Here is a 115,343-nt window from a genome sequence, read left to right on the forward strand (position 1 = left end):
CTCAAAGCCCAAAAGTGTCGCGGGGTGGAGCAGCCCGGTAGCTCGTCAGGCTCATAACCTGAAGGTCACAGGTTCAAATCCTGTCCCCGCAACCATTCACCACATCCGCCGCCCCAAAGGGCGGCGTTGTCGTTTGTGGCACACGTGCTTTCTGCGCGCGCCGTTACACCTGCTCACGGTGGTCGAGCAGATCATCCGCAGCGGCCCTCCCCCGCAGCCCCGTGTCGAATGGATAAGCGATCTCGACCCATTGCGCTTCCGCGTCGGATGTCCCCGCGTACAGCCGCGTCACCGAGCCGAGGCATTCGATGCCCGACGAGAAGACGACATCGACGAGGTCGGCCCGTTTCGCCGGCCCGGGCGCGAACTGATCGCGCGCTGCTATGATGCGATAGTCGCGCCATTGCCGCGTCGCAGGGTCGAAGACGAACGCCACGGCATAATAGCGCCGTACGCCGTACAGGATGTCGTCAACATAGTAAGCGGCGTGCGCAATGAGGCCGATCTCTCCCGTTTCGAGCAGATGCGCCTCGTTCACTCCGCCCCAATCGAGCGGGTGGAACATGTCCTCCAGCATCGGCGCGGCGTCGATCGCTTCTATGGTCAGTGCATCCAGCGTCGCGACCTCGGTATAGCCGATCGTGCCGCGGCCGCCCTTCGCGCCACGCGGACGGGTGAAGACGGCGATCCGTCCGTCGGCAAGCTCGCACAGGCGGATGTCCTTCATCCCGATCGGTCCGGAGAAGCACGGCCGCAGCGTGAGGATGTCGCTGCCCCGATAGAAGTTCGTTCTCCAGAACAGCGTGCCGTCGACATGGCCGACCTCGACGCCGCCGAACACGAGATCGCCGGAAATGTGGGTGACGAACGGGTCTTCCAGCCGGAAGCGCGGCGCGCCGTCGACCGGGTGCCAGATGCCGTCGCGCTCCTCGAAGAAGACGGCGATGGAGTCCTGGCTGTCGCGGGCCTCGACCCGCCCGGCAATGATCCGGCGGCCCGCGGAGACGAACGGCGCGGTGATGTTGTAGACGTCCCGCCCGTCGACGCCGGCGAAGACGAGCTTGCCGGTTCGCGGCGGCGTCGCTGCCCGGTCGGCGGCGAACGCCTCGTACAGCGTCTTGACGCGGGTGATGGTGCTGCGATCCACGTGGTCTTCCCCTTGCCGGTCGGCGCCAAAGCCCGTCGCGGCGGCTGTCATTTGAGGGTCAACGCCATACCCTGGAGGAAGTGGCGGCGGAACAGGATGAACAGCATGACGAGCGGTAGCGTCTGGAGCACGGCCCCCGCCATCACCGGGCCGGCATAGCCGCCATATTGCTTGCTGAACGTCGCCAGCAACACGGACAGCGGCATGCGGTCGGTGTCCGAGATGGTCATCAGCGGCCACAGGAAATTGTCCCAGGTGCCAGTGAAGGTGAACAGCGCGACGATGGCGATGATCGATGCGTTGAGCGGCACGACGACCTTCATCACCATCTGCCACAGGCTGGCGCGATCGAGCCGCGCGGCGTCGAGGAACTCCTCCGGCATCGCCTTGAACGACTGCGACATCATGTAGATGCCCCAGCCCGACATCATCGCGGGGAAGATCAGCGCGCCGAGGGAATTGAGCAGGCTGAGTTGTTTGATGAGGACGAACAGGGGCAGGATGAACAACGTCGTGGGGATGACCATCTGAATCAGCAGAAAATCGCCGAACAATCGGCGTCCGGGGAAGCGCAGGCGGGCCAGCGCGAAGGCGATGAAGGCGGAGGTGAGCAGCACCGAGGCGGTGACGCTGAGCGTCACGATCGCGGAAATGCCCAGCGCCTGGAGGAACGGACGGTGGAGCTTGTCGGCGGTGGCGAACAGGAAGCGGAAATTGTCGAAGGTGAAATCCCCCTCGAACAAGGCGGTGGTATAGATCTGCCCGGTCGGCTTGAGCGACGCCGCGACCATCCAGGCGAAGGGATAGAGCCAGGTCAGCGCCAGCGCGTAGATGGCGACCGTCGCCGCCCAGCCGCCCGGAGTACGCGAGCGCAGCAGGCGTGTGATCCGATCGCGTGTCATCATGCCAGCGTGACCTTTCGTTCGAACAGGCGCCGCGCCGCGAGGATCAGCAGATAGCTGGCGAGCGAGACGAGGATGCTCATCATCGCCGCATGGCTCGGCTGAAGACGGCGGAAGGCGGTTTCGTAGATCATCATCTGCGGCGTCACCGTGCTGTCGGCGGGACCGCCGCCGGTGATCAGGAAGGGTTCGGTGAACAGCCCGAACGACACCAGGATCGCGAAGATCAGCACCATCATCAGCTGCGGGTTGATCATCGGCAGCGTGATGCGGACCAGCCGGGTGAGCGGCCGGGCATGATCGAGCCGCGCGGCATCGTAGATCTCGCCGGGGATGGCCAGCAGGCCCGAATAGAGGATCAGCCCGTAATAGCCGACGAACTTCCACGCGACGACCAGCGCGATCGCGAGCATCGCCAGCGTCGGATGGTTCGTCCACGGGATGCGGACGCCGAACCAGCTGGCCATCGTCGCGTTGAGCGGACCCGTCGAACTGAAGATCTTGGTGAACACCAGCGACACCGCGACGCCCGACGACACGTTGGAGAGCAGGAAGCACAAGGCGATGAACGCCCTGCCCCGCCCGACGTGACGCAGTCCGAAGGCGACGACCAGCGCCCCCCCGAAGGCAAGCGGCAGGTAGAAGCCGAGGAAACGCACCACGTTCCACATCGCCTGCTGGAATTGCGGGTCCTGCACGGTGACGATCAGGTTGCGCGCGCCGGTGAAGACCGGTTCGTCGAAGAAGCGCCATTGCGTCACCGACAGGCGGGCGAGCCAGACGAACGGATAAGCCCAGAAGATCGCCGCGAACACCAGATAGGACAGCGCCAGCGATGCGCCGATTACCGCCTCGCGCGACCAGCGGACGCGGCGGCTCATGCCTGCACCGCCAGCCTGCGGTCGGTCCGCGCGACCGCGTCGGCGAGCGCCGCGGCGGGCGGCATCCGTCCGCTCATCAGCGGTTCGACCAGGTTCGTCGTCATGATCTTCTGGATATCGATCGTATGTTCGCTGAGCGCCGGCGGTTTTGCGGTGGCGACATGGTCGGCATAGGCGCGCGCGATCGGGTTGGCGCGGTAATAATCGGCGAAGCGCGGGTTGCGGAGCAGGTCGCCGCGTGCCGGCGACAGGCCCGTCCGCCGCAGCCAGAGCAGATTGAGATCCTCTTCGCCCAACACCCAGGACAGGAAGGCGAAGGCGGCATGCGCGACGCGGCTGCTCTTGAAGATCACGACGCCCTTGCTGTCGGAGAAGGTCGCGGCGGAGGCGTCGCGCGCGACGATCGGCCCCGCCGCGATCCGCGCCAGCGTGTCGGGATAGATTTTGGCGAACCGCTCGACGTCCCATGGCCCGCGCACTGCCCCGGCGGCGAGCCCCGAGACGAGCGGTTCCTCCGCGTCGAAGTCCATCGCGGTCCAGCCGCGGCGGAACATGCGGTCCATGAAGCCCGCCGCCTGCAACCCCGCCGCATTGTCGTACAGCGCATGCGCGCCCTGGAGATACGGCCGCCCGCCCGAGGCGGCATAATAAAAGGAGATGAAGTCGAACCAGCGGTCCGCCCACGACCGCCCTGCCACCACCTGCATCGCATAACGCTGGCGCGCGACGCCATAGCGTTCGGCGAAGGCATAGACGTCGTCATAGGTCCGCGGCGGTTCGCCGAAGCCGTGCTGTTCGAGCAGGTCCTTGCGCCACCAGATCAGCGTCGGGCTGGAATAGATCGGCAAGGCGCTGACCCGGCCGTCCTGCGTCCAGCCGGCCAGCACCGCACCCATGTCGCGCCGCGCGATCAGCGCGTCATAGCCGGGCATCGCCGCCAGGTTCTCGACCTGCCCGAGCGTGGCGAGCTGGACCGCGAAGCCGGAAAAGACGTTCGTGCACAGATCGGGCTCGGTCCCGGCGACCAGCGCGGACAGGACGGTATCTTCGGAACTGCCCGCGGTGGGGATGGTCGTGAAGCTGACCGGCAGGCCGCGGCCGAGCGCATTCCACCGTGCCACGGCGATCGTCCAGAACCCCTCCTCCGCATCGTTGGGCGCGACCCACAGGCGGATGCGGTCGGTCCGCTTCTCGTTGCGCCCGGACGAACATCCGGCGAGCAACGCAAGGCCGCCGGCGCCGAGCCGCAGCACGCCGCGCCGCGCGATCATGGCAATGGCGTCCCGTTGAGCGCGGTCAGCGCGAGCAGGCCCTCCACGGTCGATTCAGCCCCCGAATTGGCGTTCACGGTGGCCGGGTCGGCGATGCCGTCGAACACGCGGCCGCTGACCGGATCGTAGAGCGGCTGCCCGGCGACGTTGCTGCCCGAGAACCAGGCGAACAGGCGGCGCGCGGTGGCGCGATAATGCGGCTTGCCGGTGACGCGATACGCCTCCATCGCGGCGAGGACCATCGGGCTGAGCCCATAGGCGATCTGCGGGAAGTGGACGCCCCAGGCCGGATCGAACCGCCCTCCCCTGCCCCCGTCCGTGCCGCGCTTCACGTCCTCGCCCCCGGTCGTGCCGGGATGCTCCTCCCCGCCCCCCTTCGGGTCGAGCGAGAAGCTGGAGAGCATGCCGTGTTCGAGCAGATAGGGATAGAAATGGTCGACCTCGCGCAGCGCGCTGGCGGTGAAGTCGGGCCGGTCGAGCAGCGCACCGGCGCGCAGCAGCGCATAGGCCTGTGCATTGCCCCAGCCGTGCCAGACGTTGCGCCAGCTGCGATAGGCGCCATAGGGGAAGCGCGTGGCGTCCCCCGCCTGCATCCGCATCAGTCCCTCGCCGAGTTTCTCGATCAGCGTGCGCGTCCCGGCGGCGCCGGTGCGCTGGTAATGCGCGATCAGGCCGAGCATCGCGGTCGATCCCGCGTCGGCGCCGGAGCCGAACGGCAGCCAGATCGGCGCGGTGCTGTCGCCGGTCATCGTCGGGTCGGCGGGTTGCGCGGGCAGGTCCACCTCCAGCCTGGCGACGAGCCGGTCGGCCGCGGCGCGGGCGCGGGCGGCGGTGGGGCCATCCGCGGGCAGCCGCCGCAGCGCCGCCTCCAGCCCCCACAAGGCGCGTAGCGACCACCAGTTGAGCTCGGCACGCGAGGTCCGGTATTCGCGGTTGATACGCCCGCCGGCCCAGATGAAATTGTGGAAATAGCCGTTGTCCGCCTGCATGCGGACGACGAAGCGCGTCATCAGGTCGAGCTGGCGCAGGCGCGCCGCATCGAGCGTCGCCGGCGCGGCGAGCAGCACCATGGCGCGCGCGACATCGTCGACACAGGCATAGCCCTCGCGCGGCTCGATCGCGAAGCGATAGTCCGGCGCCTCGCTGTAGATGTTGAGCACGCCGACCTGCTCGCCGCCGACCGTTGCCTCGGCAAAGAGGTGATTGACATGGCGCAGGCTGACGGCGACGGGTGGCTCGGCGACCGCCGCCGAGGACGAGGAGAGGAAGGCGGTGGGCCGCGGCGTGGCGCAGGCGAAGCACAGCAGAAGGGGAAGCAGCGTCGCGCCCCGCACCATGCGTGCGGCATTCAATCTGGCGTCACGCGCACCGACCATCCGCTGCGATCATCCTCTCGGGCCCATGATTAACAAGTGGCTGGTTTAACGTTAAACAGCGGCGGTTGTGCGTGTCAACCGGCCCCGCTAGGCTGTTGAAAAGCGGGATCGACCACCGAATGGATCGACCCGTGGGGAGGATCGGGACGGTGCGGGCGAAGCGGGCAACCTTGAAGTCGATCGCGTCCGACCTCGGCGTGACGCATACCTCCGTCTCCAACGCCTACAACAATCCCGCCAAGGTGTCGGCAGCGTTGCGCGAGCGCATCTTCGCGCATGCCCGCACCGTGGATTACGACGGCCCCCACCCCGCCGCACGCTCGCTGCGCACCGGCCGCTGCGGCGCGATCGGCGTCGTGTTCAATGACTCGCTGAGCTACGCCTTCATCGACCCGCACGACATCGCCTTCCTCCGCGGCGTCGCGACGGTATGCGAGGAGGCGGGCGCGAACATCGTCCTGATCCCGCTCAATGCCAGGGACGCCGGCCGGATCGACACGCTGACCGCGCTGGTCGACGGCTATATCTTCAACGCGCCCTATCGCAGCCATCCGGTGATCCGGAAGGCGCTGGCGCGCGGGCTGCCGACCGTGCTGGTCGATTTCGCCGCGCCCGAGGATGCACCGGGCCATGCGAGCGTCCTCACCGACGACCGGGCGATGATGCGCGCCGTCGTCGCGCACCTGCTGGCGCTGGGCCATGTCGATGTGGGGATCGTCACCTTCCCCAGCACGGAGGGGCATGACGCGATCCTCGCGCTCGATGCCGAGGTCTCCGCGGACAATCATGTGGTGTACGAACGGATCATGGGCTGCCGCGACGGCTTCGACGCCGCGGGGATCGCGCAGGCCGGCGTGCTGGTCTGCGAAACGACGAACAGCGAGGCGGGCGGCCGGGCCGCCGTCGCGCGCCTGCTGGCGCGCCGCCCGGGCCTGACCGCGCTGGTCTGTTTCTCCGACCGGCTGGCGCGCGGGGTGATCGCGGGATGCGCGGCGCGCGGGCTGGCGGTGCCGCACCGGATGTCGGTCACCGGCTTCGACGGGATCGAACCGGCCGGCGGCGCGCCGGGGGCGCTGCGCCTGACCACCGTCCGCCAGAACGCGTTCGACAAGGGGCGCAGCGCCGCCGAATGCCTGTTGCGCGCCGGCGCCGACCCGCGCGCGCAGATCCGCATCGCCGCCGAATTCGTCGTCGGCGAAACCAGTGCCGAAGCGTGGGCGTTGGACGGGCGATGACGGCATTGGTCCTGAGCGCGCTCGGCAAGTCCTTCGACGGCGTCGAGACGATCCGCGGCATCGACCTGGAGGTGGCCGCCGGCGAGTTCGTCGTGCTCGTCGGCTCGTCGGGCTGCGGCAAGTCGACCGTGCTGCGCATGATCGCCGGGCTGGAGGAGGTGTCGACGGGCACGATCCGCATCGGCGACCGCGATGTCACGCATGCCCCGGCGGCGACGCGGGGCGTGGCGATGGTGTTCCAGTCCTATGCCCTCTACCCGCATATGACGGTGCGCGAGAATTTGAGCTTCGGCCTGCGCAACATGAAGGTGCCGCGCGACCGGATCGCCGAACAGGTCGCGCACGCGGCGGCCATCCTCGAACTCGACACGTTGCTCGACCGGCTGCCGCATCAACTGTCGGGCGGGCAGCGCCAGCGCGTCGCGATCGGCCGCGCGATCGTGCGCGACCCCGCGATCTTCCTGTTCGACGAGCCGCTGTCGAACCTGGATGCGGACCTGCGCGTGCGGATGCGGCACGAACTCGCGCGGCTGCACAAGCGGCTGGGCAGCACGATGATCTATGTGACGCACGACCAGGTCGAGGCGATGACGCTCGCCGACCGGCTGGTGGTGCTCGACAAGGGGCGGATCGCGCAGGTCGGCACCCCGCTCGACATCTACAACGCCCCCGCCAACACCTTCACGGCGGGGTTCATCGGCAGCCCGCGCATCAACCTGCTGCCGGCACGCGTCGTCGCGCGCAGCGACGATGGCGCCGCGTTCGCCTTCGCCGGGGGGGCGGGCTTTGCCGCGCCATGCGGCGGCGCGGTGCGCGTCGGCGACGCGGTGACGATCGGCATCCGGCCCGAACATGTCCGGCTCGACCGCGGTGCGGACGGCGTCGCGCTCGACCTGACGGTCGAGGCGGTGGAGGCGCTGGGCCATTCGACCTTCCTCTATGGCGCGCTGGCCGGCGCGGGCGAATTCCGCGCGAAGCTCGACGGGCATCATGCGGTGTCGGTGGCGGACCGGCTGACGCTCTACGCCGACCCGCGGCGCATCCTGCTGTTCGACGCCGACGGCCGCGCGATCCGCGGCTGAGCCGGCCGATCTGGCGGCTTGCACGCCTTTGTGTTGATCGTTAAACCTAATGATCCGTTGAGGACCTATATTCAAACAATGGATGCGGTCGCCATCGGACAACAGGGAGAGGGTGGCATGACGGCCGCACAGCGTATGCGTTTGCTTGGCGTGGCCGGGATGGCCACGGTTCTGATCGCGACGATGCCCGCATCGGCGCAGGAGCGCGAGGCCCCTGCCCCTGTGCCCGCCCCCGCCCCTGCCGAACCTGCACAGGCGCCTGCGCCCGCCGCCGCGGTGCCCGCCGAGGACGGCCAGAGCGGCGAGATCGTCGTCACCGGCCTGCGCGAGAGCCTGAAGCGCGCGGTCGATATCAAGCGCGCCGCGCCCAATATCGTCGATTCCATCGTCGCCGACGACATCGGCAAGCTGCCCGACCAGAATATCGCCGAGGCGATCCAGCGCATCCCCGGCGTCACCATCTCGCGCGACAATGGCGAGGGGCAGTTCATCACCGTCCGCGGCCTCGGCCCCGCGTTCAGCACCGCGCTCTACAACGGCCGCATCCTCGCCACCGAGAATGCCGGCCGCGAGTTCAGCTTCGACATCCTGCCCGCCGAGCTGATCAACCGCGTCGACGTGTCCAAGACGCCGACCGCGTCGCAGGTCGAGGGCGGCATCGCCTCGACCGTCGACATGTACACCGCGCGGCCGTTCAACTTCGACGGCACGAAGGTCGTCGTCTCGGCGCAGGGCAATTACGACCGGCTGCGCGGCCAGGCCTCGCCGCAGGCGTCGGGCCTGTTCAGCACGACGCTGGCCGACGGCCGGTTCGGCATCCTCGGCGCGATCTCGTACATCGATCGCAAGATCGAGGGGCGCCGCATCTTCACCGACGGATGGGAAGCCAACCAGACGCTCGACGTCAACAAGGACGGCACCCCCGACTTCCGCGGCGTGTCGATCCCGACCTATGTCGAATATGGCGTCAACAGCACCAGCCGCAAACGCCTGTCTGGCCTGGCGACGGTGCAGTGGAAGCCGAGCGACACGCTGCAGCTGACGCTCGACGGCCTGTATTCGAAGCTCGACGTCAACGACGATAACAAGGTGTTCTTCGTCTATGGCAGCCCGGCGGACGTCACCGCCGCGACCGTCGACAAGAACAACACGGTGACCAGCTACACCGGCATCGGATCGGGGCCGACCATCACCAACCAGGTCCGCCCGCGCCTCGCCACGACCTATGAGGCGGGCCTCAACCTCGAATGGAAGCCGATGGCGGAGCTGTCCGGCTTCGTCGACCTGTCGTGGTCGCGGGCGACCGACGACACCGGCGGCAACCAGGCGTGGTTCGAGTCCAACCTCGCCACCCCCAGCTATTCACCCGCCGCGGTCAAGTTCAACCTCAGCAAGGACGGCCTGCCGGTCTATACCGGGCTCGGCAATATCCTCGACACGTCGAACGCGCGCGCCGGCTATTCGACGCTGGAAGGCGTCAGCATCGCGGACGAGATCTACCAGCTCAACTCGCAACTGAAATATGTGGCGGACGCCGGGCTCTTCCGCGGCCTCACCGTCGGCGTGAACTATTCGGACCGCAAGAAGGACCGGTCGTCCTACAAGACGCCCGACGCGCTCCAGAGCGTGTTCACCGGCGTGCCCTATCCGCAGAGCGTGTTCGGCAAGCCGGCGGACGCCGCCGACCTGTTCGACGTCGGCATGTTCCCGGGCGGCTTCCCGGCCTATGCGATCGCCGACCTGCAGACGTATCTGCTGAGCGACACGGCGATCAATGCCACCGCCAACCCGGCCGCGACGCGCGCGCTGCTGGCGGCGAACGGCGGCGGCTTCGGCGCGGTGCTGGTGCCCGGCAACAGCGGCTCGGCGCAGGAGCGCACGATCGGCACCTTCGTCCAGGCGGCGTTCGGCGGCGACATCGGCACGCATGCCTGGTCGGGCAACATCGGCCTGCGCTTCACCAAGACCAACGTGGTCTCGCGCGGGTTCGGGCAGGAGATCCTGAGCATCACCACCCCGCCGGGCCTGGACCCGATCGTCAACCTGTCACCGGCGCAGCCGATCACCGCCAGGGCCTCCTATGCCGAGCTGCTGCCGAGCGCGAACGTCAAGATCGACGTCGTCAAGGACGTCGTCTTCCAGGCGGCGGTCGCCAAGACGCTGACGCGCGCGACGTTGAGCGACCTCCTGCTGATCCGCAACATCAACCCGCGACCGCGTGAGCGCGCGATCACCGACGGCAATCCCGGCCTCCAGCCGATGATCGGCTGGAACTATGACGCGGCGCTGACCTGGTATCTCGACCGGTCGAGCTATTTCAGCGTCGCCGCGTTCCAGAAGGATCTGTCGAACCTGAGCGAGACGGTGACCAGCACGATCCAGGTGCTCGGCCTCGACTTCCGTCGCACCCGGCCCGAGAATATCGGCGGCCGCTCCTATCGCGGCATCGAATTCTCCGGCCAATATACCTTCACCGGCCTGCCCGCGCCGTTCGACGGGCTCGGCCTTCAGGCCAACGTCAGCCTCGTGAAGCCGGATGCGACCACCTACAACGTCGTCGGTTTCTACGAAAAGGGCCCGATCCAGCTGCGCCTGGCCTATAATTACCGCAACGCCTACCAGCAGACGCTCGCCGGCAATCGCGGCCAGCCGGTCGACGTGGCCGCCTACGGCATCTGGGACGCGAGCTTCAACTATGCGCTCAACGACCACGTCACGGTCTTCGCGCAGGGCCTGAACCTGTTCAACGAGAAGACCTTCCAATATTCCGTGTTCGAGGAACGGACGATCACCTACGAGACGTACGGACCGCGGTTCGCGTTGGGCGTACGGGCCAACTTCTGAGCCGGAATGCCTCAGGCCGGTCGGTGCGATACGGGGTCCGGTGAGAGGATGGTCAAAATCCTACGCTAAGCCCGGCGACCGGCCCGATCAGGATCGAGTTTCGGGAATGACCGGGTTTGGTGGTTAGCTGCCGTTGGACATCAATCCGTCCCGCGCTCGAACGATGCCACGCGGCCGTGACGATCCAGCTTTATGAACAACCATTCGTTGTCGATGGCGAACATCGAACCATCGTTCCCTAGGACGTAAATCATATCCGCTCCGCGCCACTTGTACGTCGTTGTGGGTGGCCCGAGAAGGGCGACAACCTGTTGACGCGGCATACCTTTGAGTACGTGTCGCGCGAGAAAGTCGGGCAGCATATCAGCGCGACCACGACCCGTAAGATCAGCACTCCGCCACTTGGCCTGATCGAAGGTTACGCCGGGAGAACAACCGGTCACTAGCAGGGCGGCTAGGATAAGGGCTCGCATCGAGGGATGCTCGCACGAGCATTGCATGTCTGCAACTGGGCGGAAGCGGAACGTCCGCTGTGGGGATGGCGACTGCGCATGTTGACGTCTGATTGTGGTGGAAAGCGGACCTTGCGCCCTTTGTGATCTACCGCCAAAATCCCGGAATGCCAGACGATCAGGTTCGCGTGAGAGCAAGCATCCGGTTTCTGTCCACGGAAGAGGGCGGAAGAAGCTCATCGCTGTCCGGCGGGGGTAGATACAGGCCAAACCACAACTTCTTCGGCCCGGACGACCGCGATATGTGCATTGGTCTGATCGAATTGCCAGAAGGCGAGCAAGTCGCGCCGGGCGATACAATCCAGACGGAAATGACCCTCTGGATTTATCCGGCTGTTAAGGTCGAAATTGGCGCCGGTCGGCAGTGGCGCATACAAGAAGGCGGCAAGCTGGTGGCGGTGGGCAAAATCCTTGAGGTTCTCGATCCCATCACCTAAATGTGCGCAGTTGGGCGTAAGCAGTCGTGCGCCACGCCAGGCCGCGAATGGCCGATGCTGATAGGTTAGCGGACACCTGTCATCAAGATGGCGATGTCAGCTTTTAGTGAAGGCCGGAACCAAAACGGCTTACCCTAAGGTGTAACGGCGCTGAAAGCTTGGACGGCGATCACCTCGCGTTGGCATTTGCCAAGACAAACGGCATAACTCCTTTCCATGCTCGTGCCGAGCATGATGGAGGTAAGAACGATGGGATGGTTTGAAACGGCTTCGATTATCGCGGCGAGTGTGTCTGCACTCTTCGGAGACATACAAGCGGAGGAGGCGTCAAGCGCATCAGCGGCTCCGCCTAAGATGATCAGCAATCCGATCGGATTCGAGGACTACCCACAACGAGCTTTGCGAAACAACGAGGAGGGCTACGTGTCGGTCGACGTTAGCGTCTCAGCGGATGGCGCCCCCTTGTCATGCGAGATTACTGAAAGTGCCGGGCACTCGGCGCTTGACGAGGCGACTTGTAGACGGCTGATGAAGGCGCGTTTCGAACCGGCGCGCGACCCGCATGGCGTCGCAGTTGCCGGCAACTTCCATACCTCAGTCGGCTGGAGCATGCCATCCCCAGGCGTGGTGCCCGACAACCGCGTGTTTGTACCGGTCGCGGCTCTGCCGAACGGCTACGTGGAGGCGACCTCGACCTTTCTGTCGTTCGATGCCGCTGGCTCTCTGGCCACCTGTGAAATCAAGGCGTCCAGCGGGAGTAAAGCATTTGATGAGATAGCCTGCGATCTTTTGCGCAAGCAGATGAAGATAGCTCCACCTCACGCCCTCGGGAATGCGCCAGCAGCAGGGTACCGCTACGTCCCCGTCGCGGCTTTCCCGACTTCAAGGCGGTGAGTGCGAAGTTTGGAGGCGCGACGTATGTCCGCAATTGGGCGACTGCGGAACGGCAGCCTTCCCAATTGGGAACGATCATCGAGACGGCCGGAGCGTGGGACAGCCCGCGATCGTAGTGACCGACCGGCTTTCCCAAAACCTGTTCCCGGATGCGTTTCCCCGAAACTGCCCGTTGGACATGGAGAAACGGGACGCTCCGCAAACGCGCGTATGTGTGACGGAGCGACTGTCCGGCTCGATTGTCATCGAACGGTGTCATCTAACCCGTCACGCGATCTATGCACTCTAATCGGTCCCGGCTCGGGGCGGAATGACACGCTTGGGACCGATCCTTAGCGTATGATTTTGAACATCTCCTCACCGGCCCCCATACCGGCCGGCGACGGAATCCGACGCGCCGTAAACGGGCGTGCCCGCCCCCGCCGGAGGACGGTGCCGGTCGGCGATCAGTCCCGCGGCGCGCGCGCGATCACCGCTTGGGCGAGACGCAGCCGCGCCTTCCAGATCTTCACGGAGGGATGGCCGGCGGCCAGACCGGCGAGGCGGCTTTCGATCTGCGCCGCCTCCCGCCGCGCCGCCTCCAGCTCGGTGGCGGTCGGCGCTGGCTGGATATTGGCGCGCGCATGTGCGCCGGTGCGTCCCTTGCTCTTCGTCATCGACACCCGATGGTCCGAGAGGCGGGCTGCGGTCAATGCACCGCGTCCCGCCGTCCAACCGGATGAGACGATTTCGCGCGCGGCGTGATGACCGGCCATGTCGTAGGCAGTGGCGTCCGCCCCCTGCCTTGCATATAGCCGCGCGCATGTCGCTTTTCCCACGTGCCTCGCACCGCCTTGTCCTCGCCGCACTGCTGCCCGTGCTCGCGGCCCCGCTTCCGGCCAGCGGCGCGGCCGTGCGCCGGCAGGCGGCGCGCAGCGCGACGCCGGCCCCCGTTAAACCGAACAACGGGATCATCCCGTTGCCGCTGAATCCGGTGGTGCCGGCCGGTCAGCGCCTGTGCTCGGCGCAGACGCCGTCCGGGCTGGGCTATACGATGCTGCGCCCCGGCACCGGCGCCAAGCCGGGTCAAAGCGACGTCGTGCTGGTCAATTATATCGGCTATCTCGCCGCGACGGGGGCGGTATTCGATCAGGGCATGCGCTCGCCCTTGCCGGTCAATGGCGTGATCCCCGGCTTTTCGCAGGGATTGCAGACGATGGCCAGATCCGGCGTGGCGCGGTTCTGCATTCCCGCCGCGATGGGCTATGGCGCGCAGGCGTCGGGCCCGATCCCCGCCAATGCCGATCTCGTCTTCCAGGTCGAATTGCTCGACTTCAAGACCGCCGCCGAGGTGGAGAGCATGAACAGCGCGCAAGCCGCCGAGCCCGCCGCGCAGAAAGCGCCACCGCCACCGTCGCAGCCCCAGGCGCAGCCGCAGCCGTGATCGCGAAGGTCCGTTAGGGCGACAGCGTGGACGATACCGGGCGGACACGATGATCCATCGGCCCCGGATGCGCGTACCCCGGTCATCTGAGCAGCCCATCCATGCCGAGCCTCATCGACATCCATGACCCCGCCGATCCGCGGATCGACAGCTATCGCGACATTCGCGAGCGCGACCTGGTCGGGCGCGCCGGGCTGTTCGTCGCGGAGGGCAAGGTGGTCGTCGAGAAGCTGGTCGACAGTCCGCTGCACGGACTCCTCTCGCTGCTGATCGGCGCAAAGCGTGTCGACGGGCTCCGTCCGCTGCTGGCGCGGCTTCCCGACGACCTGCCCGTCTACATCGCGGCGCAACCCGTCCTCGACGCGATCGCCGGCTTTGCCGTGCATCGCGGCATCCTCGCGATCGGCCGCCGCGCCGCGCCGCTTGACGGCGACGCGCTGCTCGCCCGCATCCGCGGCGATGCGAACGTCCTGCTCCTGTCCGGCATCGCCAACCATGACAATATGGGCGGCATCTTCCGCAACGCCGCCGCGTTCGGCGCGGCGGCGGTCCTGCTCGATGCCGATTGCTGCGATCCGCTCTACCGCAAGGCGATCCGCGTGTCGGTGGGGGCGACGCTGCTCGTCCCCACGGCCCGGCTGGCGCACGGCGACGATGCGGTCGCCCTGCTCGAACGCCACGAGTTCACGCCTGCCGCGCTGAGCCCCGCCGGCGCCACCGCGGTCGCGGACTGGCGGCCGGCGGCGCGCAACGCCGTGCTGCTCGGCGCCGAAGGCCCCGGGCTCTCCCCCGAACTGCTGCATCGCACGCAGAGCCTGTGCATCGCCATGGCGGCAGGGTTCGACTCGCTGAACGTCGCGACGACATCGGGGATCGTGCTGCACCATCTCGCCACCGCGCCGCGTTGAGCCGGCGCCCCGCGGGGGGCGCCGGTCGGGTCATTCGCCGCGTTCGCGGGCTGCGAAGGCGTTGAGCTGCTGCAAGGTTTCGTCGAACCGGCCCTCGGCCTCGGCGCGACGGAGGAAGCCGACGCGCTCCACCAGGATCTCGGGCGGGGTCGGTTGCTGCGACAGCAGCGCCATCACCTCGTCGGCGAAGGATTCGAGCGGCTGGTAACCCGGCCGGCTCTCCTGACCGGGAGTAAGCGCCGTCTGCACCCCCGGTGGTGCGAGTTCGATCACCTCCACCTTGCCCTTCAACGCCTCGCGCAGCGTGACGGTGTAGGAATGGATCGCCGCCTTGGTCGCGTTGTAGGTCGGCGTCACGATCAGTGGCACGAATGCGAGGCCGGAGGTGACGTTGACGATCACGGCATCGCGCTGCTGCACGAGATGGTCGATCAGCGCGTTGGTCAGCCGGATCGGGCCGAGCAGGTTGGTGGTGATCGTCGCCTCGGCGTCGGCAAGGTCGCGCGAACGGTCCAGCGCCTCGAAACGCATGATCCCGGCATTGTTGATGAGGACGTTGAGGCCGGGATGTGCGGCGAGCAACCGGCGGGCGAAGTCGGCGATGCCGTCCGCGCTCTCCACGTCGAGTTCGATCGCGTGCATATGCTCGCGCCCCGCCATCGCCCGATCGAGCGCATCGCGGCGGCGGCCGGCGACGATCACGGTATTACCCGCGTCGTGCAGACGGTGCGCCAGCGCCTCGCCGATCCCCGAGCCGCCGCCGGTGATGAGGATGGTATTGCCCTGTGGTGTCATGAGATCTGCTGCTCCTGCTTGGAGCCCGTGATGTAACGCTCTACGCTCGACCGGGAAGAAGGCACTGGAAATATCGATACTTACCAGAAGGAGAGCGACCCGTGTCCGCGCTGCCGTTCCATGATGCCACCCTCCGCAGGACCCGCCGCATCGCGGAGACGGCGCCGCCCGACGGATGCGATCCCAAGGTGGAGGCGCTGGTCAACGATCTGATCGGGCGCGTCGCCGACAAATGGACGATGATCATCCTGGAGGTGCTGGCCGAGCATGGCGAGCTGCGCTTCACCCAGCTGTCCCGGCGCGTCGGCGGCATCAGCCAGAAGATGCTGACGCAGACGCTCCGCCAGATGGAGCGCGACGGCATGGTGACGCGCACCGTCCATGCCGTCGTGCCGCCACGCGTCGACTACCGGCTGACTGACCTTGGCGGGAGCCTCGGCGCGGCCTTCTGCGGCGTCTGGATCTGGGCGGAGGACAATCTGGCGCGCGTCGAGGCGGCGCGGGCGGCGTTCGACGGGCAATAGCCGCGCGCGTCAGGCCGCGGCCGCCAGCGCCGTGCCCGGCGCGAGCGTCAGCCGCCGGTCGCACAGCGCGAGCAGCGCCGGGCGGTGGGTGACCACCACCAGCCCCTGCCCCGTGCGCGCCAGCCGCCGGGCGAGCCGCTCGACCACCGCGCGTTCGGTCGCCGCGTCGAGCGCCTCGGTCGGCTCGTCGAGCAGCAGCCAGGGCGCCGTGCCGAGATAGGCGCGCGCCAGCGACAGGCGGCGCCGCTCGCCGCCCGACAGCCGGACGCCATCCTCGCCGATCCAGCCGTCGAGCCCTGCCGGCAGTGCGCGGACGCACGCGTCGAGGCAGGCGTCGGCCAGCGCCTCCCACAGCAGCGCCTCGTCGGCATCGGGCCGGGCAAGGCGCAGATTGTCGCGCACCGTGCCGGCGATCAGCTGCGCGTCCTGCGGCGACCAGGCGACATGATCGCGCAGCACCGTGGCGGGCAGCGTCGCAATGTCGCGCCCGCCGAGCTGGACGCTGCCGGGCGTCGCAGCGCGCAGGCCGACCAGCTGTTCGACCAGCGTCGTCTTGCCCGCGCCCGAGGGGCCGGTGATCGCGACCCGCGCGCCGGGCGGGAGCGGCGCGAGGCCGGGCAGCCGCAGCACCGGACAGAGGCCGGCAGGCGCCTCCGCCGCCGGCGCCGGGCGGAACAGCGCGGCGAGCCGTGTCACCGCCGCCTCGGTCGCTCCGGCGGCGGCGCGGTCACGTAGCAGCGGCGCCAGTCCGTCGATCGTCATTGCCGCAGCCAGCGCGCACAGCGCGGCGACCGCGACGCCGGCGGGCATGGCGGCGAGAAAGGCGAGGAGCGCCGCGATGGCGAGCGTCGTCGCGAGCAGCGCCTCGACCAGCCCGAGGACGCGCGCCTGCCGGCGGCGGGCGGCGGCGAGTTCCTCGTCGAGGCGCGCGATCGCGGCGAGCACCCCCTCCTCCATCGCGAAGCAGCGCAGTTCGGCGGCGGCGGCGAGATGCAGCGCGACCGTCTCGCGCAACGCCCCCTGCAGGTGCTGGATCGCGCGGCCCGGCGCGCGCAGGCGGCGCAGCAGCCACTCCCCCGCGACCAGCATCGCCAGCGCCGGCAGTACGATGGCGAGCGCCACGCCCCAACCGGCGATCAGGCCCAGCGCCGCGCCGCTGCCGATCGCGGCGATTGCGCCCCAGCGGGCCGGCCGCCGCGCCACCGCCATTTCGATCGCTGCGACATCGCCGACCAGCCGCGCCGTCGCCTCGCCGCTGGTCAGCGCCAGCGCCGCGGCGGGCGGGCTCGCGGTGATCGCGCGGTAGAGCGCCGGACGGATATGCGCGAGCACCGCGAAGGCGGCGCCATGGCTCGCCAGCCGCTCGCCGTAGCGGGCGCCGGTGCGGACGATCGCCAGCAGCCGGATCGCGGCACTCGGCAGCATATAGTTGAACGCCAGTGCCGCGGCCGGACCGGCGAGACCCGCCAGCCCCGCGGCGACGAGGAACCAGCCCGACAGGCCGAGCAGCAGGACCGTCGCCGCCGCGACCGCCGCGGCGAGCAGCGTCGCCTGCGCCAGCGGCCGGCGCTGGCGGCGCAGTGCCGCATCGAGGATCGTGGTGAAGTGCGTCACAGTCCGTCTCCGAGGCGGATGACCCGGCCGGCGATCGCGGCGAGCCGGGGCGAATGGGTGGCGATGATCGCGGTGCGGCCGGTGCAGGCGCGGGCGAGCGCGGCGACCATCGCCGCCTCCGCCGCCGCGTCGAGATGCGCGGTGGGTTCGTCGAGCAGCACCAGCGGCGCATCCTTGAGCAGCGCGCGCGCGATGCCGATCCGCCGCCGCTCGCCGCCGGACAGGCCGCCGCCGCGCGCATCGACGGGCGCGTCCAGTCCGCCAGGCCGCCGCGCCAGCATCGGTCCGAGCCCGGCGGCGGTCGCGACGGTGGCGATCCGCGCGCGGTCCGCCGCCGGATCCGCCAGGCCGATCGCATCGGCGATCGTACCGAGAAGGATCAGCGGCTGCTGCCCGGCCCATGCCGCGTCCGCCGCGAGGCTCGCGCCCGGTGCGAGCGGCACGCCGTCGACATGGATGACACCGTCGCAGACCGGGGCGAGGCCGAGCAGCGCATGCAACAGGCTCGTCTTGCCGCTGCCCGACGGGCCAAGCAGCGCGATCGTCTCGCCGGCTTCGATGGCCAGCGAGAAACGCGCGACGGCGGCGTGGTCGGTGTCGGGATAGCGGATCGTCACCGCGTCGAAGCGGATCGCCGGCGGCGCGATCAGGCGGGGTGACGCGATGACGGCGGGGGCGACGAGCAGCGGCGCGAGGCGCTCGCTCGCGGTGTCCGCCTGCTGGCGCTCGTGATAGGCGGCGGCGAGCCGGCGCATCGGCAGGTAGAATTCCGGCGCGAGCGCCAGCACGAAGAAGGCGCGGCCGAGATCGAGCCGCTCCGGCGCGGGAAAGGGCAGCGCGCCGAGCAGCGCGAAGCCGCAATAGACCGCGACCAGCGCGACCGACAGCGCCGCGAAGAACTCCAGCGCGCCCGACGACAGGAAGGCGACGCGCAGCACCGCGAGCGTCCGCGCCGCGAGATCCTCCGACGCGCGTCCGATCGCCGCCGCGGTCCGCGCCTCGGCGCGGAAGGCGAGGACGACGGGCAGCGCGCGGACCCGGTCGGCGAAGGTCTCGGTGAGCCGCGACAGCGCGACGAACTGGCGGCGCGACCGGTCCGCCGCCGCGCCGCCCGCCAGGATCATCGCCGCGATAAAGGGCACCAGCGTCGCCACCAGGATCGCCGCCGCCACCGGGCTGGCCCAGGCGATCGCGGCCAGCACGACGAACGGCGCGATGGCCGCCGCCTGCCGCGCCGGCAGGAACCGTGCCGCATAGCCGTCGAGCATGTCGACCGCGTCGATCGCGGCGGTCGCCAGCGTCGCGGACCCCGTCACGCCGGGGGGCAGCGCCATGCCGGCGCGCATCACCCGCAGGCGGACCGCCGCGGTCGCGGCGCGGCCCGCGACCGCGCCGCGATCGGCCACTGCCAGCGCCAGCCCGCCGCGCAGCGCGCCCGCCAGCAAAGCGAGCGCCAGCCATGGCAGCGCGGCAGCCAGCGGTACGGCATGGACCACCGCGCCCGCCAGCCCGCCGGCAAAGCCGATCGCGGCGACCGCATCGGCGACCCATAGCATGGCCGCGGCCCGCACCGACCGCATCGGCAGGGGCAGGGAGCGGAGGGGGCGGCGCGCGGCGGTCGTGGACATGCCGGACCGATACAGGCCGCCGCCGCGCCGCCGTATACGGGAAATCCCGCATATCGACCGGACCGCCCAGCAGCGATGGAGCGACCAGCCCCGCGACGGTTCGCGGGCAAGGGAGGAGACCCGCCCCGTGGACCCGTCCGTCATCGACCTGTCGCGGCTGCAATTCGCGCTGACCGCGCTCTATCACTTTCTGTTCGTGCCGCTGACGCTCGGCCTCAGCTTCATGCTCGTCATCATGGAGGCGATCTATGTGATGACCGGCCGCGCCGTCTGGCGCCAGGTGACCCGCTTCTGGGGCAAGATCTTCGGCATCAATTTCGTGCTGGGCGTCGCCACCGGCCTCACCATGGAATTCCAGTTCGGCACCAACTGGTCCTATTTCTCGCATTACGTCGGCGACATCTTCGGCGCGCCGCTGGCAATCGAAGGTCTGATGGCCTTCTTCCTGGAAGCGACGTTCGTCGGCCTGATGTTCTTCGGCTGGGACCGGCTGTCGAAGCTCGGCCATCTCATCGTCACCTTCATGGTGGCACTCGGCACCAATCTGTCGGCGCTGTGGATCCTGATCGCGAACGGCTGGATGCAGAATCCGGTTGGCAGCAGCTTCAATCCGGCGACGATGCGGATGGAGGTGACGGATTTCGGCGCGGTGCTGTTCAATCCCGTCGCGCAGGCCAAGTTCGTCCACACGGTCAGCGCCGGCTATGTCACCGCCAGCGTCGTCGTGCTCGGCGTGTCCGCTTTCTGGCTGCTCAAGGGCCGCTGGATCCCGGTGGCGCGGCGCTCGATGACCGTCGCCGCCGCCTTCGGCCTCGCCGCGTCTCTGTCGGTCGTCGTGCTGGGCGACGAGAGCGGCTATGCGCTGACCGACAACCAGAAGATGAAGCTCGCCGCGATCGAGGCGGCCTGGCACACCGCCCCCGCCCCCGCCGGCCTCACCCTGTTCGGCATGCCGAGCATGGCGACGCACGAGACGCGCTACGAGGTGCAGGTGCCCTGGGTACTCGGGCTGATCGCGACGCGCAGCCTCGACGGCACCGTCACCGGCATGTCCGAACTGGTGCTGCAGGCGCAGGAGCGGATCACCTCGGGACAGGTCGCCTATGCCGCGGTCCAGCGGCTGAAGGCCGACGCCGGCGACGCCGCGGCGCGCGCCGCCTTCGAGGCGCACAAGCGCGACCTCGGCTATGCGCTGCTGCTCAAGCGCTACGTCGAGAATCCCGCCGCGGCCACCCCGCAGCAGATCGAGCGCGCCGCCTGGGACACGGTGCCGAGCGTGCCGCTGATGTTCTGGGCGTTCCGCATCATGGCCGCGATCGGCTTTGCGATGATCGCGCTGTTCGCCACCGCCTTCGTCCTGTGTTCGCTGCGCATGCACATGGACGTGCGCTGGTTCCTGCGCTGTGCCGTGGCGGCGATCCCGCTGCCGTGGATCGCGATCGAGCTCGGCTGGATCGTCGCCGAACTGGGGCGGCAGCCATGGGCGATCGACGGCGTGCTGCCGACCTTCCTGGCGGCGTCCAGCCTGACCCCGGCGATGGTGATGACCACGATCGCCGGCTTCACGCTGATCTACGGCGCGCTCGCGGTGATCGAGCTGCGGCTGATCCTCGCCGCGATCCGCCACGGCCCGATCGAGGACGAGGCGCAGCTGCCCGCCGCCGCCGCCGCCCCCATCCCCGCCCGCCCGCTGACCGCCTGAAGGAGACGCGACGATGTTCGATTATGAGATGCTGCGCCTGATCTGGTGGGCGCTGCTCGGCGTGCTGCTGATCGGCTTCGCGCTGACCGACGGCTTCGACCTCGGCGTCGCGGCGCTGCTGCCCTTCGTCGCCCGGACCGACCCGGAACGGCGGATGGTGATCAACTCGATCGGCGCGACGTGGGAGGGCAACCAGGTGTGGTTCATCCTCGGCGGCGGCGCGATCTTCGCGGCCTGGCCGTTCGTCTATGCGGCGAGCTTCTCGGGCTTCTACCTCGCGATGTTCGTCGTGCTCGCGGCGCTGATCCTGCGCCCGGTGGGGTTCAAATACCGCTCGAAACGGCCCGACCCGGCTTGGCGCAGCCGCTGGGACTGGGCGCTGTTCGTCGGCGGGCTGGTCCCCGCGCTGGTCTTCGGGGTGGCGGTCGGCAACGTGCTGACCGGTGCGCCCTTCCGCCTCAACAGCGACCTGCGCATCTTCTACGACGGCAGCTTCCTGGCGCTGTTCAGCCCGTTCGCGCTGCTGGCGGGCCTGCTGTCGGTGGCGATGCTGGTGCTGCACGGCGCGGCCTGGCTGGCGATCAAGGTCGAACACGGCCCGGTCCACGACCGCGCCACCGCTTATGGCTTCGCCGCGGGCATGCTGGCGCTGCTGCTGTTCGCGATCGGCGGGCTGCTGATGACCCATATGCTCGGCTGGGAGATCGTCGGCACCGTCGCTACCGGGGCGCCCTCCAACCCGCTCCATACCGACGCACGGACGGTCGAGGGCGGCTGGCTCACCAATTACGCGCGCCATCCCTGGATGCTGGTCGCTCCCGCCCTCGGCTTCGCTGGCACCGTGCTGGCGCTGGTCGGCATCTACGGCCGGCGGGGGGCGCTGGCGTTCGGCGGATCGAGCGCGGCGGCGGCGGGGATCATCGCCACGGTCGGCTGCTCGATGTTCCCGTTCATCCTGCCGTCCAGCATCGATGCGCATTCCAGCCTCACCGTCTGGAACGCCTCGTCCAGCGAACGGACGCTCGGCATCATGCTGTTCGTCACCATCGTCTTCCTGCCGATCGTCCTCGCCTACACCGCCTGGGCCTATCGGGTGATGTTCGGCCGGGTCACCACGCAGGCGGTCACCAGCCACCCCGATTATTACTGAAAGGCACGCATCATGTGGTATTTTTCCTGGATCCTCGGCCTCGGACTCGCCGTCGGCTTCGGCATCCTCAACGGCATCTGGCACGAATTCCACCTGCCGGCAGACGAGGAATGACCGTCTTCCACGCCGATCTCGCGGCGCGCCCGGTGCCGCGCTACACCAGCTACCCGACCGCGGCGGACTTCACCGCGGCGGTCGGCGCCCGGCAGCAGGGACTCGCGCTGTTCGCGGTCGATCCCGGCACCGCCGTCTCGCTCTACGTCCATGTGCCTTATTGTCGCGAGATCTGCTGGTATTGCGGGTGCAATACCGGCGCGGTCGGGCGCGAGGGGCGGCTGGGCCAGTATCGCGAGGCGCTGCGCACGGAGATCGCGACCACCGCCGCGCTGATGCGCGGGCGGGTCACCGCGGTGCATTTCGGCGGGGGCAGCCCCAACGTGCTCCCCGCCGCCGACCTGCTCGCGATCGGCGCGGCGATCCGCGCCGACTTCGACCTTGCCGCCGATGCCGAATGGGCAATGGAGATCGACCCGCGCGGGTTCGATGCGGCGCAGGCCGATGCGCTCGCCGCCACCGGCATCACCCGCGTCAGCATCGGTGCGCAGACCTTCGCGCCGCATATCCAGCGCGCGATCAACCGCATCCAGCCGTTCGACCGCGTCGCTGCCGCCGCGCAGGCGCTGCGCGACGCGGGGATCGAGCGGATCAACCTCGATCTGATGTACGGCCTGCCGCACCAGCGCTGCACCGACGTGTCGGAGACGATCGCCGCGGCGCTGACGCTGGCGCCGTCGCGGGTCGCGATGTTCGGCTATGCGCATCATCCGGCGATGCTGCCGCGCCAGCGGATGATCGACGGCGCGGCCCTGCCCGACGCCGCCGAGCGCTTCCGCCAGAGCGCGCTGGCCGACGCTTTGTTCACCGCCGCGGGCTATCGCGCGATCGGCTTTGACCATTTCGCGCGCCCCGACGACAGCCTTGCCGTGGCCGCGGCGGCGGGACGGCTGCACCGCAACTTCCAGGGCTTCACCGACGATCCGGCGCGGATCGTCGTCGGTCTGGGCGCGTCGGCGATCAGCCGCTTCGACACGCTGATCGTCCAGAACGAGAAACATGTCGGCCGCTATCGCGAGACGGTGACGGCGGGCGCACTCGCGGGAGTGCGCGGGGTGCGCTGCGATGCCGAGGACCGGTTGCGCGGCGCGATCATCGAACGCATCCTGTGCGACGGCGAGGCGGATATCGCCGTCCTCTGCGCCAGCGCGGGGGCCGATCCGCACCGGTTTGCGGCGGCGATGGGCGCGCTGTCGCCGCTCGCGGCGCGCGCCATCGTCGATCGCCGCGACTGGCAGGTCAGCGTCCCCGCCGCCGCCCGCCCCTATCGCCGCCTCGTCGCCGCCGCCTTCGACCCGCGCTGGCAGAACCGGGGCAGCGCGCTGTGACCTGCCGCCGGGCCGATCGTCGCAGCACCGCGGTGATCGGGCGGATCGGGGAGCGGGTAAGCGACCGCTATCGCCTGGTAGCGGACGCTTAACCTGCCTGTTCGGCGTCGCCGTCCGGGAAGCGGCTCTCCATTTCGTTGAAGTGCTCGTCGCTCGTAAAGCCGCAACCTAGATCATAGAGATACAGCGTGACCGGGCATCGCTGTCCATTCGCCCATGCTATCGCCTCCTGCACCGAGACGGCTTCAAGAGCATCGTAGTCGACGGCGATTGACGGGTCACTTGCTGGTGCTTGGTCGGCATCAGCACAACTGTTGTCGTGCTCCACAGCCTCTACGATCGCGTTGACCTCTCGCCAGCGATAAGGCCGCGTTCGTTTGTCTATTACGTTCCACAACATAAATGGTGTGTAGCGCCAACCAACCGCTCCGCAACGTCCGCTTTCCTCCCGGTCCCAGACATTCTCGAAACCCCATCAATTTCAGGAATGCCCGTGCCGTCTTGATCGCCGTTCGTGTGCGAGAATGGCCGCTTCGGCCCACCAGCAAACTTCTGCTTGATTGTCTTAGCACCCCATATCGCCGCCCAAGTTTGCAGACCGAGGGTGGTTGGACCAGGCCGGGAGATTGACCGCTGCCGCGGAGCAGTTATTTTGCTCGAAAGGGGATTGACTGTGCGCTTGTATAGGGTGCTGCCTTTGGCAGCGATTGCGCTGCTCAGCGCGTGTGGTGGCGAGGGTGGCACTTCAGGCACTCCTATCACCAGCGGGTCGGCATCGCCTCCAACGTCGCCCCCGGGCCCGACCCCCACGCCGACGACGGGGAGCTTGAACACGGGCGAGGTCAAGCCGTCGACCGGAAGCGCTTTCCTAGCCGCTACCATGTCTCTGACCACCCTCGGCGGGGTCAGCCAGACCAATGGAATTATCACGGGCGGTTTGACGGCTGACAGAACCACCGCGCTCGACACGCCGCAGTTTCAAGCAAGCTATAGCCCGTTCGCTGGTTACTCCCTTTCTGACGCATTCACGTCCACCACGTTCGGGAGTGGTCAGCTGTCTGGTGACTCAACCGTTTCAAACGGCAACGGAGTCGTGTCCTTCGCAAGGCTGACAGGTGCGGTTGAAGATTACCTCGCCCTGTATCAACAATCTACATATACTTCCAGCATCAAGGGCAGCGGCTATACAACGGCGAAGTACGGCGGCACGGCAGGCTGGCAACACACTATCGTTAACGGATAGACCCGTGCAACAAGATTAAACTATTTCGCTTATGGCGTTCCTACTCCGGTCGCGTCGATGCCGCACACGGGAATCGTAAAATTCGCGATGCTTTCTTCCGGGAATTACGCGACCGACTCGGATTTATGGTTTCTCTCGAGTGGAAGCGGTAATGTGATTAGCGTCGACTTTGCAACGGGCCAAGTTTCGGGGCAACTCGGGCTGGGTGGTCAGAACTTCTTCAAGAGCGTCGTTGGGGGGATCGGCGGCATACCTCTGGACGGCTCGATTTCGGGTAACGCTGTCATGAGCTCTTTCACCAACGCCAGTCTCAGTACGTCCGGTCGGGTAAGTGGGCAGTTCCGCCTCCTCTTTGTCGGCCCCAATGCGGATGAACTGGTACTCACCTTCGTCGCGAATGACGGGACGCAGGCCGCTGTTGGCGCGGCCATCGGACTCCGCGATCCCTACCTGACCTAGCTAGCACTCTGCGTTCACCTGCGCGGCGCGTGACCCATGCTGAACGCAGCGTGCCGGTCTGGTCGCGATGCCCCTTTCGACCCAGAACCGGGCATGCGCGAGCCTTTTCTTGTCCTCCGACTCCCGCCATCCGTTCATGTCGATCTTTGGGCCGCGTTGTAGGCTGCACCGGCTCCCCGACCTAGTATAAAGCCTATATCAAGCCGCCATCTCGGCGGGGAGGATGCGGTCACCGACAATGCCGAAACTGTTCCCATCCACCACCACTTGCGGGGAGAGCGGACGGCAGTTGTAGCTCGACGCCATTGCTGCCCCATATGCTCCGGTCGTGTGAAAAACCGCCAGATCGCCGCGACGCATGCGATCGATGCTCTCCGCCATGCCGAACGTGTCTCCGGTCTCGCAGACCGGCCCGGCAATATTAGCGACCATCGTCTCACCCCCTGGACTGACTGCATGGAAACGATGATAGGCATCGTAAAGCGCAGGTCGGGCCAAATCATTCATGGCGGCATCGACGATCACGAATGGACAGGTCGGACCTGGCTTGACCCAGATGACGCTGGTGAGCAGCACGCCCGCCGGTCCGGCAATGACGCGCCCGAGGAGCATCGACTTGCTTGTGGTCTGGCGGTAGAAGCCAGCATCTAGAGGACGCGAGCAGCTGATGAACTGAAATCAGCCAATATGCGATCGACCCGCTTAACAAGCAAACAAGTGGTTCAGTGGAAGTGGAAGACTCCGCCTGCTTCAGCCGCCACGAACCGCTCGTGCGCAATGCCTGCTACCTGTAGTGCCGCGGTCAATTCCTCGACTGCCGCTCCACGCGCCTCGTCGGTAAGTTGGAACGTCCCCCAGTGGATGCCGAGCGCGCGATCTGCACCGACATGGGAGAAGATCCGCACCGCCTCCGCCGGATCGACGTGTTGCGCCGCCATGAACCAGCGCGGTGCATAGGCACCGATCGGGATCAGCGCGACATCGGGCGCCCCGAGGCGCGCACGGACCTCGCCGAAGATGCGACCATCGCCGTAGCCGGTGTCGCCGACGAACCAGATCGCACCGGCAGGCGTCTCCAGATAATGGCCGCCCCACAGCATCATCCGCGTGTCGCTCGGCCAGCGGTTCGACCAGTGATAGGCAGGCGTCACTATCGTCCCGATGCCGTCACCAAGCGTTAGCCGGCCCCACCAGTCACCGGTGACGCAACGGGCTGCCGGTACAGCCGCCCGCACGATCGCATCCTTGCCGAGCGGCATCACCATCAGCGGATCGTGGACCGCGTGCAGCCGCTGCAATGTCGCGATATCGAGATGATCGTAATGGCCGTGGCTGAGCAGCACGACGTCGATCGGCGGCAGGTCGTCGAACGCGATGCCCGGCGCCGTCACCCGCTTCGGTCCGACCCGGCGGAACGGACTCGCCTGCTCCGACCAGACCGGATCGGTGAGGATGTTGCGGCCTGCCGCCTGAATCAGCAGTGAGGCATGGCCGACCATCGTGATGCGCAGCCCGTCGACACGCGCCTCGGGCTTGGCCGGCACGATCGGCATCAAGGCGGGCCATTTCGCCGCACGGCCGCCGGCCTTCCAGCGCAGCATGTCGGAGAGGCTGCGATCGGTGCTTGCCTGACCGGGATTGAAGAAGCGGGTGCCGTCGAAATGATCGCTCGGCGGGCCATCGTAGTAGCGATTGCGGGCCATCGGTCAGGCGACCCGCATCATCTGCGAGGGATAGGCGGTGAGCATAGTCAACGCCTCCTCGACCGGGGCGGTCAGCCAGCGCTCCTGATCCTCGGCGAGCAGGATCACCGGCATCGCCTTGGGGTGTTTCGGCGCGACCAGCGGATTGGGCTCGGTCGTGCAGAAAGCATAGACCCGGTCGTGATCGGCATCGACCTTCCACAGACCGGCGAAGCACGGCGCCGGCTGGTCCTCGACGGTGAACCACCAATTGGTATCGCCCGGACCCTGCCGGTCGGAGACAGCCTTGGGTTCGGCGAAGCGGGTGAAGGGCACGAGGCAGCGATGCTCGGTCCGCAACAGCCAGGGCTTCCACAAATTGTTGTGCAGATTACGGGCGTTGGTCCACCAGTCGTAGAGGAACGGCAGTTCCCCCTCGCGTGGGGCACGCTTGCGGGGCTTGCGCGTCGGAAACCCCCAGCGCATCGTGCTCAGCACCCGCCGGCCATCTTCGTAGCGCACGACATAGCCGGGCTTGCCGGGGGCGGCATAGTCCTTCTCGATCCCGAGCACATTGGCCGCGTCGTCGACCGCGGCGAGCGCATCGAAATAGCTGCGCGGATCGACCTTCAAGTTATAGAGATTGCACATCTTCGTCTTCGATCACGAGCGATGGCGCGAGACAAGCTTCTTCCACGTCGCCTCGTCCGGATAGGGCAGCGGCGTGCCGGTCGGCGGTTCGCGACCGACCGTGACGCGCGGTCGCGCCGTTGCTTTCTGCTCACGGCAGCCGGCGCAGCACAGGCGCGCCGCGACGGCGGGCAGACCATCGTCCCAGCCGCGGCGGTTGAACATCCACCACAGGCATACCGCATCCAGCACCCGGACATGACCACAACGCGGGCAGGTCAGGCGCAACGTCCGCTTGTACAGCGCACATTGCTCGAGCGTGCGCAGGCGACGCCCGACATGGTCGTAGTCCGCTCGCGCTGCCCCCGTCGTAGCTGCGGACCCGGCCGCGTCGATCCCGTTTCGGTTCACCGAATCTCTCCCGTAACGCCTTGACCCTTCGTCAACAATCCTGGAACATATAGCGAACAGATGAGTCGCAACAGCCATGTCCGCTAACCCCCAACCCGACGATGCCCTGGCTCGCTTGCGCGAGGAGCTGGGTGCCGTACGCGGGCCGAAGCTGGCGGTTCTGCCCTTCGACATCGATGCGATCGACACGCGACTCGCCGAGGGCGGACTCGTGCTGGGCGGCCTGCACGAGGTGTCGCCGGCGACGCCGACGCTCACCGACGATGCCGCGGCGACGCTGTTTTCGGTCGGCATCGCTGCCCGCGCTGCCGCGCGGTCCGGCAAGCGCGTGCTCTGGGCGCTGACCCGCTTCGACCTCTACGCCCCCGGTCTGGAGCAGGCCGGGCTCGACCCGGCGACGTTGCTCTTCGTCGAGGCACGCGACGACAAACAAGTGCTCGCCGTCATGGAAGACGGCCTGCGCCACGGTGGGCTCGCCGCGGTCGTCGGCGAGGTCAAGCGGGCCGATATGGTCGCGACGCGGCGGTTGCAGCTTGCTGCGATGAGCGGCCACGCCCCGGCGCTGCTCGCGCGCCGCTGGCGCAAGGCGGGCGTCGAGCCCCTGTCCGATCTCTCGGCGGCGATGACGCGCTGGCGGATCGCCTGCGCGCCCTCCGAGCGGCTGCCGGCACCCGGCGTCGGCCGGGCACGCTGGACCGTCGACCTCGCGCGCCAGCGCGGCGGTCCTCCCTTCACCCTGCAACTGGAGGCATGCGATGACACGGGTCGCCTCGCTCTACCTGCCGCACCTCGCCATCGAGCGACTGCGCCGGATAGAGCGACCGCGCGCGCTGCCTGAACCGCAGCCTGCGCCATTGCTGCCGATCGACGACGACCCCGGTGCCTGCTCGGTACCGCGGGGCGGCGGCTGGCGCCCGGGCGCGCGATGGGCGCGCGACGACGGCGCACGCGCAGCGATCGAAGAGCAGGCTGCGGCACTGCCGCGCCACCAGCAGCCGACGATGCGCGAGCTCGGCCGGCGCTCCGAGGCGGCGGATCATCCGTTCAAGCGACCGGTGTCGGCAGGAAGCACGCGCAGCCCGTTGCCGGTGGCCGTGCCGGTTGCGCACGCGGTGCCGCTGGTCCTCGCCGAGCAGGCCGGTCAACGCCACGTTATCACCGCCGCCTGTCCCGCCGCGCTTTCGCTCGGCCTGATACCCGGCATGGCGGTGACGCAGGCGCGCGCGCTGGTGGCAGAGCTTGACGTGCGTGCCGCCGATCCCGCCGCCGATCGCGCTGTGCTCGACAGCCTCGCGCTGCATGCGGTGCGGCATTGGACACCCACTGCGGCGGCAAGTGGCGCGGACGGGCTGTGGATCGAGCTGACCGGTACGGCGCACCTTCATGGTGGCGAGGCGCGCTTCTGCCAGCGGCTGGTCCGCTTCTGCCGGCGCTTCGGCTATACCGCACGCGTCGCGGTGGCGGGAACGCCGGGCGCCGCGCACGCCCTCGCACGGTTCGGGCGTGACGCGATCAGCGCCATCCCGAACGGCGGCGAGGCGCAGGCGCTCGCCGGACTGCCGCCCGCGGCGCTTCGCCTGACGCCCGAGGCGCTGACCGCCGCGGCGCGGTTCGGGCTCGACCGGATCGCCGATCTGCTGCCGCTGCCGCGCGGGCCCCTCGCGCGCCGGCTGGGGCTCGCCAGCGTGCGCCGTCTCGACGAGGCGCTTGGTCGGGTGGCGGAACCGATCGTGCCGGTCGTGCCGGAGGAGACGCCACTGGCCCGTCGCCGCCTGCTCGAGCCGATCGTTACCGCCGAGGCGATCGAACAGGTCATCCGCGATCTTCTCACCGATATGATCGGGCTGCTGCAGGAGCGCGGCGCCGGCGCCCGCACGTTGCTGCTCGTCATCGAGCGGATCGACGGCAGCGAGCAGCGGCTCGCCATCGGTACGTCGCGACCGACGCGCGACGCGGCCCATCTCGCCCGCCTCTTCCACCTAAGGATCGAGACGATCGATCCGGGCGACGGCATCGAGACGATGCGGCTCGCCGCCACCCGCACCGATCCGCTCGGCGCGACCGCGCTCGCTGCCAGCCTCGCCGGCGACGATGCGCCGCCGGATGTAGCGACATTGGTCGACCAGATCGGCGGCCGCGTCGGCGAGGCCGCGCTGTTCACCGCCGCACCGGTAGAGAGCGACGTGCCCGAACGCGCTGTCCGCCGCACCGCGCCGCTCGCTGCCCCGACGGGCTGGCCGGCGTGGCGGCGGCCGGTGCGGCTCCTCAATCGGCCCGAGCCGCTTATCGGCGTGCTGGCCTTGCTGCCGGACGCGCCGCCCCGCCGCTTCACCTGGCGTGGCCGGGTCCATGCCGTCGTTGCCAGTGACGGGCCCGAGCGCATCCACGGCGAATGGTGGCGGCGCGACGGCGAGCTATGGGCGGTGCGCGACTATTTCCGCGTCGAGGACGATACCGGCGCGCGCTTCTGGCTGTTCCGCCGCGGCGATGGCGTCGATGGCGCGACCGGCGACCTCAGCTGGTATTTGCATGGGCTGTTCGGCTGATGACGACCCAGACGACCTATGTCGAACTCCAGGTCACCAGCCACTTCTCGTTCCTGCGCGGTGCCTCCAGCCCGGACGAGCTGTTTGCGGCTGCCGCGCTGCTCGGTCATGCCGCGCTCGGGCTGACCGATCTCGGCAGCGTCGCCGGGCTGGTCCGCGGCTGGGAGGCGCAGAAGGCGACCGGCGTGCGGATGATCGCAGGCGCACGGGTGCGGCTCGACGACGGGCGCATGCTGCTGCTCTACCCGACCGACAAGCCCGCCTGGTCACGCCTCACCCGTCTGCTCACGCTCGGCAAGTCGCGCGCGGGCAAGGGCGGCTGCGCGCTGGCGTGGGAGGACGTCGTCACCTGGAACGCGGGGCTGATCGCCATCCTGCTTCCCGATCTGCCCGGTGACGCCACCCGCAGCGATCTCGGCGATCTGCACGAGGTGTTCGGGGACCGTGGCTATTGTGCGCTCACCTTCCGGCGGCGGCCCGACGATGCGATACGCCTGCACGATCTCGCCCGGCAGGCGACCGACGCACGGGTCGCAACCGTAGCGGTCGGCGACATCCTCTATCATGCGCCTGACGCACGGCTGTTGCAGGACGTCGTCACCGCGATCCGCGAAAAATGCACCGTCGATACGCTCGGCTATCGTCGCGAACGCCACGCCGACCGGCACCTCAAATCACCGGGAGAGATGGAGCGTCGCTTCGCCGCCTTCCCCGACGCGATCCGCGCCACCGCCGAGATCGCGCGCCGCTGCACCTTCGACCTTGGCGAGTTGAGCTACCAATATCCCGACGAGCGCGTCGTCGACGGGCTGACCGCGCAGCAGGCGCTCGAACAGCTTACCGAGGCCGCCGTGGAACGCCGGTTCCCCGACGGCGTGCCCGCGCAATACCGGACGCAGATCGATCACGAACTGCGGCTGATCGCCGAACTCGCCTATGCGCCCTACTTCCTGACCGTGAACAGCATCGTCGCGGAAAGCCGACGCCGCGGCATCCTGTGCCAGGGCCGCGGCTCGGCGGCAAACAGCTGCGTCTGCTTCATGCTCGGCATCACCTCGATCGACCCGATCAAGCACGAGCTGTTGTTCGAGCGGTTCATTTCAGGCGAACGCCGCGAGCCGCCCGACATCGACGTCGACTTCGAGCATGAGCGGCGCGAGGAGATCATCCAGTGGATCTATGAGACCTATGGTCGCACCCATGCCGCATTGACCGCGGTCGTCACCCGCTATCGCGCGCGTGGCGCCGTCCGCGAGGTGGGCAAGGCGCTTGGGTTGCCCGAGGATCTCACCAAGGCGCTCGCCGGGCTGGTGTGGGGTTGGAGCCAAGAAGGCGTCGGCGAGAAGCAGGTCCAGCAGCTCAACCTTAATATGGAGGATCGCCGGCTGAGGCTGGCGCTCGATCTCGCCCGCAAGTTGATCGGCACGCCGCGCCACCTTTCGCAGCATCCCGGCGGCTTCGTGCTGACGCATGACCGGCTCGATGACCTCGTCCCCATCGAGCCCGCCGCAATGGTCGACCGGCAGGTGATCGAATGGGACAAGGACGACATCGACGCGCTGAAGTTCATGAAGGTCGACGTGCTCGGCCTCGGCATGCTCGGCTGCATGAACCGCGCCTTCAACATGCTGGAGGAGGCCAAGGGTATCCGCGTCGGCATGGCCGACCTGCAGGACGACGATCCCGACGTCTATGCGATGATCCAGAAGGCCGACACGCTCGGCACCTTCCAGATCGAGTCCCGTGCGCAGATGAGCATGCTGCCGCGGATGAAGCCGGCCCGCTTCTACGATCTCGTCATCGAGGTGGCGATCGTGCGGCCGGGGCCGATCCAGGGCGACATGGTCCACCCCTATCTGCGCCGCCGTGAAGGGCGCGAGAAGCCGGACTATCCGCGGCCCGAGCTGCGTGCAGTGCTCGAGAAGACGCTCGGCGTGCCGCTGTTTCAGGAGCAGGCGATGAAGGTCGCGATCGCCGGGGCAGGCTTTACGCCCGCCGAGGCGGACCAGCTCCGCCGCGCGATGGCGACGTTCAAGTTCACCGGCGGGGTCAGCCACTTCTTCGACAAGCTGGTCGGCGGCATGGTCGAGCGCGGCTACCCTCGCGACTTCGCCGAACGCACGTTCAAGCAGATCGAGGGGTTCGGCAGCTATGGCTTCCCCGAGAGCCACGCCGCCAGCTTCGCCAAGATCGCCTATGCCAGCTGCTGGATGAAGCACCATCATCCCGACGTGTTCTGCGCCGCGCTGCTCAACGCACAGCCGATGGGCTTCTATGCGCCGGCACAGGTCGTTCGTGATGCCCGCGACCACGGCGTCGAGGTGCGTCCCGCCTGCATCAACGCCAGCCGGTGGGATTGCACGCTGGAGCCGGGCCGCGGCCGCTATCTCGCCGTGCGCCTCGGGCTGCGACAGGTCCGCGGCCTTGCCAACGCGCATGGCGCGGCGATCGTTACCGCGCGCGGGCAGATGCCGTTCGGCTCCGTCGAAGAGGTCTGGCGCCGTGCCGGCGTGCCGCGTGCCGCTATCGAACGGCTGGCTGAGGCGGACGCGTTTCATGCGCTGGGCGAAAACCGGCGGCAGGGCCTGTGGAAGGTGAAGGGACTCGGCGATGCGCCCTTGCCCCTCTTTGCCGCCGCCGAGGCGCGCGAGTCGCTGTTCAGTCCGGAAGGACTGGAGCCGGACGTCAGCCTGCGGCCCCTGTCCGATGGCCGCGAGGTCGTTGAGGATTACCGCGCCCTGCAGTTGTCGCTGCGGGCGCACCCGCTGGCCTTCCTGCGGCAGGATCTGACCCGGCGTGGCATCACCCGCTGCGCCGATCTCGCGAACATCAAGGATGGCCGTCACGTCGAGGTGGCCGGGATCATCCTCGTCCGGCAGAAGCCGGGATCGGCCAAGGGCGTGCTGTTCATCACCATCGAGGATGAGACCGGGATCGCCAACGGCATCCTGTGGCCCGACCGCTTCGAGGCCCAGCGCCGTACGGTGATGTCGGCGGCGATGATCGGGATGAAAGGGCGCGTGCAGAAGGAGGGACAGGTGATCCACGTCATCTGCGACCGGATCATCGACCATGGACCGCTGCTCGCGCAGGTCGGCCAGATGGACTTCCCTCACGCGACCGGGCGTGGTGACGGGGCGCGGCACGGCGGCTCGCCTGACCGGGGTGATGCCGGCTGGAAGCCCGGTCCACGCGACAGCTACTGGCCGCCGCATAGCACGGGCATGAATCCGGAAGATGTCGTGCGGGTGAAGTCGCGCGACTTCCACTGATCGGTGTCGCGCCATCAGCGGATCATCATCGACTTGTCGCTCCATATCCTCCGCGCCGCCGCTGCGCGGTCGGACAAGGGGAAAGTCGACACGATCGAGGTGCGGCTCGCGCTGCGCTGTCTCGTCGCGCATTGCCCCGAACGCTGGCCGCTCGACATGTTCTGGAACTCCGCTGGGACGGATCATGATATCGGGCGGGCGCAGGGCTGCACCGCCGCACTGAATGGCATAGTTCGGCAGGTCGAAGGCGTCTGTCGCTTGTTTTGACCCGCTTGTGGATATCCAAAGCGAACGGGTGGCTTTTCAAAGCGGCCGTTTGTTCAACGAGCGATCCGGGGGCCGCGATCTCACGGCCAACGGCCCTAGAACCGAGCCTAGCCCGCTTTGGCCCCCGTCAGACGTTCCCAGTTTGCGAAGGCGAAACCACGGCGAGCCGTGTCGTCCAAGTCGACGGTTCCGAGGAAGTGACGTGCTCCCCGTTTTCAGGCCGCTGATAAGTTAGCTTCGGTGTCTTCAAGCCCCTGGCGGGGGCGGTTGGTGAACTCGGCGGGTGCCATGCCGCCGAGGCTGCTGTGCGGACGCACGGTGTTGTAGTCCGTCCGCCATGCCTCGATGATCCGCCTCGCCACAGCCAGCGAGGGGAACAGGTGCTCGTTCAGGCACTCGTCGCGCAAGCGACCATTGAACGATTCCACAAAGCCGTTCTGCTGCGGCTTCCCGGGCGCAATGTAATGCCACTCGACGCCAGTGTCCTGACACCAGGCGAGCACGGCATGACTGGTCAGTTCGGTGCCATTGTCGCTGACGACCATGCACGGCAGCCCGCGACGCTCCGCAATTGTGGTGAGTTCGCGGACGACACGCCGGCCTGACAACGAGGTGTCGACGATGCACGCCAGGCATTCCCGGCTGTAGTCGTCGATGACGTTGAGCACGCGGAACCGCCGGCCGCAGGCCAATGCATCCGATACGAAGTCGAGCGACCAGCGCTGGTTGGGTCCCTGCGGGATTGCCATAGGCGCCCGCGTGCCCAACGCCCGTTTCCGGCCGCCACGCTTGCGCACCGTCAGCCGCTCCTCGCGATACAGCCGGTACACCTTCTTCAGGTTCATGCCCTTGCCTTCGCGCCTGAGCAGGATCGCCAGCCGGCGATAGCCGAACCGGCGACGCTCGTTGGCGATCTCGCGCATCCGCTCGCGGACAGCATCGTCCTTTCCGCGAAGCGGCTCATATTGCCACGCCGACCGGTTGACCCCGACCAGCCTGCAGGCGCGACGCTCGGAGAAGCCGTGGTCGGTCATCAGCTTCTCCACCGCAGCGTAGCGATCCACAGACCGGGTCAGTTTTTTCCGAGCAGATCCTTCAGCGCCGACACGTCCAGCATCGACTCCGCCAGAAGCTTCTTCAGTCGCCGGTTCTCGTCCTCCAGCGTGCGCAACCGCGCCGCCTCCGACACGGTCATTCCGCCGTATTTCGCCTTCCAGTTGTAGAACGTCGCATCGCTGATCCCGTGCTTCCGGCACAGCTCGGCGGTCTTCACGCCAGCCTCGTGCTCACGCAGCACGCCTATGATCTGATCCTCGGTAAATCGGCCTCGCCGCATCGCTCGTCTCCATCTGACGAGCTAACTTACCAATGGCATGATTGCCGGGGAGCACGTCAAGCGCCACCGCATTGCCACTCGCCGCCTGATCAGGCTGACCGTTCTGTCGGCAGCATGATCGGGAACTGTTTGCCGGCTGCGCACGCTGCGACAGCCGGCATGCGTATTAGCCGTTGAGTGCGTCCTTGACCGCCTTGGCGGGGACGAACGTCAGCTTCTTCGAAGCAGCGATCGGGATCGTCTCACCTGTCGAAGGGTTGCGACCTTCGCGCGCAGGGCTGTCCTTGACCTTGAACTTGCCAAATCCGGCGAGCGAAACCTCGTCGCCCTTCGAGGCTGCCAAGACGATGGCAGCCAGCAGGCCGTCGACAACCTTGCGGGCGTCTGCCTTGCTCATGGCGTGGTCGGAAACGAGCGTTTCGGCAAGATCGGCATTATTCACGTTGGTATTCTCTACTTATAACGCGCCGCCCGTAGCGGCTTCGAAGTGAAATGGCGATTGCTGCCCGATGGCCCGATCAGGCTCTCGACAGCTTGCTCGCAATGTCTTCGATCGCCGCTGCGAGCGCGTCCATCTGCTCTGCACTGTTGAACAGACCTGGTGTTACGCGAACACAGGAGCCCCGCATCACCCCGCTGCGGTAAACGGTGAAGATCCGATGCTTCTCGAACAGTTGGCGCGCGAGCGCAGCGTTTGCCGCATCGCTGGTTACGCCATGGAGGCGGAAAGACGTGATGCCCCCATGAAGCTCTGCATCATCCGGCGTTAGGACCTCGACCCGAGGTAATCGACGCACACGGCTGACCCACCGGTCGCGCAACATGTTGAGCCGGGCAGCGCGGCGACCAGCGCCTATCGAGCGCTGAAACCTCAGCGCTGCCGGCAACGTCAGCTGGGCGGCGAAATCGACGGTGCCGGTGTGCACCCGCGACTGGACGCCGTCACGCATCGTGGCATCGTTGGCCGAATCCGGATCGATGCGATCAAGCGCCGAGCGCCGTACGTACATCGCGCCGACGCCGAGCGGATTGCCAAGCCACTTGTGGCAGTTGAGGCCAATGAAGTCACAGTCGAGATCAGGAAGGGCGAAGTCGAGCTGACCCCAGCTGTGGGCGGCATCGACGATGGTGTCGATGCTGCGGGCGCGAGCGGCCGCAGCAATCTCCCTTACTGGTATCACCAAGCCGGTGCGGTGACTGAGATGGGTCAGCAGCACCAGCCGCATTCTGGGATTAGCATCGAATGCCGCAGTGTAGGCGGCGACCAACGACTGTCTGGTGGCGGGTTCCGGCAGAGCGATCTTGATCACCGTCACGCCGCGGCGTGCATGAAGGCTCTCCATGCATGCCTGCATGCTGTCATAGTCAAGGTCGGCGTAGAGAACCGCATCCCCCGGCTTCAGACGGTTATATCCGAGGATCAGCGCCTTCAACGCTTCCGTAGCGTTGCGGGTAAGGGCGACATCCTCCGCGGGCACGCTCAACTCGGTCGCAAGATCCGCCTTGCCGGCGATTAGATCTCCGACCAAGCCGCGCCTTGCATAGTAGCTGGTGTCGCGGTTCACCCGTTCCACGAGACGCAGATACTCGGCCAGCACCGGTCGTGGCATGGTGCCCCAATTGCCGTTCTCGAGCTGGATGACGTCGGATGGCACATCGTATTGTGCCGCGATGCCCTTCCAGAAGGCTTCATCGGTAGCGGACGATGCCGACGAAGCCGGGGCCATGGACGCCGCGACATGAGCGACGGGCAAGCCGATGGCCGCTCCCATGATGCCGCGGCGTCCAATGCACAGATCTCGCATCAGAAGCGCATTCCGATCCGGACGTAGTAGTTGCCGCCGTCCGTGTCGTAAGGCGCATTGCGGGAATAGACGAGACCGCGGGACGCCTGGAAAACGGCTTCGTCCGGGTAGGTGTTGAAGACGTTCTCGGCCCCACCGCGGAGCGTGAAGTGATCGTCGAGCCGGATGCTCGCGGATACGTCCACCATCGTCATCGAGCCGAAGCGCTGGAAGATCGTGCCGGTCGCGTTGCCGGTCGAGTCCTCCCAGCCGCCGTAATAGCGGCCGCGTACCAGCAGCCCGACAGGGCCGATATCGTAGCCGGCGGTCGCCACGCCATTGTGCTGTGGCAAACGCTGCTCGAAAATGCGCCGCTGCGCGTCGTTGCCGATGGCTGCGCTCGCCCCGGTCGTGACCTTGGTCTGGTTGTAATTATAGGCAACGCTCAGGTTAGCCCGACCAGCTCCGATCTGGCGCACATAAGTGAGCACCGCATCGATACCGCGCGTGCGCGTGTCGAAGTCGTTGGTGAAATAGCTAAGCGAGGTATAGCGCTGCGGATTAGCAAAGGACGCCGGTACCATGAAGGTGCGGGACTCGCTAAACCGGTCGTCGACCTCGATCTGGTACAGATCGACGCTGCCGCTGAGCCCGATCCTTGTTTGGAATGTGAGGCCCGCGGTCGCCGTTCTCGATGTCTCGGGCTTCAGCGCCTTGGCACCAAGCGCGATCGCCAGAGGATCGGATGGCGACAGCCTTCCCTGGTTGAAGACCTGCAGCGTGACCGTGTCGAGGCCCTGCGTTGTGGACGTGGTGTTGAGCTGCGCCGGAGTGGGAGCGCGGAAGCCGGTGGAGTAGGTGGTCCGCGCCGCCAGGCCGGTGATCGGCTCGACACGTGCCGACAGCTTGTAGTTGAAGGTATCACCGAAGTTCGAGAAGTCCTCGTACCGCCCCGCCGCGCCCAGCGTCAGCGCAGTGACCGGCTTCCACTCGAGATCGAGATATCCTGCATAGCTCTCCTGGTCCCACTCGCCCGCCCGCTGCGGGCCGAAGCCGGGAAAGCCGTTGGAGCTGGGAGCGAGTCCGAAGGCTGCCCCGGGACCTATCGCGTAGGATGCAGGATCGCCGAGCCCCACTTGGTAGGTCTCGACCCGCCGCTCGGCGCCGAACGCCACGTTGACCGGTTCCGCGGTGCCGACGGGCAGGCGATAGACGAAGTCCGCGTTGAGATTGAACTCTCGCTGCTCCAGCCGCCCCAGGTAGAAGCTGGTCGGGCTGACAGGCCCAAGCGACGCGTTGAGACTTTCACCCAATGTATATTCAATCCGGCTGCGGCCGAAAGAGGCACTCAGGTCGTAGGTCAACGGCTCCGCGATGGTGCCCTTGGCACCCGTCACTGACTGGTAGTCGCTGAACGTGGTGCCGAGCCGGGGCGTGAAGCCCAGCGGATAGATGCTGTTGAAGGAAAAGCCAGGGAAGGCCTGTGTCGCGCGATACACGCTCGCCGTGCCGTCGGGGTTGCGCCAGTTGAAGTCCGTCAGCCCCTCGCCCTGCTGGACGGTGCCGAATGCATACAACGTCAGGGCATCGGCGAAATCGTAATGGGCGTTGACGGCACCTTCGACACGCTCTTGGTCGGGCTGCCCCCAGCGTTGAACGGGGTTAGGCAGGGTCAGCTGCGGATGTGCGGCCTGGAAGGCGATGGCATCTGGCCGCTGACGCGACCGCGAGGTCGCCTCGGCATGGTCGTACTGACCGGTGAACACCAGGCTGCCACCGTCACCCAGGGCGATCCCGCCACGCAGGCCGGTCTGATACTCGTCGCCGTCGCCCCGGTAGTATTGGGAATACTGGCCGAACGCCTCCATTCCAGGCTCGGCGTCGAGCACGATGTTGACGACGCCGGCGATGGCGTCGGAGCCGTATTGCGCCGACGCGCCATCGCGCAGCACTTCGACACGCCCGATCGATAACGGAGGGATGCCAGCGAGATCGGGAGCCTGCGCACCACGCGTCCCGAGCAAGGCCGAGCGATGGTAGCGTTTGCCGTTGATCAGGACGAGCGTCTGATCCGCGGAGAGACCGCGAAGCGTGGCCGGACGGACGAAGGCCTGCCCGTCGGCTGCTGGGAGACGCTGTACATTGAACGATGGCAGCAACTGCGCCAGCGTGTCCGACAGGTCATTGGAGATCGTGGATCCGATCGCCTGCCTGGAGAGCACGTCCACTGGTGCAAGGGTGTCGAACTGCGTGCGGCCGCGATCACGGGTGCCGGTCACGACGATTGTGTCGTCCGGTGCCGCAGCAGTCATTTCATCTGCCGACGGAACTGCCACCGGCTGAGGAGCAAGCGTCTGGGCGTTGGCAGACGAATAGGCGAGCAGCTGCAGCGCGCTGGCTACGCTGACACTCAATAATTTCATGGTTCCCCCAGGGACGTTCAGGCCTTCGTGGCTCTGAGCGACGCCCTAGGTCGCCGACGTTGCACAGCGGTGACGGCGCTCTTGCGGATTTAAGTCATACCCCTGACTGCCGGCCCGTCCCGTACGAATCAGGCTGACCCAAAATCGGCCGTTCAGTGCAAGCGTAGCGCTACTCGCAAGCGGTCGCTCGTTCATGTCCAAGGACCCTTTTCTGGAACAGGCAAACATACCCGGCCCCACCGCCTTCCGGCGTGGACCTAAGGGCCGATCTCCAGCGCCCGCCAGCCGACAAAGGCCGGGCCCGCGAAGCGATTGTGCTCGTTGAGCTTTCCACAGCGACAAGGCGGAGACGGCATGAACACGATTGAGCGAGGCGCTGGACGCACGCTGCTTCTGATCCACGGCCTGGGCGGGAGTTGGCAATCGTGGAGCACCGTCTTGGACCCACTCAGCGCCTCGCGAAAGGTCATCGCGGTCGACCTTCCCGGCCATGGGGCTACCCATGCCGAGTCCGACAGCGGGACGTTTGATGGTTTGGTCGGCAGCGTCGAGCGTTACATCGCGGAGGCTGGCTTGTCTGGCGTCGATGTTGTCGGCAGTTCCATGGGCGCGCGGATTGTACTTGAGCTCGCGCGGCGCGGACTCGTCGGCAACGTGGTCGCGCTTGATCCTGGTGGCTTCTGGCGAGGCTGGGAGCGCACCTTCTTCAGAACCACCATCGGCGCCTCCGGTCGCTTGCTGCGGGCCATTCGGCCCGGCCTGCCGGCGTTGAGCCGGAACTTAGCGTCGCGCACGGCGCTGCTCGCTCAGCTCTCTGCGCGTCCTTGGGCGCTTGACGGGGAGACCGTCGCGACTGAGCTGGAAGGTCTCAGTAAGATGCCGACATTCGATGCGCTGGTCCGGAGCCTTGCCACGGGACCTGAGCAGTCCGGCCCCGCCGCCGCCGGTACCGGCCGGGTCGTCATCGGGTGGGGCAGGCACGACCGGCTCTGCCTCCCCAGACAGGCTGCGCGCGCGCAGGCAGCCTTTCCCGGCGCCGAGCTGCACTGGTTTGATGGCAGCGGGCACTTTCCGATGTGGGACACGCCGGAGGAGACAGTCGCCGTCATTCTCGACGCGACGAGGTAAAGCCCACCCGCTGGACGGCTTGATTGCGCGATGATGGCAGCATCGACCCAGATTCGGCCGCTCGCTGCCTCTCCAAGGCTTCTCAACTCCGGACATACATTCAGCATTTGCTTTCCAACTCCGGCCCGCAGACCTTCGGTTGGGAGAGAGAGCGATACCGCACAGGAGCCGATACTGGCGGCCCTCGCCAACGCGATCGCCGATGCGGCTGCGCAGGTGTCGTCAAACTCCGCCTGCGCGAAGGACGACATTTCAAGGATGGGGTCAGTTAGCCGGTGTTGAGAGATGTCTGGATAGCGCCTCCAGAAAGAGGTGGACCTTCCGCGGCACAAGCCTACGCGTCGGCAACACCGCCCAGATGCCCTGGTCAGGCACGGCACCGTCAGCCAACCTGATCTCTGTGAGCCGTCCGGCAGCCACGTCATCGCGTACGTTCCATTCCGAAAGTTGCACGATGCCCAAACCCCGCAAAGCCGCTTCGTGCAGCGCCTCCATGCTGTCAGCGGCGAAGCGGCCGGCCACCGTCTGGCGGACGGCACGCCCCTTGTGCTCGAAGCTCCACTGGCGGGCGGCCGGAACGGCCAGGCAGTCGTGCTCTCGCAGTTCGACGACTCTTGTCGGGGCAGGATGGCTCGCCAGGTAGGCGGGGGCCGCGTAAAGGCCGCGTGCATTGTTCGCCAATCGGCGCGCGACGAGAGTGCTATCCTTTAGCTCGCCGAAACGCACTGCAACATCGATACCCTGCGCCGCAAGGTCGGCGACCGCGTCGCTCAACAACAGTTCTACCTTGAGCCGCTGATGTTCGTTGAGGAAGCCGACGAGCATCGGTGTCAGGATCTTGCGTCCGAACGGAACCGATGCAGCCACCCGCAGCAGGCCACCCGCTTCCTCGTCTCCGCCAGAAACCGCCGCTCGGCCGTCCTCGGCATGCGCGAGGATCGCCTCGGCGTGGGGTAGGAACGCCTCACCCTCCGGCGTGAGCGAGAGCGACCGCGTGGTCCGATGGACCAACCTGGCGCCCACCTCGGCCTCCAGCACGGCCAGCCGTCGCGACGCTGCAACCGGGGTCAGGCCCAGGCGACGGCCGGCCCCCGACAGGCTGCCCTCCTGCACCGCTTCGATCAGGACGGCGAGGTCGGCGAGATCCAGCATATCGTGGCCTGATAAGCCGGCATGTCCGGATGCGCTACTTATGCTTTCCACCGACAAGGTCCAGATGGAGTGAGATCACCGCATAACCAGGAGGCCCGCATGACAACCACAGCACCTGCTGCCGGCGCAGGGTCGGGCCACCGGCTCGGCTCCGCCCTTAACTTTTCGATGGCGGCGGCAGCGGGCATTGCGGTCGCCAACATCTACTACAACCAGCCGATGCTCGGCATCATGGAGCGGGACCTCCCCGGCTCTGTCACCAGCCTCGTGCCCACGGCGACGCAGCTCGGATATGCCGCAGGACTGTTCCTGCTGATCCCGTTGGGTGACCTGATCGAGCGCAAGCGCCTGATCATCATCCAGTTCGGCGGCCTTGCGGTCGCGCTCGCAATCGCCGGGTCAGCACCCGGCGCGACCATGGTCATTCTCGCCTCGCTGCTAGTCGGTGTTCTCTCGACGGTCGCCCAGCAGATCGTGCCGTTCGCCGCGCACCTGTCCACCCCGGAGCGGCGGGGAGCGACCGTGGGCACGGTCATGGCCGGCCTCCTCTGTGGCATCCTCCTCAGCCGCACGCTCGCAGGCTTCATCGCAACCCACGCCGGCTGGCGCGAGATGTTCTGGCTTGGCGCGCCGATGGCGCTGGGCGCCGGCGCGCTCATGGCGGCGTTGCTGCCGAAGAGCACGCCGGAGACAACCCACACCTATGGCTCGTTGATCCGTTCGCTAGGTGGCCTCTGGTCCGAGTTTGCTGCCCTGCGGAAGGCAGCGATCACACAGGCACTGCTGTTCGCTGGCTTCAGCGCATTCTGGACCATCCTCGCGCTACGCCTGCAGGAGCCGCGCTTCTCGCTGGGTGCCGACGTCGCCGGCCTGTTCGGCATCGTCGGTGCCGTCGGCATTCTCGCGGCGCCCTTGGCCGGGCGCATCGCCGATCGTCGCGGGCCGCATCTGGTAATCCTGCTCGGCGCTGTCCTGACGCTGGCGGCGTGGGCTGTGTTCGGCGCATTCGGCACTGTCGCGGGCCTGATCGCGGGCGTCATCCTGCTGGACTTCGGGGTGCAGAGCGCGCTCGTCTCGAACCAACATGTGGTCTACGCCCTGCGGCCCGAAGCCCGCGCGCGCCTGAATACCATCTTCATGGGCGCCATGTTCCTTGGCGGTGCTGCCGGGTCCGCCGGTGCGACCCTCGCGTGGAACGTCGGCGGCTGGACGGCGGTGGTCATGCTTGGCATCGTCTTCTCCGCCATCGGCGTGGTGATCCAGTCCGCCGGCCTGAAGCGGGAGGGCTGAACCATGCGGATCGTAACCGCCGGAGGGTCGATGGCTGAACTCTTCGCGGCCGTCCTGTTGCGCCCGGGCAGGCACGCCAGAAACATCGTCGACGCCTCTCTGGTCGAGGTGTCATGGGGGAACTAGGTACAGGATCAGGCTGCGGGCGTGGTGCTTGCACTGACGCTGGCGCACCGTTCGCAGTGGAGGACAGATGATGACCTGCAGACACGCCGATACGATCCGCACCGTCACGCCAAGCGCGCTCGGCTGCGAGGAATGCTTGAAGATCGGCAGCGAATGGCTTCATTTGCGGCTCTGCCGCGAGTGTGGCCATGTCGGGTGCTGCGACCAGTCCCCACTCCGTCATGCAACAGCGCACTTCCATGCGACCCACCACCCCATCATCGAAGGCTACGATCCCCCGGAGGGTTGGGGCTGGTGCTACGTCGACGATGAGTTCATCGACCTACCCGATCAGACGCACCAAACGCGTCCAATCCCACGTTACTACTGACCGGGTCACCCGTCGCGATCTGACCGAAGTAGGGCGAGCGATAAGACTCAGAAGTCGACGCCGAGCACGTCTTCGATGCTTCCTGAAGGCGTCCGTTCGTTGAGGTTGTTAGAGTGTCGGCCCCGCTCTCGCGTGACCGGTCGATCGCACGCGATGATCGTCAAGCTGCTGATCAAGCGGCGAGACTGCGCGCCATGTCGATGAACGCCCGAAACGCGGCCGAAGGATTGCGCCGGTTGGCATAGTAAAGGCAAACGGGTGACAAAGGAGGCGTCCAGTCTTCCAGCACCCGAACGAGCCGGCCGGCGTCGATGTCCTCGGTCACGTCGGACTCCATGGCGTAGGCGATGCCCATGCCATCCAGAACGGCGAACCGCGTGAGACTGGCCTCGTCTAGCGTGATCGGCCCATCGACGTCGATCTGTAAGGGTTGTCCGTCCTTCTCGAACTGCCAGCGATGCAGCGCCCCGTTGGGTAGCCGAATGCGCAGGCAGGCGTGGCGCAGGAGATCGGGTGGGACGCTGGGCTTGCCGTTTGCCTCGAAATAGGCGGGCGTCGCGACCACGGCAAAGCGTCGCGCAGGTCCGATCGGCACCGCGATCATGTCGCTCGGCACAAGGTTGGCGCTTCTCAGGCCGAGATCAAACCCGGCGGCGACGATATCAACGATCCGGCCCTCCGTGACGACATCGACGTGGACCTGCGGATAGCGGTGAAGGAAGGGGAGCAGTAGCGGACGCATGACCTCGCGCGCGCCGGTCGCGAAGGCGTTGATTCGCAGCGTGCCCGAAGGCGTCTCCTGATGCGCGCGCACCGTTCCCATCGCCTCGTGCAGCAACCGGACCGCCGGCCGCACCTGGTCGACGAAGGTCTGTCCGGCATCGGTCAAAGAGACGCTGCGGGTCGTTCGATTGAACAGCCGCACGCCGAGCCGACGCTCCAGCTTGCCGATCAGGTTGCTCAACGCCGTGGTCGACAGCCCGAGTTCCAGCGCCGCGGCGCGGAACGATCCCCGCCGTGCAATGGCCAGGACTGCGTCGAATTCGATGAGCCCGTGCGTCGCCATTATCCCACTTTCCACAACGCCGTATGGCGCTTTGCCCTGATTATCAGGAATGATCGAGCGCGCTAGCTATGTCTCGCCTCGCAAGGAGTCGGAAAATGCCGATCGATCTACCCAAGCCCATCGCCGACTTCGTCGCCGCGAACGCCCGTCTCGACCTGGACGGGATGGTGAAGCCCTTCACGCCCGACGCCGTCATCGTCGACAATGGCAAGCGCTTCGAGGGACACGCCAGCGCGCGCCCTGTTCGAGCATGAAGTCGTGCCGGTGAAGGCGATCTTCACGCCCGAGACCGCCCGACACAAGGCGGGACGAGTGGTGGTGGAGGGCCAGGCCCATGGTACGTTCCCGGGCAGCCCGTTGCGCTTCACCTACGATTTCACGCTCGAGAACGACGCCATCGCCGTGCTGGAGATCAAGCTGTGAGCGTCGTGACCGATCCCAACGAGTTCGCGGGCAAGCGGGTGCTCGTCAGCGGCGGCACCAAGGGGTTGGGCCGCGCCACTGTCGAGCGCTTCCTGACCGGGGGCGCACGGGTCATCACCGCCGCTCGCGGTTATGCCGACCCGGTCGGAGACGCGGTCTTCGTACAAGCGGATCTCACGACCGCGGAGGGCAGCAAGGCGCTTGCCGAAACGGCACTCGATCAGATGGGCGGGATCGACATCCTAGCGCATGTGATCGGCGGCTCGTCTGCGCCCGGCGGCGGCTTTGCCGCGCTGACCGACGACCACTGGCTGGCCGAGCTGAACCTCAACCTCCTCGCCACCGTCCGGCTGGATCGCCTCCTGGTCCCGCAGATGATCGAGCGCGGGGCCGGGGCGGTGGTGCACGTCACCTCGACCCAGTCGATCCTGCCCTTGCCGGACTCGACCACCGCGTACGCCGCCGCTAAGGCCGCGCTCCGGACCTACAGCAAGTCCCTCTCCAAGGAGCTGGGTCCCAGGGGCGTGCGGGTCAACGCGGTCTCTCCCGGCTGGATCATGACCGAGTCCTCGGTCGAGTTTCTTCAGCGCCTGCGCGCCGCGAATGGCGGCACGATCGAGGAAGCGCGGCAAATGGTGCTTGATGGATTGGGTGGCATCCCGATCGGCCGCGCAGCCGAGCCTCACGAAGTCGCCGACCTCATTGCCTATCTCGCCTCGCGCCGGGCCGCTGCAATCCACGGCGCAGAGTTCATCATTGATGGCGGAACGGTTCGAACTGTCTAACTCTTGGGGCATAAAAATCGGAGAGTTGTCATCGACCCACAACTTGCCACTCAGGCTGCCTCACTGGCCTCCCAACCTCGGTCACTCGTTAATTAGCTGACGATCCAGCGGACAGCCTTGTCCAGGTGTCAGAAACAGAGTCGTCGACGGCCTTCGACGCGGGATTGAAAGTCGCCTCAGTCCCGCTAAACTGGGCATGTCGGAAAAGGCAGGCTTGGTGTGGTCAGCCCAAGCCCTTCTGGTAACGGAAGCTCTGGTCTTTGGCCTTGGCCGGGATCCCCACGACGAACAACGGACGTCCAAGACGGGCGTTCGGCAGTTCGTCTGCGAGGGTGCCTGGACGAGGAACGCTCCGGTCGAACACTCGACTGAGGAGCGCCTGTTATGTCTTCCGATCATGATTCCAAACACAATGTCATCATTGCTGGCGCTGGCCCCGTCGGCCTGTTCCTGGCGTGCGAGCTGCGGCTTGCCGGCTGCTCGGTGCTCGTGCTCGAGCGCGCTCCTGCGCCGCAATCTCCGCTGAAGGCGCTGCCGTTCGGGTTGCGCGGCCTGACGCTGCCGACAATGGACAGCCTCGACCGTCGTGACCTTCTTGCGCCTCTGAAGGCCCGGATGAGCGCAAGAGGCACGGCAGCCGCGGCGCCCTGGACAGTTGGAGCGCGCCGTCCCGCCGGCCATTTCGCTGGCTTGCAGTTTTTCCGCGATCGGGTCGACGATACGGCATGGCCGTGGCGAGCGGCGGGTTCGTCCGAGCTGCTGGCCGTCGCTTTGGCGGACATCGAAGCGGTGCTGGCGGCACGGGCGACAGCGCTCGGCGTCACGATCCGCTACGATAGTGGGGTCGACGGGCTCGAACAGGTCGAGGACGGCGTGGTCGTCCATACCGGAACCAAGTGGCTTCGTGCCGGGTGGCTGGTTGGCTGCGACGGCGGCCGCAGCACAATACGCAAGGCCGCCGGGATCGGCTTTGCCGGCACCGAGCCGGAGTTCACCGGCTATTCAATGTCCCTCCGCCTCGCCGACCCGACCCCGTTGCGGCCGGGTCGCCAGCACACCGCAACCGGCATGTACACGTTCGCCCCGCCCGGTACGGTCACGATGGTGGATTTCGACGGTGGCACACGCCACCGGGCCGGGCCGCTGTCGCGCGAGCATGTCGAGACGGTGCTGCGCCGCGTCTCGGGCACCAATGTGACCGTGACGGCCCTCGACCGCGCGACGACGTGGACCGATCGGGCCTTCCTCGCGACCCAATACCGCAAGGGTCGCGTCCTGCTCGCCGGCGACGCCGCGCACGTGCACGCCCCGCTCGGAGGACAGGGCCTCAACCTCGGGCTGGGCGACGCGATGAACCTCGGCTGGAAGCTCGCCGCCACGATCGCCAGCCGCGCTCCTGCGACCGTGCTGGACAGTTACGAAGCCGAGCGGCGACCGCAAGCCGAACTGGTGCTCGACTGGTCACGGGCACAGGTTGCCCTGCTGCGGCCAGACCCGGGTTCGGCGGCGCTTCGATCGATCGTCCGGGCCCTGATGCAAACGCGCGATGGCGCCACCTACTTTGCCGGGCGGGTTTGGGGTGCTGGGCTGCGATCCGAAGACGACGGGGCAGTTCATCCGCTGATCGGCCGAAGCGCGCCCGATGTCGCGCTCATGAACGGGCGACGGCTGAACGACGTCCTGCGTGACGGGCGAGCATGGCTGATCGACCTCGACCCCGCTGAGCCCTTGCGATCGGTCGCCGCCGGATGGGCGGACCAGCTCGGCTACCTCGCCGGCACGACGACGGCGGTTGTGGATTCCGCCGCCCTGCTGGTCAGACCCGACGGGGTGGTCGCCTGGGCAGGCAGAGAAGCCGATCGCGCCGGGCTGGTGCCAGCCATCACCCGCTGGCTCGGTGACCCTGCCCAATCCGGCCTGATGGTCGATCAGGCCGCGGCGCCCGCCGAATAATCCATTGCGGCGAGATCGGTGATCAGATCAGGGCCTGACGGCTCCCAGCCCAATCGCACCCGCGTCCAGGCATTGGACGCGGTCATGTCGAGCGCGGCAAACGGTGCCATCCAGCCGAAGTATCGCTCGACGTCATCGATCGCAATCGAACGAACAGGAAGCCCGGAGCCCTTGCCGATTGCCTCGGCGATGGCGCGTGCGGCGATGCCCTCCTCTACCGAAGCATGATAACGCGCACCCGGCTCGCCCCTCTCCAGCGCCAGGACGTAGAGCTTCGCCACATCGCTGACGTGCGCCGCAGCCCAGCGCGTCTGCCCTTCGCCTACGTACGCCACCGCTCCGGCGCGGCGCGCTTCGGCGACCAGCGGCGTGATCAGCCCGGCCCTCGTGGTATCGTGCACCTGCGGAAGCCGGATGGTGCGCACGTCTATCCGTTGCGCAATCAGTGCGGCGCCGGCGAGTTCGGTCGCAATGCGCGGATTGGCGTGGTGCGGGTTGAGCACATCCTCGATTGCCGGCCCGCCCTGGAGCGGCGTGCCGATGCCCACCCCGGACGTAAGGAGGAGCGGCTTGTGCGTCCCCGCCAGAGCCTCGCCCATCGCGGCGATATTGCGCTCGTCTTTCTTCGTGTTTTCGAAGAAGGTCTCGAAATTGTGGTCAAATGCGCAGTGGATCACCGCATCGGCCGCCGCAGCGCCGCTGGCCAGCGTCTCGGGGCGCTCCAAGTCGCCGCGATGAACCTCGACGCCAGCCGCTTCGAGTTGCCGGGCACCTGCATCGGAACGGGTGAGGCCCAGCACGCCGTGGCCGCGGGCGAGCAGTTCGGGGATGATGTGCGAACCGATGAAACCGGTCGCGCCGGTCAGGAACACGCGCATGGAAAGTCTCCTTCTTGTCCCCGGCTATTTCGCAACACTACGCACCCTGTTAAACTAGTGACCTTATCGTGGTATAACATTCAACAGGATGCGGTCATGGCCAGCAAGGCACCCAACCAGCTCGGCACGTATCTGCGCGATCGTCGTATTCGGCTCGATCCGGCAGCGTTCGGGTTCGGCGGCGGCCGCCGGCGCACCCCAGGTCTCCGCCGCGAAGAGGTGGCGAGCCGGGCCAATATCAGCCCCACGTGGTATACCTGGCTGGAACAAGGCCGCGGCGGCGCCCCATCGGCCGACGTGCTCGATCGAATCGCCAAGGGCCTGATGCTGACCGAGCCCGAGCGCGAGCACCTCTACATGCTGGGCCTGGGCCGTCCGCCCGAGGCACGCTACCAACCAGTCGACGGCATCACGCCGCGTCTGCAGCGCGTGCTCGACGCGATGACGCTGAGCCCCGCGATCATCAAGACGGCGATGTGGGACGTCGTCGGCTGGAACCGGGCGGCGGCGATCCTGCTGACGGACTATGCCAAGCTGCCGCGCGAGGGACGCAACATCCTCCGGCTTATGTTCGGCAGCGACCATGTCCGCGCACGGAACGAGGATTGGGACAGCATCGCCCGTTTCGTGGTCGGCGCCTTCCGGGCCGACGTAGCACGTGCGGGCGCCAACAACAGCGCGGAGGCGACAAAGCTGATCGCCGAGCTTTGCCGGGTCAGTGCCGAATTCGAGGCGCTGTGGCAGGACAATGACGTGGTCGCACACGGGGACGGCGTGAAGCGCATCCACCATCCCGACGCAGGGCTACTCGCGATGGAATTCTCGTCTTTCGCCGTCGAAGGCAGGCCGGAACTCGGAATGATTATCTACAATCCCGCTTCATCCGACGACGCCGGTCGCCTGCGCGCGCTGCTGGACGCGCGCCAAGGTGAATGATCCTGACGAGCGCTGCTTGGCCTGACCGATCTCAAACCCGCGCTGGTCGCCCTTGTCACCATCTGTTCGGCCATCGATGGAGCAACCGCGGCTGCGGCCCGACGTTTACGGCGCAACGGAGATTGCCGATGCTAGCCCTCGCACTTGCCCTTGCCGCCGCCAGTCAACTCGATCGATGCCTCAATGAGGGCGAGGCGGCGAGTGGCGTGACCCCGGCCATGTCGGCCTGTTACGTCGCGGACTACCAGCGCGCCGACGCGCAACTGAACGCCACGTATAATGCGGCGATGAAGCGCATTCCGGTCGCCCGTCGGGCCGTTCTGCGCGCATCGCAACGCGTGTGGATTAGAAAGCGCGATGCGGCTTGCCCGATTGACGATCGCCCCGGCGTTGGCACGATCGAGACGTTGAACCATCCCGCATGCCTGACAAAGCAGACCACCCGCCGGACTAGCTGGCTGACGCGCTTCCGCTAATTTCGCCGAAGCTCGCCTATGGCCAGACGTGTTGACCCACAACCAGACGTTCAGGCGCATTTCGGCGGTTCCCGGAAGCAGATACTTGTTCATATCAAAGGCAGGCCCGGTATGATCACCTTCGACGTTCCGCATTGAACGACGTTCAGCGTCATCACGGGCATCCCGAGGGATATGATGCTAAGGGAGTTTGGCCGGACTAGGCCTGCGCGGTCGGCCTGATCACGATCTCCCCGACGTTCACACCGGCAGGCTGCCCGATGGCGTAGGCAATAGCCTGTGCGATGGTCTCCGGCGGCATCGCTATCGACCCACCCGCCGCAATGCGCTCCCGCAGAGCTTCGTCACGGATGTGGTCCGCGAAGCCTGTAGCCGTGAACCCGGGCGTCAGCGTGGTGACGCGGAGCTCTCCCGCCAACTCCTGTCGGAGGCCGTCGCAGATCGCAACGACGGCCGCTTTCGTGCCCGAATAGACCGCCATGTTCGGCACGATCTTGCGCGCAGCCGTCGACGCCACGGCGATGAAGTGACCGGAACCCTGCTCGCGGAAGATTGGCAGGGCGGCGGCGATGCTCCATAAAACGCCCTTCACGTTCACGTCGACCATCGTCTCCCAGTCGTCGAGTGCGAGATCGTCGACCGGACCGATCGGCATGGCGCCTGCGTTGGCGACGAAGACGTCGAGGCGTCCGAAGGTCGCGACGGCACACTGCGCCAACGCGCGGACGTCCTCCCGGCGGCGTACGTCTACGGGAAGGTGGGTCGCCGCGCCCCCGGCTGAGGTGATCTCCCTGACCACATCGCGGAGTCGGTCCCCGTTCCGGGCGCCCAGCACTACTCTGGCGCCCCGCTCCGCGAGGTAGCGCGCGGACGCCTCTCCCATGCCGCCACTCGCGCCCGTGATCGCCACCACCGCACCGTCGATATTCATCAGGATTCTCCTTCATTGGCTGCTCGGGATTGTGGACCCGCGGGCCGTCGACCGCGCTCTACGCTGCTGGCGACTGCGAAGCGCTGCGCGGGAAGCTGACGCCGGCAAGCTCCTCGGAAACCTGCCAAAGGCGCGCGGCGACCGCCTCGTTCATCGCCCGCGTCGGCACCTTCGCGGGCGTCGGGTGGCCGCGCACCTCGGCGATGCCATCCGGTCCGTAGTAGGCGCCGTTAGCCACGTTTAGCGCTGTGGCAGCATAGAGGGTCGGCAACGCCCCGCGGTCCGCCGGCTGGAACAAGAACGGCAGCAGCGTCCTCGCAAGCCCGTGGGCGCTGCGGCGACCAGGTCCGTTGTGCAGCAGGTCCGTCCGCGCGATCCCCGGATGTGAGGCGATGCTGCGGATCCCCCAGCCTAACGCGTCGCTTCGCCTCTGCAGCTCCAGCGCGAACATCAGGCAGGCGAGCTTTGACTGGCTGTATGCCCTCATTGCCGCGTACCTGCGCGCCGAGTTCAGGTCGTCGAAGTCGATGACGCCGGCGCGCGCGGCGACGCTCGACAGCGAGACCACCCGCGCGTCCCTGCGCAGCAGCGGCAGGAGATGGGCGGTCAAAGCGAAATGGCCCAGATAGTTCGTTCCGAACTGGAGCTCGAAGCCGTCGGCGGTGACCCCGCGACGAGGCGGCACCATTACGCCGGCGTTGTTGACGAGGATATCGACGGCTTCGTGTCGTTCGGAGATGCGGGCGGCGAACGCCGCAATCGAGGTGAGGCTGGCGAGGTCCAACTGCTCGAAGCAGACCGGCGCCGATGGGACAGCCGCGCAAATCCTGCTCAAGGCTTCAGCGCCCTTGGCTCCGCTCCTACCCGCAATAACAACCGACGCTCCTGCACGTGTTAGCGCAAGGGCGTCTTCAAACCCCAGCCCCCCGGTGCCGGTCACGATCGCTATCCGGCCATGCTGGGCTGGTATGTCGGCCTGCGTCCACTTGGTCATGATTGCGCCTTTCAACAAATCTGCACCCGGTGTAATATGCACTATGCACTCGGTGCAACTATTTTGTTAAAGGCTTGCTCGTGAACGTTTCCTCTGGTGCATCCCCGTCGCTTGGAGCCCGCGAACGCAAGCGACGTGACACGCTCCGCCGCATCACGGACGCCGGTGTGTGCCTGTTCATCGAGAAGGGCTTCGAGGGGGCAACCGTGGAGGAAATCGCGGCCGCCTCGGGAATCTCGCGCCGGACCTTCTTTCACTATTTCGACTCCAAGGACGACATCCTGCTGTCGCTCCAAAGCGACGTTGGCGAGATGATCGCGGCGGAGGTTCGCCGCGCGTCACCGGGCAGCTCTGCCTTCGAACTCGTACGCGACGCCGCGTTGAGCGTCTGCGCGTCGATCCCGCACGAAGACATGCTGGCCCTGGACCGCCTGATGCGGGGCAGCGCGTCGGTGCAGGCCCGCAAGCAAGCGAGCTACCGGCAGCAGGAGGAAGCGCTCTTCTTGGCGCTCAGGGAACGATGGCCCCAGCCCGCGCGCGAGACCAGGCTCCGAGTGCTGGCGATGGTAGCAGTCGGAGCGACGCGCCTCGCGTCCGAGACGTTTAACCAGGAGGGCGGCGCTCGGCCTTTCGACGAGGTGCTTCGGGGCGCGTTCGACGCGGTCACCGCCGAGTTCGCCGCCGCCACAACGTGATCGGGCGTAGTGGCGCGTCCTTACGGCGCGCGCTTCGCCGGGATCCCGCACGATCAGCTCACCGCCAAGTCTTCGTGACCCAGAAGCCGCCATTCAATGGCGCTTGGTACCGTCCCGAAATCCGACGCCTGTTCATCTCCGTTTATAAGCCGACGTGTCGGGCATCAATGCGGCGATACAACGATGCTCTGCGGTTCCGAAAAAGCGTACCGACCATCGATCTCGTCCATCGTGTAGCCGAGGGAAGGGGCGACGCGCTGGACGAGCGGCTCCCACTTGCCGCGGCCGGCGACATAACGCTCTACGCCGTCCGATTGCACCGAAATACCTGCGCGCTCCATGGTCTTGGTTGCGGCTACGTAGCTCTGCCGCCACCGCCCTGTCTCACGTAAGTTTGCCGCCTGGTTCTTGGTGGATGGCAAGTTTCGGTCGAGCGTCTCCAGCAGCATGAAGGCGCCCTGCCTCAGCGCAAAGACGGGTGCCGAGCTTACAAGCGTCCTGTAGCGCTGCGGATCAAGCCCGCTGTCGATCAGCGTCGTTAAGTCGAGAATGACAAAGGTAAAGCGCGAGACTGCATAACGCGGCTCTTCGAAGCGGAAGTAGAACAGCAGCGGATAGAAATGGTGCGCCTCCTTCGTTGCCGCGAGCGACCGAACGAGGTTGCCGAGCTCGCTCGCGGCGTCGTCGGCATCGCCGTCCGGCATCAGCCGCGCCAGCATCGCCGCGGCATCACCCGTGCCGTCAGCCATCAGGTCGATCGTCAGCGCCAGCGCATTGCGCTCCCGAAGTGCCGAGTAGACCTGTACGAGGTAGCTCAGCACGAGGCTCAGCACCGACGCGCCGATAAGCGAGTCGATCAGGAAGAGAATGCGGGTGCCGGACGTATGTGGAGCATAATCGCCGCCGCCCACGATCGAGAGGCTGTTGCCCGCGACAAGAAGCGCCGTGATGAAGTCGGTCGGGGTGTCACCGCTGGATGGACGGATCGAGGTGCCAAGCTCTGGCTGGATGACAAGCGCCGCAGCAGCCGCCAGCCCGAGCGCCCAGAAGCCGATCAGCGACACGACGATGAGCGGACCGGCGAGCGACAGAACCGTGCCACGACGTCGGCCGAGCAGCTTCGCAAGGCTGTGCAGCACGGCCCAGATCGCTCGTGTCCAGTATGGCGCGAGCAATCCCGTTCCAGCCCGCGCGTAAAGCACGGTCAGGAAAATGTCCGTGAGGAACAGCAGCATCAGTGCCGCTCCGATAAGCTGTTCGAACGTCATAACCGGCTGCTCCTCTCGATTGTCTGGATCGTCGCCGTCATGGCGAATGATGAGCGGGGAGCTCGCTTGAGCCTACAGCATAGGGAGCCGCCGCGGCCGAGGGCCGAGCGGGAATGCCGCGTCGATCCGGGCGAGTTCGGCTTCTGTCAGTCGCAGAGCACCAGCGCCCGCGTTGTCGGCGGCGTGCTCGGCGCTAGACGCCTTCGGAATCGCGAAAGTTGACGGCCGCCGCACGAGGAAGCGGAGCGCGACCTGACGCATAGTCGCACCGTGGTTTGCCGCGATCTCCGCCAGCACGCGACCGCCGGGCGAGCGTGGATCGGGGAAGCTGCCGTGACCGAAGGGGCTGTAGGCGACGGTGGCGACGCCATGCTCCTCGCACCAGGGTAGCACGGCGTGCTCGATCGCACGCTCCTCCAGATGGTGGAGCACCTGGTTGCAAGCGATGCGTCCTTCCCCGCCCGCTGCCCAGGCCGCTTCGAGATCGGGAACGTCGAAGTTGCTCACCCCCCAGGACAGGATCTTGCCCCGCTCGCGCAGTCTCTCGAAGGCTCCAAACGTATCCTCCAGCGGATACGAGCCCCGCCAGTGCAGGAGGTAGCAGTCCAGCCGATCGGTACGTAGGCGCGCGAGCGAGCGCTCGCAGGCGGCAACCTTCCCGGCTCTGGAGGCGTTGCTCGGGAGCACCTTGGAGACGAGAAGCAGCTCGTCGCGGCGGCCGGCAATCGCCTCGCCCACCACATCCTCGGCATCGCCGTACATCTCGGCGGTGTCGATGTGCGTCATGCCGAGATCGAGGCCCCTGCGCAGCGCGGCCACGGCGCTGGGCCGGTGCGCGTCGTCGATATACCATGTGCCCTGGCCAATGACCGGAACCTCGCGCACGAGGGCGCCAAACGGGCGTTGCCCCATGCCCACGCTGTCCTGCGTCGCCGTCACGGTCGCCCTCCTGCTTCCTCAATGCGCCACAGCTGCGTGTCGAGGCGTGGGCCGTTCTCGGGCTTGAACCAGCTCATGTCCTGGATGCGAGAACTGGTGACGTAGACGCTTCCGTCCGGTCCCTGCGAGAAGGTATCGGGCCAGCGCAGGCGCTTGTCTTGGACGAGGGTGGCGATGCGATTCCCGTCGCGTACATGCACCGCGTCCTGCTCGATCGCGCTGAGGTACATGCGCCCGCGGCCGTCGATCCAAAGTCCGTCGGTCGGCTCAGTCTGGGCGGCGCGCTCCACCCGCGAGGCGAGGGCCTGCTCGGAAAGGCGCGCGTCGTCCAGGACGGCGGTGGCGATGCGGTAGAGCGTGCGGCCGGTTAGCGCCTTCCAGTAGAGCGTGCGTCCATCGGGGGAGAGCGCGATGCTGTCGGCGGCGAACTCGACCCCGCGCCCATCCGGGCGGCGCAGCTCCCGTCCATCGGTTTTCACCACCACGTCCTTTTCAGGCTGCGTGCTTGGGTGGCCATCAAGGACGCGCCGCGCCTTTCCGGTCTGCAGGTCGACGACGACGAGCGCGCCTTTGACTCCGGCATCGGTCAGATACGCATGGCGGCCATCCGGCGAAAACCGCACATCGTTCAGATAGCTGCCCTGCGGAGCCACGGTCTCGTCGAAGCGGATCACCTGCGCGACCTTGTTCGTCTTCAGGTCGATCCTGACGAGCTTGGGCCCACCCTGCACAACGGCTGCAGTCGCCGGCGCGGCAGGATCGACGACCCAAAGATTGCCGCGGGCATCGGCCACAACGCTCTGGACGCACACGAAGTGATCTCCGGCAGACATCTGGTTCTTCTTGGCATTGCGCCAGGCGTTCCATTCGCCATCGGGGTAGGGCCTGATTTGGCCATCACGCATCACCTCGGCAACCGAGATTGGGGCATCCTCCGTCCACCTAGGGAAGTTGACGAAGACGCGCCCGTCTTGCGAGACGGTCACCCCGGTCACCTGGTGCTCGAAGCTGGCGACCTGCGTGAGGCGCACTGTTTCCTGGCCTGGAGCGGTCCGCTCCTGTGCAAGGGAGGCAGTGGCGAGGATCGTCATCGCCACTGCGGCGGACGCGACTGTGAGCCTGGTCATGATCACCTCTGCGTGGTTGACTGCATCAGCCGATGAACTCTCAGGGCGCGAAAACAGCGCGCACGCAACCGTCTTCCTTGTGCTTGAACATGTGATACCCCTTGGGGCTGTCCTCGAGCGAGAAGCGGTGCGTAGCGAGGGCAGCGGGCGTCAGTTCACCGCGCTGCGCGTGTTCGAGCAGACGCGGAACATAGGCTTGTCCGTGTTGCTGCGCAGTCCGAACTGTAACGCCCTTGTTCATGAGCAGGCCGAGCGGAAACTTGTCCATTACGCCGTAGACGCCGAGGATTACTAGCGTGCCGCCCTTGCGCACCGCCAGCATCGCCTGCCGGAGCGCGGTCCCGCGATCCGTTTCCATATAGAGCGCCTGCTTCACGCGATCATAGGCGTGCTGCAGCCCGGTGCCGTCCGCTTCCATGCCGACCGCGTCGATGCAGGCGTCCGGCCCACGGCCGCCGGTCAGTTCCTTCAGCGCGTCTATAACGTCCACCTGCGTATAGTCGAGGGTGGTGGCGCCGAACGCCGCAGCCTGCGCGAGTCGCTCTGGATAACGATCAATCGCTATCACGCGTTCGGCACCGAGGATCATCGCGCCTTGCTGCGCCATAAGGCCGACACCGCCGCAACCCCAGACCGCGACCACATCACCCCGCTGGATGTTGCAGAAGTCCGCGCCCATGAAGCCCGTCGGTGCGGCGTCGGAGATGAACAGGGCCGCCTCGTCCGACACGCCATCGGGCACCACGAAGCAGTCCGTGTTGGCGAACGGCACGCGGACATATTGGGCGTGCGCGCCCGCATAGCCGCCGAAGGCGTGAGAATAAGCGTAGATGCCAGCCGTCGGATAGCCCAGAAGCGGCTCCTGAAGCTCGGGCTTCGGATGGGTCGTGTCGCACAGCGAGTAGAGATCGTGCGCACAATACCAGCAGTTCCCGCAGGCGATGAACGAGGGCACGACGACGCGATCGCCACGTTTCACGTTGGTCACCTCGCGCCCGACATCAACGATCTCGCCCATGAACTCGTGACCGAGAACGTCCCCGGCTCGCATCGTCGGGATCAGGCCGTCGATCAGGTGCAGGTCCGATCCGCAGGTCGTCGAAAGCCGGACCTTGAGGATCACGTCGTTCGGGTTGATGATCTCGGGGTCAGCAACCGATTCTACCCGGAGATCGTTGACGCCGTTCCAGCATAATGCGCGCATGTGATTGGTTCCTACTGGTCGGTGCCGCCGTTGCGGGCAGCGGGTTGGGGATCGGTGGTCGGGATCTCGCCGGTGAGCGCGAGGGCGCGAAACCTGTAGAGCGCCTTCAGCACGATCTCGCGCGGCACGATGTGGAACAGCTTGCTGACGGCGTCCCCGACCACGCCTCCCGGAGGATCGAACCGCACGTCGAGGTGCAGTTCCGTCCCGCGATCGCCGGGTGCCGGCCGAAAGGTCAGGGCGCCGGCATTCGGCACGTCGGCGCCCCCCAGGGTCGACCATCGGACTTCGTCCGGCCTGGTCTCTGCGATCACGGTGCGCCACCGGTATTCTCCTTTTGCCGGACCGTGGGCGACCCACTCCGCGGTGCGATCGTCCAACGCCGTCACATCGGCGAAATGCGCCCAGACCTTGGCCTGAACATCTGGCCGCAGCCAGAGTGCGCGAAGTTCGTCGGCGGGCCTGCCGATCGTGATGGCAGTGCGTGCGCCGGCATCAAGCGACGCGTCGGGTGCAACGGCGTTCATGGGAAATTCCTTCTGCTGCCACGCAAGAGACGGTGTAGCTATGCGGCCACTACGGGGAGCGCGTTCGCAACGGTGCCCTCTGCCCGATAATCCGGTGGCGTCTCGAAGTCCTTGCGGGCAAGGCCGCGAGAAGCCTGCACGCCCCGTGGCCATCCGCTGCGATCCGAATAGTCGCGGTCGCTGCCGGGCGGCCGGCGGTGCGCGGCCTTCACGCCGGTGTAGGCGATGACGTCGAGCAGGGTGATGCCCGCCACCATCGCGGTCGCAACAGCGGCGTTGCGGCGCTTGGGGTTGTCGGGGTGGAGCGCGGTGGCGAGCGTTGCCAGATCGAGTGCGTCGCCCCCGATCCGGGCGGCAAGCCCTATCGGCTTGTCGACCGACAAGGTCGGGACTGCGCTCGCCAGCTCGCGCGCGCCGTAAGCTCGTATCAGTCCCTCCTTGCCGTCGAGTCCGAGATTGCGCGCGATGCGGCCCGGCGCGACGAGTTCGGCTACGCCGAGCCCGATCGAGAACCAGCCGAGCGCGCGGGCCAGCCGGTCGGCGCCACTGAGCGAGCTTGGGCCTTTGCGCTCGACGCGGGGGTCGCCCTCTGAGCGGGCGATCCTGGTAAGGTTCGTAAGCGGCATCACGTGCCTCCTTCAGGGCTGGAGCATGACCTTGATGCAGCCGTCCGCCTTGTCGCGGAACTTGGCGTACATCTCAGGACCTTGGGAGAGATCGACCTTGTGGGTGATCACGAAGGACGGATCGATCTGCCCTTCCTCGATCCGGCGCAGCAGGTCTCCCGTCCAGCGCGGGACATGCGCCTGCGCCATGCGGAAGGTCAGGCCCTTGTTCATCGCCTGCCCCATCGGGATCTTGTCGACTAGGCCAAGGTAGACGCCGATGACCGAAATCACGCCGGCTGGACGACAGACGTAGATCATCTCGCGCAGCACGTGAGGCCGATCGTTCTCCATCATCAGCATCTGCTTGGCGCGGTCGAGCACCGTGTCGGGCTGACCGAAGCTGACATGACTCTCGGTGCCGACGGCATCGATGCATTTGTGCGGGCCCTGGCCATCGGTCAGTTCGTTGAGCCGGTCGACGACGCTCTCCTCCTTGAAGTTGATTGTGATCGCACCGGCCGCCGCCGCCATCGACAGCCGCTCGGGCAGATAGTCGATGGCGACCACCTGCTCGGCGCCGAGAAGGATCGCCGAGCGGATCGCCATCTGGCCGACGGGACCGCAGCCCCAGATCGCCACCGTGTCGGTGGGCTGGATGTCTGCCTGCACGGCGGCCTGCCAGCCGGTCGGCAGGATGTCCGACAGGAACAGCAGCTTCTCGTCGTCGATGCCGTTCGGCACCTTGATGTGCGTGGTGTCGGCGAAGGGGACCCGCAGATATTCGGCCTGCCCGCCGGGATAGCCACCGGTCAGGTGCGTATAACCGAACAGGCCTGCCGTCCGGTGGCCGAACGCCTTATCGCCCAGCTCGCCCTTGCGGTTTGTCCGCTGGCACACCGAGAAGTTGCCGCGCAGGCACTGGTCGCACTCACCGCACTGGATCGTGAATGGGATCACGACGCGGTCGCCCTTCTTGAGCGTGCCCTTCGCGGCGCTGCCCACGTCGACGACCTCGCCCATGGTCTCATGGCCCATGATGTCGCCGGGCAGCATCGCCGGGACGAGATTGTGGAAGAGGTGAAGATCGGAACCGCAGATTGCGCAGCTCGTCACCTTGATGATCGCATCACGGGGATGCTCGATAGCCGGATCGGACACCGTGTCGTAACGGATATCCTCCTTGCCGTGCCAGACTAGGGCCTTCATGCCGATCTCCTCGGGTGGACGAGACCACCTTCGGCGGGATGGCGGTCGGCGGGCATACGGACGATCCCTAGGGAACTTCCCTCAGAGCCGAGCCGTTGCCGCTTCGTCGGCATGACTTAAGGAGAGCCGGCACCATGCCGGACAAGTCGCCGCCAGCGGTCGCATCGAAGGATAGCGAGACAAGGTCCGATGAGGAGGTGGCTGCACGCCAGCGGGCAGAGCGCGCACTTCACGAGCAGCAAGCATTGCTAGCCTCGGTGCTGGACAACCTTCCGCTGGCAGTCGGCGTCTATGACCGCGGCGGCGAGCTGATCCATTCAAACCAGCGCCTGCGTGACTATGCCGACCTGACATCCCTCCCCTCACGCGGGCTGGCCGGCTCGCGGCGTTGGCGTGCTTACGACCGCGACGCTCGCGCGGTCCCCCCAGAAAATTATCCGGAGGCGCGGGCGCTCCGTGGCGAGACGGTTATGCCCGGGATCGACTTCCTCTATGAAGCCCCGGATGCGGCCGAGCGATGGGTTCGGATCAGTGCGGTGCCGTTTCGTCCCAAGGGCGAGGACGCCGATCAGGCCATCCTCGTCGTTCAGGACGTGGATGATCTCAGGCGAGCATCTGAACGGATCGAGGCGGCGGGAGCGGTGCTTGGCCGACAAGCCCGCTTTTTCGAGGCGAAACTGTCGTCGATCCCTGACTTCGTTTACGCCTTCGACCGCCAGCGTCGCTTCACCTACGCCAATCCTGCGATGTTGGGACTGTTCGGACGCTCAGCCGAGGAGATGCTCGGCAAGACCTTGGCCAATCTGGATTACCCGCCGGAGCTCGTAGAGCTACTCAACAGCCACATCGACAAGATATTCGAGACAGGCGAGACGGTCGAAGACGAGGTCTACTTCAACAGTCCGACCGGCTACGCCGGCTATTTTGCTTACCTGTGGGGCCCTGTCCGCGCCGACGATGGAACGGTCGAGCTGGTCATCGGCGTATCCCGCGACACACGTGAACGTCGCGCGTTCGAGGAAGCGCTGAGAGAGAGCGAGGCGCGTTTGCGCGCCGCCACCGATCTCGTCGGCCTTGGAATATACTCATGGAACCCTGTGACTGGCGATCTCCAGTGGGATGATCGCCTCCGCGCCATGTGGGGCCTCCCCCCGGATGCGGCCGTCGACACCGGCGTATACGAAGCCGGCATCCACCCGGATGACCTGCCGCGCGTGCAGAGCGCCATTGCCGCATGCATCGACCCGGCAGGTGATGGCCGCTACAATGTAGAATACCGCGTGATCGGGCGCGATGACGGCGTCACGCGGAATATCGCCACGTCGGGCCAGGCGACCTTCGCCGACGGGCGGGCGGTCGGCTTCATCGGTGCGGCGATCGACGTCACCGCTCAGCGCCGCGTCGAAACCGCGATCCGGATCAGCGAAGCCCAGTTCCGCAGCTTTGCCGCGCATAGCAGCAACCTCATCTGGATCGGCGATCCGGCAGAGGGCACGATCATCTATCGCAGCGCCGCTTACGAGAGGATCTGGGGCGTGCCTTGTCGAGACGCCCCTAACCGCTTGTCCGAATGGATGAAGGACGTTCACCCCGACGACCGGCAACAGGTCGAACATGCCCTCGCAAGCGTGAAGGAAGGCGAGGTCACCCAATTCGAGTACAGGATCATCCGCCCCAGCAATGGCACGATCCGCTGGCTTCGTGATACCAGCTTCCCCATCCCTAATGACACGGGTGCCGTGACGCGGATCGGCGGGATCACCGAAGACCTGACCCAAGACGACGTCCGCCAAGTTTATATCGTAAGCTCCAGGGCGGCAGAGGCGCGCAAGCTGGGGACGCTCGTCCGCACGATTGGTTATCGCGCGCGATCGTTCGAGAGCGCGTCGGCATTTCTGGACATGGCCGCGGTCCTCTCACCGGGCTGTGTGCTGATCGATCTTCGCAAAGGAAGGAACGACGCGCTTTCGGTTCCCCGAGAGCTGAAGGCGCGCTCGGTGGCACTGCCGACGATCGCGCTGGACGGTCCGGGCATGGATGCGTCGGCGGCCGTCGGGGCGATGAAGGCGGGCGCGATCGACTATGTCGTTGTGAAGGATGAAGCCACGCTCCGCGCGACCCTCGCGAGCGCGATGGCGGAGTGTCATGGAGCAGCGAAGCCGGCGTCGGGTGATGCGATTGCGGGTGCCCGCATTGCCAGATTGACGACGCGCGAGAGGGAGGTGCTCGTGGGACTGGTCGATGGAGGCACTAACAAGATCATCGGCCAGAAGCTCGGGATCAGCCCACGCACCGTGGAGATTCACCGAGCGCAGGTGATGAACCGCCTGAACGCACGCAGCCTGACGGAACTCCTCCAGATCGCACTGGCCGCCGGCATCGTGCCCGCTGCTGAAGGTGGTGAGGACGAGAGCAGGCCTACTTAGGAACCGTCCGGATGCCAGCGCTCGAGGGTCGGAGACATCGATGTTCCTGCCCCGCGCAACCGGCTTCGACCCGCGGCCGGCCGATGTTCACCCTGGAGGCTGACGTGACCCGCTCGATCTATGATTATCATCAGATCCGCGCGAGAGAAGAGGTCGAACGAGCCGGCTCGGCTACGAGCGACTGTGCGCGCCATGCCCATCTTGAACTGGCACGGCTTCACGTCGACCGATCAGGGATGGGAGCTGTCGAGGGTCGTAGTTCGTGTCCCCTGGACGCCGTCCCAGGGGAGAACACCGCCAGCCGCGTACCGGCTGCGCCTTGAAAGTCGCTTGAGGTTCCGCACACGTAGCTCGCGGCGTGCTAATCGATTTATAGCTGTCGGCTATGACCCAAACCTGGACGCTCCAGACGCTGTTGGAGCTTCCCACTTCCAGCCGTTCGTTCAGGAAGCGAATTGCCAAGCTCCAGGACAGTCATTCGGCGTCCAAACGTTCTGCCCTGATCCGATCGATAAGGCGTTGTGCGACAGAATGGCGGACGGCATTTCCGCGCTCGATCTTCTTCAGAGTATTGTAGCTTATGCCGAAGCGTTGCTGCAGCGCTTCATCGATGCGACCCGGACATTATTGCTCCAAGTGTACCATGATATCTTGTGGCAAATAACACATAACCATAATCAACCTCGATATATCAAGCGGGGCTATTGCGCCTTCGCTGCTGCCATAGCTGTGACTAGCCTATTTAGCCGCTGTCGCCTCTATCTCGACGAGAAAGGCGGGACCCGCGAGAGCGGCGACCTGCACCGTCGATCGAGCAACCGTGCCGGGGTTCTCGGCGGTCCCGAAGAACTGCTTGAAGCCTTCGTTCATGCCCGCGAAGTCCATCTTGCCGCTCAGCTTGGGATCGCCGGCGACGAATACGGTCAGCTTAATGATGTCGCTCATCGCATAGCCGCGCTGTTTCAGGATCACCTTGATCTTGTTCAACACGCTGATCGTCTGGGTCCTGGTATCGCCGAAATCGGCGATTGTCAGTTGCGCCGCCGGGACCTTGCTGGCCGGATCGAGCGGCGCCGCAAGCTGCCCGCTGAGGTACAACGTCGTCGCACCGGGCTTCACCGTCACCGATTGCAGGATGAGGCCGGCCGGGGTGTTAGCGTGCTTCTCGACCAGCTGCGCGCCTGCGGGTGCGGCTAACGCGGTGAAAGCGAGGATCGCCACGCGGATAGGATGGGTCATGACATCAATTCTCCTTTTAAAGGTCGGGCCCCGGCAAACGGGGCACCACAAGCATCACTCACGCCGCGCGACCGATCGGGGTCGGCGTCACCAGCGCCTGCGCGGTGACCCGCCTGGCGAGCGCCAGCACCTGGGCGCGCGCCGACTGGATACCGCCCTCCTGCCAGCCGGGCGTCTGGCTGAGCGCCGCGCTGGCGAAATACACCCGGCCTTCCGGTGCCTGGAGGAAGCGATAGGCTTCGGTGTCGATATGCCCCTCCTGCCGGCCATTGGCGCTACCGGCGTTCCAGTCGGGCCACGGACCCAGGCTGTACGGGATCTTGTTCCAATTGACCGCGATGCCGTTGACCAGGTCCGCGCCATGCCCCGGATGCAGCTTGTCTATCACGCTGCGGCTGAACGCGATCTGTTCGGCGATTGGTCGCTTCTGGAACTCCGCCGCATTGGGACCGGACGAATAGCAGCCGAGCAGCATGCCGCGTTCGCTGTGCAACCCAGCGGACGGATACCAGACCAGCGTGGTAGGTCCGCCGACGAACGAAATGCCGCCGTAGATCTGCTCCTTTTCCCAGAAGCGTGGGCTCTCGAACGCCACCTTGTTGGAATAATCGTAGACGACGCCGGCGATCGTCTTTTTGAGCTTTGGCGAAAAGTTGGTGTCGATCCCGGCCAGCACCGGGAACGGGATCGTGCAGATCAGATAGTCCGCCACCACGGTCTCGGTCGCGCCGCTCGCCTTGTCGCGATAGACCACCTCAACATCGCTTGACCGCTGGCGGATGCGCGTCACCTCGGCACCGCGCAGGGCGGGACGGCGCAGTGCATTGTCCATCGCGGCGTGGATGCGATCCATGCCGCCCACCGGCTCGAACATGGTCGCCTGCATGTAGAGATTGTCTTCGAACAGCGTCATCGGCAATCGCTGGTTGGCGAGCAGCTGGTCGAGCGGCATCGCGGTCGACGGCGAGGCGAAGGTGACGCCCGCACCCGGCGCGGTGCCGAAGCCCGACCGTTCCGTGCCGGTGAAGCGGCCGTCTGCGCCGAGGTCACCATAGGCCTTGAGGAACGGCATCAGTTTCTCGCGATCGACCGCGGTCAATTCGGTATCGAGCGTACCCCTGCCGATCGCCTTCGCCAGCAGTTCGGCGATCCGCCCGCGTATGTCGTTGATCGCCGTGCGCATCCGGATCTTCGACCCGTCGTCAGCCATGACATAGGCCGAGCGGCTGGAATTAACCTCCACCTCCAGCGCCACGCTGAACTTTTTGGCGTATCCGAGCAAGCCCTGATGGAAGCTAGGAATACGCGCCGGGCCGGCGTTAAAATAGACGCCATCGGAAAATTTTGCGGTCTGCGTCGCCTCGCCGTTCATCTCGATCCGATCGCCGTCGCGCACCGTCCAGGCGCGGCCACCGACGCGGGTACGTGCCTCCAGCAGCGTCACCAGGAATCCCGCCTGCTCCAGTTCGTAGGCGGAGGTAAGGCCGGCGATGCCGGCGCCGAGCACGACGACATGCCGCCCCTTGCCCAGCGTCGGGGTCAGCCCGCTCATATCCTGCGCCTGCGCCGTGCCGACCAGGTTCAGTGCCTGCATCGCCCCCAACGTCGCGCTCAGCCCGCCCATCAACCCGAGCCGGCCCAAAATCATCCTGCGTGTCACCATGGCTTGATCCCCATCCGGTATGATCGTGGAGCCGCGACGCACCCCGCACCGCGGCGGAGGCGTCAGATGTCGACGGACAGCGTCAGCTGGACCGTGCGCGGACTGAGCGGGCGGAACAGGCCGTCCCCGGTCAGTGCCGGCGAGATGAACGACAGCACGTCCTTGTCGAACAGATTGTCGACGTTGACGCGGATGCGCGCGTTGCGCACCGGCCCGATCGAGAAGCCGTCGCCGATGTCGGCATAGGCCGAGAAGACGGTGAAGCCCGGCAGCGACGATCCCGGCGTATTTTCGAACGTCGATTGGCGCCGGCTGGTGTATTTGCCCGTGATGTTCGCGACGAACCATGGCGCCGGTTCGATCGTGACACCGCCTGACACCACCCATTTCGCGCTGTCGGGCAGGTATTTACCCGCGATCAGGTAGGTGCGCGCTGCGGCAACGATATCGTCCTGGAACTGCGCGTGATTGTAGGTGACGTTGCCGTTAAAATAGGCCGCGCCATGCAGGAACGCCGGCTTGTAATTGGCCAGCAGCTCCGCGCCATACGCCTCCACCCCGCCGACATTCTGGAAGAAGGTTTCGGTGACGTTGGTGGTGCCCGGCAGGATCGAGGCGATCGACTGGATGCGATTGTCGAACTTGGTGTAATATCCGGTCAGCGACGCAAAGAATTCCGGACGCGTCGTGCGCAGGCCGACCTCGACGTTCTTCGACCGCTCCGGTGCGGGCGCGCCGACGACCGCCGGGGAATTGGTGTAGGCGACCGAGAAGATGTCATCCATCCCCTTGGGCAGCGCCATGTTCTCGGCATAGGATGCGAACATCTGCGTGCGGGGATCGTTGAAGCGATAGAGCAGCCCCACGGTCGGCAGGAAATAGTCGGTGTAGCGTGCGCGATTGTACTGCGGTCCCCAGCCGACGACGTTCACACCGTTCACCGTCCGCGCATAATCGGCGTAATCGCGATAGCCGCGCTGCTGGTAATCGAGGCTGAGCGCCTTGATGCCGAGATCGACGCTGAACGCCGGCGTCAGGTCGATACGGTCGCGCGCAAACATCTGCACCGTCGCGCGCTTTGAGCGGTAGTCGCGGCGGCCATAAACCAGTTCGCCGTAATTGGGCGCGCTGGCGGGCGATCCGTCAATCGTGTTCTGGCGGCGCTGGTAGCGGCGATAGCGGTCGTCCTCCGCCCAGATGCCGATATCGATCGCATTGATCCCGACCTGCGCATGCAGGCTTTGCAGGATACCCTGACGATAGCCGCCCAGGCTCGATACGCCAAACTGCGTGCCGCGGGGCGCGGTGAGCGCCAGACCCGACACCAGCCGCTGGCGATTATAGAAGGTCAGTGTGTTGGCATAGCTGTCCGGCGAGCTGCCCCAGCCATCCTTGTCCTCGTAATAGATCGTCGTCTCGGCGTGAACGCCGTCCGCGATCCCGGCGTGGAAGGTACCGGCGTACAGCTTGTCCTTTCGGACGTTGATCGCCTGGCCGTAATAATAGGTGTAATTGGCATTGGAGAACGGCACGCCGGCCGCCACCGGGGCATAGGTGGGCAGCGGATCGCCGTAATAGCCACGATATCGCCCGACGTTGCCGGCGGGGTCGGGCGTCAAGCTATTGTATTCCGCGCGCGACAGGGTCGGCGAGTCATAATCGAAGAAGTCATTCGACACGAACTTGAACCGCGCCCAATTGCTGTCGGTGATATCGACATGCGCCATCGCCTCCCAATGTTCGCGATCGACCGATCCGGCGCCGCGCCATAGGTCGGTGTCGAGCTTGGTACGGCTGACGAAGGCCTTGAACGGGCCGATCTTGCCGGTGCTGAGCCGGACGAACGTCCGCTTCATGTCGAAATCGCCGAAGCTCTGCGAGACGAAGACGCCCACTTCGTCCTGCGGTGCGATCGACCGATAGGAAACGACCGGCCCCAACGACGAATAGGTCGGCATCGTCACGCCGCCCGCGCCCGGCGACGCCTCAACCACGCCGAGATTTTCGTTGTCGACGTAGCGGAACACCGGACTGCCTCCGAACGCATCGCTGCGCCCCATCGGTACGCCATCGACGACGAAGCCGATCTGGTCGAGGTTGAAGGCGCGCGCCTGCACGCTGTTGCCGAATTCATATAGGCCGAGCGCACCATCGGTCTGCACGTTGAAGCCCGGAAGCGATTCCAGCATCTTGAGGCCGGATATCCCCGATGGTGCGGAGAGCAGAGCCTCGCGCGTCACCGCGACGGTGCTGGTGATCCGGTCCTCGCCCACCGCCTCGCTCGCCTGGCTGATGCGGCGGCCGCTGATGACGATGTCCTGCGCTTCCCCACTGGTGACGTCGGCAGAGGCCTCAGTCGCTTGCGTGCCGGTGTCAGCATTCTCGGCAGAGGTCGCCTGCGCGGCGGCCGTCTGCGCAGTCAGCAGCAAGGTGGCGGCGCCAAGCACGAGGCCGAGCGCCGTACCGGCGGGGGGCGAGACACGAAAACGGAACACATGCAATCTCCTGATCTGGTCGGCGCACCGACGGGACATTGCTATCCAGATCATCCCCCCCGGGATTATTGCGGGCGGCCGGTTGTCGCGGTCCGCCCCGTCACGCTCACCCTGCCAAGTCGCTCCCGCTCATGCGGTGACCGGAATGGTCGGACGTGCGGCCGGATCGCCCGCCGCCTGCGCGGCGTCGAGCACGCGCAGCGCGTTGCCGCCCCACACCTTGGCGACGTCCGCCGCACTGAAGCCACGCGCCAGCAGCGCCGCGGTGATTTTTGGAAAGGCGGTGATGTCGTCGAACCCCTCGACCCCGCCGCCGCCATCGAAATCGCCGCTGATCCCGACGTGATCGATCCCGGCCACATCGATGGCATGGAGCAAATGCTTCATCACGTCGTCGAAGGTCGCCCGAGGCACTGGCCAACGTGCGTCGATCGCCTTGCGCGCGGCCAGGAATCCCTTGCGATCCGCCTCGGTCATCGTCGCGCGCGGCGGCAGCTTCGCCATCAGCGCCGCCATCGCCGCCTCGCGGGCTGGGATTTTAGGCTGTGCGATCATGTAGCCGTCGAAGGCGTTGATCTGCACCACACCGCCCTTCGCCGCCAACGCGCGCAGGTCGGCGTCGGTGACGTTGCGCGGATGGTCGAAGATCGCGCGTACGCCCGAATGCGACAAGATCACTGGCGCCTTCGACAGCGCGATCGTCTGGCGCAGCACGTCGTCGGAGGCATGGCTGCAATCGATCAGGATGCCGAGCCGGTTGGCCTCCGCCACGAACATCCGGCCTTTCGGGCTGAGCCCGTTCCATTCCGGCTTGTCGGTGGCGCTGTCGGCGAGGTCGTCGTTCTTGAAGTGGACCGGGCTCATCATCGTGACGCCCAGCCGCTGGAAGCTGCGCATCAGCGACAGGTCGCCCTCGAAGGGATAGCCGTTCTCCATGCTCATGAAGACGAACCGCCTCTTGGCGGCGACCGCGGCGCGGGCCTGGGCGGCGGTGGTCACCAGCGTAAACGCGTCGGGGTGCCGCGCCACCATCTCGCGGATCTGCACCGCGCGGATCAGCGCGGCATCGCGCGCGTCACGGTCGCCCTCGGGCGTGCGCGGTCCCTGCGCAGTGAAGATCGCGAAGAACCCGCCGTCGATCCCGCCCTCCACCATGCGCGGATAATCCACCTGGTCACCGCTGTCGGCGCGGCTGTGCCGGTCCATAATGCTCCAGCCGGGGCGACCGAGATTGGCGGGCGTATCGAAATGCGTGTCGAGGACGATCGCCGCCTCATGCACCTGCCGCGCATCCTGCGCGGAGGCGGCGAGCGCGAGCAGCGCCAGCGGTGCGAGCAATACGGCGCGCATCAGAAGGCCGTCCTTTCTTCGACGTGACGCTCCACCTCGGCTCGATCCCGCCACAGGGTGCGGAAGGTCTTGGCCGTCAGGAAGCGCAGCTGGTCGCTGTTGTGCCTTGATCCGGGCTGGCTGGAATTGCCGTAACTCATCATGCCTACCGCCTTCATCGGGCTGGAGAATTCGATCATCGACACCCAGGTTTCGCCATGCACCGGCGTACGTTCGCCGTTCTTCATCGCCCCCCAGGTGATCGTCCGGAATACGCCGGTGTTGCCGAAGCCGCCGTTGCCGGCCACGCTGATGTCGCCGAGGTGAAAGCGCGACGCCTCGCCGAACTGCCGGTCGAGCGCACCATACGTCTGCCGCGTCTTCGCCACCGCTGCTTTCAGCAGCGCGACCGCCGCCGCCGGGTCCTTCAGTCCGCGCGGTGTGGCGAGCGGATCGGCGAGCGTCCACTTCACCGCATAATTGCTCTGGTCGATGAAATTGCGCGGCGCGAACAGCGCGGCCCAGGTTTCGAACAGCAGCGCGCCGCGCGCGTTCCCCTCGAACTTGTGATCCCAGCCGGCGAGCAGCGCGGCGGCGGCGGCGATGTCGGGATCGGCATTGCCCTTCGTCGCGGCGAGCAGGTCCGGCAGCAGCCGATCCGCCATCACCGACCGCGTCTCCAGCTTGCGCGCCACGAAATCGTCGAACGACAGCTTCGGCGTCGCAGTCATCAGCATCACCGACTGCTGCGCGCGCTGGCTGACCGGACCAACCGGCGCGACATAGGCGGGGAACGCCTTGGGGTCGAGCTGCCGCGGCCAGGTCGCGAGCCACGGCGGATCGTTGGCGTTCTGAACAAAGCCGCTCGCCGGATCGACCACCTTGGGCAGGTCATTATAGCCATGCACGTCGCGCCACAGCGTCGCCGACGTGTCGCCCGCTACCGGCTTCGACCAGGTCGGCACGTCGCCGCCGGCGTGACGCGGCAGGATGCCGTTGTCGATATACATGATATGCCCAGCACGATCGGCGTAGACGATGTTGAACATCGGCACCTGCATCCGCCTGAGCGCGCGCTGGAACGCTGCGAAATCGTGCGCCTTGCCCATGTCGAGATATTGCTGGAGCACGCCGGGACGATCGAGCCCGGCGACCTTCAGCGCGATCGTGCCGGCGTTGTTGGGCAGGTCGAACACCGGCCCCTGCGTCGCATACCGCTGCGTAAAGGCGACCGTCTTCAGCGTGCCGTCGGGTTGACGCACCTTGTAGCTCTTCTGCGCGCTGGTGAAGGGCAGCACCTTCCCGTCGTAGCGATAGCCGCCGTTCGCCAGGGTCAGCTTGTAGCTGGAATAGCCCAGCATCGTGTTGACAGTGTTGGTGAAGCCGAGATCGTCGTTGAATGCAAAGCGCAGCACCGGCAACCCGACCTGCGTCGCGCCATAGACGCTATAGCCGGGCGCGTTCAGATGCGCCTCGTAATAGGTCAGCATGCTCGGCGCCCAGGGCAGATGCGGGTTGGCGAGCAGCATCGCCTTACCGCTTGCGGAGCGCGACGGCGCAACCGCCCAGGCATTGGACCCGCCCGCCTCGTTCGTGGTGGGATCGGCAAGCACCTTGCGGTCGGAGGCGATGTAAACGTAATTCATCAGCCGATGCGCATGCGCCATCACATCGGTGCCGCTAACCGGCAGCACGCGTCGCATTGCCGCATTGATCGCATCGGGGTGCGCGATGGCATAAGCGTTGATCCCCGCGGCGAATGCGTCGAGGTCGGCGCGCATCTGCGGCGTCTGCTGGCGGAACCACGTCACCGCGCGGGTCGGCACGTCATTGGCGACGAGCCAGCGGTCCTGCGTCTCGTTGTCGGCGCCGCCCCAATATTCCGCGGCGCGCCCCCGCGCCTCGCCGAACAGCTTCAGCAGCAGGTTGCCGTGGCTTTGCGCCTGCGCATAGCCGAAGCCCCAGAAGGCGCCTGCCTCCGTCTTGGCATAGACGTGCGGCACGCCGAACGTGTCCCACAGGATCTCGCCGCCGCCGGCATTGCCCTTCGGCGTCGCGGCCGGTGCCGCCGCCGCCAACCCAAGAGCCGCGGCCCAGATGATCATCGCGCGCATCGCCCCGTTCCCCTTAGAAATTGACCGCAACGCGGCCGTAATAATAGCCACCGGTGAAGCCATAGGCGCCGCTGGTCGCGTAGAAGCCCGCTCCGGTATTGACGTTGGTCAGCGTATCGTTGCGATCGGGGTAGACATTGAACAGATTGTTCGCGCCGACCGCGACCGTCAGGCTCTCCGTCGTCTTCCACGACAATTCGAGGTCGGTGATCCACTTCGCGCCGAAGGTACGATCGTTGATCACCGCATTGCCGAACGACTTGAAGCTGCCGTAACGGACGACGCGAGTTGACAGGGTGAAGGCGTCGATCGTCACGACATTCCCGATGAACAGCTTGGTTCGCGGCAGATTGACCGTCAGATTGCTACGCGACAGCCGGTCGAACAGCACGTAATCCGCGCCCAATGCCGCCAGCTGCGGCGGGTTCGCCTTGACACCGGTGATGATCGTCTTGTTGTAATTATAGCCGATGTTCCACGCGAGGCTGGCAATCGTGCCGATCGGGTGGCGATAGGTCGCGACGACATCGACGCCGCGGGTGCGGGTATCGATTGCGTTGGTGTAATATTGCGCACTGATATCGGGCGACTGGCCGTTGGCGATGAGGATCGCCGACACCGCATTGCCGGTCAGTGTCGAGGTGATGGCGATCCGGTCCTCGACCTTGATCTGATAGCCGTCCACTGTGACGCTGAGCCGGGGCAACGGCGTCAGCACCAGCCCGGCGCTGATGTTGGTCGACTTCTCCGGCGTCAGCGGCTGCGCCCCCAGCGCCAGCGCGGCGGGCGATCCGACCGGCAGCGTTTTGATCTGCAACAGGTTCAGCGTCGGCGGCGTACCTATCGTCCGGAACTGGCCGGTGGTCGAGGCATAGATCTGCTGCGCCAGAGCCGGCGCGCGGAAGCCGGTGCTCGCCGCGCCGCGCAGCGCTACCCACGGCGCGACGGCGTAGCGCGCGTTGACCTTGCCGATCAGCGTGTCGCCGCTGTCGTCGTCATAATGTTCGTAGCGCAGCGCGCCGCCGATCGTCACGTCGCGCAACGGGTCCCATGCGACATCAGCATAGGCCGCGAGGTTGTTGCGCTTGACGAAGCCGGCGTCGGACGGCTGGAACCCGGCCGCGCCCGATGCGCCAGGTGTCGGCCGGCCGAGGCTGGAGGTGTAGGTCCCGGCGACATAGCTCGCCGGTTCGCCCTGCGCGACTTGGTAGCTTTCGATGCGATGCTGCAGGCCGCCCGACACCTGCAACGTCCCCGTACCCACCGGATAGGACCGGGTGACGTCGAGCGAGTTGACCGCCTCCTTGGAGATGAGCGACCCGACGTAGAATGCCGTTGGGCTGGTCGGCCCCAACGACGCGTTGATCGTCCGATCCGCCCGCTGCCGCGACCGGTTCCGCCCCAGCGTCGAGCTGAAATCCCACTTCCACCCCGCAATCACGCCGCGCACGCCGACCGCGACCTCGTAATCCTCCTCGTTGATGACGACGCGCGGGTAGAAGCCGTTGGGATAGACCTGCGGTAGCGAATTGGCGTTCGTCGCGGGACGATACGTGTAGTTGAGGTCCGATTTGCGCTGCGCATAGGTGCCAAACGCGTACAGTTCGACCGTGCCGAGGTCGTAGCCGGCGTTGAACGCGGTATTGAGGCTCTCCTGCGGCATCGCGCCGTAATTGAAGGTGACCAGCCGGTCGATCGTCGCCTCGCGCGGATCGAGCGCGCCGTTCACTAGCGGATACAGACGAATGGTGGAGGCGATCGGTTCGGCACGGTTCGACGCCTGCTGCTTCTTCGCCCCCGCCGACAGGTTGAGGAAGCCGTTCTCGCCCAGTGCCAGCCCCAGGTTGAGGTCGGCCTGGAACAGCTCGCCGTCGCTGCGGTCCATGTTCTGGCCGGCGGAGATCGCGCCGAAGCCGCCCTTCGCATCGTCCTTCAGGATCACGTTGATGACGCCGGCGATTGCGTCCGATCCATATTGCGCGGCGGCACCGTCGCGCAGCACCTCAATGTGGTCGACCGCGGCGGTCGGGATCATATCGAGATCGGCGGGAACCGAGCCGTTGTAGTAATTGGACACGGCGTTGATCAGCGAGGTCTTGTGCCGCCGCTTGCCGTTAACGAGGATCAGCGTCTGGTCCGGGTTGAGCCCGCGAAGGCCGCCGGTTGCGATAACGGTCGACGTACCGCCACCTGCCCGCGTCGGTAGGTTGAACGAGGGCACTAGCGTGTTGAGCGCGGCGAACACGCCGGACTTGCCCGTGCGCTGGAGTTCTGCGCCGCTGATGACGTCGATTGGGGTCGGGCTGTCGACGACGGTACGCGGCTGGCCGCGGCTGCCGGTGACGACGATGTCGCTTGCCGGTTCGTCGACCTGGTTTGCGGTCGGCGCGGTCGGGTCCTGCGCATCGCTGACCTGCGCCTGCTGGAACGCCGGGGCGAGTGCGACCGTGCGCAGCGCGGCGGTTCGCACCGATTGCGGCAGCACCGCGGACGCAGGCAGCGACAACGCAATCACTCCACCGCCGCTGCGATTGACGCGCAGCCCGGTGCCGGAGAGCAGGCGGCCCAATGCTGCCTCCGCCGACATACGCCCCTTTACCCCGGCAGTCCGCAGGCCGGCGACGCGGTCATAAGGATAGAGGATCTGGACCCCAGATTGTTCGGCGAAACGAGCAAGCGCACCCTGTACCGACTGCGCCTCGATCACGAAGGTGATCGTCGCGGGTTGCGCCACCACGGCGGGCGCCGCCAGCGCCATGGCAATTCCGCTCAACAACGCGCCGAACATCATGGGTTTGGTCATTGTTAGCCCCCCGGCACTGGTGTTCACTGATGGGGAAGACGGTCGCGACGACACAATCTGCTAACCATCATGTCATTTTTATTTCATGATGGCTGGACAGCCGAGGCAAAGGCTGGTCGTATCGACCCAACATCAAGTCCGCAGGAGAGGAACGCCTTCGTCACGTTCGGGGAGGTTCCGGTGGATTCAGTCAGGGGCAACGGGTCCGTCAGGGCCAGGCTCGAATGGTACAAGCAGGCCATCCTGCCGCATGAGGGCGCGCTGCGGTCTCGGTTGCGGCGGGTGCTGCCCGACGGCGCCGATGTCGACGACGTCGTGGCGGAGGCGATGACGCGGGCCTATGCGACCGGGGACATTGGCCGCGTGCAGTCCGGCCGCGCCTATCTTTACCAGATCGCCCGCAACCTCGTCATCGATGCCGCCCGGCGCAGCAAGATCGTGTCATTCGAGGTGATCGCCGACCTCGACCTGATCGGTGTGGACGACAGCGCGCAGGCCCGGCTGGAGGCGCGTGATGAACTGCGGCATCTGCAGGCGATCCTCGACGCCCTGCCCCCGCAATGCCGCCGCGCTTTCGTCTTGCGGCGGGTGTACGATTGGCCGACGGGTGCGATAGCAGAGGAGATGGACCTGTCCGTTTCCACGGTAGACAAGCATTTGGCACGCGCCGCGCTGAAGATCATGCAGGCGATCGGCGAGTACGAGGGTTCGGGTTTTGGATGGTCCCTGCAAAAGCGCAACGATACGACAGGCGATCGAGGCGGAAGCCGCGCGATTGTTCCTGGTCGCCCGCGCCAGCGACGCTGATGCCGATTGGGACGCCGCCTATCGCTGGATCGAGCAGGACCCCGCGCATGGCTATGCCTTCGCCAAGGTGGAGGCGGGATGGGAGCTTGCCGACAGGTTGGGCGACGTCCCCTCCGAACGGCTGCTCCCCCCGGCGCTCGCCGCCCCGATATCGATCGCCACGGCACGGACTGATCCGGCGCCACCCGTCACCCGCCGCCTCGCGATGGGCGGGATCGCCGCTGGCCTGATCGGGGCGGTCGGCACGCTCGCGTGGCGCTTCAGCGATGCGGGCGACCATTATGCGACCGGCATCGGCGAACGCCGCACCGTGACGCTCGCCGACGGCAGCCTGATGCGCCTCAACACCGACACCTCGGTCACCGTCGATCTGGCGCCCGAACGCCGTTCGGTCCGGCTGCTGCGCGGCGAGGCGAGCTTCGACGTCGCGCACGACACGAGCCGTCCGTTCGTCGTCGCCGCGGACGAGGCGCGGGTCCGTGCGGTCGGTACCGCCTTCACCGTCCGGCTGCGCCCCGATTTTACCGAAGTGACAGTTAGCGAGGGGATCGTCGGGGTGCGCGACGGCGACCGGAACGAGCGCCACGTCGCGGCGGGCAATGCGGCGGCCGTGCGCCGCGGAACGATCGCCGTCACCGCGCTGGATCACACCGACATCCAGCGCCGGCTGGCGTGGCAGGACGGACGGCTCAGCTTCGACGGCGATACGCTGGAACAGGCGGTCGACGAGTTCAATCGCTACCGCACCGTCCCCATCGTGATCGGCGATCCGGCGCTGGCCGGCGTCCGGATCGGCGGCACCTTCCGTTCCGACCGGTCGGGCGACTTCGCCCGCGCGCTTGAACAGAGCTTCGGCATCCGCGCGATCGAAGGGGGCGACGGATCGCTGCTGCTCGTTCCCGCAGGCAACGGGTAGCAGAAACGCTCGGCCCACCCGTTTGGGAGGAGGAGAGGCGGGCGTCGATCGTCCCGACGCGGACCAGCAGCCCGATCAACCCGCCCCGCCCGTTCAACAGGGGAAGCCCATGTCCCGTCGTACGATCGCCCAATTGCTCCCCCTCGCCGTCCTGATCGCTGCCGCACCACTAGCAGCGGTGGGGACCGTAACGGAGGCAGGCCATGGCGTACCGCTACCCGCAGCCGGCGCCGTCGCGCCGCCCTTTGAGCCGATCCAGTCCGACCTGTTCGGGATCGTCGGATCGCTGTCCAACGCCTGGGCCGACATGGACAATGACGGCGATCTGGACTTTGCCGTGTCGCTGAAGAGTGGCGAACTGCGCCTGTATCGCAACGACGGCGGCATCTTCGTCAGCGTCGGCGCGACGATGGGCCTGCCCACCGCGGGGCATGAATTGCGCGGGCTCAGCTGGGGCGATTACGATGGCGACGGCTGGCTCGACCTGCTCGGCGGCGCGACCGATCCCAAACAGCCGACGCTCGTCTTCCATAATCGCAAGGGCAAGGGGTTCGAAGAGGTCGGTGCGGCGATCGGCCTCGGCTTTTCCGGTCGCTCGGCACGGCAGACAAGCTGGGTCGATTACGACAATGACGGCGACGTTGACCTCTACGCCGCCGACCGGATCGGCGCCAACCGGCTGATGCGCAACGACCGGGGCCGCTTCACGCAGGTGTTCGCCGGGAACGGCGTGTCCGATCCGCGCCCGACCGTCGGCGCATGCTGGTTCGACTATGACGAGGACGGCGACCTCGACCTGTTCCTCGCCAACCAGTCCGGTGCCGCCGACGCGCTATGGCGCAACGACGGCGACGGCTTCGTCGACGTCGCGCTCGCGGCCGGCGTCGCCGGACCGACGCGGACTAAGGACGAAGGCGGCGTCGGCTGCGCGATAGGCGACTACGACAATGACGGGCGGCTCGACCTGTTCGTGCCGAATTACGGGTCGAACGCGCTCTATCGCAATCGCGGCGACGGGACGTTCGACAACGTCTCCGCCGCTACAGGGGTAGGCTTCGCTAACCACGGCGTCGGGGCCGCTTGGGGCGATTACGACAACGACGGCTGGCTCGATCTGTCGATCATGGCCTATGAAGGACCGGTCGGGAAACAGGAGCCGGCCAACGCCCTCCTGCACAGCGTTACTGACGGCAAGGGCGGCCGGCGGTTTGTTAACGTCCTGCCCCGCGGCAGCGCGATGAACGCCGGCGACCATGGGGTTCAATGGGTCGACTATGATCGCAACGGCGCGCTTGATCTGTCGGTGACCGATGGATATGGCCCGGTCGGCGGCCATTTCCTTTTCCGCAACGGGTTGGCGAAGAGCGCGGCGGCGCGCAGCCTATCGGTACTGGTGCTGGACGCAAAAGGGCATTTCACACGACCCGGCGCTGAGGTGCGCCTGCGCCGCGCCGACGGACACATCCTCGCGACACGCCAGGTGAGCACGGGCGACGGCTACAACACGCAGAGCGCGCAGCCGGTCCACTTCGGGGTCCCGGACAAGTTAGTGACCGTCGAAGTGACGTACTTCCAAAACGGAAAACGGGTTGTTCAGCGTCAACGCAATGTCCGCGTAGCGGATTATGTCGGCCGGACGCTTGTACTTCGTGAGAAGCTTGCCGGGACATGAAGCCTATTAGGATTGTCGCTCCAGACCCAAGCGTGTCCTTGGCCGATACCGTGTCGACGGTGGACAACGGGACGCGCAGCTCGATCCGGTCGCCCGCCCGCACCGGGACGGAGAAGCGCAGGGTGCCGCCCTCGTCCAGGACGCCGGCTGCGTTCAACTGACGCCCGTTCACCTCGATCGTCGCCGCAACCGCAAGGTGGTATAAGCCCTTGCCGCACACGGTTGCATTGGCCAGCCGAAACCTCAGGTCGCGCGGGTCCCGCGACAGCCATTCGTGAGCTGCGTGCCTGGCGTAGCTGAGCGTGGGATCGAGCGCGATATCGACGGCGCCTGTTCGGGACATGGTGAAGCGACTGACCGACACCGACTGACCCGCGGCCAGTTCCGCCCGGATGGGTATCGTTCCATAGCGCACACGATACCAACCGGGTCCGCCGCGCTCGCTGCCGTGGTCGATCGGCGGCAGACCGGCCTCACCCCGATCCACGACGCTGGCCAACAGGTCGCCGCCGCCACCATGGCAGCCGACACCCTGCGCGCGGGTTTGGGAAAAGCCCTTCAGCGTGGCGGCGTCTCGATCATAGCCGATATGATTGGCGGGTTGTCGTATCGGGGGCGAGCTGAACCATGCCGAACGGTGCCGCTGCGGCTGGCGATAGCTGGCCGCGGTCGCCGGTGGTGCCCATGAAAGGATCGACGAGGTCGACGGGTGCTTGAGCCGCGGCGGCCGGCGCAGATGCCGTGATCAGCATGAACGAAAAGCCGAGTGCACGCATCATCGGCCTTGCTCCATGTGATCGTTGGTCGCCTTGTCACAGCGGTAGAGCACGACGCCCCCGACCCGCATTGCATCGTCATCCAAGCGGGCAACCGGGAGGGTAGATCGCTCACCGACATGAGAACGGTCTGCGCCGGCCTCCATGTCGAAAATCACCCTGCCCCACAGACTGAGTGACCCCCCACCAAGCGCGTAGCGTCCCGATGCGGCAGGCGACAGGTAGCGGCCGTCAGCCAGATAGGTGATCGCGCTCGGCAGATCGCAGGCGGCCGTCCGGTCGCCCCCATTGTCTCGCTCGCTCCAGGTGCCGAGCAGCCACGCTTCGGTCGGGAGCGCCGTGGGTTGAAGCGCGGCGGCGGCATGGTCGATCTTCGCGGCTACCGGCGCTGCTCCGACCACCACGGTGGCATTGCGCGCCGGCAAAAGCGGAGCTCTCGACTGCCACCACCAGAACGCCATGACGACAGCGATCGTGATGCTGAGTGCAAGATAGAGATCAAGTCGGTGCGCGCGCGCCATGCTGTGCCCTTGCAAGCAGTGGGCAGCCGGACGCGAACGCCCGGCCGCTGAAGCGATCAGGAGCCGAGCAGGCCGTTGAGCATGCCGGCGAGACGATAGCCGGCCTGTTTCAGACGTTGTGCGACCAGCGGATACTGGGCCGCCGCATAGTCGCTCGGCAGGGCAACCGGCGCGTCCGGACAGACAGGTGCCTTGTAGCTCCAGCATGCCGGCAGGGTGTCGTAGATCTGGTCGCGGGCGATGTCGCTGCTCTCGGCAGCCCAATCGCGCGGCGTGCCGCCGAGGGTGACGCTGACGCCGTTGTTCATCAGCTCCTGCGCCAGTATCGCCGACGCCACGCCGTGACCGTCGATGATGGTGTCGTCCCAGATCGCATGGATCATCATCGGGTCCCCGCCATTGAGCGTCACATAGTTGTAGCCGATCGGGTCGGAGCCATGCAGCGGCTGATGCAGGTCGCCGACCAGGTGGACAATGTACTTGAGCGCGACTTCGCGATTGGCGGCCGACTGGCTGCGGTCCGCCAGGATGGTGCTATAAAAGGCTACCGCCTGGTCGGCGCACATCGCGGTGCCCGTACAGGCATGTTCGGGTGCCGCGCTGCCGTCGATGGGGATGCGGACGGTGTGGGTCGGGTCGGTCGTCGCTCGCTGGGTATCCGCCCAGGACGCCACCTTGGCCAGGTGGGTCACGCCGTCAGTGGCGAGCAGGGTCTTCAGCTCGGTCCAGACCGACGGCTTCAAATTGAGCTCGGCAATGTTGGCGATCGTCGCATGGCCGTTATTGCCCCAGGCCAAGGCAGGCTGCGGCGCGACGGCGATCAGGGCGGTGACGGCGAGCAACCAGGCTTTCGAATGCTGTCTCATATTGGTTCTCCTTTGTGGCGTCGGGGAGTTGGCCGGCAGGCTACGGCCGAACTGGCGCGCGGGTTATCGGCGCGAGGGGAAGAGCGAGAGCGGCACGGCGTTGCCCATGGCCGCATAACCGGCATCCCCCGGATGGAGATGATCGCCGGAATCGAAGGGCGGCTGGATCGCGGGCGGCGTGCTCGCATCCCGAACGGCGGCCTCGAAGTCGATCACCCCGTCGAACGCACCGCCGGTGCGGATCCACCGATTGACGTCGGCGCGTACCTGTTCGGCCGCGGGATTGAGGTATTTCGATCCCCAGCCAGGCGTCAGCGTGCCACCATAGATGCGGATGCCGTGCGCGTGCGCCGCGTCGATCAGTCGGCGATAACCGGCGATCAGGTCGGCCGCGCCGACCGACGGCTCGTTAGGCTGGCCGGCGTGCCAGATGTCGTTGATCCCTTCCAGCACGACCAGGTCGGTGACGCCGGACACGGACGCGACGTCGCGCTCGAACCGATCAACGCCGGCCGTGCCTCGCCCGTCGCGCAACAGCCGGTTGCCGCTGATGCCTTTGTTGACCACTCCGCAATGCCGAGGACCGCTTGCCACTAAGCGCTGCGCGAGCGTGCCGGGCCAGCCGCTCCAGTCGGTGCGGCTGCCACGCGCGCCTTCGGTTATCGAGTCGCCGAAGGTCACGATCGTGCAGGTGGTCGGCGGATTGCGCAGCGCGATCCCGGTCACGAAGGGCCGGATTTTCTTCGGCTCCAGTCCCGACCCAGCGGCATCGGTAACACCGGCACCGAATGCCGCCGGGAACCCTGCATTGCCCGCGACGGTCGAACTCTCCATATCCGTGGTGACGGTAACGATCACGTCTTCGCCGCCCCGCGCGCGCCAAACGGTCGGCGAAGAGGTCAGCGACGCACCTTCGGCGATGACGACACCCTCCCCCGCCTCGAAGCGGATCGAGCGCTCAGTATTCCGTTCGATGCCGAAGCCAGTTCCAGCGATTGCCGCCGATGCGCGAACGATGTGCAGCGGCAATGCACCCTCGGGATTGGTGAACGTTACGCGCATGGCATCACCCGATTGGCTAAGCCGCATGCGAAAGCGGTAGGTACCGGCCGGCAGGGTGCCCCGCACGGCCTTGGTCGCCGGCGAGGTGGCATAGCCCCAGGCGCCGCCCCAGCGCTGGGCGGGCGCGGCATGCGCCGACGCCGCCATTGCGACAGTGCCGAGGATGAGCGTGGCGAAACGTGACATCGGCGCTCCTCCTCAGAACTTGAAGCGGAGCGCGGCCGAAACGACGCGCCCCTCGAAATAGACCCGGTCGGTCACGTCCTTGGTGGACCAATAGGCGCGCTGTGGTCTTGCCAGCAGGTTGGTGCCGTCGATCGTGAGCTGAACATTAGGCGTGAAGCGATAGGTCGCGGAGGCATCGAGCCGCGAGATCGGATACCACTTCAGGTCATTCGCCCGATTGGCCAACGTGTAGGCGAGCGTGAACTCGTCCCGCACGCTGTACGCCACCTGCGCGCGAAACGGCCCGTCGTCGTAGAACAGGCTGGCGTTGACGCTGTTGCGCGAGATGCCCGTCGCATCGCCGGTGAAGGCAAGGCTGGCGGGGGTTGCCGGCAGCTCCTGCTTGGGATGGATGTAGGTGTAGGTGGCCGAGGCGCCGAAATTGCGCAGCACGCCGGGCGCGAAGTCGAAAAACGTGCTCGCTGCCGCCTCGACGCCGCGGAAGGTACCCTTGCCGGCGTTGATCGGCCTGGTCACGTTAACGAGCGCGAGAGCGTCGGGCAGCGTTTCCTGGGCGATCGTGTTGACGATGAAGCCGTCGATGTCGCGCTCGAACAGGGCGACGCTGAACGAGCCGGCGCGGCCGTAATAATACTCTAGCGAGGCGTCCCAGTTGGTCGAACGGATCGGCTTCAGGTCGGGATTGCCCGTCGTCGCGTTCGCCGTAAGGGTGCCCGTGGCGGCGAGGCTTTGAGTTAGGTTGAGGCTGGGGTTCAGCTGCGAGAAGTCGGGGCGGCTGAACGTCTTAGTATAGGCAAGCCGCAGCTGCAGCCTCGGGGTGAAGTGGGCCACCAAGCTCGCGCTGGGGTCTACATCCAGATAGTTCTGCCGCCCGTGGATCGCAGTGTTGGTCACCACGTACGCCGAACCCGTGGCTGGCGCACGGCTGGAGGTGACCTGTGTGCCGTCGATGCTGAGCACCGTGTTAACGACGCGGGCGCCGATTACGCCGTCGATGTCGATACCGCCGAGCGGCAGGCCGTACTTGAACTCGCCATAGGCGGCATAGCTCTTCTCCTTGCCGTCGAACGCCTTGAGCGGATCATAAGCCGGTCGGTCGTTGTCGGAGAACAACGCACCTTGCCCCTTAAGCGAAAGGACGTAGCGATTGAGCGTCGTCAGCGCGGCCGGATCGCCCAACAACGTGCTACGGTACTGAACCCAGTTGGCCGGCACGACCGCATCGTCACCGCCGAAGCCGGCCTGGATGATCTGCGGGTCGCCGCCGCCAGGAAACGCCGACAGCGGCAATGCCAGACTGTTGAGATCCGCTAGGCTGGTGCCGTCCCGATAGGTGGCCGTGCGGTCGGCATAGCGGACGCCGACCTTGATCGAACGGAAGAACCCTTCGCCGGTGTCGAGCGTCAGGTCGGTGCGCCATTGCAGGCCCTTGCCCTTCTGCCGGGTCCGCTCGTCCGAATAGGCGCGGACGTGGAACGTGTCCGGGTTCGTCAGATCGACATTGGCGTAGGTGTAGGACAAGCCACCCCAATCGGTATCGCTCTGAAAGGCAGCGTTGATTACCGGCGCCTTGTTGAAGGCTAGCAGGAAGAGCTGCTGATCGGTATTCTGCCGCGACAGCGTGTAGACCGCGTTGGTGGCCAAGGTCGCGATGCCGGACGTCCAGTCGGCGCCGAACTCGATCTGCGTGGTGTCGAGCAGCTGCCGCGTATAGTTCGATCGCGGCCCCGAATTGACGGGTGCCGTAAACGTCGCGCTCTTCACGATTTTGGTACCCGGAACGAGCACGACATTACGCAGCACCGTGCCCGCAGCAATGTTGGTTTGCAGGTCGTTGTCAGAATAATGGTTGATGTCGGTGATGTTAGTCGCGCGCAGCTTGAACGCCAGATTGGCGGAGGGCCGCCACTGCAGCTCGCCGGTGATGACCGGGCGCTCGTAATCGCCCTTGGGTCGCTTTATCAGGATGCCGGTCGGATAGATCAGGCCCGCGCCAAGACCCGCGGGCGCGACCGACTGGGTCGCCGTGGTCGTCTGCACCTGGAGGCTTTCACGGTACGATTCCAGATAATCGCGGCGCACGTACGATGCGTCGATCATCGCGCCGATCTCGCCGATCCCGGTCTGCCAGCGGCCGCTGACCAGCAGGTCGCCGTTATAGAACGGCTTCTTCGCCTGATCGTCGTAGCTGCCGCGCAGGGTGCCGGCGACGGTCAGTCCGGGCTTGAAGTCGAAGGGCTGGCGCAGCTGAACGTCGATGGCGCCGCCGATGCCGCCCTCGATCAGGTCGGGCGTGAGCGCCTTGTACACCTTGATCGAGCCGATCAGGCCGGCGGGATAGCTGTTGAGCAGCGTGCGGCGGCTGGCGCCCGTATAGGCTTCGGACCCGTTCACCGTCGTCACCACCTGCGCGATGCCGCGCACCGTAATCGCCTGCCCTTCGCCCCGGTTGCGGAAGATCTGCACCCCCGGCAGCCGCGCCAGCGCCTCGGTCGCGCTGTTGTCGGGCAGCTGGCCGATGTCTTCTGCGGTGACCACGTCGACGATGGCGTCCGACCGCCGTTTGGTCTCACGCGACGATTGCAGGCTGGCGCGAATCCCGGTGACGACGATGTCGCCGCCCATTCCCGGGCCCTGATCACCGGTAATGATTGGGTCCTGCGTCGCAGTCCTCGTCTGCGGTGCCTCGCGGGCGAGGACCACCGTTCGACCATCGTCGCTGGTCACCTTCAACCCGCTGCCCGCGATCAGTCGATCAAGCGCCACCCGGTCTGCCATGGTGCCTTCCAGGGCAGGCGATCGCAGGCCACGGATCGACTCGGTTGGAAAGAAAATCTGAACACGCGCCTGCCGCGCCCAAGCCGTCAGCGCCGCCGCCAGCGGCTGGGCAGGAACGCTGATGTGTCGATCGGCGGCCAGCGCCGGCGCTGCCGCCAGCACGCACGAAGACGCCAGCAGCGCGGCTATGCGCGCGCGGCCCAAATGACCCGTCATGATGTTTAGCCCTTTGATCCGGGCGCCGCTTTGCGCCCCCCAGCTTCCATGACGAGCGGCGAAGGCACCACCGCCACGTCCGGCGAAATTTATCTCGAAAGATGAATGCCGCCCTGCTCGGTGTGCACACGCGCTCCTAGACCAGCCGAAACGGCGTGGAGGAAGTCGGTCGGATCGGACGACACGAAACGGCCGGCGACGCGAGTGGCCGCCAGCGCAGCATCGTCGACCACGATCTTGCGCTCGAGATACCGGTTATATTCCGCAACTGCATTGCCGAGCGGAGTATCGGAAAAGACGATATCGCCGCTTTGCCAGGCCATCGCGGCCTCCGCCGCGTCACCGGATACTGGCCCGGTCGTCGGTTGCTCTCCAGTAAAGGATAGCCGCCGGTACGCCAAGGCGTTGAGCGGCGTTGCCAAGTTCCGCTCCTTGAACCGCACCGCTCGTGCAGCCCCACGCAGCACGGTGAGCTCCAGCGCGGAGTCCAGCAGCCGAGCATTGAACCGCCCCGGATCAAGCATGGCGGCATCGGCTGACGTATTCAGCTCAGTCGCCGCTCCGGGCTGCAGATCAAGCGCGATTTCGCCGCGTGTCAGCCACAACCCGCGCGTGCGAGAAGAAAAACGCCATGACAGATCAGTATCAGTGTTCAGCATAACCATGCTGCCGTCGGGAAGTCGCAGCTTACGTGTTTCGCCAACACCGGTCGAGGCGCCGTCCCACGCGTAAGCGCGTGTGGCGACAAGCGTCGTTCCGGCCGCGATCGTCACCGCACCTGCGATGCCGCCCCGAACGAAGCGCCTGCGCGTAAAGCCTCGTTCGTTTGCGGCAGCGGGCCGCCGGATGGTTTCGTCCGCAGCCTCCCAGGCCGCCGTGACGCGTGCAAAGGCAAGTGCATGGGCTGGATCGCGGCGCCAGCGTTCGAACGCGTTCTCATCGATCGAGCCGACCTGCCAACTGGCGAACCACTCAGCCGCGGTCTGCATGTCTTCGTCCCGTCGTGATGGGGAAAAGCGATCGCCCTCCTGCTTCATCCCTGTGCCTTCAATGCCGTTTAATCAGGAGACGAACGAATGCGGTCGTACCGCCAAGCTGAGACGAGGTCGCCTACAAAAATGTCAGCCTGCAGCGCGACGAAGGTCTTCTTCGTCGTCCGAATCGGGGAGGTCGAGCGATTGACCGCCCGGTCCGATCGCGCGGGTCAGCAGATACATGGCGCGAGCTAGCCGCTTTTCGAAGGTGGAAAGGCTGATGCCCAGATCGCCAGCAATCGAGCGTGGGAGTTCATCGCGGAAGCGGCGCCTGACGAAGACGGTGCGGCACCGCTCGGGGAGTTGCTCGATTGCTTTACCAAGGTTTTCGACCTGCTCACGCCCAGCCGCCTGACGGAAAGCGTCAGGCGCATCGTCGCTCATATCCAGAGCATCGATGTCGCTTAGCTGCTGAAATTGAACGACTTTGGCGCGACGAACGCGTTCGGTCGCGACGTTGCGAATGGAGCGGATCACGTATGCTCGCGGATCGGCAATCGCCGCCCACCCGTCGACCGCCATCAGTCGAACAAGTGCTTCCTGCACCAGGTCTGCGGCGTCTGCCGGATCACGCGTTAGGCGCCGCGCAACCGCTATGTATCGCGGCTCATGCGGAAGAACGTGGTCTATCATCCAACGGTCCCGAGAGCGCGTAGCAGGCATTTATCACATCGCGTAGTTGATGATGCCCCCCACCATATTCCCGATCCAAGTCAGTTTCGCGACTGCAAGCGACGTGGTGCTGCTCGTTGCGCGCGTTCCCAGCGGTTGATGATGCCAACCGTGCGATCGACCGGGCGTCTTGGCCTCAGCTTGCTGTGGATGAAGCATTTTGGCTTCGCGAAGACCTATTCGACCCAAATGCGGTCATTCGGGGCACACTGCGGATTTCCGAACTCCAGACATCCGTTCATATCGATCTTTTGCGGCAGCGCCAGATTAGATCTGCGATGGGAATGACGTGGATGGGCGGTAAACTGAGCAGCCCCCGCCGGGTGGTCCGAGTTGATAGTTAGTGCATCGTCGTCTCCACCGCCATTGTCGACCGCAGGTGGAGCGAAGCGGAACCGGAGACCGGCAATGGCGGTGGAGACGCTTCCGGGGCAGGCGGGCGGTAGCCCAGGCTGCTGTGCGGCCGGACGGTGTTGTAGTGGCGCCGCCATGCTTCGATCAGCACCTTGGCCTCGGCAAGGCTGTAGAAGATTTCGCCATTGAGCAGTTCGTCGCGCAGCGACCCGTTGAAGCTCTCGTTGTAGCCGTTCTCCCAAGGCGAGCCCGGTGCGATGTAAAGCGTCTTCACACCGACCTTGCCCAGCCAGGCCTGGACCGCGGTCGCGATGAACTCGCTGCCGTTATCGGACCTGATATGGGCTGGCGGGCCGCGCTCGATGAACAACTCGGCGAGTGCCGCCAGCACATCCTCATGGTTGAGCCGGCGCGCGACCACCAGCGCCAGGCATTCCCGGCTGGCCTCGTCGATGATGGTTAGGATACGGAACTTGCGCCCGTCGTGGGTCCGCCCCTCGACGAAGTCGTATGCCCATACATGGCCCGGATATTCCGGTCGCAGCCTGATACACGAACCGTCATTCAACCACAGCCGCCCGCGTTTCGGCTGCTTCTGCGGGACCTTCAATCCTTCGCGCCGCCAAATCCGCTCCACCCGCTTGTGGTTCACAGACCAGCCGCCGGCATGCAGCAGCGCGGTCACCCGGCGATAGCCGTAGCGCCCGTACTGTCTGGCCAGCGCGACAATGTCGTCGGTCAGCGCCTCTTCGTCATCCGCCCCGCACGGCACCTTACGCTGTGTCGATCGATGCTGCCCGAGCACGCGGCACACACGCCGCTCGGATACATCCAGCACCGCCCGAACCTGGTCGATGCACCGTCGACACCGTGCAGGGCTCAGAAGTTTCCCTTTGCCGCCTCCTGCAGGATCAACTTGTCCAGTGTCAGGTCCGAGATCGCGCGCCGCAGGCGGGCGTTCTCCTTCTCCAGATCCTTCATCCGCCGCGCCTGATCCGTCTTCAGGCCGCCATATTCCTTGCGCCAGCGATAATAGGTCTGCTCGCTGACCGCGATCCGACGGCAGGCCTCGGCGGTCGTCCCGCCCTGACCCAGCATGATCTCAACCTCACGCAGCTTCCCGATGATCTCCTCAGGCTTATGCTTCTTGGCTGGCATTCGTCGTCCCTTCCTTGGTCCAGACTGTCATAGTCGATGGACCACTCAGAAGGGGGCAGCTCAAAACCGTCTGCTTCTGGGCGGATAGCTGCCGACCGCAAAGCCGTGTAGCACCGCATGATGTCGCTTTCCGAACCCGAGGTGCGCACTGTGGGCTACCTCTCCACTGTCCGCGGGAGGTTCTTCCGTGCAGTCGTTCCAGGATACGAACAAAACGCACTCTCCGGCTCAGTACGCGCTGGTCGTTACTCACGCCCGCACCAGCCAACGCTGTACCTGAGTTCTTCCGAGGCTGGGGTAACGGCTGCGATGATGGCGCACGCGGGCCTGACGGACCGATGGCACGTGCTGCAGTTTGATGTGAATGCCGCCGACGTGTTCGACTTACGCGCATCGCGTGCCCTCGACGAGGTACGGCGTAAAGCCGGCGATCCGCTCTCTGCTTGGCAGGAAATCGCGGAGCATGGCGGGGAGCCCGCCTCCTGGCACGCCCGCGACTGGATCGAGAGCATCGGTGCGAAAGGCCTAATTGACCCCTCTCGCAAGGTGCCGGGATTATGGCATCTGGTGCTATTTAGTTGGAACGTCCCTGGCAGCCCGATCGTCAGCTAACGGGCGAGAGTTGTCAGCCTCTCCTTCGCCGCGATGACCCAAATGCGGTCATTCACGACCGGTTTTCACGTTCCCGATTTCTGCCATTCGTTCATGTCGGCCTTCCGGCACCGCCACCGCGTGGCGCGGTGACCGGAAGGTCGCGACCGCTATCGGTGTGGCACTCCGCGGCCTCGTTTGATGGTGCCAGCCGACCTCACGCCGGCTGGAACACTTCGTCAAATCTGCGCCAGGCCACCGTCTGTAAACAGCTCGCTGCCCGTCATGAAGCTGCTGTCCGATGATGCCAGGAAGGCAGCAGCGGCCGCGACTTCTGACGGCTCGCCGACATGTCCGATCGGCGTCGTCGCCCCCATCTCGATCATGGCATCACGGCCAACGACCTCGGCGGCAAGCTCGGTCAAAGTCGGGCCCGGCGACAGGACGTTGACCCGGATACCCGTACCCCGCAAATCCTGGGCCCAGCTTCGCGCCAAGTTGCGGACCGCCGCCTTGGAGGCGCTATAGACGCTGAATGCCGGCGTCCCCATGACGCCTGTGGTCGAGCCGGTGAGGATGACCGAACCGCCGCTCTCCATCAGCTTCAGGCCTTTTTGAACCGTGAAGATCGCGCCCTTCACATTGACGTCGAACGTCTCATCGACATGGTCAGGCGTGATCTCGGACAAGGGCGACAACGCCCCCGTGCCGGCATTGGCGAACAAAATGTCGAGCTTGCCGTGCTCCTGCTTCACCGTGTCGTACAGCCGGTCGAGATCGCCAGCATCGGTAACCGATCCCGGGACCGCCCGTGCATTGCCGCCGAGCGCCGCCACAGCAGCTTCCAGCTTCTCCGCCCTGCGTCCGAACAGGTACACGAACGCCCCTTCGGCGATGAACCGCTTCGCCGACGCTAGGCCAATCCCCGTGCCGCCCCCGGTTATGACAGCGATCTTGCCTTCCAGTCTTTTCATAAGTGCCTCCATTCACTGGTTGCACGCAGGTGGCTGGCGGCATACCTAAAGACAAGTATGCACCTTTTGGTAAGTACCTATAATGTCTGAAATGCCACTAATCGACGATTCCGTCATCGCGCCCATCGCGCCTGCCTTCACCTGCGGGCTTGACGCCACGCTCAAGGTCATCTCGGGAAAGTGGAAGCCGCTGATCCTGTACTTTCTGCTGCGCGGACCCACCCGCTATGGGGAACTGAAGCGCGCCATCCGCGACGTGAGTGACAAGGTGCTGATCCAGCAACTCAAGGAACTCGAAGCGGACGGCGTCCTGCGCCGGAACGACTACAAGGAGGTGCCGCCGCGGGTCGACTACACGCTGACCACACTTGGCCAGAGCCTCGCCCGGGCGCTTGAGCCGTTATGCCAGTGGGGCACCGACAATATGGTCGTGATGCAGAAGCTATTCGCCGAGCGCGACGGCTGGGGGCGTGGGCGTGGTTGACTGGCAGGTCGTTGCGCCTGAACCGATGATCATCGCAACCATCGCCTCTGGATCAGCCTGACCCAACTCCAGACATTCCCACCCTAGGTTCGGCGTCCCAACTTTGGCCATTCGTTCACGTTGCCGGTGCGCACAACGTTGGGCCGCGCAATCCCTTCTATGTCCAACCAGCTTCTCGCAATCCGTGATGCTTTGGAGATCGCAGATCCGGCTTGTAATTGTGCGCTTGAGAGCCGGCTAACCGATCGAATGGAACATTGAATGGGAAGCCGGCTTAGGCTTTGACAGCTGTACAGGGCTGAACGCAGACCGTTCAATCCTGTAAGTTTTCGATCATCGACAACACGCCCATTTATCCCGTCGATGACACAAGCAATCTGCTCAGTGACGTGGCCTGGCGCACCTGTCGAGAACTCGATCATTACCTCGATCGAACCCGCGCATCCGATCTTGGCTGCGTCGCCACCTGACCTCTCGTGCCGACTGCCATCTCGGCGGCGCAGCGAAAAACAGGTCCGATCATCACCTCACCGCAGCTCGCGACAGCCATCCGTCTACGCCTGAGCACTCATCGGAGAACAAGCTATGCGAACCTGGCTCATCACAGGCTGTTCCAGCGGTTTCGGCCATCGCCTCGCGCTCGCCGCCGCACGGCGTGGCGATCAGGTTGTCGCGACGGCGCGCGACGTCCGGACCATCGCCGCCATGGCAGAGCCGTTCGAGGGCCGGCTGATCACGCTGCCGCTCGACGTTACCGACAGGGGCGCGACCGAGGCGGCGGTCGCGAAGGCGGTGGAGACCTTCGGCGGCTTCGACGTGCTCGTGAACAATGCCGGCTACGCGCTGTTCGGCGCGATCGAGGAAGGTACGCCCGAGGAATATCGCCCGCTATTCGAGGTGAACGTCTTCGGCCTCATCGAGACCACCAGAGCGGCCCTGCCCGTCCTGCGCCGCTCGGGTGGAACGATCGTCAACCTGTCCTCCGGCGCCGGCATCGCCGGCCGGGGCGGCGGAGGCTATTATCACGCCACCAAATTTGCCGTGGAAGGAATCTCCGAGGCGCTCGCCGACGAGCTGGCGCCCTTCGGCATCCGCGTGCTGATCGTCGAGCCCGGCCCCTTCCGGACCGACTTTCTCGGACGCTCCATCGCGATGACGGCGTGGCAGATGCCCGAATATGCCGCGAGCTCGCGTCGCCACTATCGCGACACCAACGACGGCCATCAGGCGGGCGACCCCGACAAGGCGGTCACGGTCATCCTGGCGGCAGTCGACGCCGAGGACGCGCCGCTCCACCTGCCGCTCGGCGGCGCCGCGCACGCGATTGCCGAGCGCAAGCTGGCAGCCTTCCGCCGCGACTTGGACGCCTGGCGCGACCTCACGCTCGCCACTGACTTCGACGCGTCCTGAGCGGCGCTTGCGCGCTTTCCAGCCTTCACCACCACACGGGAGAACGAGCGATGATCACGGCTCTGACCGGCTTCACCCAGCGACCGGTGACAGCGAACGGCATCAGCATCAACGCGGTGACGGGTGGCGCCGGGCCGCCGATCCTCCTGCTGCACGGCTGGCCGGAGACATGGTGGGAGTGGCACAAGGTGATGCCGCTCCTCGCCGAGCGGTTCAGCGTCGTGGCGATCGACCTGCGCGGCGCGGGCTTCTCCGACTGTCCGCAAGGCGGCTATGACAAGGCGACCATGGCGCGAGACGCGCATGGGGTGATGGCCGTGCTCGGCCATGAACAATATGCCGTGTGCGGCCATGACATCGGCGGCATGGTCGCGCTGGCACAGGCCGCGCTCCACCGCGACGCCGTCACGCACCTCGCCGTACTCGACGTGCCGCTGCCGGGATGGAGCCAGTGGGAGGCGACGGTCGCGCGGCTGTGGCACTTCGGCTTCCACATGAACCGCGACCTGCCCGAGCGGCTGATCCAGGGACGTGAATACGACTATATCGCCTCCTTCATGGCCGAGCGCTTCTACGACCACAGCCGCTTCGACCCCGGCGACGTGGCGGTCTACGCGCGCGCCATGGCGCTGCCCGGCCGGCTACGCGGCGGCCTGGAATGGTACCGCACCCTCGCCGCCGATCATGCGGCCGCGCTCACGTACAAGCAGCGGCCGCTCGCCATGCCCGTGCTGGGTCTCGGCGGCGACGCCCGCTTCGGCGCTCAGATGGTGCCGATGCTGGAGGAATTCGCGGCGACGGTGAGCGGCGGCGCGATCGCGCAGTGCAGCCACTATGTCGCCGACGAACGGCCGGACGCGGTCGCGGCCGCGCTGATCGAGTTCGTCGCGCGCGGTTGAAGCGCGCCCCGCTCCTTTCCCGATCCACTCTGTTCCAGAGGACTATGACCATGACCGATCCCATCACCCGCGGCATCAACCACATCGGCATCACGGTGCCCGATCTCGCCGCCGCTCTGTCCTTCCTGTCGGAGGCGCTCGACGGACAGCTGATCTACCAGTCGTTCGGGCCGCAGGATCCGCCGCGGCAAGGGCCTGATTTCGAACGTGCGGTCGACGCCTTCCCCGGGACGGTCGTGCGCGCGCAGGCGATGGTGAAGATCGGCACCGGACCCGATATCGAATTGTTCGAGATGCACGGTCCCGAGCAGGCTGCGCCGGTGCGGGCGAGCGATTTCGGCATCACCCACTTCGCACTGTACACCGACGACATCGACGCGGCGGTCGCGCGGTTCGAGCGGGCCGGCGGCACGCCGCTGACCGCGCCGCGCGCCATCCCGTATGGAACCGAGCGCGGAGCCGGCAACAAGGTGTGCTACTGCCGGACGCCCTGGGGCACGACGGTCGAGTTCATCACCACACCGGATCGGATGCCCTACCATGACCAGACCGATCTGCGCCGGTGGCAGGATGACGACTAAGCAGGCACGAAGATGCCCGCGTCATCGTCGGATCACGGCAAGACAGTTCGGAGATGCGCCTCAACGGTTTGGATGAAGGCGCGCAGACGCTGCAGATGCTTGAGATCGCGATGGTAACCCATCCAGATGTCGCGGCTGGGCGGCTCGACCGGCAGGCTGAGGCGCCGCAGCCCCGGCACCTGGTCGCCGACCGCACGAGGGAGCACGGCGATGCCGACGCCCTGGCGGCACAGATGCGCCTGCACGTTCCTGTTGTTCGACCGCACGACCGGCGCCGCATGGGGGAAGTTCGCCTTGAGCCAGTCGATGTCGGGGAAATGCCCGGTGGAGGTGTCGTGGGTGATCAGACGAAAGCCCGTGCCGTCACCGAACACGGGCTCGGGCGCCGTCGCCGCGACGTAGACGCCGTAGTTCAAGCGGGCGAGCCGTCGCTGCACGATATCCGAGGTGTCGAAGGGAACGATGCGGAAGGCGATGTCCGATTCACGCTGCGCGAGGCTGAACAGGCGCGTACCGGTGAGGATCTCGACTTCGACGCCGGGGTAGGCGCTCGTGTAGTTGGCGACGATCGGGGGGAGCACATAGGCGCCGAACCAGTCGGCCGAGGCGATGCGCAGCGCGCCGCGGAGCGCCTGTTCCTGCCCGGCGAGCCGTCGCTCGAGCGCCAGCGCGCCCTCCTCCATCTGCTCCGCCAGCGCCACGATGGCGCTTCCCTCCTCGGTCAGCACGAGGCCGTCGGCGGTCCGCTGGAACAGGATCTGACCGGTCGCCTCCTCGAGCGCGCGGAGCCGCCGCCCGACGGTGGGATGGCTGAGGCGCAGCGCGCGGGCCGCGCCGCCCAGCGTGCCCGACCGCATCACGGCCAGGAAGATGCGGACGTCGCTCCACTCCATCTCGGTCCTTCCATCACACCCGCGGCATCGTGCGCGGCCTCCATTTATACGAGCGTCCGCGGCCTTTCAGTTCAACCCGGCGATGATGGGCGCAGCTTACGCCGAGGCGTCGAACATGACAGGCAAGCTCCGTTCAAGCGAATGCTTGGAAAAGAAAAGGTCGAGGCCGGTGACCGAGATCGCCCAGCGGACGAATAACAGACCATGCGAACCGAGTTCCTCTCGAGACTGATCCCCCGGTCGTCATTCGACGCCGCGCGGGCCAGCCGTGAGCGACCGGCGCGCCCCGCGCCGGACGAGTGGGGCAACCTGATGGCCGCCGCCCAGAACGGACATGGCGGCGCGTACCGCCGGCTGCTTGCGGAAACGTCGGCATGGCTGACCCGCTATTTCACCCGGCGCCTACCCGCCGGCGAGGTGGACGACGCCGTGCAGGAGACGCTGATGGCGGTGCATCGCCGCCGCCACACCTACGATCCGCGCTACCCGTTCGGGCCGTGGCTCGCGTCGATCGCCAAGAACAAATGGGTCGACCAGCTGCGGAGCCTCGCCCGGCGACCGGACGATGAGCTGTCCGAGGAGGTCGCGGTCGGCGACCATGAGGCGGCAGTGGTCAGCAGCTCCGTGCTCGCCACCCTGCTCGAGGCGCTGCGCCCGGCGCAGGCGCAGGCGATCCTGCTGGTGAAGGTGCAAGGCTATAGCGTCGAGGAGGCCTCGTCGCGGATCGGCCTGTCACCATCGGCCGTGAAGATGAACATCCACCGTGGCCTCGCCCGGCTCACGGCCCTGATCGAGAAAACCCCCGATGTCGAATGACGCCCTGATCGCCGCGCTCTCGTCCGGCCTCGCGCCTGTCCAGCGCCGCAACCTCGTGCGCGAGGGCGCGCTCCTCGTCGCGCTGTGCGGGATGGAGCTGGCACTGTTCCTCGCCATGGGCGCGATGCGGCCGGACATGCGTCACGCGGCGGACTCGCCCTATCTGATGTGGCGGGTGGGAAGCCTCGCCCTCCTCGCCGTGACGGCCTGCGCGGTGGCGATCCGCTCCTTCTCGCCGGCGGCGCGGACGCGACCGGGCCTGATCCTCGCCGGCGGGCTGGCGGCCGCGGCGATCGTCGCGGGCATGTTCGTCACCCCTTCGGGCGCGGCGCACCGCGCGCTGCTCGACCGTATCGACCCGGCGAGCGGAATCGTGTGCGCCACGTCGATCGTCGTGCTCTCGCTGCCCGTCATGGCGTTGCTCGGCGCGCTGATGCGACGCGCCGCGCCGACCCAGCCGCGGCGCAGCGCGCTCGCTGCCGGGCTCGCCGCCGGCACCTGCGGCGCCTTCGTCTTCGCCTTCTGCTGCCCCTTCGACGACCCGCTCTACGCGGTGGTCTGGTACGGCATCGGCTGCGGCGCCGTGACCGCCGCGGCGCGATGGTGCCTGCCGCGGCGCTTCCGCCTCTGACCTGATGTTTCGCGGCCAGCCAGGCCGCGCCTCGACCCGACCGTCGCCGACCGACCCGGTTCGCCGGGAGCGACGACGCGCGCCTACACCCCGAAAGGAACCTGCCATGACGATCACTGCCGACACGAGAGCGCCCGACCTGCGCTGGCTCAGGAGCTATTATTACCTGCGCTTCGCGGTGGCCGCCGTCTGGGTCGCGCTGGCCTTCACCATCGCCGGGACGAGCCCCGCGCTCGCCGCCGCGATGCTCGTCGCCTACCCCGCTTGGGACGCGTTCGCGAACTATCTCGACGCCGCGCGGAGCGGCGGGCTCGCGCGCAACAAGAGCCAGATGCTCAACTTCGCGGTGAGCGCCGTGACCGCCGTCGCGGTCGCGGCGACCCTGCCGCACGGGCCGCACGCGGTCCTGCAGGTCTTCGGCGTCTGGGCGGTCCTGTCCGGTCTGTTCCAGCTCGCCACCGGCGTGCGACGCTGGAAGGCCTATGGCGCGCAATGGGCGATGATCCTGAGCGGCGCGCAGTCCGGCCTCGCCGGTGCGCATATGCTGAGCAAGGCCGCCGGCCCGGCCGCGGTCGGCATCGCCGACATCGCGCCCTATGCCGCCTTCGGCGCCTTCTACTTCCTCGTCTCGGCGGTGTCGCTGACGGTCAGCGCCGCACGCCGCCGCGCCAAGGTTGCCGCCGCCTGAGCGGTCTCCCCTCCATGACGTGCGCCTCAGCCTCGTCCGATCGCACGCGGGCCCGCCTCGCGCGGGCCCACCACCTCTGCCACAAGGCCCAGCGCCTCACACGATCAAGGTACGCCTAGCATGCGGAGCTTCGACGCCATCATCATCGGTGCCGGCCAGGCGGGGCCAGCACTCGCCGCCAGGCTCAGCGCCGCGGGCCAGACCGTCGCCATCATCGAGCGACATTGGGTCGGCGGCACCTGCGTCAACACCGGCTGCCGGCCGACCAAGACGCTGGTCGCCAGCGCCCACGCGCTGCACACCGCCCGGCGGGGGGCGGACTATGGCTTCACCGCCGCCTCCGTCGCCGTCGACATGGGCGCGGTGGCGGCGCGCGCGGACGCCGTCATCCAGGCCGGCCGACGCGGCAACGAGGCGTGGCTCTCCGGACTGACCCGCGTCGAGCTGATCCGCGGCCACGCCCGCTTCGAGTCCGCCACCGTCGTCGCCGTGGCGGGCGAGCGGCTGACCGCGCCGCGCGTCTTCATCAACGTCGGCGGTCGCGCGGCCGTACCTGATCTGCCGGGCATAGACGACGTCCCGTTCCTGACCAACACCGGCATGGTCGCGCTCGACACGCTGCCGCGCCACCTGGTGGTGGTCGGCGGCAGCTATATCGGCCTGGAGTTCGCGCAGATGTACCGCCGCTTCGGCGCGGCGGTGACGATCGTCGAGCGCATGGACCGGCTGATCGCGCGCGAGGACGAGGACGTCTCCGCGGCGGTGCGCACGATCCTCGAGGCCGAGGGCATCACCGTGCGGACCGGCGCGGACTGTATCGGCTTCGCGCGCGAGGGTGATGAGGTCGCGGTGCGCGTCGACTGCGCCACCGGCTCGTCGCCGTTGCTCGCCAGCCACGTGCTGATGGCGGTCGGCCGGCGCCCCAACACCGACGATCTCGGGCTGGAGGCGGCCGGCGTCGCGGTCGACCCGCGCGGCTATGTGATCGTCGACGATCACCTGGAGAGCAGCGTCCCCGGCATCTGGGCGCTCGGCGACTGCAACGGCCGCGGGGCCTTCACCCACACCGCCTACAATGATTTCGAGATCGTCGCGGCCAATCTGCTCGACGGCGAGGAGCGGCGCGTCAGCCAGCGTGTGCCCGGCTATGCGCTCTACACCGATCCCCCGCTCGCCCGCGTCGGCCTGACCGACGCACAGGCACGCGCGACCGGTCGGCCGCTGCTGCGCGCGACGCGCCCGATGACGCGCGTCGGCCGTGCGGTCGAGAAAGGTGAGACGAAGGGCTTCATGAAGGTCGTCGCCGACGCGGAGACGCGACGCGTGCTCGGCGCGGCGATCCTCGGCACCGGCGGCGACGAGGCGATCCACGGCCTGCTCGACATGATGAACGCCGGCCAGCCGATCGAGCGGCTCCGCTGGGCGGTGCCGATCCATCCCACCGTGTCGGAGCTGATCCCGACGCTGTTGCTCGACCTTGAACCCTGGAACGGAGCGGCATGATGCGGATGATCGGCCTGATCGGCGGGATGAGCTGGGAGAGCTCGGCGGCCTATTACCGCCTCCTCAACGAGGGCGCCCGCGCGCGCCTGGGGCCGACCGCCTCGGCGCGCTGCCTCTTGTGGTCGTTCGACTTCGCGGAGATCGAGGCGCTGCAACATGCCGGCGACTGGGACGGTCTCACCGCGCGGATGGTGGACGCCGCCCGGCGGCTAGAGGCGGCCGGCGCGGAGCTGCTGCTGATCTGCACCAACACCATGCACCGGATGGCGCCGGCGGTGCAGGGCGCGGTGGGCGTCCCGCTGGTCCACATCGCCGACGCCACCGCGGAGCGGATCGTCGCCGCCGGCCTGCGCAGGGTCGGCCTGCTCGGCACCGCCTTCACGATGGAGCAGGACTTCTACAAGGGGCGGCTACGCGACGCCTTCGGCCTGGAGGTGATCGTCCCCGAGGCGGCGGACCGCGCGACCGTGCACCGGATCATCTACGACGAACTGGTCGCCGGGCGGGTCGAGCCCGCGTCGCGCGATGCCTATCGCGCGGTGATCGCGCGGCTCGTCGCGTCCGGCGCGGAGGCGGTGATCCTCGGCTGCACCGAGATCATGCTGCTGGTGGGACAGGAGGACAGCCCGGTGCCGGTCTTTGACACCACCGCGCTCCACGCCGCCGCCGCGCTCGATCGCGCGCTGTCGGTCGAGCGCGACGACGAAGCGGGGCGGACGGCCGAATGAGCCGAGACACTCTCACCGCCGCAGCACGGCAGTTCCGCACGTCCAGCGTGATGCGTCTGCTGCTCGCGTCGGCGTCGGCCGCGCTCCTCATCGGCGCGGCCGATCCGGAGCCGCGCTTCATCGTGACGCTGCGCCCCGACCTCGCCGCGGATGCGCGTGGTCGGCTGCTGGTGTTCGCCGCGCCGGCGAGCGGCGCAGACGCGCGCGGCGCCGCGGTCGACCTGGACCGCGGTCGTCAGGTCTGGGTGGCAGGGCGCGACGTGGCGGGGTTCAGCGGCGGGCGTTCGGTGACGATCGACGCCGCGACAGAAGCCTTCCCGGCGAGCCTCGCCTCGCTGGCACCCGGCAGCTACCGCGTGCAGGCGGTGCTCGACCGGGACGGCGACTATATCTTCGCCGGTCGGGGACCCGGCGATCTCCTGTCCGAGGTCGTGACCGTGCGTCTCCCGCTCGCGTCGACGCCGACACTGCAGCTCGACCACGCCGTGCCGCCGGCGACCGATCAGTTCGACGCCGCCGATCTTCCCCCCGCGGCGGCGATGCAGATCGCGGCGTCCCGCCCGCACCTCCACGACGAGCGCATCGCCTCCCGCGCGCTGACGCGCTTCCGCGAGGAGCGACAGGCCGTGGCGGCGTGGGTGCTGACCCCGCCCGGCTATGATCCCACCTCGCGCCGCACCTATCCGACGGTCTACACGGCGGGCGGGTTCGGCGTCGGGCACAAGCTCGCTGGCCAGCAGCTGTCGCGCATGTGGCATCTGATGGAGACGGGCGCGATCCCGCCGATGATCTGGGTCGCGCTCGACCACGCCACGGCGACGGGCACGACCGAGTTCGCGGACAGCGCTAGCAACGGCCCATGGGGTGAGGCGCTGGTCCGCGACGTCATCCCCGCGCTCGAGGCGCGCTATCGGATGGACGCGCGGCCGTCGGGTCGCTTCCTGACGGGGCACAGCTCGGGCGGCTGGTTCGCGCTGTGGGCGATGGTGCGCTACCCAGGCGTGTTCGGCGGCAGCTGGGCGACCGCACCGGACCCTGTCGACTTCCACGACTTCCTCGGCGTCGACATCTACGCACGCGAGGCGAACCTGTACCGTGCACCCGACGGAACACCGCGTCCGCTCGAGCGCGACCACGGCGAGGTTCTCGACACGATCGAGAGCGCCGCCCGGCTGGAGCGCGTGCTCGGCCGCCACGGTGGACAGCTCCGCTCGTTCGAGTGGGTGTTCTCGCCACGGCGCGCGGACGGCACGCCTGCCCTCTTGTTCGATCGCGAAACCGGCGCCGTCGACACTGCCGTGGCCGCTTACTGGCGCGAGCATTATGATATCGTGCGCAAGCTCCAGGCCGAGTGGCCCCACCGGCGCGGGCATCTCGTTGGCAAGCTCCATGTCATCGTCGGCGACGCCGATTCCTATTATCTCGATGGCCCGGTTCATCGGCTCGACGCCGCGCTGCGCCGGCTCGGCGGCCGCGCCGACATCCGCTTCGTGCCCGGCGCGACCCACAGCATGGCGCAACTCTACGCCCGCGCCGGCGACCGCAACGCGCTATGGAAGGAGATGACCCGCGCCATGTATGCCGCGGCCAGGCCCGGCGAGACGTGGGACGAAGGCTCCGGAAAGCTCCCCGCCGCGTCACCGGCGCGCACGACCGCGCGACCCGACCAGGCATCATGAGATGACGTTTCGCGCGATGCTTACCCTCGCCGTGGCTGCCGCGCCTGCGGCCGCGGCGCTTTCGCGGGCTCCCGCTGTGCTGCCCGTGGATGCCGCCCTCGCACAATGGGACATGGCGGAAGCGCGCTCGCTCGCCGCGACGATGCCGGCGGGCGCTGATCGCTGCGCCGTGGAGGGCATCATCGCCAGCCGTGCCAACCAGCTCGAAACGGCGGCGAAGCTGCTCCCGCCGTGCCTGACCGCGCTGGAGCGGAACGGATCGCGCCGTGCCGAACCGGTATTCGAGACGCTGCTCGATACCTACCTGCGCCTCGGTGAGTACGGAAAGCACCATGCCCTGTTGGCGCGCTGGCTCGGCACGCGACGAGAGCACATCGATCCGGACAGACTCTCCGACCTTCGCGATCAACTCGCGACCGCGGCGGTGCTGCGTGACCTGCCCAGGCCGTCGATGACGGGACGCCGGACCGCGACGCTGCGCACCTACCTCAATGTACTGGGCACCCGAACCGTCGATCTGACCGTGCGCGATGTCACGCTCCCGTGGTTGATCGACACGGGCGCGAACCTTTCCGTCGTGTCCGAGACCGCGGCGCGTCGCCTGCGACTGGAGGTCCGTGACGCCGGCTACCATGTCGCCGGATCGACCGGCCATGCGGTGACCGCGCGGCTCGCCGTGATCGACGAACTCCCGGTCGGCGGCGTGATCCTTCGGAACGTGGTGGCGATCGTCGTCCCCGATGCAGCGCTGCGGATCCGGGCACCGCACGCGGACTATCGGATCGACGCCGTCCTCGGCTTGCCGGCATTGACGCAGCTCGGTCGTTTCCGGATCGAACGGGAGGGCACCATGACGATCGACCGCGCCGCGCCGCCGCTCCGCTCGGGCGCACCTCTCTTCATGAACGCGCTGACGCCGCTGGCCGAGGTGGAGATCGCCGGGCGCAGAGGGCTGATGAGCATCGACACGGGGGCGAACCGGACCACGCTCTACGCGAGCTACGCGGCACGCTTCACCGATCGCGTACGGCTCTGGTCGAGGCAGCGCGACACCACCCTGGGACTGGGTGGCGGCAGCGATGCCGAGGCCGCGTGGGAGCCCGACTTGACGATCGGCGTCGGCGCGGCGAGGGTCGAGGAACATGGCGTGTCCGTCGCGCTCGACGGAGACAGAGCCTCCCCGATCCTCGGCAATCTCGGACAATCGGGGCTGTCGGCGAGATGTAGCTACACCTTCGACTTCCGCTCGACGCGGCTCCTGCTCGGCGACGAGCCGCCGAAAGCAGGCACCTGCCGGGCGGATGGTTGACGAGACCGCGCGCGATACGGTGTGGATCATGGCTCATACGACGGCGCGGGCCTGCTGCTGCCGGGCGCGGGCTATATGGGACTGGAAGGGCAGATGATAACGGATGAGCGATCGCTGCGGCTGGAGGCACGGACGATACCGACTCCCACCTCGATCAGCGTGGAGGCACGCGCCGCGCTGGAGCGGCTCATTGGAACGGACGGCGTGCCGCTCAACGCGTCGTTCGAGATGCCGGCGCACGACGACGTGGCGGGCTGGGAGAAGGTCAAGGCTGCGGTGGACGCGAATTACGTGCGCCTGCTCGCAGCTGCATCCGACATGCCTGAAGCGACCGTGGCGACGACCCGGTTCGACGGTGCACTGGTCCACGTCGCCACGCCAGCGGATGTGATCGCGAGCGACGCGGTCTACCTGGAGCTGCACGGCGGCGCCCTGGTCTTCGGAGGCGGCGATGCCTGTCGCCACGGCGCGTGCGTGCAGGCCGACCAGCTCCGCGTGACGGTGTGGAGCATCGACTATCGCCTGCCACCCGAGCATCGCTATCCGGCGGCGCTGGACGACTGTCTGGCGGTCTATCGCGCGGCGCTGGAGCGTCACCCTGCCCGTCATATCGTCGTCGGGGGCCGCTCGGCGGGGGGCAATCTGGCGGCCGCGATGCTGCTGCGCGCGCGGGACGAAGGCCTGTCGATGCCCGCCGCGCTGGTGCTGCTGTCGCCCGAGGTCGACCTGACGGAGAGCGGCGACAGCTTCGCCGTCAACGCCGGGGAGTCGATGTGATGCTGCCGGGTTCGCTGATGGCGAACAATCGTCTGTATGCCGGCGGCGCCGACCTGGCCCACCCCTATCTCTCTCCGTTGTTCGGCGACGTCACCGGCTTCCCGCCCACGCTGCTTCTGACCGGCACGCGCGACCTGTTCCTGTCGAACACGGTGCGCCTGCATCGCCGGCTGCTCGCCGCGCAGGTGCCGGCCGAGCTCCACGTGTTCGAGGCGATGCCGCACGGTGGCTTCGGCGGAACGCCCGAGGATCGAGACGCCGCGCGCGAGGTCACCCGCTTCGTGCATGACCGGCTCTCGCGCACCTGATGCGTTCGCCTGCCGCGGAAGAAGTGGTCAGCGTTCGCGTTAAACGGCGCCATGCTGCGGGTCGCTGAAGCCTGCCACGAGCGTCGCGGCGATCGCTCGCGCGGCTGGCGCAAGCTCGTCGTCGGCGATCTCACCCGCGGTCCAGAACGAAAGGACGCCGCGGAAGCCGAGCGCGAGTTGGACTGGCAGTCCCGCCGTGTCCCGGCTCCGGTCGCCTGGGCCCGACACCTCCTCATCCTGTGTCGCCAGCGCCCACAAGGCGGTCGAGTGCGCCAGCACCTGCCCCGGGGGCGGTCCGGCCGTACCGATCCAGCTCATCACCGCACGATTGACCTTCGGCTGCTCGAGCATCACCGTCACCGCCAGCTCGACCCCCAGACGCACGCGCGCCATGAGATCGCGCGGCGCGGGCGCCGCTTTAAACCGTGCGATCATCGCGTCGATACGGCGTGCGGATAGAGCGTGCATGATCGCGGCCTTGCCGCCGAAGTGATTGAACGGGGTGACGAAGCTGACACCCGCCTCGGTTGCCAGGTCGCGCATGGAATAGGTCGCACGCCCATCCCGCAGCAGCCTCTCCGCCGCATCGAGCACGCGCTGGCGTACAGGTTCGCCCCTGCTGATCTTTCCTGGCTTGTCGTCCGTCATAAGCTAACTATATCATGATACACTTGCTGGCTGCCATAGGAGATAGCTCATGACCGACAAGGCTCCAAAAACCTTCCTCATCACCGGCGTCAGCTCCGGTCTTGGCCGCGCTTTCGCCGCAGGCGCGCTTGCCGCGGGCCATCGTGTCATCGGAACCGTGCGCAAGCAGGACGACGCGGACACGTTCGCCGCACGGGGCGCTGGGCGGGCCCACCCGCTCCTTCTCGACGTGACCGATTACGCGCGCATCCCCGATGCGGTCGCCGCGGCCATCACGCGGGTCGGCCCGATCGACGTGCTCGTCAACAATGCCGGTTATGGCCACGAAGGCGCGCTGGAGGAATCGTCGATCGACGACCTTCACCGGCAGTTCGCCGCCAACGTGTACGGCCCTGTCGCGATGATGAAGGCGGTGTTGCCGGGCATGCGTCAGCGCCGTCGCGGTCACATCGTCAACGTCACTTCGATGGGTGGCTTCATCACCATGCCAGGGATCAGCTTCTACTGCGGCAGCAAGTTCGCGCTCGAAGGTATCTCTGAGGCGCTCGGGAAGGAGGTGGCGAGCTTTGGGATTCGCGTCACCTCACTCGCACCAGGGCAGTTCCGCACCGACTGGGCGGGCCGCTCGATGGAACGCACCCCGAGAAGCATCGACGATTACGACACGGTCATTGACCCAGTTCGTGAGGCAAGGGCCGCAAAGAGCGGATATCAGCCCGGCGATCCCGCGAGAGCGGCACAGGCGCTGCTCGCATTGATCGATGCGGATGCACCTCCCACGCGGCTCTTCCTAGGTGACGATGCTCTCCAACTGGTCGATAAGAAGATCGACGAAATGCGAGAAGAGATCGAAGTCTGGGCACCGCTGTCCCGATCGACGGCCTTTTCATCGTCCTAGCACCGATAAGGAGATGATGACCGGGCTGACCCACAAAACGACATTCAGGGGTCATTTCGCGCTACCCAACTTCAGACATCCATTCATGTTCGCCTGCGCCGACCAGCGATGGTGAAAATGACGAGCAGTGGGACATTCCGGTCATTCCTACCTCTTCACTCGATCGACCGCTTTCGGCGACAGCGGACGTTCCGGCCTTGCGAGGGAGCCATGGTCGATGACCGTCTTTGGGCCGCTTGCCGACAGGCGACTGTCCTCGAAATCGGGCTGGTCGAACAACGGCTAGGCTTTCCCTTACGTTACGATCGTCATGGGCACCGGCGGGGCATTGGTGATACGGCCAGACCTGATCACGCGTCTTCGAGCGGCGGGGCGGCCGGGTGACGGTACATCCGGTCGCTGATGTCCGGGCCTTCCCAGTTCCTGAACGTCGCGAGCACGTCGAGCAGCGGATGGTCTTCGACTGCGGACAGGCGGTTGAGGTCGGCATATAGAAGCTCAGCGGGACGACTGTGGAACAGATGACAGAGGCTGTTGGCGAGGACATCGGCCGCCACCACGATCGGGTCCTCATCGCTGACCGGCGTGATCGCCAGACTGTCGACCGTCGTCGTCACCTGAAGCTCGGGCGGAAGCTGCGCTTCGAACCGCATCTGAGCGCTCACCACCGTCTTCGTGACCGTGTCGAAGCCGGCGGCGCTGATGGTGCGGGGATTCATGTCGAGCAGGTCGGCTGCTTTTTGTCGGAACAGCTTCGCGATCGGCGCATCGACATTGTCAGTGCGCACCACGATATCGACGGGTCCCGGATTCCGCTCCTCGATATAGGCGACGATGTGGCCGTAAAGGCCCGTGAACAGGATCGCGTGGAGCAACTCCGGCTTTTCGCGCGGACTGCCGACCTTGATCCTGGGATTAGGGTTGGAAGCCGCCATGTCCGCCCGCGCATTCGCGTGCAGCTGCTCAACGGTTTGATGCCAGCGGTGGAAACCGGCGACATGGATCGCATACCAAAAGCAGGGTAATTTGAGATCGAGTATTACCGCGAACAGGTCCGCCCGCAATCCCGCCTGCAGTGACGGTTGCAGATCGGTGATGTGCAGCTTGCCGTCATTACCGCGATAGGGCGCGATTACCGCTTCGAGCCTCGGCTCGGCGTCGGACAGCATTTCCTCCGGCACAAACAGCCCGGCGAACACGCCGACCTGTCCGGGAAATTGCTCGTCTTGGTCGGCATAGCCCTTTGCGCCAGATTCGTCGCAGGCGATAATGATCTTCATGGGTGCGCGATGTCCTAGGCCGCCCGGCCGGCACCGGTGAGCGGCGTCGACAAGATGATGGTTTCATGCGGCCCCGCCGGTGCCCGCCCAAGGACGTGCAGCGCGTTCAAATAGCGGTGCCGCTGGTGCCCCTCGACGATAACCAGTCGCACATCGGGTAAGCTTGCACCGCCGTCGATAACGCCGAACGGTGTAGATAGGAGCACCATCGGATAGTCCCAAGTCCCTTGGTCAAGCGCGACCGCCGTCGCATGACGATCGGCACCACCGCGCCCCTGGAAGGTGTCATAATCGAACTGGGGATGCAGCTCGCCGCCCCAGGCCCGGTGGATGGCTGCCAGCAGCACTTTGCCGTCCCATATCCGCCTTTCCCAAGAGAGCGTTTCAGGCGGGAGGAAGCTGAACGGGGAATGGGTCCAGTGCCGGTAAATCCATTGCTCGCTCAGGTCGGCCGGCAGGTGTGCCAGCACTTCGCGGTTGCGCGACCACCAGGCATCGAAGGGCTCTTTCGCATGGGTCGATTCGCCAACCGGCCTAAGCGCATCCGGCCAAGCGGTGGCCGGTAGATGATCGAGGTCGAATGGCTGCATTGCGTAATCATAGCGCACGGGCGCATAAGCCGAAGTCCAATCGACCGGACGGGAGAAGCAGGTTGGAGCAAGAGAAGGGACGCTGGGGAATTTGGATCGACGTCGAGGGGTTCAGCAACCTCTGGAGCGCGGGCGACCAGGCGCTGCGTGGCATCGGCCAGCTCACCAGCCTGATCTTCGCGATCGGACGGAAATGCTACCCCCGAGACGGAGAGCGCCTGTTCGCGCATCAGATGGGCGATGCCTTCTACATTGCCAGTGACTTTCATGAGGAGAGCCTCGACCGATGCGCCGCCCTCGCGGTCGCGCTGATGCGCGGGATGACGGAGATCGGCTGCGTCGCCCGCGCGTCGATCGCCGAGGGCGACATGGCCGACTATAGCGGCTGCCGGCCGCGCGAGGTGCAGACCGAGGCGCACCGCAACGGCGGTGCGGACGTGGTTTCCCTCGGCGACGGGCTGATGACGCTGCAATCAGTGATGGGCCAGGGCCTGATCAACGCGGTCACGCTCGACAAGCTGACCAACACCAAGGGCGCTATCCTAACCATCGCGGCAAGCAATGCCGGCCGACTGTCGCCGGGGTTCGTCACCCGCGAGCTGGCGGAGGCGCCGAAGATTATCTCGATCGACTGGGTCCACTCCAAGTCGGAGCGGATCGACGAGATCTTCGAGCGAACGGGGCTCCCAAACCCCACGTTCGGCACGCTGGAGCAGCGGCTCAGGGACTATGTCGCGGAGCACGGCCTGCAGCCAAAATGGAGCGATCCGACCTTCCGATATGCCGGCCTAGACGGCTGATCGCGATCGAGACGGGCGCCGTAAGCGCCCATATCCAGCCGGCCTTTTGGTTTGCGCGACACGAATGGCGGGTTTCAGCAGGAGCTGCCGCTCATATCAATGAATCTGAATGTCTTGAGCTGGTCGATAGCCGCCTCCAACTTCGCGGCTGGACGTGACCCAGACACGGACGCTTCAACCGCTCCACCCATTTCCTAACTTCCGCTACTCGTTCATATGGACGTCCAGGGTATTCGCCCACGAGGTGCTACGGAGTCAGCTGCACCAAAGGATCCGACGCGATCGCAGCTGTGCTAAATGGCCCACGCCCTCCTCCCACTTGCCCGCATGCAAGGGCTTTCGCGGATCGGCGAAGGACGGAGCGGCCGTCAGCATGCCGCGGAAGCCAGCCGGCAGCGGGCACTCGAAATCAAATCATGCTGGCTTCCCGCGCTAAGCTGATAGCGCTGCGCAGCCGGTCCGGGGTGGGCCTCGGAATGCTGGGAGCGCCCTTCCCACGTGTCACCCGCCAGCCGCCGGGTTCCAGTACGAGGCGCAGCCGCAGGATCCTCTTCCCACCGGCACGCGCGTCGGCGAGACCGCGTCCCACGGACCAGTAAGTATGCTGGGCGATGATCCAACTCTCGATCACGTGGGCGAGGAGGTGGGCCGGCGAGCCCTCGCCGAGCCTCTCGACGTCGGCAAGGGCGAGCGCGATCGGGAGCCGCTCGCGCCGCTCGGAGCGGTCATGGAGATCTTTCGGCGAAAGGACGGACACGGCGAGCGCGGCAAGCGCGGCCGCCCCAACCCCCTGGCGCGCCTGCATGCAGGACTGCAGCTCGGCCATCGCGCTCACCACCGTCGCATCCCGCTCGACGAGTGAGGAGAACCAGTCACGCGCCCTGGCCACCTCCACGTCCACCTCCTTGAGAAGGCGCTGCGCCAGCGCCTCAGTAGTCAGAGTGCCGCCGCCGATCTGCCCCACAATCCATTCGAACAGTGCCTCGAGCGCCAGGCGGAAGGCCTGTCGCACCTGGACGCGCCGCCAGAGCACGACCTCCTCGTGCAGCTCGTTGCTGGCCAGATCGAACATCGCCGGACGTAGCGTCTCCTCGTCCAGCTCGTCCTCCTCCACATCCTCGCAGACGCGGGTGAGAAGGCGGAAACCTCCGCGACGGCTCCTGGATGCGACCTCGCCGACGAGCCGGTCGCACATGGCCTCGCGTTCGGCTGCGATCAGCTCGTCCATGTCCCAGACGTCCGCCCACTCCTCCGCGGTCGCCCGCTTTAGCGAGCACGGTCCCCAGCCGTTGAACAGCTTGTGGTCGAGGATGGGCGTCAGGCGCTTCTCGAAAGCGTCGAGCAGCTTCTCCGTCCCCTCACCCGGAACGCGAACGCCCGGCTGGTGCGCGTCATCGACGAGGATCCGGAACGCCCGTAGGCCGGGTCCGTAGTTGATCGCCGCGGTCAGTGCGGTCGAGTTGCGCCGTGCCTTGACGAAGTCCGCCCAATGCTCGTCCCCGAAGCGGATCACCTTCTCGTCGCCCCAGAGCTCCGCGATGCGCTGCTTGCCGGGCAGGTCGATGCCGCCGGTGCCCTGCCGCTGGAGCAGCGACCACGCGAAGGCCACCTCGATTCGCGCAACGAAGTCCTCGTGCGCGGACAGGCGGAGCCGCTCCTTGCGCTCACTCGCCAAGGCGATCGTCCGACGCCACGCCCAAGCCACCAGAGTGAAGGGGCGTATGTGCCGCGCCACGTTATTCAGCCCGGGAAACACCTCGTTCATGAGGTCGAAGTTAATCTGACGGAGCCCGAGCGGGTCGACGCCGCCCGTCTTCGCTTCCGCCGGCGAGACGATCGAGCAGTCCGACGCCCGCCGGCTGAGCCTCTCCAGTTCGATCAGTGCGTCCGACTTCATGCGTTTCTCACCAAGACGAACCCGTGGCAGCCGGTGTCGCAAACGCCATCGCGCGCCAGCTCATCCCTGAGCCGCGGCAGCACGATGTTGCAGGAGCACGCGCTGACGGGCTGGTCGACGAAGCGGATGCGCCGGCGCTCCGGCTCGCGGCGGCATTGCTCGAGAAGCCTGTGCCAGGAGGGGTGGCGGGCGAGCACCTCCAGCCCCTCCGGCACGACGTTGGTCATCAAGCCGACCTCGAGCGCGCGCACGTCGTCGTGCACCGTGCGGGTCGCCCGTATTGCTGCGAACGTCGCATCGAGATCGGCGTCGGGAGCGAGCAGATCCCGGAACCCCGTGAGCGCGCAATCGGGCTCCGGCGCCTGGTCCGGGTCGATGCCCAGCGACAGCATGCGTCCGCGCGCCATCGCCGCGTCGAGCCCGGCTCCGGCCGCGACTAGCTGGACGATGCACCAGGTCAGCGTGTCCTTGGCATTCTGACCGAGCGAAACCTTGCGCCCCAGCCCGACGAGCCGCGCCACGAACGCCTCGGTCGCGGGGTGCTCGGTGGACACGCACACGAAGTGGGTGAGCCGCGCGATATTCACGAGTTCCACATCGGAGGCGATGGTGGCGGTCAGCTTCTGGAAGAGCTCGGGAAAGCCGAGTTCGAGCGCGTGCCGTGCCTGCGCCACGCGCTTGCGACGCGCCTTCTCCGTACGGTCGGTCTCGTCCTCGTCGTCACCCTCGATCGGTGCGGGGCCGCGCGCGAACGCCTGCAGGAGGCGCGCGACGAACCGCTGCCACGCGAGCTCCTCCTTGTGCCCGCCGGCTTCATCGCGCCGGCGATCGCCAGCGTCCGCAGTGGGCCGGGCCACCAGGTCGGCATCGATCAGCGGATCAACCTTCTCGGGCCCGCTCCCGGCGGTGCGACCGCGGATGACTGACCTCGTCCTAAGCGCATCCGGGTTGGCCCGGAAGAACTCCATGACGGCGAGCACGTCCTCGGGCGTCTGCAGGTTCTTCAGGACTGCCAGCATCGAGGGCAGCGCCTTCCCGGCCCGCCCCCTGATCGCGCCGAAGTCGGGCGCGGTCACAAAGCCTTCAGCGACCGCGTCCCCAGCTTGGAGGCGAAGCTGAATCCGACCCTCAAGCGACAGCTCCTCGTCGTCGAGCTGACCGACCGCGATCGTGAAGGCGCGCCCCTCCACCTCCACCGGTCCAATGGCGAGGCTGCGGCGCGAGACCTCCAATATGGCTGTGGCCGATGACGCCTCCCAAGACGTCAGGATCCGCCCCTCGATGCCGCCGTCGATGTGGGCGGCCACGAGTACGCCGACCTCGGCCTGGTCGTCATCGCCTTCCAAGACGGACTTGGGCTTCGAGGGGGCCTTCGCGTCCTCGACCCGCCAGTGGTGGCCGGTGCGACGGTCGGTCCTCACCACGCAGACCTCGACGTTGCGCGACGTCGCCCCGCCGTGGGTCAGCGCCGCACCGGTCGCGTTGGCGCTGCCGGACATGATAAGCCGACCACGGGCGCAGACGACCTCGAATACCTTGGCGTGCAGGCCGCGGGCGGCCGCGTCGTCCACCGCGAGATGTTCGATGCGCACGGGCCGCACGCCCTTGGCCGCCCGAGGCCAGTCCATCCCCTCGGGCGCGGAGACCGATGCGATCGGGACGTGGGCCCGGACCTCCGCCACGCCGAGCGTCCAGGCCAGCCGCTCGACAGCGGACGCCTCCCAGTAGGGAGACGCGATGGTCAGCGTCTTCGCGCCACCGAGCTCCCCGGCCGCGGCCTTCAATCCATCGACTATCGGCGCGTCGAGGCTGGTGAGCACCCGGACGGCCCCGTCGTCCGTGCCGGCGGCGGCCGCGCCGACCAGGCGATCCGCCAGCGCGCGGCAGTGGCTCCGGGCGTCGTGCTCGCAGTTCGGCGCGTCGGCGAGGGCGGCGAAGAACCTGCCGATGTCGCCGACCGCCGCCGCCATCCCGTTCGCATGGAGGTGCTCGACGCACTCGAGGTTGGCGGACCAGCCGCCGAAAGTCAGGTTGCCGGATCCTACAGTCACGTGGGTCGCGTCATCCGCCTCGAGCACCATGAGCTTCGGATGGAAGCAGCCCTGCCGCACCGCGACGGGATGCACGACGTACTCGCGGCCGATCCGGACCGCGCCCCGTTCCCGCAGCGCCATGCGGTAGCCGAGCGGGTCGGTCAGGATCGTGATGTCGGTGACGCCCTGGCGCATGAGCGCCTCGATCAGCACGGCCTCGGCGAAGGACGCGCTGAACGAATAGGTTGTGAACGTCGCGCGGCGCCACGCGTGGGCCGCGATCAGGTCTAGTGGGGCGATGCTGTTCGCGGGTCCGCTCATTGCAGCGCGCATTCAGAATGGAGCTGGGCGCCAACCACGGACTTGGCGATCGCCACCAAGTGGGGATGGTGGGTGAAGAAGAGGACCTGCGTCGTACGCGCGACGTCGGCGAGCACCTCGAATCCGGCCCGCGCGCGGTCGTCGTCGAAGTTCACGAACAGGTCATCGGCGAGGAAGGGCAGCGCGACACCGGCCGCCACGGAACGCTCCAGGGCGGCGAGGCGGAGCGCCAGGAAGAGCTGGTCGGTCGTACCCTCGCTCATGGCGCCGACCTCCACCACCGTGCGGCCGTCGTCGCGCAGTCCGAGAAGGCGCGGCGAGCTGCCCTCGCTGTCGACCTTCAACGACGCGTACCGGCCCGTGGTGAGTTTGGCGAACAGCTCGCCTGCGCGCAGGAGGAGCGGATCCTGGTGTCGCTCGCGGTAGCGCTCGATCGCCCACTTGAGCATGACCGCCTGGGCCCGCTTCAGGATGTAGTGCTCGGACAGGTCCTCGAGCTCCGCCCGCGCCTGCTCCGCCTCCGCGGCGGCGTCCGCCGCCGAGGTCGATCCGGTTTCGAACGACTGGAAGGCCTTGCGCGCCTCCCCGTGCGCGGTCGCGGCCGCGTCGACGGCGGCATTCAGGTCCGCGAGCCGGGACCGCAGCGACGATGCCGAGGCCGCCGCCTCGCCCGCATCGGTGGCCGAGCAGGCCACCACCAGCTCGTCGAGCGACAGTCCGTCGCCCTCCTCGACGATGCGCCTCTCGATCTCGGCCAGGTCGGTCCTGAGGGCGGTCACGGCCCGGGACCGCTCGATGGCCCCGGTCAGCTCGGTCCGGTCCGCGCACCCGGCCTCCGCCAGAACGGACGCCAGGGCAGCTTCGGCGGTCGCCAGCGTGGCCCGCGCCCCGCCGATCCGCCTCTCCAGCGCGGTCTCCTCCTCGGCCATGCCCGCGAGGACGGCCTGCGCCGACCGTGCCGCCGACACGCGGGCCTTGAGCATGGCCAGGCGAGCCGCGGGCTCGCCAGCCACCACGCCGAGTCGCTCCGCGATGGCGCCGACGCGGTTCGCGTGCTCGCGCTCGTCCCTCTCTATGCTCTCGATCCGCCGCTTCAGCGCCGCCTCGGCTGCAACCGCCTCGCGGAGCTCGTCCAGCGCGTCGAGCACCGTCCCGCAGGTCGCCACCTCGACTTCGAGGCCGGCCCCGCCGATCGCCTCGCGCCATGCGCGCGCGCCTTCCTCGAGATCGGAGGCGAGGCGCCGCGCGCGAGCGTCGAGGTCCGCGGCATCCTCGTCGATGCGATCCAGCTCGGAACGGGCGAGCAGCCGGGCCTTGAGCGCATCGTCGAGGGCCGCCTGGCTGCGATCGGCGATGCCGAGGACAGGCGCGATGTCGCCGCCTCCGTCCGCGACGGAAAGCGCCGCGAACAGGGCGCTTCTCGCGCCATCCCGACGCGCTGCCCAACGGTCGGCCTCGGTCGCGAGCAGGCCGGCTTCGCGCGCCGCCTCCTCGGCGCCGGCGCGCTCCGCCTGCCAGGTGATGAACGCCGCCGGGTCCATGGCGGGCAGGCCGGCCTGCACCAAGCGCGCCCGCCAGCCGGCGAGGACCTCGCCGTGCCGCTTCGACCACGCCTCTGCGCGGGCGCGCGCCTGATCCGCTTCGAGCTCATGGGTCGACCTGCGCTGCTGCAGGATCGACAGGCGGGAGGATGCGTCGGCTAGCGCGAAGCGCAGATCGGCGCGCTCGTCCGCGGACGTCACGCTCGTCTCGAAGGCCTGGACGGCCTCCTCTGGCCGCAGAAGCGGCGCTCCCGCGACCACGTGGTCGCGGATCGGGCTCCAGGTCGCCTCGCGGGCCTGCCTGGCCTCTGCCAGATCGTCCGCCGAGACCGCGGACCCGGTCTCGACCTGGTTGATCGCAAGCGTGGCGGCCGCAGCTTGCTCGAACGCGCGCCGGGCGCCGTCCTCCTCCCGCCAAATCTCCGCGATCAGGTCGGCGACGTTGTCGCGCGCGCGCTCAGCCTCGGCCGCACCGACGACGGGGAGCGAGACCAGCTCCTCCACCTGTCCCTGCCAGGGCTTCAGCCTTGCGAGCGCCGCCTGCAGCTGTGCGGAGGCCGCGTTGGCGGCGTCGCGGGCCTGCGCCACCCGGCCGTCCACGTCCGCACCCAGGGCCTTGGCGGCATCGAGCGCCGCAGTCAGCGCCTCAGCGGCGCCGTCGTAAGGCACCTTGGCCAGCTCCGCCTCCGCCCGCCGCCGTCGCTCGGCGAGCGTAGTCCGCGCCTTCGCGATGTGGCGCTCCTCGGCCTGCAGCTCGCCATAGGACCGGGCGAGCTCGCGCAATCGCGCGGAGACGACCCGCAGAGGGGGAGGAGCGTCGGCGTTCGGACCCGCGTCGCGGCGGCGCACCTCGACGAGCGCCGCCGCGGCTGCGTGCTCCGCCTGCAGGCGGACCAGGTCGCGGGCCGCCTTGGCGACGGCCCCTTCCTCGACGACCAGTTCGTCCACCGCCTCCGCCTGGGCCAGCGCGGCCGCATCCGCCGCCACCCTCTCGCGGCGGCCGCCCAGATCGGCGCGGAGCTGCTCGGCCGTGGCGGCTTCGCGCTCCGCCGCCTCCGCCTCCCCGATTAGCTTCTCGGCCGCGTCCTCGCGGAGGCGGCCCAGCTCGACGGTCGCCGCGTGCGTCGCGAGCGCGTCGAGCGCCTCCTCGCGGCGGCGGGCGAGCGGGGCGATCCGCCGCATGCGCTCGAGGCCGCTGAGCTCCTCCTCCACGGCGCCGCGCTCGCTCCTCGCCCGCTCCAGGATCGAGAACGTGTCGTCGGCTGCGGCCCTGGCGTCGGTCCAGGCCTTAGGCCTAAGCGCGTTCTCCTTCACGAGCCGCGCAGCCTCGGCGAGCTGGCGCTGAGCCTGCGTGTAGGTCCGGCTCGCCTTCGCCGTGGGTCCCCAGATCGCGTCCGCCTCGGCCTCCAGGGACTTCAGTTCGTCGGCGACGGCCGTCAGGCCCGAGCCCGCCGCGAACAGGGTGCGGCCCAGGTCGTTCCTCGCCTCGACCATCGCCCTGCCGCCGGAGCGGAGCGCCTCCTGATCCAGGCTGAACGAGAGGCCGAAGGTCTCCCTGGTCTGGCCCTTGAGCATGCCTCGCAGGAGAGCTTCGTCCATCGCCGCGTCCGCCTCGTCGAGCAGCGTGGCCGCGGTCCCCTTCTTGCGCCGGCATGCGAGCGTGCGCCCGGCGTCCTCCAGCACCGCCCCAACCCGGAGCAGCGCGTAATCGAACAGGAAGTTGTAAGGCGAGCGGGCCGGGAACCCGAAGAAGAGGTCGGACACCGCGGCCAACGAGGTCGTCTTCCCGGCCTCGTTCGCGCCGTAGACGATGTGCAGGTCGGGGCTGCCGGCCCTGAACTCCAGCTCGCAGCCCTCGAAGCGGCCATAGCGCTCGAGCGAAAGCCTGGCGAAGCGCATGTCAGGCCTTCCCCGTTAGACGCGAGCGAAGCGCGATCGAGCCTGTCCGGAGCACCGCCGACCAGTCGCCGGCGATCGCCCGTTGGCGCAGCTCGCCGTCTTCCGTGTCGCCCAGGGTGGTCCCGGTGGCCAGCATGAACCGCTCCAGATCCTGCGCAAGCGCGGCGGCCAGGCCGGGATCGACCGACGCCTCGTCGATCAGCGGATCGAGTCCGTCCACCATCGCCTCGCCCGGCGAGGTGGCGTGGCTGACGGCCACCTTGACCTTCTCGATGAACAGGTCGGGCGAGATGCCCGCGGCAAGCGCGCGGACCTCGTCGCGGAGCGGCCCGGCCCGATCGTGGAGCACGCCGGCGTCGGCGGTCTCGCCGACGAGCGTCACCCGCGCCACCAGCGGCAGGCCGGCCGCATTGGCGCCATGCGCGCGATGGAGCTCCGCACGCACGAGGTCGGCGACCGCGTCGGCCGCGGCTCCGCCGCAGTCGACCTCGACGCGGGTCCAGCGCACGACGTCGAGCTCCACGCGCTCGAGCCCGGCCACCTCCCCATCCTCGACGGTCACGATCACCGCCCCCTTGGGGCCGGTCTCCCGGATCGTGCGGCCCTGCACGTTGCCGGGGAACACGACGTGGGGGTCCTCGCAGACCACCTCGAACTCGTGGACATGGCCGAGCGCCCAGTACTGGTAGCCCCGCGCCTGGAGATCCTCGAGGCTGCAGGGGGCGTAGTTCTCGTGCCCCCGGCGGCCGGCGAGCGCGGTGTGCAGCATGCCGATGTTGAACGCATGCGGTTCCGCCAACGGGTAGCCGAGCACCAAGTTCTCTGTGACGGCAGCGGTGGCGAAGCTCTGGCCGTGCACGGCGACCGAGAGCCCGGGCAGCCGGTGCGTTTCGGGGCGTCTGCTGTTGAACAGGCGCACGTTCGGCGGCCAGGGCACCGTGCGGGACACGACCGACGCGGCGTCGTGATTGCCGGCGAGGACGAAGGCGGGGATGCCGGCTTGGTTAAGCCGCCCCATGGCGCGCGCGAAGTAGAGGCCCGTCCCCATGTCCTTCCAGTCGCCGTCGAAGAGGTCGCCGGCGATCACGACGAAGTCGAGCGCCTCGTCGAGCGCCCGCTGCACCATGTTGTCGAACGCGGAGCGGGTGGCCGAGCGGATCTCGTCGACCGGAAGTCCCTCGTACCGGGAGAGTCCGTGCAGCGGACTGTCCAGATGGATATCCGCCGCGTGCAGGAATCGGAAGCTCTCTACCAACTATACCCCCTTCCCAGCGTTAAACGGGCCCCACAACGCACCCGAACCATTGGTGATCTTGTCGCTGGCCCGAGTTTCGATCAACCCCATGCAAAGGACAATCGAAGGATTCGAGCTCAAATCGAGGCGGCGCAATCGTTACGCAGAGCTGTTGCCAGCTGTAAGATATTCGACTAAAAATCTACCTAGCAGTAAGGCGTCGTGCTCATCTAAGCTAAGCAACCTTTCTCACACCCGCAAAGACCTATTAGCATTTTTCATGCTGTTTGCCTACGGGTCAAAGACCCCAGTTGCAGACGTCAATTACCCACCTCAGCGTGCATAAGTCCTGCCGCTCATTCGCCTTGTGTCGGAGCGGCGTCCACGTGTCACAATCGCTCGGTTGTGGCACCATGGTACCGATTACGTTTAAGCCGAGTAAAGGCCCGTTCACACCAAGGGCGAGCGGCTGGCCACAGCTAAAATGTACATGCTCAGCGGCTTGGTTCTCGCGCCCATACAGGCGGACTCGCGCCTTAGACTAGACTAGGCGAGTAAATACCCATTGACCCTCGATCTTCCATGACTTGGCGGCTCCGCGTCGGACCAGTCGGATAGCCGCGCGGTTCGCGTCCCAGACCAGTTCGTCGATGGCGTCCGCAAGCTGGACTGCGCTGCGAGCCTCCTCGACGTCCATCGCGGCCAGGACGAGCCCCTCGATCGTCGCGTCGTAGTCCGGCTCGAGATTGTCCCGTTCGAACCGGCCGCACCACAGGATGTGACCGCGCCAGACGATGAAGTGGCTCCCGCAGCCACCGTCCCGCCATACCGATGGGAAGAGCGTCAGCCCGCCGCGGCGCATGTCGAAGCGCCATGCCTTGCCCGCGCGCCCGTCGAGGTTCACGACGAGCGTCTCTCCGCAGCCGTCGGGACAGGCCATCA

100 protein-coding genes, 1 tRNA gene and 2 pseudogenes (1 of these 103 running past the window's edge) are annotated in these 115,343 nt (G+C 66.9%); 49 read left to right on the forward strand and 54 right to left on the reverse strand.

Going from position 1 to position 115,343, the window contains the following annotated elements:
- Positions 1-18 precede the first annotated feature (18 nt).
- A tRNA-Met gene (locus tag HD841_RS13550) sits at positions 19-95 on the forward strand.
- 68 nt (positions 96-163) lie between these two features.
- Here the strand turns inward: HD841_RS13550 and HD841_RS13555 are convergent.
- The 5 genes from HD841_RS13555 to HD841_RS13575 are packed head-to-tail and all read right to left on the reverse strand — an operon-like array spanning position 164 to position 5,577.
- Entirely contained in the window at positions 164-1,147 is a 984-nt protein-coding gene (locus HD841_RS13555; protein WP_218845560.1) for a DUF1861 family protein, read from the reverse strand.
- 47 nt (positions 1,148-1,194) lie between these two features.
- Positions 1,195-2,052, reverse strand: a complete 858-nt coding sequence (locus HD841_RS13560; protein ID WP_218845561.1) for a carbohydrate ABC transporter permease — start codon at positions 2,050-2,052, stop codon at positions 1,195-1,197.
- The gene (locus tag HD841_RS13565; RefSeq protein ID WP_179509436.1) at positions 2,049-2,930 is read right to left on the reverse strand and encodes a carbohydrate ABC transporter permease; all 882 of its coding nucleotides are present in this window, start codon (positions 2,928-2,930) and stop codon (positions 2,049-2,051) included. Before HD841_RS13565 ends, HD841_RS13560 begins: the two co-directional genes overlap by 4 nt.
- On the reverse strand, positions 2,927-4,201 hold the full coding sequence (locus HD841_RS13570; protein WP_179509437.1) for an ABC transporter substrate-binding protein: 1,275 nt from the start codon (positions 4,199-4,201) through the stop codon (positions 2,927-2,929). Before HD841_RS13570 ends, HD841_RS13565 begins: the two co-directional genes overlap by 4 nt.
- A complete protein-coding gene (locus tag HD841_RS13575; protein ID WP_179509438.1) occupies positions 4,198-5,577 on the reverse strand; it encodes a hypothetical protein in 1,380 nt (459 codons plus the stop codon). The genes HD841_RS13570 and HD841_RS13575 overlap by 4 nt, the downstream gene beginning before the upstream one ends.
- Positions 5,578-5,747: 170 nt before the next feature.
- Here HD841_RS13575 and HD841_RS13580 point away from each other — a divergent pair, with 170 nt between their 5' ends.
- The 5 genes from HD841_RS13580 to HD841_RS13605 all read left to right on the forward strand — a co-directional run bounded on the left by HD841_RS13580 (position 5,748) and on the right by HD841_RS13605 (position 12,581).
- A complete protein-coding gene (locus HD841_RS13580; RefSeq protein WP_179509439.1) occupies positions 5,748-6,812 on the forward strand; it encodes a LacI family DNA-binding transcriptional regulator in 1,065 nt (354 codons plus the stop codon).
- Positions 6,809-7,894 (forward strand): ABC transporter ATP-binding protein, encoded by a 1,086-nt coding sequence (locus tag HD841_RS13585; RefSeq protein ID WP_179509440.1) that lies wholly within the window; start codon positions 6,809-6,811, stop codon positions 7,892-7,894. The genes HD841_RS13580 and HD841_RS13585 overlap by 4 nt, the downstream gene beginning before the upstream one ends.
- A 159-nt stretch (positions 7,895-8,053) precedes the next feature.
- Entirely contained in the window at positions 8,054-10,738 is a 2,685-nt protein-coding gene (locus HD841_RS13590; protein WP_179509441.1) for a TonB-dependent receptor, read from the forward strand.
- Positions 10,739-11,357: 619 nt separating this feature from the next.
- Complete coding sequence (locus HD841_RS13600) at positions 11,358-11,687, forward strand: hypothetical protein (RefSeq protein ID WP_179509443.1); 330 nt, start codon at positions 11,358-11,360, stop codon at positions 11,685-11,687.
- 216 nt (positions 11,688-11,903) lie between these two features.
- Positions 11,904-12,581, forward strand: a complete 678-nt coding sequence (locus tag HD841_RS13605) for an energy transducer TonB (protein ID WP_179509444.1) — start codon at positions 11,904-11,906, stop codon at positions 12,579-12,581.
- A 446-nt stretch (positions 12,582-13,027) separates the two neighbouring features.
- On the opposite strand, the gene HD841_RS13610 is transcribed toward HD841_RS13605, so the two are convergent.
- The gene (locus HD841_RS13610; RefSeq protein ID WP_179509445.1) at positions 13,028-13,237 is read right to left on the reverse strand and encodes a hypothetical protein; all 210 of its coding nucleotides are present in this window, start codon (positions 13,235-13,237) and stop codon (positions 13,028-13,030) included.
- A gap of 146 nt (positions 13,238-13,383) precedes the next feature.
- On the opposite strand from HD841_RS13610, the gene HD841_RS13615 reads away from it, so the two are divergent.
- Together HD841_RS13615 and HD841_RS13620 are read left to right on the forward strand one after the other, a co-directional pair.
- Positions 13,384-14,004 (forward strand): FKBP-type peptidyl-prolyl cis-trans isomerase, encoded by a 621-nt coding sequence (locus tag HD841_RS13615; protein WP_179509446.1) that lies wholly within the window; start codon positions 13,384-13,386, stop codon positions 14,002-14,004.
- A gap of 101 nt (positions 14,005-14,105) precedes the next feature.
- Complete coding sequence (locus tag HD841_RS13620; protein WP_179509447.1) at positions 14,106-14,912, forward strand: TrmH family RNA methyltransferase; 807 nt, start codon at positions 14,106-14,108, stop codon at positions 14,910-14,912.
- Between the two features lie 30 nt (positions 14,913-14,942).
- Here HD841_RS13620 and HD841_RS13625 read toward each other — a convergent pair whose 3' ends face one another.
- A complete protein-coding gene (locus tag HD841_RS13625; RefSeq protein ID WP_179509448.1) occupies positions 14,943-15,707 on the reverse strand; it encodes an SDR family oxidoreductase in 765 nt (254 codons plus the stop codon).
- A gap of 110 nt (positions 15,708-15,817) precedes the next feature.
- Between HD841_RS13625 and HD841_RS13630 the strand changes: the two genes are divergently transcribed.
- Positions 15,818-16,231: a winged helix-turn-helix transcriptional regulator gene (locus HD841_RS13630; RefSeq protein ID WP_373563039.1), complete on the forward strand. Its 414-nt coding sequence runs from the start codon at positions 15,818-15,820 to the stop codon at positions 16,229-16,231.
- A gap of 9 nt (positions 16,232-16,240) precedes the next feature.
- Here HD841_RS13630 and HD841_RS13635 read toward each other — a convergent pair whose 3' ends face one another.
- Entirely contained in the window at positions 16,241-17,845 is a 1,605-nt protein-coding gene (locus HD841_RS13635; protein WP_179509450.1) for an ATP-binding cassette domain-containing protein, read from the reverse strand.
- The gene (gene cydD / locus HD841_RS13640; RefSeq protein ID WP_179509451.1) at positions 17,842-19,473 is read right to left on the reverse strand and encodes a thiol reductant ABC exporter subunit CydD; all 1,632 of its coding nucleotides are present in this window, start codon (positions 19,471-19,473) and stop codon (positions 17,842-17,844) included. Before cydD ends, HD841_RS13635 begins: the two co-directional genes overlap by 4 nt.
- A gap of 127 nt (positions 19,474-19,600) precedes the next feature.
- On the opposite strand from cydD, the gene HD841_RS13645 reads away from it, so the two are divergent.
- Genes HD841_RS13645 through hemN form a run of 4 tightly spaced genes read left to right on the forward strand, consistent with a single transcriptional unit; the run spans position 19,601 to position 23,767 of the window.
- Positions 19,601-21,175 (forward strand): cytochrome ubiquinol oxidase subunit I, encoded by a 1,575-nt coding sequence (locus HD841_RS13645; protein WP_179509452.1) that lies wholly within the window; start codon positions 19,601-19,603, stop codon positions 21,173-21,175.
- A gap of 13 nt (positions 21,176-21,188) precedes the next feature.
- Positions 21,189-22,325 carry a cytochrome d ubiquinol oxidase subunit II gene (cydB, locus tag HD841_RS13650; protein WP_179509453.1) on the forward strand — a complete coding sequence of 379 codons (1,137 nt, stop codon included), beginning with the start codon at positions 21,189-21,191 and terminating at the stop codon, positions 22,323-22,325.
- A gap of 12 nt (positions 22,326-22,337) precedes the next feature.
- Positions 22,338-22,439: a cytochrome bd-I oxidase subunit CydX gene (gene cydX, locus HD841_RS13655; protein WP_179509454.1), complete on the forward strand. Its 102-nt coding sequence runs from the start codon at positions 22,338-22,340 to the stop codon at positions 22,437-22,439.
- Complete coding sequence (gene hemN / locus HD841_RS13660) at positions 22,436-23,767, forward strand: oxygen-independent coproporphyrinogen III oxidase (RefSeq protein WP_179509455.1); 1,332 nt, start codon at positions 22,436-22,438, stop codon at positions 23,765-23,767. The genes cydX and hemN overlap by 4 nt, the downstream gene beginning before the upstream one ends.
- 88 nt (positions 23,768-23,855) lie before the next feature.
- On the opposite strand, the gene HD841_RS13665 is transcribed toward hemN, so the two are convergent.
- Positions 23,856-24,095 (reverse strand): hypothetical protein, encoded by a 240-nt coding sequence (locus HD841_RS13665; RefSeq protein ID WP_257015570.1) that lies wholly within the window; start codon positions 24,093-24,095, stop codon positions 23,856-23,858.
- A 552-nt stretch (positions 24,096-24,647) separates the two neighbouring features.
- Between HD841_RS13665 and HD841_RS13670 the strand changes: the two genes are divergently transcribed.
- Both HD841_RS13670 and HD841_RS13675 read left to right on the forward strand, forming a co-directional pair.
- The gene (locus HD841_RS13670; RefSeq protein WP_179509457.1) at positions 24,648-25,010 is read left to right on the forward strand and encodes a hypothetical protein; all 363 of its coding nucleotides are present in this window, start codon (positions 24,648-24,650) and stop codon (positions 25,008-25,010) included.
- Between the two features lie 153 nt (positions 25,011-25,163).
- A complete protein-coding gene (locus HD841_RS13675) occupies positions 25,164-25,469 on the forward strand; it encodes a transferrin-binding protein-like solute binding protein (RefSeq protein WP_179509458.1) in 306 nt (101 codons plus the stop codon).
- A gap of 198 nt (positions 25,470-25,667) precedes the next feature.
- Here the strand turns inward: HD841_RS13675 and HD841_RS13680 are convergent.
- From HD841_RS13680 to HD841_RS13695, 4 genes and pseudogenes are all read right to left on the reverse strand, one after another.
- Positions 25,668-26,072 (reverse strand): annotated as a pseudogene (locus HD841_RS13680) (diaminopimelate decarboxylase family protein); the annotation flags it as partial.
- Positions 26,073-26,191: 119 nt separating this feature from the next.
- Positions 26,192-27,172 (reverse strand): MBL fold metallo-hydrolase, encoded by a 981-nt coding sequence (locus tag HD841_RS13685; protein ID WP_179509460.1) that lies wholly within the window; start codon positions 27,170-27,172, stop codon positions 26,192-26,194.
- Between the two features lie 3 nt (positions 27,173-27,175).
- Positions 27,176-27,802, reverse strand: coding sequence for an SOS response-associated peptidase family protein (locus HD841_RS13690; protein ID WP_179509461.1), 627 nt, complete (start codon positions 27,800-27,802; stop codon positions 27,176-27,178).
- 12 nt (positions 27,803-27,814) lie between these two features.
- Positions 27,815-28,192: a hypothetical protein gene (locus HD841_RS13695; RefSeq protein WP_179509462.1), complete on the reverse strand. Its 378-nt coding sequence runs from the start codon at positions 28,190-28,192 to the stop codon at positions 27,815-27,817.
- Between the two features lie 76 nt (positions 28,193-28,268).
- On the opposite strand from HD841_RS13695, the gene HD841_RS13700 reads away from it, so the two are divergent.
- From HD841_RS13700 to HD841_RS13715, 4 genes are read left to right on the forward strand one after another with little or no spacing between them, the layout of a single operon-like run.
- Entirely contained in the window at positions 28,269-29,030 is a 762-nt protein-coding gene (locus tag HD841_RS13700) for an ImuA family protein (RefSeq protein WP_179509463.1), read from the forward strand.
- Positions 28,948-30,738: a Y-family DNA polymerase gene (locus tag HD841_RS13705; protein ID WP_179509464.1), complete on the forward strand. Its 1,791-nt coding sequence runs from the start codon at positions 28,948-28,950 to the stop codon at positions 30,736-30,738. Before HD841_RS13700 ends, HD841_RS13705 begins: the two co-directional genes overlap by 83 nt.
- Positions 30,738-34,010 (forward strand): error-prone DNA polymerase, encoded by a 3,273-nt coding sequence (locus HD841_RS13710; protein ID WP_179509465.1) that lies wholly within the window; start codon positions 30,738-30,740, stop codon positions 34,008-34,010. Before HD841_RS13705 ends, HD841_RS13710 begins: the two co-directional genes overlap by 1 nt.
- A gap of 33 nt (positions 34,011-34,043) precedes the next feature.
- Positions 34,044-34,277, forward strand: a complete 234-nt coding sequence (locus tag HD841_RS13715) for a hypothetical protein (RefSeq protein WP_218845563.1) — start codon at positions 34,044-34,046, stop codon at positions 34,275-34,277.
- A gap of 215 nt (positions 34,278-34,492) precedes the next feature.
- Here HD841_RS13715 and HD841_RS13720 read toward each other — a convergent pair.
- The 4 genes from HD841_RS13720 to HD841_RS13735 form a co-directional block, all read right to left on the reverse strand.
- Positions 34,493-35,613, reverse strand: a protein-coding gene (locus HD841_RS13720) for an IS3 family transposase (protein WP_179509467.1) whose coding sequence is annotated in 2 segments (ribosomal slippage) — positions 34,493-35,358 and positions 35,358-35,613 — 1,122 coding nt in all. Because the reading frame shifts where the segments join, the coding sequence is not laid out codon by codon here.
- Positions 35,614-35,779: 166 nt separating this feature from the next.
- Positions 35,780-36,055: an HU family DNA-binding protein gene (locus HD841_RS13725; RefSeq protein WP_179509468.1), complete on the reverse strand. Its 276-nt coding sequence runs from the start codon at positions 36,053-36,055 to the stop codon at positions 35,780-35,782.
- 76 nt (positions 36,056-36,131) lie between these two features.
- Complete coding sequence (locus tag HD841_RS13730; protein WP_179509469.1) at positions 36,132-37,418, reverse strand: aminotransferase class V-fold PLP-dependent enzyme; 1,287 nt, start codon at positions 37,416-37,418, stop codon at positions 36,132-36,134.
- Positions 37,418-39,820, reverse strand: coding sequence for a TonB-dependent receptor plug domain-containing protein (locus HD841_RS13735; protein ID WP_179509470.1), 2,403 nt, complete (start codon positions 39,818-39,820; stop codon positions 37,418-37,420). Before HD841_RS13735 ends, HD841_RS13730 begins: the two co-directional genes overlap by 1 nt.
- A 354-nt stretch (positions 39,821-40,174) precedes the next feature.
- Here HD841_RS13735 and HD841_RS13740 point away from each other — a divergent pair, with 354 nt between their 5' ends.
- Positions 40,175-40,948 (forward strand): alpha/beta fold hydrolase, encoded by a 774-nt coding sequence (locus tag HD841_RS13740; RefSeq protein WP_179509471.1) that lies wholly within the window; start codon positions 40,175-40,177, stop codon positions 40,946-40,948.
- 264 nt (positions 40,949-41,212) lie between these two features.
- Here HD841_RS13740 and HD841_RS13745 read toward each other — a convergent pair whose 3' ends face one another.
- Positions 41,213-42,100, reverse strand: coding sequence for a LysR family transcriptional regulator (locus HD841_RS13745; protein WP_218845564.1), 888 nt, complete (start codon positions 42,098-42,100; stop codon positions 41,213-41,215).
- 99 nt (positions 42,101-42,199) lie between these two features.
- On the opposite strand from HD841_RS13745, the gene HD841_RS13750 reads away from it, so the two are divergent.
- Together HD841_RS13750 and HD841_RS13755 are read left to right on the forward strand one after the other, a co-directional pair.
- A complete protein-coding gene (locus HD841_RS13750; RefSeq protein ID WP_257015571.1) occupies positions 42,200-43,390 on the forward strand; it encodes an MFS transporter in 1,191 nt (396 codons plus the stop codon).
- A gap of 196 nt (positions 43,391-43,586) precedes the next feature.
- Positions 43,587-43,886, forward strand: coding sequence for a UBP-type zinc finger domain-containing protein (locus tag HD841_RS13755; protein ID WP_257015572.1), 300 nt, complete (start codon positions 43,587-43,589; stop codon positions 43,884-43,886).
- Positions 43,887-44,058: 172 nt separating this feature from the next.
- On the opposite strand, the gene HD841_RS13760 is transcribed toward HD841_RS13755, so the two are convergent.
- A complete protein-coding gene (locus HD841_RS13760; protein WP_179509473.1) occupies positions 44,059-44,952 on the reverse strand; it encodes a LysR family transcriptional regulator in 894 nt (297 codons plus the stop codon).
- 95 nt (positions 44,953-45,047) lie between these two features.
- Between HD841_RS13760 and HD841_RS20875 the strand changes: the two genes are divergently transcribed.
- From HD841_RS20875 to HD841_RS13775, 4 genes are all read left to right on the forward strand, one after another.
- Positions 45,048-45,206 (forward strand): hypothetical protein, encoded by a 159-nt coding sequence (locus HD841_RS20875; protein ID WP_306455783.1) that lies wholly within the window; start codon positions 45,048-45,050, stop codon positions 45,204-45,206.
- A gap of 10 nt (positions 45,207-45,216) precedes the next feature.
- Positions 45,217-45,375, forward strand: a complete 159-nt coding sequence (locus tag HD841_RS20880) for a hypothetical protein (protein ID WP_306455784.1) — start codon at positions 45,217-45,219, stop codon at positions 45,373-45,375.
- The gene (locus tag HD841_RS13770) at positions 45,372-46,160 is read left to right on the forward strand and encodes an SDR family oxidoreductase (RefSeq protein WP_179509474.1); all 789 of its coding nucleotides are present in this window, start codon (positions 45,372-45,374) and stop codon (positions 46,158-46,160) included. Before HD841_RS20880 ends, HD841_RS13770 begins: the two co-directional genes overlap by 4 nt.
- 384 nt (positions 46,161-46,544) lie before the next feature.
- The gene (locus HD841_RS13775) at positions 46,545-48,113 is read left to right on the forward strand and encodes an FAD-dependent monooxygenase (RefSeq protein ID WP_179509475.1); all 1,569 of its coding nucleotides are present in this window, start codon (positions 46,545-46,547) and stop codon (positions 48,111-48,113) included.
- On the opposite strand, the gene HD841_RS13780 is transcribed toward HD841_RS13775, so the two are convergent.
- Entirely contained in the window at positions 48,089-48,991 is a 903-nt protein-coding gene (locus tag HD841_RS13780) for an SDR family oxidoreductase (RefSeq protein ID WP_179509476.1), read from the reverse strand. The genes HD841_RS13775 and HD841_RS13780 overlap by 25 nt on opposite strands.
- A 96-nt stretch (positions 48,992-49,087) precedes the next feature.
- Here HD841_RS13780 and HD841_RS13785 point away from each other — a divergent pair, with 96 nt between their 5' ends.
- Complete coding sequence (locus HD841_RS13785; protein WP_179509477.1) at positions 49,088-49,927, forward strand: helix-turn-helix transcriptional regulator; 840 nt, start codon at positions 49,088-49,090, stop codon at positions 49,925-49,927.
- A 128-nt stretch (positions 49,928-50,055) separates the two neighbouring features.
- Positions 50,056-50,403 carry a lysozyme inhibitor LprI family protein gene (locus tag HD841_RS13790; protein WP_179509478.1) on the forward strand — a complete coding sequence of 116 codons (348 nt, stop codon included), beginning with the start codon at positions 50,056-50,058 and terminating at the stop codon, positions 50,401-50,403.
- A 199-nt stretch (positions 50,404-50,602) separates the two neighbouring features.
- Here HD841_RS13790 and HD841_RS13795 read toward each other — a convergent pair whose 3' ends face one another.
- Both HD841_RS13795 and HD841_RS13800 read right to left on the reverse strand, forming a co-directional pair.
- The gene (locus tag HD841_RS13795; RefSeq protein WP_218845565.1) at positions 50,603-51,334 is read right to left on the reverse strand and encodes an SDR family oxidoreductase; all 732 of its coding nucleotides are present in this window, start codon (positions 51,332-51,334) and stop codon (positions 50,603-50,605) included.
- 58 nt (positions 51,335-51,392) lie between these two features.
- Entirely contained in the window at positions 51,393-52,328 is a 936-nt protein-coding gene (locus tag HD841_RS13800; protein WP_179509479.1) for an SDR family oxidoreductase, read from the reverse strand.
- A gap of 80 nt (positions 52,329-52,408) precedes the next feature.
- Between HD841_RS13800 and HD841_RS13805 the strand changes: the two genes are divergently transcribed.
- Positions 52,409-53,023 (forward strand): TetR/AcrR family transcriptional regulator, encoded by a 615-nt coding sequence (locus tag HD841_RS13805; RefSeq protein ID WP_179509480.1) that lies wholly within the window; start codon positions 52,409-52,411, stop codon positions 53,021-53,023.
- A 164-nt stretch (positions 53,024-53,187) separates the two neighbouring features.
- Here HD841_RS13805 and HD841_RS13810 read toward each other — a convergent pair whose 3' ends face one another.
- From HD841_RS13810 to HD841_RS13840, 7 genes are all read right to left on the reverse strand, one after another.
- Entirely contained in the window at positions 53,188-54,291 is a 1,104-nt protein-coding gene (locus tag HD841_RS13810) for an ion channel (protein WP_179509481.1), read from the reverse strand.
- A gap of 72 nt (positions 54,292-54,363) precedes the next feature.
- Complete coding sequence (locus HD841_RS13815; protein WP_373563025.1) at positions 54,364-55,230, reverse strand: aldo/keto reductase; 867 nt, start codon at positions 55,228-55,230, stop codon at positions 54,364-54,366.
- A complete protein-coding gene (locus tag HD841_RS13820) occupies positions 55,227-56,357 on the reverse strand; it encodes an SMP-30/gluconolactonase/LRE family protein (protein WP_179509482.1) in 1,131 nt (376 codons plus the stop codon). Before HD841_RS13820 ends, HD841_RS13815 begins: the two co-directional genes overlap by 4 nt.
- 40 nt (positions 56,358-56,397) lie before the next feature.
- Positions 56,398-57,561, reverse strand: coding sequence for a zinc-dependent alcohol dehydrogenase (locus tag HD841_RS13825; RefSeq protein ID WP_179509483.1), 1,164 nt, complete (start codon positions 57,559-57,561; stop codon positions 56,398-56,400).
- An 11-nt stretch (positions 57,562-57,572) separates the two neighbouring features.
- Positions 57,573-58,088, reverse strand: coding sequence for an SRPBCC family protein (locus HD841_RS13830; RefSeq protein WP_179509484.1), 516 nt, complete (start codon positions 58,086-58,088; stop codon positions 57,573-57,575).
- 38 nt (positions 58,089-58,126) lie between these two features.
- On the reverse strand, positions 58,127-58,714 hold the full coding sequence (locus HD841_RS13835; protein ID WP_179509485.1) for a hypothetical protein: 588 nt from the start codon (positions 58,712-58,714) through the stop codon (positions 58,127-58,129).
- Between the two features lie 12 nt (positions 58,715-58,726).
- Entirely contained in the window at positions 58,727-59,902 is a 1,176-nt protein-coding gene (locus tag HD841_RS13840) for a zinc-dependent alcohol dehydrogenase (protein WP_179509486.1), read from the reverse strand.
- Positions 59,903-60,036: 134 nt separating this feature from the next.
- Between HD841_RS13840 and HD841_RS13845 the strand changes: the two genes are divergently transcribed.
- Positions 60,037-62,328, forward strand: a complete 2,292-nt coding sequence (locus HD841_RS13845) for a PAS domain S-box protein (RefSeq protein ID WP_179509487.1) — start codon at positions 60,037-60,039, stop codon at positions 62,326-62,328.
- Positions 62,329-63,066: 738 nt separating this feature from the next.
- Here the strand turns inward: HD841_RS13845 and HD841_RS13850 are convergent.
- The 6 genes from HD841_RS13850 to HD841_RS13875 all read right to left on the reverse strand — a co-directional run bounded on the left by HD841_RS13850 (position 63,067) and on the right by HD841_RS13875 (position 73,971).
- Positions 63,067-63,549, reverse strand: a complete 483-nt coding sequence (locus HD841_RS13850; RefSeq protein WP_373563026.1) for a RidA family protein — start codon at positions 63,547-63,549, stop codon at positions 63,067-63,069.
- Positions 63,550-63,625: 76 nt separating this feature from the next.
- Positions 63,626-65,230: a flavin monoamine oxidase family protein gene (locus HD841_RS13855; protein WP_179509489.1), complete on the reverse strand. Its 1,605-nt coding sequence runs from the start codon at positions 65,228-65,230 to the stop codon at positions 63,626-63,628.
- Positions 65,231-65,292: 62 nt separating this feature from the next.
- Complete coding sequence (locus tag HD841_RS13860) at positions 65,293-67,539, reverse strand: TonB-dependent receptor (RefSeq protein ID WP_373563040.1); 2,247 nt, start codon at positions 67,537-67,539, stop codon at positions 65,293-65,295.
- A gap of 315 nt (positions 67,540-67,854) precedes the next feature.
- Entirely contained in the window at positions 67,855-69,075 is a 1,221-nt protein-coding gene (locus HD841_RS13865) for a dipeptidase (RefSeq protein WP_179509491.1), read from the reverse strand.
- Positions 69,075-71,168 carry a penicillin acylase family protein gene (locus tag HD841_RS13870; protein WP_179509492.1) on the reverse strand — a complete coding sequence of 698 codons (2,094 nt, stop codon included), beginning with the start codon at positions 71,166-71,168 and terminating at the stop codon, positions 69,075-69,077. Before HD841_RS13870 ends, HD841_RS13865 begins: the two co-directional genes overlap by 1 nt.
- 13 nt (positions 71,169-71,181) lie before the next feature.
- Complete coding sequence (locus tag HD841_RS13875; RefSeq protein WP_179509493.1) at positions 71,182-73,971, reverse strand: TonB-dependent receptor; 2,790 nt, start codon at positions 73,969-73,971, stop codon at positions 71,182-71,184.
- 69 nt (positions 73,972-74,040) lie between these two features.
- Here HD841_RS13875 and HD841_RS13880 point away from each other — a divergent pair, with 69 nt between their 5' ends.
- The 3 genes from HD841_RS13880 to HD841_RS13890 all read left to right on the forward strand — a co-directional run bounded on the left by HD841_RS13880 (position 74,041) and on the right by HD841_RS13890 (position 77,366).
- Positions 74,041-74,778 carry an RNA polymerase sigma factor gene (locus tag HD841_RS13880; protein ID WP_179509494.1) on the forward strand — a complete coding sequence of 246 codons (738 nt, stop codon included), beginning with the start codon at positions 74,041-74,043 and terminating at the stop codon, positions 74,776-74,778.
- Positions 74,747-75,694, forward strand: a complete 948-nt coding sequence (locus HD841_RS13885; protein WP_257015574.1) for a FecR family protein — start codon at positions 74,747-74,749, stop codon at positions 75,692-75,694. The genes HD841_RS13880 and HD841_RS13885 overlap by 32 nt, the downstream gene beginning before the upstream one ends.
- 109 nt (positions 75,695-75,803) lie before the next feature.
- Complete coding sequence (locus tag HD841_RS13890; protein ID WP_179509495.1) at positions 75,804-77,366, forward strand: CRTAC1 family protein; 1,563 nt, start codon at positions 75,804-75,806, stop codon at positions 77,364-77,366.
- Between the two features lie 343 nt (positions 77,367-77,709).
- Here the strand turns inward: HD841_RS13890 and HD841_RS21005 are convergent.
- The 8 genes and pseudogenes from HD841_RS21005 to HD841_RS13930 all read right to left on the reverse strand — a co-directional run.
- A pseudogene (locus HD841_RS21005) lies at positions 77,710-78,145 on the reverse strand (glycoside hydrolase domain-containing protein); the annotation flags it as partial.
- On the reverse strand, positions 78,142-78,663 hold the full coding sequence (locus tag HD841_RS13900; RefSeq protein ID WP_179509497.1) for a hypothetical protein: 522 nt from the start codon (positions 78,661-78,663) through the stop codon (positions 78,142-78,144). The gene HD841_RS13900 and the pseudogene HD841_RS21005, both read right to left, overlap by 4 nt.
- Positions 78,664-78,719: 56 nt before the next feature.
- Complete coding sequence (locus HD841_RS13905) at positions 78,720-79,505, reverse strand: S1/P1 nuclease (RefSeq protein WP_179509498.1); 786 nt, start codon at positions 79,503-79,505, stop codon at positions 78,720-78,722.
- Positions 79,506-79,592: 87 nt separating this feature from the next.
- Positions 79,593-80,777 (reverse strand): SGNH/GDSL hydrolase family protein, encoded by a 1,185-nt coding sequence (locus HD841_RS13910; RefSeq protein ID WP_179509499.1) that lies wholly within the window; start codon positions 80,775-80,777, stop codon positions 79,593-79,595.
- A gap of 12 nt (positions 80,778-80,789) precedes the next feature.
- Positions 80,790-83,771: a TonB-dependent receptor gene (locus tag HD841_RS13915; RefSeq protein ID WP_179509500.1), complete on the reverse strand. Its 2,982-nt coding sequence runs from the start codon at positions 83,769-83,771 to the stop codon at positions 80,790-80,792.
- Positions 83,772-83,860: 89 nt separating this feature from the next.
- Positions 83,861-84,808, reverse strand: coding sequence for a FecR family protein (locus HD841_RS13920; protein ID WP_179509501.1), 948 nt, complete (start codon positions 84,806-84,808; stop codon positions 83,861-83,863).
- Positions 84,809-84,892: 84 nt separating this feature from the next.
- Complete coding sequence (locus HD841_RS13925; protein WP_306455785.1) at positions 84,893-85,468, reverse strand: sigma-70 family RNA polymerase sigma factor; 576 nt, start codon at positions 85,466-85,468, stop codon at positions 84,893-84,895.
- 349 nt (positions 85,469-85,817) lie between these two features.
- Positions 85,818-86,989, reverse strand: a protein-coding gene (locus HD841_RS13930) for an IS3 family transposase (protein WP_179509503.1) whose coding sequence is annotated in 2 segments (ribosomal slippage) — positions 85,818-86,725 and positions 86,725-86,989 — 1,173 coding nt in all. Because the reading frame shifts where the segments join, the coding sequence is not laid out codon by codon here.
- A 117-nt stretch (positions 86,990-87,106) separates the two neighbouring features.
- Here HD841_RS13930 and HD841_RS13935 point away from each other — a divergent pair.
- Positions 87,107-87,601, forward strand: coding sequence for an RES family NAD+ phosphorylase (locus HD841_RS13935; protein ID WP_218845567.1), 495 nt, complete (start codon positions 87,107-87,109; stop codon positions 87,599-87,601).
- A 218-nt stretch (positions 87,602-87,819) separates the two neighbouring features.
- On the opposite strand, the gene HD841_RS13940 is transcribed toward HD841_RS13935, so the two are convergent.
- Positions 87,820-88,554: an SDR family NAD(P)-dependent oxidoreductase gene (locus tag HD841_RS13940; RefSeq protein ID WP_179509504.1), complete on the reverse strand. Its 735-nt coding sequence runs from the start codon at positions 88,552-88,554 to the stop codon at positions 87,820-87,822.
- A 91-nt stretch (positions 88,555-88,645) separates the two neighbouring features.
- On the opposite strand from HD841_RS13940, the gene HD841_RS13945 reads away from it, so the two are divergent.
- From HD841_RS13945 to HD841_RS13960, 4 genes are all read left to right on the forward strand, one after another.
- Positions 88,646-89,038 carry a winged helix-turn-helix transcriptional regulator gene (locus tag HD841_RS13945; RefSeq protein ID WP_179509505.1) on the forward strand — a complete coding sequence of 131 codons (393 nt, stop codon included), beginning with the start codon at positions 88,646-88,648 and terminating at the stop codon, positions 89,036-89,038.
- A 585-nt stretch (positions 89,039-89,623) separates the two neighbouring features.
- Positions 89,624-90,448, forward strand: a complete 825-nt coding sequence (locus HD841_RS13950) for an oxidoreductase (protein WP_179509506.1) — start codon at positions 89,624-89,626, stop codon at positions 90,446-90,448.
- Between the two features lie 50 nt (positions 90,449-90,498).
- Entirely contained in the window at positions 90,499-91,347 is an 849-nt protein-coding gene (locus HD841_RS13955) for an alpha/beta fold hydrolase (RefSeq protein WP_179509507.1), read from the forward strand.
- A 50-nt stretch (positions 91,348-91,397) separates the two neighbouring features.
- Positions 91,398-91,928 (forward strand): VOC family protein, encoded by a 531-nt coding sequence (locus tag HD841_RS13960; protein WP_179509508.1) that lies wholly within the window; start codon positions 91,398-91,400, stop codon positions 91,926-91,928.
- A 32-nt stretch (positions 91,929-91,960) separates the two neighbouring features.
- On the opposite strand, the gene HD841_RS13965 is transcribed toward HD841_RS13960, so the two are convergent.
- A complete protein-coding gene (locus HD841_RS13965) occupies positions 91,961-92,821 on the reverse strand; it encodes a LysR family transcriptional regulator (protein ID WP_179509509.1) in 861 nt (286 codons plus the stop codon).
- A 312-nt stretch (positions 92,822-93,133) separates the two neighbouring features.
- Between HD841_RS13965 and HD841_RS13970 the strand changes: the two genes are divergently transcribed.
- The 9 genes from HD841_RS13970 (at position 93,134) to HD841_RS20770 (ending at position 101,260) form a co-directional block, all read left to right on the forward strand.
- Complete coding sequence (locus HD841_RS13970) at positions 93,134-93,637, forward strand: sigma-70 family RNA polymerase sigma factor (RefSeq protein WP_257015612.1); 504 nt, start codon at positions 93,134-93,136, stop codon at positions 93,635-93,637.
- Positions 93,627-94,268, forward strand: a complete 642-nt coding sequence (locus HD841_RS13975; RefSeq protein WP_179509511.1) for an NrsF family protein — start codon at positions 93,627-93,629, stop codon at positions 94,266-94,268. The genes HD841_RS13970 and HD841_RS13975 overlap by 11 nt, the downstream gene beginning before the upstream one ends.
- Before the next feature lie 106 nt (positions 94,269-94,374).
- The gene (locus HD841_RS13980) at positions 94,375-94,956 is read left to right on the forward strand and encodes a DUF308 domain-containing protein (protein WP_179509512.1); all 582 of its coding nucleotides are present in this window, start codon (positions 94,375-94,377) and stop codon (positions 94,954-94,956) included.
- Positions 94,957-95,076: 120 nt separating this feature from the next.
- On the forward strand, positions 95,077-96,459 hold the full coding sequence (locus HD841_RS13985) for an FAD-containing oxidoreductase (RefSeq protein ID WP_179509513.1): 1,383 nt from the start codon (positions 95,077-95,079) through the stop codon (positions 96,457-96,459).
- The gene (locus HD841_RS13990) at positions 96,459-97,187 is read left to right on the forward strand and encodes an aspartate/glutamate racemase family protein (RefSeq protein WP_179509730.1); all 729 of its coding nucleotides are present in this window, start codon (positions 96,459-96,461) and stop codon (positions 97,185-97,187) included. The genes HD841_RS13985 and HD841_RS13990 overlap by 1 nt, the downstream gene beginning before the upstream one ends.
- The gene (locus HD841_RS13995; protein ID WP_257015578.1) at positions 97,184-98,866 is read left to right on the forward strand and encodes an alpha/beta hydrolase; all 1,683 of its coding nucleotides are present in this window, start codon (positions 97,184-97,186) and stop codon (positions 98,864-98,866) included. The genes HD841_RS13990 and HD841_RS13995 overlap by 4 nt, the downstream gene beginning before the upstream one ends.
- Before the next feature lies 1 nt (position 98,867).
- Complete coding sequence (locus HD841_RS14000; protein ID WP_179509514.1) at positions 98,868-100,175, forward strand: retropepsin-like aspartic protease family protein; 1,308 nt, start codon at positions 98,868-98,870, stop codon at positions 100,173-100,175.
- Positions 100,176-100,196: 21 nt separating this feature from the next.
- A complete protein-coding gene (locus HD841_RS21010; RefSeq protein WP_373563027.1) occupies positions 100,197-100,952 on the forward strand; it encodes an alpha/beta hydrolase fold domain-containing protein in 756 nt (251 codons plus the stop codon).
- A complete protein-coding gene (locus HD841_RS20770) occupies positions 100,952-101,260 on the forward strand; it encodes an alpha/beta hydrolase (protein WP_257015579.1) in 309 nt (102 codons plus the stop codon). The genes HD841_RS21010 and HD841_RS20770 overlap by 1 nt, the downstream gene beginning before the upstream one ends.
- A 39-nt stretch (positions 101,261-101,299) precedes the next feature.
- Here HD841_RS20770 and HD841_RS14010 read toward each other — a convergent pair whose 3' ends face one another.
- Positions 101,300-101,908: a TetR/AcrR family transcriptional regulator gene (locus HD841_RS14010; RefSeq protein ID WP_179509515.1), complete on the reverse strand. Its 609-nt coding sequence runs from the start codon at positions 101,906-101,908 to the stop codon at positions 101,300-101,302.
- Positions 101,909-101,957: 49 nt separating this feature from the next.
- Between HD841_RS14010 and HD841_RS14015 the strand changes: the two genes are divergently transcribed.
- Positions 101,958-102,806 (forward strand): oxidoreductase, encoded by an 849-nt coding sequence (locus tag HD841_RS14015; RefSeq protein WP_179509516.1) that lies wholly within the window; start codon positions 101,958-101,960, stop codon positions 102,804-102,806.
- A gap of 350 nt (positions 102,807-103,156) precedes the next feature.
- Here HD841_RS14015 and HD841_RS14020 read toward each other — a convergent pair whose 3' ends face one another.
- Both HD841_RS14020 and HD841_RS14025 read right to left on the reverse strand, forming a co-directional pair.
- Positions 103,157-104,086, reverse strand: coding sequence for a hypothetical protein (locus HD841_RS14020; RefSeq protein ID WP_179509517.1), 930 nt, complete (start codon positions 104,084-104,086; stop codon positions 103,157-103,159).
- Positions 104,087-104,100: 14 nt separating this feature from the next.
- On the reverse strand, positions 104,101-104,676 hold the full coding sequence (locus HD841_RS14025) for a hypothetical protein (protein WP_179509518.1): 576 nt from the start codon (positions 104,674-104,676) through the stop codon (positions 104,101-104,103).
- 62 nt (positions 104,677-104,738) lie between these two features.
- On the opposite strand from HD841_RS14025, the gene HD841_RS14030 reads away from it, so the two are divergent.
- Entirely contained in the window at positions 104,739-105,476 is a 738-nt protein-coding gene (locus tag HD841_RS14030) for a hypothetical protein (RefSeq protein WP_179509519.1), read from the forward strand.
- A 409-nt stretch (positions 105,477-105,885) separates the two neighbouring features.
- Here the strand turns inward: HD841_RS14030 and HD841_RS14035 are convergent, their stop codons facing one another.
- The 5 genes from HD841_RS14035 to HD841_RS14055 all read right to left on the reverse strand — a co-directional run.
- Positions 105,886-107,373: a septum formation inhibitor-activating ATPase gene (locus HD841_RS14035; RefSeq protein WP_179509520.1), complete on the reverse strand. Its 1,488-nt coding sequence runs from the start codon at positions 107,371-107,373 to the stop codon at positions 105,886-105,888.
- Positions 107,370-109,727, reverse strand: a complete 2,358-nt coding sequence (locus tag HD841_RS14040; RefSeq protein WP_179509521.1) for a hypothetical protein — start codon at positions 109,725-109,727, stop codon at positions 107,370-107,372. The genes HD841_RS14035 and HD841_RS14040 overlap by 4 nt, the downstream gene beginning before the upstream one ends.
- Positions 109,724-113,167 carry an ATP-binding protein gene (locus HD841_RS14045; protein ID WP_179509522.1) on the reverse strand — a complete coding sequence of 1,148 codons (3,444 nt, stop codon included), beginning with the start codon at positions 113,165-113,167 and terminating at the stop codon, positions 109,724-109,726. Before HD841_RS14045 ends, HD841_RS14040 begins: the two co-directional genes overlap by 4 nt.
- Position 113,168: 1 nt before the next feature.
- Complete coding sequence (locus HD841_RS14050) at positions 113,169-114,422, reverse strand: metallophosphoesterase family protein (protein ID WP_257015580.1); 1,254 nt, start codon at positions 114,420-114,422, stop codon at positions 113,169-113,171.
- A gap of 520 nt (positions 114,423-114,942) precedes the next feature.
- On the reverse strand, positions 114,943-115,343 hold the 3' portion of the coding sequence (locus HD841_RS14055) for a DUF6527 family protein (protein WP_179509523.1). Its footprint extends 124 nt past the window's final position; only the last 401 of its 525 coding nucleotides appear in the window; its start codon lies off the right edge, out of view; the stop codon is at positions 114,943-114,945.

The sequence above is a fragment of the Sphingomonas melonis genome (genome assembly GCF_013409985.1).
In the GTDB taxonomy this organism is placed as follows: Bacteria; Pseudomonadota; Alphaproteobacteria; order Sphingomonadales; family Sphingomonadaceae; genus Sphingomonas; species Sphingomonas melonis_A.

Excerpts from the sequence above, each read along its gene's own strand:
- HD841_RS13795 (WP_218845565.1), bottom strand. The coding sequence starts at position 51,334 with ATGAATATCGACGGTGCGGTGGTGGCGATCACGGGCGCGAGTGGCGGC.
- HD841_RS13585 (WP_179509440.1), top strand. The coding sequence starts at position 6,809 with ATGACGGCATTGGTCCTGAGCGCGCTCGGCAAGTCCTTCGACGGCGTC.
- HD841_RS13920 (WP_179509501.1), bottom strand. The coding sequence starts at position 84,808 with ATGAAGCAGGAGGGCGATCGCTTTTCCCCATCACGACGGGACGAAGAC.
- HD841_RS13945 (WP_179509505.1), top strand. The coding sequence starts at position 88,646 with ATGCCACTAATCGACGATTCCGTCATCGCGCCCATCGCGCCTGCCTTC.
- hemN (WP_179509455.1), top strand. The coding sequence starts at position 22,436 with ATGACCGTCTTCCACGCCGATCTCGCGGCGCGCCCGGTGCCGCGCTAC.
- HD841_RS13730 (WP_179509469.1), bottom strand. The coding sequence starts at position 37,418 with ATGCGAGATCTGTGCATTGGACGCCGCGGCATCATGGGAGCGGCCATC.
- HD841_RS13940 (WP_179509504.1), bottom strand. The coding sequence starts at position 88,554 with ATGAAAAGACTGGAAGGCAAGATCGCTGTCATAACCGGGGGCGGCACG.
- HD841_RS13960 (WP_179509508.1), top strand. The coding sequence starts at position 91,398 with ATGACCGATCCCATCACCCGCGGCATCAACCACATCGGCATCACGGTG.
- HD841_RS13955 (WP_179509507.1), top strand. The coding sequence starts at position 90,499 with ATGATCACGGCTCTGACCGGCTTCACCCAGCGACCGGTGACAGCGAAC.
- HD841_RS13605 (WP_179509444.1), top strand. The coding sequence starts at position 11,904 with ATGCTCGTGCCGAGCATGATGGAGGTAAGAACGATGGGATGGTTTGAA.
- HD841_RS13775 (WP_179509475.1), top strand. The coding sequence starts at position 46,545 with ATGTCTTCCGATCATGATTCCAAACACAATGTCATCATTGCTGGCGCT.
- HD841_RS14025 (WP_179509518.1), bottom strand. The coding sequence starts at position 104,676 with ATGCAGCCATTCGACCTCGATCATCTACCGGCCACCGCTTGGCCGGAT.
- HD841_RS13700 (WP_179509463.1), top strand. The coding sequence starts at position 28,269 with ATGTCCGCTAACCCCCAACCCGACGATGCCCTGGCTCGCTTGCGCGAG.
- HD841_RS13780 (WP_179509476.1), bottom strand. The coding sequence starts at position 48,991 with ATGCGCGTGTTCCTGACCGGCGCGACCGGTTTCATCGGTTCGCACATC.
- HD841_RS13950 (WP_179509506.1), top strand. The coding sequence starts at position 89,624 with ATGCGAACCTGGCTCATCACAGGCTGTTCCAGCGGTTTCGGCCATCGC.
- HD841_RS13705 (WP_179509464.1), top strand. The coding sequence starts at position 28,948 with ATGACACGGGTCGCCTCGCTCTACCTGCCGCACCTCGCCATCGAGCGA.
- HD841_RS13790 (WP_179509478.1), top strand. The coding sequence starts at position 50,056 with ATGCTAGCCCTCGCACTTGCCCTTGCCGCCGCCAGTCAACTCGATCGA.
- HD841_RS13570 (WP_179509437.1), bottom strand. The coding sequence starts at position 4,201 with ATGATCGCGCGGCGCGGCGTGCTGCGGCTCGGCGCCGGCGGCCTTGCG.
- HD841_RS13925 (WP_306455785.1), bottom strand. The coding sequence starts at position 85,468 with ATGCCTGCTACGCGCTCTCGGGACCGTTGGATGATAGACCACGTTCTT.
- HD841_RS13575 (WP_179509438.1), bottom strand. The coding sequence starts at position 5,577 with ATGGTCGGTGCGCGTGACGCCAGATTGAATGCCGCACGCATGGTGCGG.
- HD841_RS13840 (WP_179509486.1), bottom strand. The coding sequence starts at position 59,902 with ATGAAGGCCCTAGTCTGGCACGGCAAGGAGGATATCCGTTACGACACG.
- HD841_RS13965 (WP_179509509.1), bottom strand. The coding sequence starts at position 92,821 with ATGGAGTGGAGCGACGTCCGCATCTTCCTGGCCGTGATGCGGTCGGGC.
- HD841_RS14010 (WP_179509515.1), bottom strand. The coding sequence starts at position 101,908 with ATGACGGACGACAAGCCAGGAAAGATCAGCAGGGGCGAACCTGTACGC.
- HD841_RS13985 (WP_179509513.1), top strand. The coding sequence starts at position 95,077 with ATGCGGAGCTTCGACGCCATCATCATCGGTGCCGGCCAGGCGGGGCCA.
- HD841_RS14015 (WP_179509516.1), top strand. The coding sequence starts at position 101,958 with ATGACCGACAAGGCTCCAAAAACCTTCCTCATCACCGGCGTCAGCTCC.
- HD841_RS13625 (WP_179509448.1), bottom strand. The coding sequence starts at position 15,707 with ATGACACCACAGGGCAATACCATCCTCATCACCGGCGGCGGCTCGGGG.
- HD841_RS13620 (WP_179509447.1), top strand. The coding sequence starts at position 14,106 with ATGCCGAGCCTCATCGACATCCATGACCCCGCCGATCCGCGGATCGAC.
- HD841_RS13875 (WP_179509493.1), bottom strand. The coding sequence starts at position 73,971 with ATGACCAAACCCATGATGTTCGGCGCGTTGTTGAGCGGAATTGCCATG.
- HD841_RS13800 (WP_179509479.1), bottom strand. The coding sequence starts at position 52,328 with ATGACCAAGTGGACGCAGGCCGACATACCAGCCCAGCATGGCCGGATA.
- HD841_RS13565 (WP_179509436.1), bottom strand. The coding sequence starts at position 2,930 with ATGAGCCGCCGCGTCCGCTGGTCGCGCGAGGCGGTAATCGGCGCATCG.
- HD841_RS14040 (WP_179509521.1), bottom strand. The coding sequence starts at position 109,727 with ATGAGCGGACCCGCGAACAGCATCGCCCCACTAGACCTGATCGCGGCC.
- HD841_RS13935 (WP_218845567.1), top strand. The coding sequence starts at position 87,107 with ATGATGTCGCTTTCCGAACCCGAGGTGCGCACTGTGGGCTACCTCTCC.
- HD841_RS13750 (WP_257015571.1), top strand. The coding sequence starts at position 42,200 with ATGACAACCACAGCACCTGCTGCCGGCGCAGGGTCGGGCCACCGGCTC.
- HD841_RS13610 (WP_179509445.1), bottom strand. The coding sequence starts at position 13,237 with ATGACGAAGAGCAAGGGACGCACCGGCGCACATGCGCGCGCCAATATC.
- HD841_RS13990 (WP_179509730.1), top strand. The coding sequence starts at position 96,459 with ATGCGGATGATCGGCCTGATCGGCGGGATGAGCTGGGAGAGCTCGGCG.
- HD841_RS13685 (WP_179509460.1), bottom strand. The coding sequence starts at position 27,172 with ATGGCCCGCAATCGCTACTACGATGGCCCGCCGAGCGATCATTTCGAC.
- HD841_RS13615 (WP_179509446.1), top strand. The coding sequence starts at position 13,384 with ATGTCGCTTTTCCCACGTGCCTCGCACCGCCTTGTCCTCGCCGCACTG.
- HD841_RS13980 (WP_179509512.1), top strand. The coding sequence starts at position 94,375 with ATGACGATCACTGCCGACACGAGAGCGCCCGACCTGCGCTGGCTCAGG.
- HD841_RS13970 (WP_257015612.1), top strand. The coding sequence starts at position 93,134 with ATGGCCGCCGCCCAGAACGGACATGGCGGCGCGTACCGCCGGCTGCTT.
- HD841_RS13975 (WP_179509511.1), top strand. The coding sequence starts at position 93,627 with ATGTCGAATGACGCCCTGATCGCCGCGCTCTCGTCCGGCCTCGCGCCT.
- cydB (WP_179509453.1), top strand. The coding sequence starts at position 21,189 with ATGTTCGATTATGAGATGCTGCGCCTGATCTGGTGGGCGCTGCTCGGC.
- cydD (WP_179509451.1), bottom strand. The coding sequence starts at position 19,473 with ATGTCCACGACCGCCGCGCGCCGCCCCCTCCGCTCCCTGCCCCTGCCG.
- HD841_RS13870 (WP_179509492.1), bottom strand. The coding sequence starts at position 71,168 with ATGCGCGCGATGATCATCTGGGCCGCGGCTCTTGGGTTGGCGGCGGCG.
- HD841_RS13865 (WP_179509491.1), bottom strand. The coding sequence starts at position 69,075 with ATGCGCGCCGTATTGCTCGCACCGCTGGCGCTGCTCGCGCTCGCCGCC.
- HD841_RS13890 (WP_179509495.1), top strand. The coding sequence starts at position 75,804 with ATGTCCCGTCGTACGATCGCCCAATTGCTCCCCCTCGCCGTCCTGATC.
- HD841_RS13670 (WP_179509457.1), top strand. The coding sequence starts at position 24,648 with ATGTCTCTGACCACCCTCGGCGGGGTCAGCCAGACCAATGGAATTATC.
- HD841_RS13910 (WP_179509499.1), bottom strand. The coding sequence starts at position 80,777 with ATGTCACGTTTCGCCACGCTCATCCTCGGCACTGTCGCAATGGCGGCG.
- HD841_RS14045 (WP_179509522.1), bottom strand. The coding sequence starts at position 113,167 with ATGCGCTTCGCCAGGCTTTCGCTCGAGCGCTATGGCCGCTTCGAGGGC.
- HD841_RS13855 (WP_179509489.1), bottom strand. The coding sequence starts at position 65,230 with ATGGTGACACGCAGGATGATTTTGGGCCGGCTCGGGTTGATGGGCGGG.
- HD841_RS13830 (WP_179509484.1), bottom strand. The coding sequence starts at position 58,088 with ATGAACGCCGTTGCACCCGACGCGTCGCTTGATGCCGGCGCACGCACT.
- HD841_RS13710 (WP_179509465.1), top strand. The coding sequence starts at position 30,738 with ATGACGACCCAGACGACCTATGTCGAACTCCAGGTCACCAGCCACTTC.
- cydX (WP_179509454.1), top strand. The coding sequence starts at position 22,338 with ATGTGGTATTTTTCCTGGATCCTCGGCCTCGGACTCGCCGTCGGCTTC.
- HD841_RS13995 (WP_257015578.1), top strand. The coding sequence starts at position 97,184 with ATGAGCCGAGACACTCTCACCGCCGCAGCACGGCAGTTCCGCACGTCC.
- HD841_RS13810 (WP_179509481.1), bottom strand. The coding sequence starts at position 54,291 with ATGACGTTCGAACAGCTTATCGGAGCGGCACTGATGCTGCTGTTCCTC.
- HD841_RS13880 (WP_179509494.1), top strand. The coding sequence starts at position 74,041 with ATGTCATTTTTATTTCATGATGGCTGGACAGCCGAGGCAAAGGCTGGT.
- HD841_RS13915 (WP_179509500.1), bottom strand. The coding sequence starts at position 83,771 with ATGACGGGTCATTTGGGCCGCGCGCGCATAGCCGCGCTGCTGGCGTCT.
- HD841_RS13845 (WP_179509487.1), top strand. The coding sequence starts at position 60,037 with ATGCCGGACAAGTCGCCGCCAGCGGTCGCATCGAAGGATAGCGAGACA.
- HD841_RS13560 (WP_218845561.1), bottom strand. The coding sequence starts at position 2,052 with ATGATGACACGCGATCGGATCACACGCCTGCTGCGCTCGCGTACTCCG.
- HD841_RS13745 (WP_218845564.1), bottom strand. The coding sequence starts at position 42,100 with ATGCTGGATCTCGCCGACCTCGCCGTCCTGATCGAAGCGGTGCAGGAG.
- HD841_RS13835 (WP_179509485.1), bottom strand. The coding sequence starts at position 58,714 with ATGCCGCTTACGAACCTTACCAGGATCGCCCGCTCAGAGGGCGACCCC.
- HD841_RS13760 (WP_179509473.1), bottom strand. The coding sequence starts at position 44,952 with ATGGCGACGCACGGGCTCATCGAATTCGACGCAGTCCTGGCCATTGCA.
- HD841_RS13600 (WP_179509443.1), top strand. The coding sequence starts at position 11,358 with ATGCCAGACGATCAGGTTCGCGTGAGAGCAAGCATCCGGTTTCTGTCC.
- HD841_RS13740 (WP_179509471.1), top strand. The coding sequence starts at position 40,175 with ATGAACACGATTGAGCGAGGCGCTGGACGCACGCTGCTTCTGATCCAC.
- HD841_RS14000 (WP_179509514.1), top strand. The coding sequence starts at position 98,868 with ATGACGTTTCGCGCGATGCTTACCCTCGCCGTGGCTGCCGCGCCTGCG.
- HD841_RS13820 (WP_179509482.1), bottom strand. The coding sequence starts at position 56,357 with ATGACCAGGCTCACAGTCGCGTCCGCCGCAGTGGCGATGACGATCCTC.
- HD841_RS20875 (WP_306455783.1), top strand. The coding sequence starts at position 45,048 with ATGCCGATCGATCTACCCAAGCCCATCGCCGACTTCGTCGCCGCGAAC.
- HD841_RS13735 (WP_179509470.1), bottom strand. The coding sequence starts at position 39,820 with ATGAAATTATTGAGTGTCAGCGTAGCCAGCGCGCTGCAGCTGCTCGCC.
- HD841_RS13755 (WP_257015572.1), top strand. The coding sequence starts at position 43,587 with ATGACCTGCAGACACGCCGATACGATCCGCACCGTCACGCCAAGCGCG.
- HD841_RS13785 (WP_179509477.1), top strand. The coding sequence starts at position 49,088 with ATGGCCAGCAAGGCACCCAACCAGCTCGGCACGTATCTGCGCGATCGT.
- HD841_RS13900 (WP_179509497.1), bottom strand. The coding sequence starts at position 78,663 with ATGGCGCGCGCGCACCGACTTGATCTCTATCTTGCACTCAGCATCACG.
- HD841_RS14035 (WP_179509520.1), bottom strand. The coding sequence starts at position 107,373 with ATGAAGTCGGACGCACTGATCGAACTGGAGAGGCTCAGCCGGCGGGCG.
- HD841_RS14020 (WP_179509517.1), bottom strand. The coding sequence starts at position 104,086 with ATGAAGATCATTATCGCCTGCGACGAATCTGGCGCAAAGGGCTATGCC.
- HD841_RS20770 (WP_257015579.1), top strand. The coding sequence starts at position 100,952 with ATGCTGCCGGGTTCGCTGATGGCGAACAATCGTCTGTATGCCGGCGGC.
- HD841_RS13590 (WP_179509441.1), top strand. The coding sequence starts at position 8,054 with ATGGCCACGGTTCTGATCGCGACGATGCCCGCATCGGCGCAGGAGCGC.
- HD841_RS13825 (WP_179509483.1), bottom strand. The coding sequence starts at position 57,561 with ATGCGCGCATTATGCTGGAACGGCGTCAACGATCTCCGGGTAGAATCG.
- HD841_RS13690 (WP_179509461.1), bottom strand. The coding sequence starts at position 27,802 with ATGTGCAATCTCTATAACTTGAAGGTCGATCCGCGCAGCTATTTCGAT.